Source organism: Stenotrophomonas testudinis (assembly GCF_024499815.1).
Lineage (GTDB): Bacteria > Pseudomonadota > Gammaproteobacteria > Xanthomonadales > Xanthomonadaceae > Stenotrophomonas.
This window is the reverse complement of the sequence record NZ_JAMOKY010000008.1, coordinates 1-112,281: the sequence shown is the minus strand read 5'-3', so window position 1 is coordinate 112,281 and position 112,281 is coordinate 1. Positions and strand designations below refer to the sequence as shown.

General features: G+C 67.0%; 103 protein-coding genes, 1 pseudogene and 1 riboswitch (1 of these 105 only partly in view). Of the genes and pseudogenes, 59 read left to right on the top strand and 45 right to left on the bottom strand.

Features of this window, described 5'->3' with window-relative positions; all coding sequences use genetic code 11:
- From cycA to NQ204_RS07470, 3 genes are all read left to right on the top strand, one after another.
- Positions 1–782, top strand: the 3' portion of a protein-coding gene (gene cycA, locus NQ204_RS07480) for a D-serine/D-alanine/glycine transporter (protein ID WP_256643486.1). It extends 592 nt beyond the left edge of the window; only the last 782 of its 1,374 coding nucleotides appear in the window; the start codon falls outside the window, past its left edge; it ends in the stop codon at positions 780–782.
- Between the two features lie 514 nt (positions 783–1,296).
- The gene (locus NQ204_RS07475) at positions 1,297–2,061 is read left to right on the top strand and encodes a lytic transglycosylase domain-containing protein (RefSeq protein ID WP_116865414.1); all 765 of its coding nucleotides are present in this window, start codon (positions 1,297–1,299) and stop codon (positions 2,059–2,061) included.
- Between the two features lie 89 nt (positions 2,062–2,150).
- Complete coding sequence (locus NQ204_RS07470; protein WP_256643485.1) at positions 2,151–4,235, top strand: gluconolaconase; 2,085 nt, start codon at positions 2,151–2,153, stop codon at positions 4,233–4,235.
- Here NQ204_RS07470 and NQ204_RS07465 read toward each other — a convergent pair.
- Complete coding sequence (locus tag NQ204_RS07465; protein WP_116865416.1) at positions 4,213–4,620, bottom strand: YciI family protein; 408 nt, start codon at positions 4,618–4,620, stop codon at positions 4,213–4,215. The two genes, NQ204_RS07470 and NQ204_RS07465, sit on opposite strands and share 23 nt — an antisense overlap.
- A gap of 695 nt (positions 4,621–5,315) precedes the next feature.
- Here NQ204_RS07465 and NQ204_RS07460 point away from each other — a divergent pair.
- From NQ204_RS07460 to NQ204_RS07430, 7 genes are all read left to right on the top strand, one after another.
- Positions 5,316–5,729 (top strand): YciI family protein, encoded by a 414-nt coding sequence (locus tag NQ204_RS07460; protein ID WP_256643484.1) that lies wholly within the window; start codon positions 5,316–5,318, stop codon positions 5,727–5,729.
- A gap of 61 nt (positions 5,730–5,790) precedes the next feature.
- On the top strand, positions 5,791–6,213 hold the full coding sequence (locus NQ204_RS07455) for a VOC family protein (RefSeq protein ID WP_116864608.1): 423 nt from the start codon (positions 5,791–5,793) through the stop codon (positions 6,211–6,213).
- Between the two features lie 45 nt (positions 6,214–6,258).
- Complete coding sequence (locus NQ204_RS07450; protein ID WP_256643483.1) at positions 6,259–6,669, top strand: VOC family protein; 411 nt, start codon at positions 6,259–6,261, stop codon at positions 6,667–6,669.
- 58 nt (positions 6,670–6,727) lie between these two features.
- On the top strand, positions 6,728–7,999 hold the full coding sequence (locus NQ204_RS07445; protein WP_256643482.1) for an RNA polymerase sigma factor: 1,272 nt from the start codon (positions 6,728–6,730) through the stop codon (positions 7,997–7,999).
- A 291-nt stretch (positions 8,000–8,290) separates the two neighbouring features.
- Entirely contained in the window at positions 8,291–9,940 is a 1,650-nt protein-coding gene (locus NQ204_RS07440) for a M28 family metallopeptidase (RefSeq protein ID WP_256643481.1), read from the top strand.
- Positions 9,941–10,080: 140 nt separating this feature from the next.
- Positions 10,081–11,340 (top strand): histidine kinase, encoded by a 1,260-nt coding sequence (locus NQ204_RS07435; protein WP_108767582.1) that lies wholly within the window; start codon positions 10,081–10,083, stop codon positions 11,338–11,340.
- Positions 11,330–12,100 carry a LytR/AlgR family response regulator transcription factor gene (locus NQ204_RS07430; RefSeq protein ID WP_108767583.1) on the top strand — a complete coding sequence of 257 codons (771 nt, stop codon included), beginning with the start codon at positions 11,330–11,332 and terminating at the stop codon, positions 12,098–12,100. The genes NQ204_RS07435 and NQ204_RS07430 overlap by 11 nt, the downstream gene beginning before the upstream one ends.
- Before the next feature lie 74 nt (positions 12,101–12,174).
- On the opposite strand, the gene NQ204_RS07425 is transcribed toward NQ204_RS07430, so the two are convergent.
- Positions 12,175–12,789 carry a hypothetical protein gene (locus NQ204_RS07425; RefSeq protein WP_108767584.1) on the bottom strand — a complete coding sequence of 205 codons (615 nt, stop codon included), beginning with the start codon at positions 12,787–12,789 and terminating at the stop codon, positions 12,175–12,177.
- Between the two features lie 309 nt (positions 12,790–13,098).
- On the opposite strand from NQ204_RS07425, the gene NQ204_RS07420 reads away from it, so the two are divergent.
- Positions 13,099–14,025, top strand: coding sequence for an oxygenase MpaB family protein (locus tag NQ204_RS07420; RefSeq protein WP_116864612.1), 927 nt, complete (start codon positions 13,099–13,101; stop codon positions 14,023–14,025).
- A gap of 171 nt (positions 14,026–14,196) precedes the next feature.
- Here NQ204_RS07420 and NQ204_RS07415 read toward each other — a convergent pair whose 3' ends face one another.
- Positions 14,197–16,308: a M13 family metallopeptidase gene (locus NQ204_RS07415; RefSeq protein WP_116864613.1), complete on the bottom strand. Its 2,112-nt coding sequence runs from the start codon at positions 16,306–16,308 to the stop codon at positions 14,197–14,199.
- 288 nt (positions 16,309–16,596) lie between these two features.
- On the opposite strand from NQ204_RS07415, the gene NQ204_RS07410 reads away from it, so the two are divergent.
- A complete protein-coding gene (locus NQ204_RS07410) occupies positions 16,597–19,548 on the top strand; it encodes a bifunctional diguanylate cyclase/phosphodiesterase (RefSeq protein ID WP_256643480.1) in 2,952 nt (983 codons plus the stop codon).
- A gap of 74 nt (positions 19,549–19,622) precedes the next feature.
- On the opposite strand, the gene NQ204_RS07405 is transcribed toward NQ204_RS07410, so the two are convergent.
- On the bottom strand, positions 19,623–20,504 hold the full coding sequence (locus NQ204_RS07405) for a LysR family transcriptional regulator (protein WP_116864615.1): 882 nt from the start codon (positions 20,502–20,504) through the stop codon (positions 19,623–19,625).
- A 95-nt stretch (positions 20,505–20,599) separates the two neighbouring features.
- On the opposite strand from NQ204_RS07405, the gene NQ204_RS07400 reads away from it, so the two are divergent.
- Genes NQ204_RS07400 through NQ204_RS07390 form a run of 3 tightly spaced genes read left to right on the top strand, consistent with a single transcriptional unit; the run spans position 20,600 to position 22,498 of the window.
- Positions 20,600–21,010 (top strand): DoxX family protein, encoded by a 411-nt coding sequence (locus NQ204_RS07400; protein ID WP_116864616.1) that lies wholly within the window; start codon positions 20,600–20,602, stop codon positions 21,008–21,010.
- Positions 21,011–21,041: 31 nt separating this feature from the next.
- Positions 21,042–21,848, top strand: coding sequence for a dioxygenase family protein (locus NQ204_RS07395; RefSeq protein WP_256643479.1), 807 nt, complete (start codon positions 21,042–21,044; stop codon positions 21,846–21,848).
- Positions 21,845–22,498 carry an alpha/beta hydrolase gene (locus NQ204_RS07390; RefSeq protein ID WP_116864618.1) on the top strand — a complete coding sequence of 218 codons (654 nt, stop codon included), beginning with the start codon at positions 21,845–21,847 and terminating at the stop codon, positions 22,496–22,498. The genes NQ204_RS07395 and NQ204_RS07390 overlap by 4 nt, the downstream gene beginning before the upstream one ends.
- An 18-nt stretch (positions 22,499–22,516) precedes the next feature.
- On the opposite strand, the gene NQ204_RS07385 is transcribed toward NQ204_RS07390, so the two are convergent.
- A complete protein-coding gene (locus tag NQ204_RS07385; protein WP_116864619.1) occupies positions 22,517–22,867 on the bottom strand; it encodes a DUF4156 domain-containing protein in 351 nt (116 codons plus the stop codon).
- Between the two features lie 211 nt (positions 22,868–23,078).
- On the opposite strand from NQ204_RS07385, the gene NQ204_RS07380 reads away from it, so the two are divergent.
- Entirely contained in the window at positions 23,079–24,728 is a 1,650-nt protein-coding gene (locus NQ204_RS07380; protein WP_116864620.1) for a Na+/H+ antiporter, read from the top strand.
- An 86-nt stretch (positions 24,729–24,814) separates the two neighbouring features.
- On the opposite strand, the gene NQ204_RS07375 is transcribed toward NQ204_RS07380, so the two are convergent.
- Positions 24,815–25,063: a DUF3297 family protein gene (locus tag NQ204_RS07375; protein WP_108767593.1), complete on the bottom strand. Its 249-nt coding sequence runs from the start codon at positions 25,061–25,063 to the stop codon at positions 24,815–24,817.
- Between the two features lie 89 nt (positions 25,064–25,152).
- On the opposite strand from NQ204_RS07375, the gene NQ204_RS07370 reads away from it, so the two are divergent.
- Positions 25,153–25,695: a DUF6630 family protein gene (locus tag NQ204_RS07370; RefSeq protein ID WP_116864621.1), complete on the top strand. Its 543-nt coding sequence runs from the start codon at positions 25,153–25,155 to the stop codon at positions 25,693–25,695.
- An 81-nt stretch (positions 25,696–25,776) separates the two neighbouring features.
- On the opposite strand, the gene NQ204_RS07365 is transcribed toward NQ204_RS07370, so the two are convergent.
- The 5 genes from NQ204_RS07365 to msrB (NQ204_RS07345) form a co-directional block, all read right to left on the bottom strand.
- Positions 25,777–26,052: a DUF4031 domain-containing protein gene (locus tag NQ204_RS07365; RefSeq protein WP_108767595.1), complete on the bottom strand. Its 276-nt coding sequence runs from the start codon at positions 26,050–26,052 to the stop codon at positions 25,777–25,779.
- Positions 26,053–26,065: 13 nt separating this feature from the next.
- A complete protein-coding gene (locus NQ204_RS07360; protein ID WP_116863733.1) occupies positions 26,066–26,557 on the bottom strand; it encodes a hypothetical protein in 492 nt (163 codons plus the stop codon).
- A gap of 132 nt (positions 26,558–26,689) precedes the next feature.
- The gene (gene motB, locus NQ204_RS07355) at positions 26,690–27,646 is read right to left on the bottom strand and encodes a flagellar motor protein MotB (protein WP_116863734.1); all 957 of its coding nucleotides are present in this window, start codon (positions 27,644–27,646) and stop codon (positions 26,690–26,692) included.
- A gap of 3 nt (positions 27,647–27,649) precedes the next feature.
- On the bottom strand, positions 27,650–28,504 hold the full coding sequence (motA, locus tag NQ204_RS07350) for a flagellar motor stator protein MotA (protein ID WP_108767598.1): 855 nt from the start codon (positions 28,502–28,504) through the stop codon (positions 27,650–27,652).
- 91 nt (positions 28,505–28,595) lie between these two features.
- Positions 28,596–29,063, bottom strand: a complete 468-nt coding sequence (msrB, locus tag NQ204_RS07345) for a peptide-methionine (R)-S-oxide reductase MsrB (RefSeq protein ID WP_108767599.1) — start codon at positions 29,061–29,063, stop codon at positions 28,596–28,598.
- 136 nt (positions 29,064–29,199) lie between these two features.
- Here msrB (NQ204_RS07345) and NQ204_RS07340 point away from each other — a divergent pair, with 136 nt between their 5' ends.
- Together NQ204_RS07340 and NQ204_RS07335 are read left to right on the top strand one after the other, a co-directional pair.
- On the top strand, positions 29,200–29,583 hold the full coding sequence (locus NQ204_RS07340) for a classical arabinogalactan protein 4 (RefSeq protein WP_116863736.1): 384 nt from the start codon (positions 29,200–29,202) through the stop codon (positions 29,581–29,583).
- A gap of 115 nt (positions 29,584–29,698) precedes the next feature.
- Positions 29,699–29,884: a lana protein gene (locus tag NQ204_RS07335; RefSeq protein WP_256643478.1), complete on the top strand. Its 186-nt coding sequence runs from the start codon at positions 29,699–29,701 to the stop codon at positions 29,882–29,884.
- A gap of 58 nt (positions 29,885–29,942) precedes the next feature.
- Here NQ204_RS07335 and NQ204_RS07330 read toward each other — a convergent pair whose 3' ends face one another.
- Positions 29,943–30,422, bottom strand: coding sequence for an Lrp/AsnC ligand binding domain-containing protein (locus tag NQ204_RS07330; protein ID WP_108766941.1), 480 nt, complete (start codon positions 30,420–30,422; stop codon positions 29,943–29,945).
- 149 nt (positions 30,423–30,571) lie between these two features.
- On the opposite strand from NQ204_RS07330, the gene NQ204_RS07325 reads away from it, so the two are divergent.
- Complete coding sequence (locus tag NQ204_RS07325; RefSeq protein ID WP_116863739.1) at positions 30,572–31,876, top strand: D-amino acid dehydrogenase; 1,305 nt, start codon at positions 30,572–30,574, stop codon at positions 31,874–31,876.
- On the top strand, positions 31,855–32,925 hold the full coding sequence (alr, locus tag NQ204_RS07320) for an alanine racemase (protein WP_256643477.1): 1,071 nt from the start codon (positions 31,855–31,857) through the stop codon (positions 32,923–32,925). The genes NQ204_RS07325 and alr overlap by 22 nt, the downstream gene beginning before the upstream one ends.
- A 75-nt stretch (positions 32,926–33,000) precedes the next feature.
- On the opposite strand, the gene NQ204_RS07315 is transcribed toward alr, so the two are convergent.
- On the bottom strand, positions 33,001–33,567 hold the full coding sequence (locus NQ204_RS07315; RefSeq protein ID WP_116863741.1) for a DUF3016 domain-containing protein: 567 nt from the start codon (positions 33,565–33,567) through the stop codon (positions 33,001–33,003).
- A gap of 208 nt (positions 33,568–33,775) precedes the next feature.
- On the opposite strand from NQ204_RS07315, the gene NQ204_RS07310 reads away from it, so the two are divergent.
- Positions 33,776–35,800: an ATP-binding protein gene (locus NQ204_RS07310; protein WP_305888321.1), complete on the top strand. Its 2,025-nt coding sequence runs from the start codon at positions 33,776–33,778 to the stop codon at positions 35,798–35,800.
- A 19-nt stretch (positions 35,801–35,819) separates the two neighbouring features.
- A complete protein-coding gene (locus tag NQ204_RS07305; protein WP_116863743.1) occupies positions 35,820–36,122 on the top strand; it encodes a DUF3247 family protein in 303 nt (100 codons plus the stop codon).
- A gap of 39 nt (positions 36,123–36,161) precedes the next feature.
- Here the strand turns inward: NQ204_RS07305 and NQ204_RS07300 are convergent, their stop codons facing one another.
- A complete protein-coding gene (locus NQ204_RS07300; protein WP_108767606.1) occupies positions 36,162–36,425 on the bottom strand; it encodes a hypothetical protein in 264 nt (87 codons plus the stop codon).
- Positions 36,426–36,580: 155 nt separating this feature from the next.
- Here NQ204_RS07300 and NQ204_RS07295 point away from each other — a divergent pair, with 155 nt between their 5' ends.
- From NQ204_RS07295 to NQ204_RS07285, 3 genes are read left to right on the top strand one after another with little or no spacing between them, the layout of a single operon-like run.
- On the top strand, positions 36,581–37,645 hold the full coding sequence (locus tag NQ204_RS07295; RefSeq protein ID WP_116863744.1) for a class I SAM-dependent methyltransferase: 1,065 nt from the start codon (positions 36,581–36,583) through the stop codon (positions 37,643–37,645).
- The gene (locus NQ204_RS07290) at positions 37,642–38,343 is read left to right on the top strand and encodes a pseudouridine synthase (protein WP_256643476.1); all 702 of its coding nucleotides are present in this window, start codon (positions 37,642–37,644) and stop codon (positions 38,341–38,343) included. The genes NQ204_RS07295 and NQ204_RS07290 overlap by 4 nt, the downstream gene beginning before the upstream one ends.
- A complete protein-coding gene (locus NQ204_RS07285; protein ID WP_256643475.1) occupies positions 38,340–39,026 on the top strand; it encodes an HAD family hydrolase in 687 nt (228 codons plus the stop codon). The genes NQ204_RS07290 and NQ204_RS07285 overlap by 4 nt, the downstream gene beginning before the upstream one ends.
- A gap of 150 nt (positions 39,027–39,176) precedes the next feature.
- Here the strand turns inward: NQ204_RS07285 and fabB are convergent, their stop codons facing one another.
- Both fabB and fabA read right to left on the bottom strand, forming a co-directional pair.
- On the bottom strand, positions 39,177–40,385 hold the full coding sequence (gene fabB / locus NQ204_RS07280) for a beta-ketoacyl-ACP synthase I (RefSeq protein ID WP_116863747.1): 1,209 nt from the start codon (positions 40,383–40,385) through the stop codon (positions 39,177–39,179).
- Entirely contained in the window at positions 40,385–40,900 is a 516-nt protein-coding gene (gene fabA / locus NQ204_RS07275; protein WP_079220498.1) for a 3-hydroxyacyl-[acyl-carrier-protein] dehydratase FabA, read from the bottom strand. The genes fabB and fabA overlap by 1 nt, the downstream gene beginning before the upstream one ends.
- 191 nt (positions 40,901–41,091) lie before the next feature.
- Between fabA and dinB the strand changes: the two genes are divergently transcribed.
- On the top strand, positions 41,092–42,159 hold the full coding sequence (gene dinB / locus NQ204_RS07270; protein WP_116863748.1) for a DNA polymerase IV: 1,068 nt from the start codon (positions 41,092–41,094) through the stop codon (positions 42,157–42,159).
- 165 nt (positions 42,160–42,324) lie between these two features.
- On the opposite strand, the gene NQ204_RS07265 is transcribed toward dinB, so the two are convergent.
- Positions 42,325–43,236: an MBL fold metallo-hydrolase gene (locus tag NQ204_RS07265; RefSeq protein WP_256643474.1), complete on the bottom strand. Its 912-nt coding sequence runs from the start codon at positions 43,234–43,236 to the stop codon at positions 42,325–42,327.
- A 93-nt stretch (positions 43,237–43,329) separates the two neighbouring features.
- Complete coding sequence (locus NQ204_RS07260; RefSeq protein WP_256643473.1) at positions 43,330–43,968, bottom strand: NAD(P)-dependent oxidoreductase; 639 nt, start codon at positions 43,966–43,968, stop codon at positions 43,330–43,332.
- 108 nt (positions 43,969–44,076) lie between these two features.
- Here NQ204_RS07260 and NQ204_RS07255 point away from each other — a divergent pair, with 108 nt between their 5' ends.
- Both NQ204_RS07255 and gph read left to right on the top strand, forming a co-directional pair.
- Positions 44,077–45,006 carry a LysR family transcriptional regulator gene (locus tag NQ204_RS07255; RefSeq protein WP_256643472.1) on the top strand — a complete coding sequence of 310 codons (930 nt, stop codon included), beginning with the start codon at positions 44,077–44,079 and terminating at the stop codon, positions 45,004–45,006.
- Between the two features lie 114 nt (positions 45,007–45,120).
- Positions 45,121–45,792, top strand: coding sequence for a phosphoglycolate phosphatase (gene gph, locus NQ204_RS07250; protein WP_256643471.1), 672 nt, complete (start codon positions 45,121–45,123; stop codon positions 45,790–45,792).
- Positions 45,793–45,904: 112 nt separating this feature from the next.
- Here gph and btuB read toward each other — a convergent pair whose 3' ends face one another.
- Positions 45,905–47,761 (bottom strand): TonB-dependent vitamin B12 receptor, encoded by a 1,857-nt coding sequence (gene btuB, locus NQ204_RS07245; RefSeq protein WP_256643470.1) that lies wholly within the window; start codon positions 47,759–47,761, stop codon positions 45,905–45,907.
- Positions 47,762–47,878: 117 nt separating this feature from the next.
- Positions 47,879–48,101, bottom strand: a riboswitch (cobalamin riboswitch).
- A 142-nt stretch (positions 48,102–48,243) separates the two neighbouring features.
- On the opposite strand from btuB, the gene NQ204_RS07240 reads away from it, so the two are divergent.
- Positions 48,244–48,822, top strand: coding sequence for a histidine phosphatase family protein (locus tag NQ204_RS07240; RefSeq protein WP_256643469.1), 579 nt, complete (start codon positions 48,244–48,246; stop codon positions 48,820–48,822).
- Between the two features lie 45 nt (positions 48,823–48,867).
- On the opposite strand, the gene NQ204_RS07235 is transcribed toward NQ204_RS07240, so the two are convergent.
- Both NQ204_RS07235 and NQ204_RS07230 read right to left on the bottom strand, forming a co-directional pair.
- Positions 48,868–49,230, bottom strand: coding sequence for a TfoX/Sxy family protein (locus tag NQ204_RS07235; RefSeq protein ID WP_116863755.1), 363 nt, complete (start codon positions 49,228–49,230; stop codon positions 48,868–48,870).
- Positions 49,227–49,709, bottom strand: a complete 483-nt coding sequence (locus NQ204_RS07230; RefSeq protein WP_116863756.1) for a GAF domain-containing protein — start codon at positions 49,707–49,709, stop codon at positions 49,227–49,229. The genes NQ204_RS07235 and NQ204_RS07230 overlap by 4 nt, the downstream gene beginning before the upstream one ends.
- Positions 49,710–49,776: 67 nt before the next feature.
- On the opposite strand from NQ204_RS07230, the gene bioD reads away from it, so the two are divergent.
- Positions 49,777–50,460 (top strand): dethiobiotin synthase, encoded by a 684-nt coding sequence (gene bioD, locus NQ204_RS07225; protein WP_116863757.1) that lies wholly within the window; start codon positions 49,777–49,779, stop codon positions 50,458–50,460.
- A gap of 78 nt (positions 50,461–50,538) precedes the next feature.
- On the opposite strand, the gene NQ204_RS07220 is transcribed toward bioD, so the two are convergent.
- The 4 genes from NQ204_RS07220 to msrB (NQ204_RS07205) form a co-directional block, all read right to left on the bottom strand.
- The gene (locus NQ204_RS07220; RefSeq protein WP_116863758.1) at positions 50,539–51,990 is read right to left on the bottom strand and encodes an aminotransferase-like domain-containing protein; all 1,452 of its coding nucleotides are present in this window, start codon (positions 51,988–51,990) and stop codon (positions 50,539–50,541) included.
- A gap of 206 nt (positions 51,991–52,196) precedes the next feature.
- Positions 52,197–52,934 carry a peptide-methionine (S)-S-oxide reductase MsrA gene (gene msrA / locus NQ204_RS07215; protein WP_116863759.1) on the bottom strand — a complete coding sequence of 246 codons (738 nt, stop codon included), beginning with the start codon at positions 52,932–52,934 and terminating at the stop codon, positions 52,197–52,199.
- Between the two features lie 15 nt (positions 52,935–52,949).
- Entirely contained in the window at positions 52,950–54,719 is a 1,770-nt protein-coding gene (locus NQ204_RS07210; protein ID WP_256643468.1) for a cytochrome c biogenesis protein DipZ, read from the bottom strand.
- A 2-nt stretch (positions 54,720–54,721) separates the two neighbouring features.
- Positions 54,722–55,297 (bottom strand): peptide-methionine (R)-S-oxide reductase MsrB, encoded by a 576-nt coding sequence (gene msrB, locus NQ204_RS07205; RefSeq protein ID WP_108767625.1) that lies wholly within the window; start codon positions 55,295–55,297, stop codon positions 54,722–54,724.
- Positions 55,298–55,441: 144 nt separating this feature from the next.
- Between msrB (NQ204_RS07205) and NQ204_RS07200 the strand changes: the two genes are divergently transcribed.
- Positions 55,442–56,161 (top strand): response regulator transcription factor, encoded by a 720-nt coding sequence (locus NQ204_RS07200; protein WP_116863761.1) that lies wholly within the window; start codon positions 55,442–55,444, stop codon positions 56,159–56,161.
- Entirely contained in the window at positions 56,158–57,630 is a 1,473-nt protein-coding gene (locus NQ204_RS07195) for a sensor histidine kinase (RefSeq protein ID WP_116863762.1), read from the top strand. Before NQ204_RS07200 ends, NQ204_RS07195 begins: the two co-directional genes overlap by 4 nt.
- A gap of 179 nt (positions 57,631–57,809) precedes the next feature.
- Here the strand turns inward: NQ204_RS07195 and NQ204_RS07190 are convergent, their stop codons facing one another.
- A complete protein-coding gene (locus NQ204_RS07190) occupies positions 57,810–58,163 on the bottom strand; it encodes a phasin family protein (RefSeq protein WP_116863764.1) in 354 nt (117 codons plus the stop codon).
- 115 nt (positions 58,164–58,278) lie between these two features.
- On the bottom strand, positions 58,279–58,641 hold the full coding sequence (queD, locus tag NQ204_RS07185; RefSeq protein ID WP_164074836.1) for a 6-carboxytetrahydropterin synthase QueD: 363 nt from the start codon (positions 58,639–58,641) through the stop codon (positions 58,279–58,281).
- 193 nt (positions 58,642–58,834) lie between these two features.
- Here queD and NQ204_RS07180 point away from each other — a divergent pair, with 193 nt between their 5' ends.
- Both NQ204_RS07180 and NQ204_RS07175 read left to right on the top strand, forming a co-directional pair.
- Positions 58,835–61,474 carry a TonB-dependent receptor gene (locus tag NQ204_RS07180; protein WP_256643467.1) on the top strand — a complete coding sequence of 880 codons (2,640 nt, stop codon included), beginning with the start codon at positions 58,835–58,837 and terminating at the stop codon, positions 61,472–61,474.
- Between the two features lie 71 nt (positions 61,475–61,545).
- Positions 61,546–64,140, top strand: a complete 2,595-nt coding sequence (locus NQ204_RS07175; RefSeq protein WP_256643466.1) for a M14 family zinc carboxypeptidase — start codon at positions 61,546–61,548, stop codon at positions 64,138–64,140.
- 620 nt (positions 64,141–64,760) lie between these two features.
- On the opposite strand, the gene NQ204_RS07170 is transcribed toward NQ204_RS07175, so the two are convergent.
- Positions 64,761–66,185, bottom strand: coding sequence for a DEAD/DEAH box helicase (locus tag NQ204_RS07170; RefSeq protein WP_256643465.1), 1,425 nt, complete (start codon positions 66,183–66,185; stop codon positions 64,761–64,763).
- A gap of 907 nt (positions 66,186–67,092) precedes the next feature.
- Here NQ204_RS07170 and NQ204_RS07165 point away from each other — a divergent pair.
- Complete coding sequence (locus NQ204_RS07165) at positions 67,093–68,082, top strand: fumarylacetoacetate hydrolase family protein (RefSeq protein WP_116863439.1); 990 nt, start codon at positions 67,093–67,095, stop codon at positions 68,080–68,082.
- A 14-nt stretch (positions 68,083–68,096) separates the two neighbouring features.
- Positions 68,097–68,765, top strand: coding sequence for a maleylacetoacetate isomerase (gene maiA / locus NQ204_RS07160; RefSeq protein WP_256643464.1), 669 nt, complete (start codon positions 68,097–68,099; stop codon positions 68,763–68,765).
- 33 nt (positions 68,766–68,798) lie between these two features.
- Here the strand turns inward: maiA and NQ204_RS07155 are convergent, their stop codons facing one another.
- The 3 genes from NQ204_RS07155 to NQ204_RS07145 all read right to left on the bottom strand — a co-directional run bounded on the left by NQ204_RS07155 (position 68,799) and on the right by NQ204_RS07145 (position 72,805).
- A complete protein-coding gene (locus tag NQ204_RS07155) occupies positions 68,799–70,298 on the bottom strand; it encodes a UdgX family uracil-DNA binding protein (RefSeq protein WP_256643463.1) in 1,500 nt (499 codons plus the stop codon).
- Positions 70,279–71,562 carry a putative DNA modification/repair radical SAM protein gene (locus tag NQ204_RS07150; RefSeq protein WP_256643462.1) on the bottom strand — a complete coding sequence of 428 codons (1,284 nt, stop codon included), beginning with the start codon at positions 71,560–71,562 and terminating at the stop codon, positions 70,279–70,281. The genes NQ204_RS07155 and NQ204_RS07150 overlap by 20 nt, the downstream gene beginning before the upstream one ends.
- A gap of 112 nt (positions 71,563–71,674) precedes the next feature.
- Complete coding sequence (locus NQ204_RS07145) at positions 71,675–72,805, bottom strand: PilT/PilU family type 4a pilus ATPase (RefSeq protein ID WP_116863436.1); 1,131 nt, start codon at positions 72,803–72,805, stop codon at positions 71,675–71,677.
- A gap of 121 nt (positions 72,806–72,926) precedes the next feature.
- Between NQ204_RS07145 and NQ204_RS07140 the strand changes: the two genes are divergently transcribed.
- From NQ204_RS07140 to NQ204_RS07075, 14 genes are all read left to right on the top strand, one after another.
- Entirely contained in the window at positions 72,927–73,292 is a 366-nt protein-coding gene (locus NQ204_RS07140; RefSeq protein WP_079220525.1) for a DUF4398 domain-containing protein, read from the top strand.
- Positions 73,289–74,173: an OmpA family protein gene (locus tag NQ204_RS07135; RefSeq protein WP_256643461.1), complete on the top strand. Its 885-nt coding sequence runs from the start codon at positions 73,289–73,291 to the stop codon at positions 74,171–74,173. The genes NQ204_RS07140 and NQ204_RS07135 overlap by 4 nt, the downstream gene beginning before the upstream one ends.
- 324 nt (positions 74,174–74,497) lie before the next feature.
- Positions 74,498–74,734: an HP1242/YdcH family protein gene (locus tag NQ204_RS07130; RefSeq protein WP_079220527.1), complete on the top strand. Its 237-nt coding sequence runs from the start codon at positions 74,498–74,500 to the stop codon at positions 74,732–74,734.
- Between the two features lie 330 nt (positions 74,735–75,064).
- Entirely contained in the window at positions 75,065–76,435 is a 1,371-nt protein-coding gene (locus NQ204_RS07125) for a pyridoxal-phosphate dependent enzyme (protein WP_108767639.1), read from the top strand.
- Positions 76,436–76,557: 122 nt separating this feature from the next.
- Entirely contained in the window at positions 76,558–77,730 is a 1,173-nt protein-coding gene (locus tag NQ204_RS07120; RefSeq protein WP_256643460.1) for a cystathionine gamma-synthase, read from the top strand.
- Between the two features lie 4 nt (positions 77,731–77,734).
- Positions 77,735–78,541 carry an ABC transporter permease gene (locus NQ204_RS07115; RefSeq protein ID WP_235652345.1) on the top strand — a complete coding sequence of 269 codons (807 nt, stop codon included), beginning with the start codon at positions 77,735–77,737 and terminating at the stop codon, positions 78,539–78,541.
- On the top strand, positions 78,531–79,871 hold the full coding sequence (locus tag NQ204_RS07110) for an ABC transporter ATP-binding protein (RefSeq protein WP_235652343.1): 1,341 nt from the start codon (positions 78,531–78,533) through the stop codon (positions 79,869–79,871). Before NQ204_RS07115 ends, NQ204_RS07110 begins: the two co-directional genes overlap by 11 nt.
- A gap of 66 nt (positions 79,872–79,937) precedes the next feature.
- Positions 79,938–80,849: a glycosyltransferase gene (locus tag NQ204_RS07105; protein WP_235652342.1), complete on the top strand. Its 912-nt coding sequence runs from the start codon at positions 79,938–79,940 to the stop codon at positions 80,847–80,849.
- Positions 80,850–80,851: 2 nt separating this feature from the next.
- On the top strand, positions 80,852–82,726 hold the full coding sequence (locus tag NQ204_RS07100) for a methyltransferase domain-containing protein (protein WP_256643459.1): 1,875 nt from the start codon (positions 80,852–80,854) through the stop codon (positions 82,724–82,726).
- Positions 82,723–83,148 (top strand): hypothetical protein, encoded by a 426-nt coding sequence (locus NQ204_RS07095; protein WP_256643458.1) that lies wholly within the window; start codon positions 82,723–82,725, stop codon positions 83,146–83,148. The genes NQ204_RS07100 and NQ204_RS07095 overlap by 4 nt, the downstream gene beginning before the upstream one ends.
- On the top strand, positions 83,123–84,313 hold the full coding sequence (locus NQ204_RS07090; protein WP_235652337.1) for a hypothetical protein: 1,191 nt from the start codon (positions 83,123–83,125) through the stop codon (positions 84,311–84,313). Before NQ204_RS07095 ends, NQ204_RS07090 begins: the two co-directional genes overlap by 26 nt.
- Before the next feature lie 41 nt (positions 84,314–84,354).
- Positions 84,355–85,314 carry a glycosyltransferase gene (locus NQ204_RS07085; protein ID WP_256643457.1) on the top strand — a complete coding sequence of 320 codons (960 nt, stop codon included), beginning with the start codon at positions 84,355–84,357 and terminating at the stop codon, positions 85,312–85,314.
- Positions 85,292–85,690: a GtrA family protein gene (locus NQ204_RS07080; protein WP_256643456.1), complete on the top strand. Its 399-nt coding sequence runs from the start codon at positions 85,292–85,294 to the stop codon at positions 85,688–85,690. Before NQ204_RS07085 ends, NQ204_RS07080 begins: the two co-directional genes overlap by 23 nt.
- On the top strand, positions 85,687–86,283 hold the full coding sequence (locus tag NQ204_RS07075) for a hypothetical protein (RefSeq protein ID WP_256643455.1): 597 nt from the start codon (positions 85,687–85,689) through the stop codon (positions 86,281–86,283). Before NQ204_RS07080 ends, NQ204_RS07075 begins: the two co-directional genes overlap by 4 nt.
- A 114-nt stretch (positions 86,284–86,397) precedes the next feature.
- On the opposite strand, the gene NQ204_RS07070 is transcribed toward NQ204_RS07075, so the two are convergent.
- The 4 genes from NQ204_RS07070 to NQ204_RS07055 all read right to left on the bottom strand — a co-directional run bounded on the left by NQ204_RS07070 (position 86,398) and on the right by NQ204_RS07055 (position 90,471).
- Positions 86,398–87,363, bottom strand: coding sequence for a UDP-glucuronic acid decarboxylase family protein (locus tag NQ204_RS07070; RefSeq protein WP_021202690.1), 966 nt, complete (start codon positions 87,361–87,363; stop codon positions 86,398–86,400).
- On the bottom strand, positions 87,360–88,718 hold the full coding sequence (locus NQ204_RS07065; protein ID WP_256643454.1) for a UDP-glucose dehydrogenase family protein: 1,359 nt from the start codon (positions 88,716–88,718) through the stop codon (positions 87,360–87,362). Before NQ204_RS07065 ends, NQ204_RS07070 begins: the two co-directional genes overlap by 4 nt.
- A 68-nt stretch (positions 88,719–88,786) precedes the next feature.
- Positions 88,787–89,725, bottom strand: a complete 939-nt coding sequence (locus tag NQ204_RS07060) for an electron transfer flavoprotein subunit alpha/FixB family protein (protein WP_256643453.1) — start codon at positions 89,723–89,725, stop codon at positions 88,787–88,789.
- Complete coding sequence (locus NQ204_RS07055; protein WP_116863419.1) at positions 89,725–90,471, bottom strand: electron transfer flavoprotein subunit beta/FixA family protein; 747 nt, start codon at positions 90,469–90,471, stop codon at positions 89,725–89,727. Before NQ204_RS07055 ends, NQ204_RS07060 begins: the two co-directional genes overlap by 1 nt.
- A 287-nt stretch (positions 90,472–90,758) precedes the next feature.
- On the opposite strand from NQ204_RS07055, the gene rfbB reads away from it, so the two are divergent.
- The 4 genes from rfbB to rfbD are packed head-to-tail and all read left to right on the top strand — an operon-like array spanning position 90,759 to position 94,160.
- Positions 90,759–91,814, top strand: coding sequence for a dTDP-glucose 4,6-dehydratase (rfbB, locus tag NQ204_RS07050; RefSeq protein WP_256643452.1), 1,056 nt, complete (start codon positions 90,759–90,761; stop codon positions 91,812–91,814).
- Positions 91,815–91,828: 14 nt separating this feature from the next.
- Positions 91,829–92,716, top strand: a complete 888-nt coding sequence (rfbA, locus tag NQ204_RS07045) for a glucose-1-phosphate thymidylyltransferase RfbA (RefSeq protein ID WP_241883044.1) — start codon at positions 91,829–91,831, stop codon at positions 92,714–92,716.
- A complete protein-coding gene (gene rfbC, locus NQ204_RS07040) occupies positions 92,713–93,270 on the top strand; it encodes a dTDP-4-dehydrorhamnose 3,5-epimerase (protein WP_256643451.1) in 558 nt (185 codons plus the stop codon). Before rfbA ends, rfbC begins: the two co-directional genes overlap by 4 nt.
- Complete coding sequence (gene rfbD / locus NQ204_RS07035; protein ID WP_256643450.1) at positions 93,267–94,160, top strand: dTDP-4-dehydrorhamnose reductase; 894 nt, start codon at positions 93,267–93,269, stop codon at positions 94,158–94,160. The genes rfbC and rfbD overlap by 4 nt, the downstream gene beginning before the upstream one ends.
- Before the next feature lie 95 nt (positions 94,161–94,255).
- Here rfbD and NQ204_RS07030 read toward each other — a convergent pair whose 3' ends face one another.
- From NQ204_RS07030 to NQ204_RS07020, 3 genes are all read right to left on the bottom strand, one after another.
- Positions 94,256–95,659, bottom strand: coding sequence for a mannose-1-phosphate guanylyltransferase/mannose-6-phosphate isomerase (locus NQ204_RS07030; protein ID WP_256643449.1), 1,404 nt, complete (start codon positions 95,657–95,659; stop codon positions 94,256–94,258).
- Positions 95,660–95,671: 12 nt separating this feature from the next.
- Positions 95,672–97,018, bottom strand: coding sequence for a phosphohexomutase domain-containing protein (locus NQ204_RS07025; RefSeq protein ID WP_256643448.1), 1,347 nt, complete (start codon positions 97,016–97,018; stop codon positions 95,672–95,674).
- A 95-nt stretch (positions 97,019–97,113) separates the two neighbouring features.
- Complete coding sequence (locus tag NQ204_RS07020) at positions 97,114–100,431, bottom strand: DEAD/DEAH box helicase (protein ID WP_256643447.1); 3,318 nt, start codon at positions 100,429–100,431, stop codon at positions 97,114–97,116.
- Between the two features lie 145 nt (positions 100,432–100,576).
- Between NQ204_RS07020 and NQ204_RS07015 the strand changes: the two genes are divergently transcribed.
- Positions 100,577–101,308 carry a CoA transferase subunit A gene (locus NQ204_RS07015; RefSeq protein WP_200733322.1) on the top strand — a complete coding sequence of 244 codons (732 nt, stop codon included), beginning with the start codon at positions 100,577–100,579 and terminating at the stop codon, positions 101,306–101,308.
- Position 101,309: 1 nt separating this feature from the next.
- Positions 101,310–101,942, top strand: coding sequence for a CoA transferase subunit B (locus NQ204_RS07010; protein ID WP_256643446.1), 633 nt, complete (start codon positions 101,310–101,312; stop codon positions 101,940–101,942).
- Positions 101,943–101,974: 32 nt separating this feature from the next.
- Here the strand turns inward: NQ204_RS07010 and NQ204_RS07005 are convergent, their stop codons facing one another.
- Positions 101,975–104,029: a glycoside hydrolase family 99-like domain-containing protein gene (locus tag NQ204_RS07005; protein ID WP_256643445.1), complete on the bottom strand. Its 2,055-nt coding sequence runs from the start codon at positions 104,027–104,029 to the stop codon at positions 101,975–101,977.
- Positions 104,030–104,159: 130 nt separating this feature from the next.
- Between NQ204_RS07005 and NQ204_RS07000 the strand changes: the two genes are divergently transcribed.
- The gene (locus NQ204_RS07000; RefSeq protein ID WP_256643444.1) at positions 104,160–104,747 is read left to right on the top strand and encodes an alpha-ketoglutarate-dependent dioxygenase AlkB family protein; all 588 of its coding nucleotides are present in this window, start codon (positions 104,160–104,162) and stop codon (positions 104,745–104,747) included.
- A gap of 87 nt (positions 104,748–104,834) precedes the next feature.
- On the opposite strand, the gene NQ204_RS06995 is transcribed toward NQ204_RS07000, so the two are convergent.
- The 4 genes from NQ204_RS06995 to NQ204_RS06980 are packed head-to-tail and all read right to left on the bottom strand — an operon-like array spanning position 104,835 to position 108,353.
- Positions 104,835–105,476, bottom strand: coding sequence for an ABC-type transport auxiliary lipoprotein family protein (locus NQ204_RS06995; RefSeq protein ID WP_256643443.1), 642 nt, complete (start codon positions 105,474–105,476; stop codon positions 104,835–104,837).
- Entirely contained in the window at positions 105,473–106,399 is a 927-nt protein-coding gene (locus tag NQ204_RS06990) for an MlaD family protein (RefSeq protein ID WP_116863408.1), read from the bottom strand. Before NQ204_RS06990 ends, NQ204_RS06995 begins: the two co-directional genes overlap by 4 nt.
- A 3-nt stretch (positions 106,400–106,402) precedes the next feature.
- On the bottom strand, positions 106,403–107,230 hold the full coding sequence (locus NQ204_RS06985) for an ABC transporter ATP-binding protein (protein ID WP_207776471.1): 828 nt from the start codon (positions 107,228–107,230) through the stop codon (positions 106,403–106,405).
- 1 nt (position 107,231) lies between these two features.
- The gene (locus NQ204_RS06980) at positions 107,232–108,353 is read right to left on the bottom strand and encodes an ABC transporter permease (RefSeq protein ID WP_256643442.1); all 1,122 of its coding nucleotides are present in this window, start codon (positions 108,351–108,353) and stop codon (positions 107,232–107,234) included.
- Between the two features lie 92 nt (positions 108,354–108,445).
- Between NQ204_RS06980 and NQ204_RS06975 the strand changes: the two genes are divergently transcribed.
- Entirely contained in the window at positions 108,446–109,705 is a 1,260-nt protein-coding gene (locus NQ204_RS06975; protein ID WP_256643441.1) for a threonine/serine exporter family protein, read from the top strand.
- Between the two features lie 64 nt (positions 109,706–109,769).
- Here the strand turns inward: NQ204_RS06975 and NQ204_RS06970 are convergent.
- Together NQ204_RS06970 and NQ204_RS06965 are read right to left on the bottom strand one after the other, a co-directional pair.
- Positions 109,770–110,150: pseudogene (locus NQ204_RS06970) on the bottom strand (H-NS histone family protein); the annotation flags it as partial.
- Positions 110,151–110,371: 221 nt separating this feature from the next.
- Positions 110,372–112,063 (bottom strand): proline--tRNA ligase, encoded by a 1,692-nt coding sequence (locus NQ204_RS06965; protein WP_256643440.1) that lies wholly within the window; start codon positions 112,061–112,063, stop codon positions 110,372–110,374.
- Positions 112,064–112,281: the final 218 nt, after the last annotated feature.

Below are 112,281 nucleotides of genomic sequence, written 5' to 3'. Positions count from 1 at the left end.
TGTTCCCGATGGGCCTGGTCGGCTTCTTCGCCGGTTTCCAGATCGCGGTGTTCGCCTTCGTCGGCATCGAGCTGGTGGGCACCACCGCCGCCGAAACCGCCGACCCGGAGCGCAACCTGCCGAAGGCGATCAACTCGATCCCGGTGCGCATCATCATCTTCTACGTGCTGGCCCTGGTGGCGATCATGGCGGTGACGCCGTGGCGCCAGGTGGTGCCGGACAAGAGCCCGTTCGTGCAGCTGTTCGTGCTGGCCGGCATCCCCGCCGCGGCCAGCCTGATCAACTTCGTGGTGCTGACCTCGGCCACGTCGTCGGCCAACAGCGGCATCTTCTCCACCAGCCGCATGCTGTACGGCCTGGCTGAAGAGGGCCACGCCCCGCGTGGTCTGTCGCGCCTGTCGCGCGCGGCGGTGCCGGCCCGCGGCCTGCTGTTCTCGTGCCTGTGCCTGCTGGGCGGCACCCTGCTGATCTACCTGATCCCGAACCTGGTGACCGCCTTCACCCTGGTGACGACGCTGGCGACGGTGCTCTTCATCTTCGTCTGGTCGCTGATCCTGGTGGCCTACATGGTCTACCGCCGCCGCTACCCGGAGCGCCATGCCGCCTCGATCTTCAAGATGCCCGGTGGCGTGGCCATGTGCTGGGCCTGCCTGGTGTTCTTCGCCGGCGTGCTGGTACTGCTGAGCCTGCAGGCCGACACCCGCCAGGCGCTGATCGCCAGCCCGGTCTGGTTCGTGCTGCTGGGCGTGGGCTACTGGGTGCGGAGCAGGAAGGCGAAGTAAGCCATCGCGTCACTCACATTGACCGATATCCAGAGGGGTGGGGGGGGGGGGGGGGGGGGGGGGGGGGGGGGGCGCGCCCGCCCCCCCCCCCCCCCCCCCCCCCCCCCCCCCCCCCCCCCCCCCCCCCCCCCCCCCCCCCCCCCCCCCCCCCCCCCCCGCGTCGACCAACGGTCGGCACCCACCAAAGCAGAACGCCGCTCCTTCAGCTCGCGGGGAACTGTCGAAGGCGGGGTGGGTCCGGTGGCAGGGGTGTGAGCCGCATGGATGCGGCGACCAAGCCCCCATGGGTGAGGGCGCTTTGCTTGCGAAGCACTGCTTCGCAAGCGCCCGAACGCACAGCCGCCAGCGGCTGGGCCGGACTGGGGGTTCACGGCGTCCCCTGCCACCGGACCCACCCCGCCAACTCACGTATAGCCAGCTTTTGCCGTTGCCTCGGCAGGCGCAGGGCGCAGCCCTGCCAAAACCCACTCCATTCACCCGGATTTCGCGGGCGCAGCCGGATCATCCGGCCGCCATGACCCTCCGCCTCGCCCTCGTTGCCCTGTTGCTGCTGCCGGGCCTGGCCAGCGCCCGCACGGTCTACCGCTGCGTGCAGGGCAACACCGTCAGCCTGGCGACCGCCCCGGAACCGGGCTCGCGCTGTACCCCGAAGGACATCGACGACAACGCCATCCAGACCCCTAACTTGTGGGGCAACATGGGCGTGTTCAGCGGCGTGCTGTACGAACGCGAGCAGGACGGGAAGCTGGTCTATTCCACCCGCAACCTGCCCGGCTCGCGCGTGTTCCTGAAATTCACCGTCGCCACCCCGCCCGGTGAGCCCGCCCACGAGGGCCTGGGCAAGGTCGGCAAGCCGCAGCTGGCCCAGCACGCCAAGCAGTTCAAGGCAGCCGCCAAGGCCACCGGCGTCGACGACGCCTGGCTGCGCGCGATCGCCCACGCCGAAAGCAACTTCGATGCGCTGGCCGTCTCCAGCAAGGGCGCGCAGGGCGTGATGCAGCTGATGCCGGAGACCGCACTGGAATACGGCGTGCGCGATCCGTTCTCGCCGCAGCAGTCCATCGACGGCGGCGCCCGCTACATGCGTGCCCTGCTGCGCCGCTATAACGGCGACCGCGCGCTGTCGGCGGCCGCCTACAACGCCGGCATCGGGGCGGTCACCCGCTACAAGGGCGTGCCGCCGTATGCCGAAACCCTGGCGTACGTGGACAAGGTGATGGCGCTGTACGCGCGCTATCGCGAGGCGATGGGCATCCGCAGCGAAGTACCGGCGAAGTAGCAGTCCCCCGGCGTGACCTGTGGGTGTGGCGGGACGCGAGCCCAGCGTCTATCGTCGTGGCCTCTTTCAGGGCAGGGCGAACGCGAGCGATGGCACGGCGGCAATGGATGGCGGTGGGGGTAGTGGTGGTGGCAACGGCAGCCGCGCTGGCGGCCACCTGGTGGGAACGCCCCGCACAGGCACCGGACGCACCCGTTGGCCCGCAGCCCACGCCGCTGGGCTGGACCGCGCAGATCGAGCCGCTGGCCGGTGATGGCCACCCCGGTGACCGCGACGGCACCTCGGCCCAGGCGCGCTTCGCCGAGCCCTATGCGCTGCTGCGCACCGCCGATGGCAGCGTGTATTTCACCGATGCCGGTGACAACAACCGCATCCGCCGCCGGCTTCCCGATGGACGCGTTGAAACGGTGGCCGGGCAGGGCGAAGGCCTGGCCGATAGTCCGGGCCTGCAGGCGCGCTTCAATACGCCGTCGGGCATCGCCGCCGATGCGCAGGGCAACCTGTACGTGGCCGACACCGGCAACCACGCGATCCGCCGCATCGGCACCGATGGCCAGGTGACCACCGTGGCCGGTGGCACGCAGGGCTATGCCGATGGCCCGGCCGCACAGTCGCGCTTTGACGGCCCGATGGGCATTGCCGTGGACGCGCAGGGCCAGGTGTTCGTGGCCGATACCTGGAACGACCGCATCCGGGTGATCGGCACCGATGGCAACGTGCGCACGCTAGCCGGTGGCGATCGCCCGGGCTTCGCCGATGCAGTGGGTGGCGAGGCCCGCTTCGATACACCAGTGGCACTGGCCTTCGACGCGCACGGTGCGCTGCTGGTGGCCGACTTCTTCAACAACGCGGTGCGCCGTGTCGGTGCCGACGGCACGGTGAGCACCGTGGTCGGCAACGATGGCGTCATCAACGGGCCGCTGTCGCTGGCCACGACCCACGACGGCGTGCTGTACGTGGGCGACTTTGGCGGGCGCATCGTGCAGGTAACCCCGCAGGGCCACCAGATCACACTGCTCGGCAACGATCGGTTGCCGCGCCTTGCCCGACCCAGCGGCTTGGCTGTGGAGGACGACGGCAGCCTGCTGGTGGCCGACGCCGCCGCTTACCGCGTGCACCGCGTGCGACCGTTGGCAGTGGGCGCGCTGCCTGCACCGGCGCTGGTCGGGCCCGCCGCGGACGCCGCGCTGCCCGATACCGGCGGGCGCTGGCCGCTGGCACCGCAGCAGGGCTGGCATGAAGTGGTCGGCACGCTGGGCGAAGTGCGCGGCACCTTCACCGGCGAGAGCCGCCACCACCTGCACGGCGGCTTCGACGTGCGCGGCGACGTGGGGCAGACCGTGCTGGCCATCGCCGACGGCAAGATCAGCAGCCCGATCGCGGCGTGGAGCCTGGGTGGCCAGGCCGAAGGGCTGGCGGTGGGGCGCCTGAACTACATCCACATGCGGGTGGGCCGCACTCCCGCCGGCGAGCCGTTCGATGCACGCTGGCAGCCGCTGTACGGCGAGGACGGCAAGCTGGAGCGCATCCGCGTGCGGCGTGGTACGCGCATCCACGTTGGCGACCGTCTGGGCAGCATCAACAGCCAGGCGCACGTGCACCTGCAGGTGGGCACCAGCGGTTTCGAGACCAATGCGGTGGCGCTGGGCTTCACCGGCTACGCCGACCACTTCGCACCGCGCATCACCGATGTCGGCCTGCTGGATGACAACGACCAGCCGCTGGCTGCGGGCAGCGACGGCGTGGTGATGCTGGCCAGGCAGGGGCGTGGCGTGCAGATCGTGGTGGAGGCGTGGGACCAGGTGGACAACAACCTGCCGCGCCGCCGGTTGGGGCCGTACCAGGTGGGCTACCAGATCCTCGACGCGGCCGGGCAACCGCTGCAGGGCTACGAGCAGCCGCGCTGGAACATCGTGTTCAACCGCATGCCGCCGCAGAAGCAGGCGGTGAAGGTGGCCTATGCACCGGACAGCGGCATCACCGTGCATGGCAGCGCGGTGACCCGCTTCCGCTACCTGGCGACCAACACCGTGCGCGATGGCCTGATGGAAACCGGTCGTTGGCAGCCGGCGGCGCTGCCGCCGGGCGAATACATCATCCGCGGCAGTGCACGCGACTACAGCGGCAACGAAGGCATCGGCAAGCGCGATATCAGGGTGCGGCTGCTGCCATAGCCGCGGCCGGCGCGCCGCAACGTTCGCGCTCGGCGTCCATGTCTTCCAGCGGTCGCACTTCGATGCTGCCAAAGCGTGCCCAGGGGAATTCGCAGGCGATGCGCATGGCCTCGTCGCGGTCGCGTGCGCGGATGAGGTTGAAGCCGGCCAGCAGTTCGCGGGTTTCGGCGAAGGGGCCGTCGAGCACGCGGCTGTGGCCATCGCGCACGCGCAGGGTCTGGGCGGTGTCGACCGGCTGCAGTTTCTGTGCGGCCAGCAGGGTGCCTTCGGCCTGCAGCTGATCGGCGTGGGCGAGGCAGTCGCGCATCAGTGCATTGAACTCGTCGCTGGGCAGGGCCTGCAGCAGGGCGGGTTCGATGTAGATGAGGAGCAGGTACTGCTGCATGGTACGGTCCTGGCGGGGCGGGGTTTCATGATGGCGCAGGTTGGGTTGCGGGCATGCTGCAGCGCGAAAGGCCGCCTGCGGCGGGGGATCGGTGAACGGCGGAGCCCCTCCGTGGTGGGGGCTGAAAGCCCGGGGAGTGAGGGTTGGCCGGGAGGGTGGGTTGGCTGGGGGACGCTGCAAGTACGTCCATGTAAGCTCGGTCGCCGCATCCATGCGGCTCACGCCCCCAGCCAACCCACCCTCCCGGCCACGGACACGTTCCCGCGCGCCACCCTGAAAAATCAAGAGAAAAGAACAAAAGCGGGTCGCTTCGCTCGCACAGCCGAGCCCGCCAGCGCACCGCTTTTGCTTTTGCTTTTGCTTTTGCCTTCTTCTCTTGATCTTCCGTGGTGGAGGCCGCGGGAAACTGTCAGAGGCCGGGTGGGTAGGCGGGGCGGGGGTGTCCGCGGCATGGATGCCGCGGCCAAGCCCCCAAGGATGGGTTCACGGCGTCCCCCGACCCGTCTACCCTCCCGGCCAACCCCGGTAATCGAGCAACCCAGACCCCACCACGGAGGGGCTCCGCCGTTCGCCGATCCCCCGCCGCAGGCGCGCCTTCCGCGCAGAAAAAAAAAACAACCGACCTGTCGATTCCCTATCCCCCGGTTCGTCGTACCCATGAAGGGCGCGCAGAACGCCGCCCACGGGAGACCGACATGAAAGTCATGGTGATCGTCAAAGCCAACGCCGATTCCGAAGCCGGCCGCCTGCCCAGCGAAGCGGAACTGGCCGAAATGGGCGCCTACAACGAACAACTCGTCGCCGCCGGCATCATGCTCGCCGGTGAAGGCCTGCACGCCACCGCCCGTGGCCGCCGCATTCATTTTGGTGCCGCCGCCTCGCAGGTCCAGGCCGGCCCCTTCGGCCCGCCCAGCGAGCAGATCGCCGGCTTCTGGTTGTGGAACGTGCGCTCGCTGGACGAGGCCATCGAATGGGCCAGCCGTGCCCCGTTCGGCGCTGGCGGCACCCTCGAGCTGCGTCAGCTGATCACCGCCGAGGATTTCGGTGAAGCCTTCACCCCCGAATTACAGCAGCAGGAACAGCGTCTGCGGGAACAGCTGGAAAACTGATCGATCTTCCCTGTCACATCCGCCGGTACGCCCCGGCGCGACCACCCAACGGAGCATTGCCATGAAACTGATTCCCTTCCTTGGCTTCAGCGGCCAAGCCCACGATGCGATGGTCTTCTATGCCAAGGCCCTCGGTGGCCAGGTCACCTCGGAGATGAAGTACCGCGACATGCCGCCGTCCGATGGTTCGCCGGGCTGCAATGAGATGCCTGCCGAAACCCTCGACCACGTGGCGCACAGCCAGCTGGAGATCGACGGCGCGATCCTGATGGCCGCCGATGGCCCGGGCGGGGGCGAGGGCGGCTCGACCACCATCAATGTCGACGTCGACAGCATCGAGGAAGCCGAGCGCGTGTTCGCCGCGCTGGCCGAAGGCGGCCAGGTGCAGATGCCGATCGCCGAAACGTTCTGGGCGCATCGCTGGGGCATGTTGATCGACCGCTTCGGCAAGCCGTGGATGGTCAACTGCATGAAGCAGCCCTGATCCGGCTCCAACACCCACCTCGCATCACACACAGGAAACGCAACGATGAGCGCACCGCAACCGCAGATGATCTTCGTCAACCTGCCCGTGCAGGACCTGCAACAGTCCAAGGACTTCTTCAGCGCGCTGGGCTACAGCTTCAATCCGGCCTACACCAATGAAGATGCCGCCTGCATGGTCATCAGCGAGAGCATCTTCGTGATGCTGCTGGTCAAGCCGTTCTTCCAGCAGTTCACCAACAAGAACATTGCCGATGCGCACGCGGAGACCGAGGTGATCACCTGCCTTTCCGCGGCCAGCCGCAAGGCGGTGGACGTGATGGTGGACAAGGCGGTGGCCGCAGGTGGCAGCGAACCGCAACCGGCCCGTGACTACGGCTTCATGTACCAGCGCGGCTTCCAGGACCTGGATGGCCACCTGTGGGAAATCGCGTATATGGATGGCGAGCCGGGCTGATGGCCGACGCCGTTTGCTGGCGCTTGTGCGGGCACGGCCTGCGTGCTGTGATCGGCGCATGACCGAGCCCGCCCTGAGCCAGCGACTGCAGAGCCTCTGGCGGATGGAATCGCCGGTGTTGATCGCGCGCCTGGCGCGGCTGCTCGGCGGTGATGTCGGCCGCGCCGAGGAGCTGGCCCAGGACACCTGGCTGGCCGCGCTGGAGCGCTGGCCGGCGCAGGGCATCCCGGACAACCCCGGAGCCTGGCTGATGACCACCGCGCGCAACCGTGCCATCGATGTGCTGCGCCAGCACCAGCGCGTGGCGCAGCAGCATGCGCAATGGGGCGAGGAACTGCACCCGGTGGCGCTGCCCGCACCCGATGACAGCCAGGCACTGGAAGACGACCTCGGCGATGATCTGCTGCGGCTGATGTTCGTAGCCTGCCATCCGGTGCTGCCGGCCGATGCACGGGTGGCGCTGACCCTGCGCCTGCTGGGCGGTCTGACCACCACCGAGATCGCCCGTGCCTTCCTGCAGCCGGAGCCGACCATCGCCCAGCGCATCGTGCGCGCCAAGCGCACCCTGGTGCAGAAGCAGGTGCCCTACGAGGTACCGCGTGCCGAGGCGCTGCCCGAGCGGCTGGCCTCGGTGCTGGAAGCGATCTACCTGGTCTTCAACGAGGGCTATGCGGCCAGTGCCGGCGATGACTGGATGCGGCCGGCCTTGTGCGAGGAAGCGTTGCGGCTGGCCCGCATCCTCGCCCATCGGCTGCCCGCGCCGCCGGTGCTTGGCCTGCTGGCGCTGATGGAACTGCAGGCCTCGCGCGCGGCGGCGCGCGTTGATGCGCAGGGCCAGCCGGTATTGCTGGACGTGCAGAACCGCGCGCGCTGGGACTGGCTGCAGATTGAACGCGGGCAACAAGCGCTGCAGCGTGCGCTGGATGCCGGCGGCGGCAAGGATGCCTACGTCCTGCAGGCACGTATCGCAGCCTGCCATGCCACCGCGCGCCGTGCCGAAGACACCGACTGGGCACGCATCGCCGCGCTGTATGCGCAGCTGCTACAGGTGATGCCCTCGCCGGTGGTGGCCCTGAACCGGGTGGTGGCGGTGTCGCGCAGTGACGGCGCGTTCGCGGCCTGGGGGTTGTTGCAGCCGTTGCTGGTCGATGCGCGGTTGCAGAGCTATGCCCCGTTGCAGGTGGTACGGGGCGAGCTGCTGCTGCAGCTGGGTCGGCGTGAGGATGCCGCCACCGCCTTCTGCGAGGCGGCCGCGCTCACCGGCAATGCCCGCGAGCGGTCGGTGCTGCTGGCCCGTGCTCATCGATTGGGGTCAGGGCCCTTTTCATGACGCATTCGTGTTGAGTGCCGACCAACGGTCGGCACCCAGCGGCAGCCGCAGGGAATCTGTCGAAGGCGGTGCGGGTCCGGTTGCGGGGGTGTAAGCGCCATGGATGGCGCGCCAAAGCCTCCACGGGCGGATTCACGGCGTCCCCCGCAACCGGACCCACCCCGCCATCCCACGGAATGCGGGCTTTTGCTTTTGAAGTTGCCGGCCAGCGGCCAGCACTACCGCAGGTGCAGGGCGCAGCCCTGCCGAATCCCATTACACTCCGGAAGGATTTTCCTGCTGGAGAGAGCAATGAAACGAGCAGTACTGGGCATCCTGGCCCTGTCGGTGTCGAGCGCACTGATGGCCGCCACGCCGAAATTCGATGGCGCGCGGATCTCCGCCGACGTCAAGGAACTGGCCTCCGACGCCTACGAGGGCCGCTCACCGGCCACTGCCGGCGAAGAAAAGACCATTGCCTACCTCAGCAAGCAGTTTGCCGCCGCCGGCCTGCAGCCGGGTGGTGACCTGCAGGATGGCAAGCGCCTGTGGACCCAGGCCGTGCCGCTGCGCAAGGGCGACATCGTCGGTACCCCGCAGCTGGCCCTGCATCAGGGCGGCAAGACCCTCACCCTCGACCAGGGCAAGCAGATCGCCGTGCGCGCCGCCATGAATGGCGCCACCACCGTCGACATCAGCAAGGCCCCGCTGGTCTTCCTCGGCTATGGCGTGAAAGCGCCGGAGCGCAACTGGGACGACTTCAAGGGCGTCGACCTGAAGGGCAAGATCGCCGTCGTGCTGATCAACGACCCCGATTTCGAAACCGGCAAGGGCGACTTCGACGGCAAGGGCATGACCTGGTACGGGCGCTGGCCGTACAAGTATGAAGAAGGCGCACGCCAGGGCGCGCTCGGCGTGCTGATCGTGCACGAGACCGCACCGGCCTCGTACGGCTGGGCCACCGTGGCCGGCTCCAACACCAACACCATGTTCGACGTGGTGCGTGACAACCCCGCCGAGACCCACCCGCTGCTGGAAGGCTGGATCCAGCGCGACCTCGCCGTCGAGCTGTTCCGCGCCGCCGGGCAGGATTTCGAGGCGCTGAAGAAGAAGGCGCAGCAGCGCGACTTCACCCCGGTGCCGCTGACCGGCGCCAGCCTGGATGCGAAGTACGCGGTAAAGACCGAAGTGATCACCTCGCACAACGTGGCCGCACGCCTGGAAGGCAGCAGCCACCCGGACGAGACCATCATCTACAGCGCGCACTGGGACCACATCGGCGTGGGCGAGCCGGACGCGCGCGGCGACCGCATCTTCAACGGCGCGCTGGACAATGCCAGCGGCACCGCCTCGCTGATCGAACTGGCCCGCGGCTTCGCCAAGGGCCAGCGTCCGCAGCGCTCGCTGCTGTTCCTGGCGGTCACCGCCGAGGAAAAGGGCCTGCTGGGTTCGGAGTACTACGCCACCCACCCGCTGTACCCGCTGGAAACCACGGTGGCGGCGATCAACATGGACGGCATGTCGCCGTTCGGTCCGTCGCGTGACTTCGGCATCTACGGCACCGCGCGCTTCGAACTGCTGGACCAGCTGAAGGACGTCGCCAAGGGCTGGGACATCCGCTACACCCCGGACCCGAAGCCGGAAGCGGGCCTGTTCTTCCGCTCCGATCACTTCTCGTTCGCCAAGCGCGGCGTGCCGGCGCTGTCCTGGTCGGCCGGCCAGGACTGGGTGGAGGGTGGCGTTGCCGCCGGCAAGAAGGCCTCGGAGGATTACACCGCCAAGCGCTACCACCAGCAGGGCGACGAATGGCAGCCGGACTGGGTGTTTGCCGGTGCCGCCCGCGACCTGGAAGTGCTTTACACGCTGGGCAACCAGCTGGCCAACTCGCGCAGCTGGCCGAACTGGAGCACCGACGAGTCGTTCCGCGCCGTGCGTGACAGCAGCGCCGCACAGCGCAACTAAGAAGCACCGGTAGCGCCGGGCCATGCCCGGCGTTCCCGTAACAGCTTCCATCCCCGGTTTCCGGGGCTTCGTCGCAGGCCGCTTGTTTGCCCGGTGGGCCGACCTATGCTCGGCTCACCCCCTTCCTCCAAGGCGCTGCCGTGATCGCCAGCCTCACTCTCATTCTCCGTCACCTGTTGGCCTGGGCCGTGGCACTGCTGGTGGCCGGCATGGTCTGGAGCGGTATCTTCAGCGGCATGAACGACGGCCCGGGGTGGATCTTCGGCCTGTTGGCGATGTTCCTGATGATCAGCGCGCTGGGCAGTGCCATCACCCATGTGCGCCGGGTGTGGCTGATCGCCGGTCGCCTTGATGGCAGCACCCTGTCCGGCCATCAGCGCCGCCAGATTGAAGTGCCACTGGATGCCGGCCCGGCCTTCGCCCTGGTCGAGGCCGCCGTGGCCGAACTGCCGCGGGTGGAAGACGTGGAAAGCGCTGCCGGCAGCCTGCAGGTGCGCGCCTATGTGCGCCGCGTCGATCCCTGGAATGGCCGCCAGCCCTCGCGCTGGAACCTGCCGGCGCGGCTGGCCATCAAGCGCAACAGCGTGCAGGCCACGGTCACCCCGGGGCAGGGCACCAGCACCGTCACCCTGCTGTTCGAGCCCGATGCCGGCTGGTGGGCCGACCTGCTGGCGCTGGATGAAGGCAGCAATTTCGAAAACGCCGAGGCCGTCACCCGTGCGATCACCCGACGCGTGGCCGACCAGCGCCGCGACGAGCAGGCCGCGGCCGAGCAGACCCAGGTGGAAAAGGAACTGTCGGTGGCCCGCCTGAACCTGCTGCACGCGCAGGTGGAACCACACTTCCTCTACAACACCCTGGCCAACGCACAGGTGCTCACCCGCACCGATCCCGGCCGCGCCGAACAGATGCTCGGCCACCTCATCCAATACCTGCGCAGTTCGCTGCCGCAGGTGGACGAATCGGTGTCCACGCTGGGCGTGGAACTGGAGCGCACCCGCGCCTACCTGGAAATCCTGCGCATCCGCATGGGCGCGCGGCTGGCAGTGGAAGTGCAGGTGCCCAACGAGCTGCACGGCGTGCACATGCCCGCGATGGCCCTGCAGACGCTGGTGGAAAACGCGATCAAGCATGGCCTGGAACCCAAGCCCGGCGGCGGCACGATCTGGATCCTGGCGCGTGCGTTCGATGACCACGTGACGGTGACCGTGGCCGACGACGGCCTGGGCTTCGGCCAGGGCACCAGCGGCACCGGCATCGGCCTGAAGAACCTGCGCGAGCGCCTGCGCCTGACCTGCGGCGAGCAGGCCGGCGTGGCCATCGTCGCCAATTTCCCCAGCGGCGTCGCCGCTACCATGACCCTGCCGCAGCCGGCCAAGGAACGCAGCCATGCCGCTTGAAGCCCTGATCGCCGAGGACGAGGAACTGCTGCGGCAGTCGCTGGTGGAACAGCTGGGCCGGTTGTGGCCGGAACTGAAGCTGGTGGCCGAATGCGAAGATGGTGCCAGCGCGCTGGAACAGCTGGCCGAAAAGCAGCCGGACATCGCCTTCCTGGATATCCGCATGCCCGGCATAAGCGGCATCGAAGTGGCGCGCGCGCTGTCCGAACTGAGCCCGCGCACGCAGGTGGTGTTCGTCACCGCCTACGACCAGTACGCCATCGATGCGTTCGAGCAGGGCGCGATGGACTACCTGCTGAAGCCGGTCAGCGACGAGCGTCTGCTGGCCACCCGCGAGCGCATCCTTTCGCGGCTGCCCAACACGCGCCAGGACGATGCGGTGCTGGAACGCCTGCTGCAGCGCCTGGGTCCGTCACAGGGCGCGGGTGACCGCCCGCCACTGGCCTGGATCACCGCCAGCAACGGCCGCGACACCCAGCTGATCATGCTGGAGGACGTGGTCTATTTCCGCGCCGACAACAAGTACACGACCGTGGTCACCAGCGCCGGCGAAAGCCTGCTGCGCACGCCGCTGCGCGAACTGCTGGAGGTGCTCGACCCGCAGCACTTCCGCCAGGTGCATCGCTCGACCATCGTCAACATGAAGGCGGTGGCGGCGGTCAGCCGCGATGACACCGGCCGCGGCGTGCTGCGCCTGCGCCAGCGGCCGGAAACGCTGGTGGTCAGCCAGCCGTTCATGAGCCTGTTCCGCGGCATGTAGAAAGAACAATGCCACCGTGACAGTGCACGGTGGCATTGTGGCTCCCCCCGCTTCCCTGGACCTGTTGGCCAGCCTCAGTAGGCCGGCTGCAGGGTCAGATCGTGGTGGTGTTCGGTTTCGCCGACATGGTTGAGCCGGCCGACCAGTTCCGAGTGCTGCCGCATGCGCCCGATCTCGGTCATGATGCGGATGTCCTCGTGGCGCAGCTCGCGCCGGGTGGTGACGGCCTGCTTGTAGTCCAGCACTTCCGGGTAGTGCTCGGCCAGGTCCAGCGCTTCGGCCACGCACTCGACGCTGTCGGCCTTGGAAGTGATGCGGGCGCGGCTGTTGAATGCCTTCATCCAGCGCTCGAAACCGGCCTGCTGGTCGAACATGTTGGCCATGAACCAGATCACGAACAGGATCGACACCCACGAGCCGAACACCACGACCACGCGGGTAAAGGTGATGTGGTAATCGTCGCGCCAGAGGTAGTTGGCGATCAGGCCGAGGATGAGCAGGGATGCCGCCTGCCAGCCGATGATCGAGGCGATCAGCCATTGGCACTTGGCCTGCGCCAACACCGCTACTTCTTCGCGGATCTGCTGCTCGCTGAGGTTGCGCCAGTGCGCGACCTGTTTGTCGAACGGGCTGTGGTAGAGCTCGTTGTCGCGAAGCAGTAGTCCCAAACCCTTGAACAAAGCAATCATGGCTGGCTCCCTTGTGGAACGTGCGTCGATCAGCATTGGACGGTGTGGCGGGTTCAGTTCTAGCACTTCCAGCGGGCCGTGCAATGGGTGGAATGCCTAGCGCGGTAAGGGTTTTGTCTGAATGGGTGAAGGTTGATGCGGCGCAGCATCGCGCCGGTAGCCTGCGTCAAGATGTCGCAGGGTGAAATGTGCTGCGGCTGCACATGGAGCCGTGGCTGAGCCGACGGGCTCGCTGCATCGGCCCGTATCGCCCAGAATCGAGGCTGACCGCGCAGACCGCGGCCGATTCCGCCACCGCCTGGACCGAAGATGCCGCCGCTGCTGCACCGCCTTTCCCGCCCCGTCACCGCGCCGATCCGGCGCTGGGTGCTCGATGCCTTCCCGCGCGGCCAGAGCGGCATCGATTATGACCAGCCGCTGGGCGACCCCGGCTGGTTCGGGCCGGACAGCGTGACCTGGCGCATGCACGCCGAGCTGCCCTCGATGCTGGCCGGCGGCCTGTGTGCGCTGATGCTGCAGACCCTGCACCCGCGCGCGCTGGCCGGCGTGTACGACCACTCCAACTTCCGCCAGGACCTGGTCGGCCGCCTGCGCCGGACCACCGCGTTCGTCGCCGGCACCAGCTACGCGCCTGCTGGTGAGGTGGAAAAACTTGTGGCCAAGGTGCGCCGCATCCATGCGCAGATCCGCGGCCGCACCGCGCAGGGCGAAGACTACGCGGCTGACGACCCGCAGCTGCTGACGTGGGTGCACGTGACCGAGGCGTTCGGTTTCCTGCAGGGTTATCGCCGCTACGGGCGCGAGGTGCCGGTGAAGATTGCCGACCGCTACTACGACGAGTACCGCTGCGTGGCCGAAGCGCTGGGCGCGGTGGATGTGCCGCGCAGCGAAGCGGAGGTGGCCGCCTATTTCTGCGCGCGGCAGCCGGAGCTGCTGGCCGATGCACGGTCGCGCGAGGTGCTGGAGGTGTTGTCGGCGGTCAACCTGCCGGTGCCGATCCCGGGCCTGTCGCGCGCGGTGTTCCTCGGCGCCGGTGCCGCGCTGCTGCCCGACTGGGCCGAGGCGATGCTGGAACGCAGTGCCGGCCAGCGCACGCAGGCAGCCGCGTCGGCCAAGCTGATGCAGGGCATGGCACCGTTGTTCCGCCGCGCGTTGCCCGATGGCCTGGCCACGCGCGCGTGCGCACGCGTGGGTGTGCCGGTGGACGTGTTGCGCGAGTGGCCGGCGGTGGGTTGATCCATCGCGCACGCATGGCGTGGTTCTACGGATCCATGCCGCGCAGCAGTAGATCCACGCCATGCGTGGATGGCGGAAAGCGCCAACCAAGGTTGGCCTCTACCGGAGCAGGCTACGCCGCAGCATCCGCCCCAAAAAAACGGGCGCCTCTCGGCGCCCGTTCGCATCACATCACCACACCTTGACCCGCTTGTCCGGGGCCAGGTACAGCTTCTGGCCTTCCTTCACTTCAAACGCCGGGTACCAGGCGTCGATGTTGCGCACGGTCAGTGCACGGTACTGGCCCGGTGCGTGCACGTCGGTCAGCAGGCCGTTGCGCAGTGCCTGCTCGCGGCTCTTGCTGCGCCAAGCCTGGGCAAAGCCGAGGAAGAAGCGCTGGTCCGGCGTGAAGCCTTCCAGGGTCTGGCCCGGCTTGCCCTGCAGCGACAGCTGGTAGGCGTCGTAGGCGGTGCCCAGGCCGGCCACGTCGGCGATGTTCTCGCCCAGGGTCAGCTTGCCGTTGACGTGCACGCCGGGGAACGGCTCGTAACTGCTGAACTGCGCAGCCAGTGCATCGCCGGCCGCGTTGAACTGCTTGAGGTCCTCGGCCGTCCACCAGTTGTGCAGCTTGCCGGTTTCATCGAACAGCGCGCCGGCATTGTCGAAGCCGTGGCTGATCTCGTGGCCGATCACCGCGCCGATCGCACCGTAGTTCACCGCGTCGTCGGCGGCGCCGTCGAAGAACGGCGGCTGCAGGATCGCGGCCGGGAACACCAGGCGGTTTTCCAGCGGCACGTTCATCGCGTTGATGGTCTGCGGCAGCATCGCCCACTCGTCGTGGTCGACCGGCTTGCCCAGCTTGGCCACGTTGCGCGCGTACTCGAACTGCTCCGCACGCTGCGCATTGCCCAGCGGATCGTCACGGCGGATCTCCAGGCCTGTGTAGTCGCGCCAGGTGTCCGGGTAGCCCATGCCCACGGTCAGGCCGGCGACCTTGGCCTTGGCGTGTGCCTTGGTCTGCGGTGACATCCAGGCCAGTGCGTCGATGCGCTTGGCGAAGGCGGCGATGATGTTCTTCGCCATCTCGTCCGCGCGTTCCTTGGTCTTGGCGTCGAAGTGTTTTTCCACGTAGCGCTTGCCGATGGCCTCACCCACGGCATGGTTGGCATCGTCCACCGCACGCTTCCAGCGGTCGCTCTGCTGCGGGGTGCCGCTCAGCGCGGTGCCGTGGAAGGCGAAGCGGGCGTCGGCGAACGTCTTCGGCAGGTAGGCCGCGGCGCGGTCCAGGGCGTGGAAGGTCATGTAGTCCTTCCACACGTCCAGCGGCTCGGTAGCCACCAGCCTGGACAGGCCGGCGACGGCCTTCGGCTGCCACACGATGAAGTCCTGCTGCTGGCCCAGCTTGGCGGCGTCCAGGAACGCCGCCCAGTCCATGCCCGGCGCCTTGGCGTTGAAGTCCGCCTGCGTCCACGGGTTGGCACCCAGGGTCACGTTGTTGGTTTCTTCCTGGCTGGCGTGGGCCTGGGCGATCTTGGTTTCCAGCGCGAGGATGCGCTGCGCCTTGCCCGCCGGGTCGGCCACGCCGGCCAGCTGCAGCACCTGCGCGATGTAGGCCTGGTACTGCTTGCGCAGCTCGGCCATGCGGCCATCACCCAGGTAGAAATCGCGGTCGGGCATGCCCAGGCCGCCCTGCACCAGGTACGGCGCGTTGCGGTCCGGCTGCAGCATGTCCACCGACACCCACAGGCCGAACAGGCGGTCGGTGTAGAAGTTGGTGGCGTTGAGCAGGTCGACGTCGGCGCGCATGTCGCCGCCCAGCGCACGTGCCAGGCCCGCCTTGTCGGCGATGCCGCCGATCGCGGCCAGCTGCGGCTGTACCGGGGCCAGACCGCGCTTCTCGATGCCGGCCTCGTCCATGAACGCGGCGTAATAGTCGCCGATCAGCTTGTCATCGCCGCTGGCCTGCGCATTGCCGGCCGCGCCTTCGAGGATCGCGCGGGTATCGGCCTGGGTCTTTTCGGCGATGACGTTGAAGCTGCCAAAGCGCGAACGGTCGGCCGGGATCTCGGTGTTCTTCACCCAGGTGCCGTTGGCGAAGCCGAAGAAGTCGTCGCCGGCGGCGATGCTGCGGTCCATGCCGCTGGCATCGAAGCCGAAGCTGCCCAGCATCGGCTTGGCCGGGGCAGGGGTGGCATCGGCCGGCGCGGCGGTGCCGGCGGCCGGTTCGGCCGGGCGGTCGCAGGCGGCCAGGGACAGGCTGGCGACGATGGCCAGCGCCAGGGTGGGACGGCGCAGCTTGGACATGGACTTCTCTTGCAGCGGGAAAACCCCAAGTCTAATCCCCTGCGCGTGTGCTGGACGCTCCGCCACGGGGGCCGCGCTGTGCGCGATCTGGCTGAACACGCGCCGACGATCTTCACGCCGTCATCGACGTGGTGCATGCTGCAGGCTAGATACCGGTGCAGCCATGGGGAAGGTGGCGCACCGGACAGACCCAGGCGTCAAGAATGCCGATCCGCGGCCGCTCTGATCGGGGATGTGGAGGAATCGTTCGCGCATGAAGCCAGTCGTCTGCACAGGGAACATTGATCGATGCCAGCGCTGAGGCACGCGCTGGCCCGGCCGTTGCGCGCCATCACCTGGGGCGGCATTGCCGTGGGCGTGCTACTGGCCGTGGTGCTGGCGGTGATGCTGGCCAACGATTACCAGCGCCGGCTGGAAGCTGCGCAACGGCAGAGCCGTGCCATGGCAGTGGGCACCGAGCGGCTGCTGGCGATGGAACTGCGCAACCTGGAGCGGGCCATGAGCGGGATCGCCGCCGATGCCGCCGAACTGTTCCGCAGCGTGCCGGCGCAGGCCCCGGCGCTGCTGGATGCGGCCATCAGCGGGGTGCTCGGCCGCCATGCGGAACTGGACAGCATCGTCGTACTGGATGCCTATGGACGCGCATTGACCGCCGGCAAGGGTGATCTGAAGCTGCCGCTGTGGAGCGACCCGCAACGACGTGGGCAGGGCAGCGCGCTGTACCTCGGCCCGCCGCAGCAGGCCATCGATGGCCGCTGGGTGGTGCCCCTGGCGCTGCCGATGGCGGGCGACCGCTGGTTGCTGGCGCGCCTGCGCTGCGAGGAGTTGCAGCGCATTGTCAGTGGCCTGGACGTCGGCAACCACGGGCTGGTGTCGATCAGTGACCGTGATGGCGCCATGCTGGCCCGCGTTCCCGACCCGCAGGCGACGGTCGGGCGCCGCTACCGCTTGCCGGGTCGTGAGCTGCTGGGCCGCGCTGCGGTGGTCGAACTGGGCAGCATCCCCGGTGCGGTGGATGGCATTCCGCGCATTTCCACCATCAGCACGCTGGAACGCAGCCCGCTGGCGGTGCAGGTGGGCCTGGCCGACCAGGACGTGCTGGCGCCATGGTGGCCGTACCTGCAGGCCGCCGTTGCCATCCTGCTGGCCTACGCCGGCGTGCTGCTGGTGCTGTTGTACGCGGTGCGGCGCAGTACCCGCAGCCATCAGTCGATGGCCGAGGAACTGCGCACCGGCCACGCCGAGCTGGGCCTGGCCCACCAGGCCGGCCGGGTCTGCACTTGGCACGTGGATGAGGATGCGGCACAGCTGCATTGGTCGCCGTTGGCCCGCGAGATCTTCGGCCTGCACACCAATGCGATGCCGGTGGCCGAGTTCTTCAACCGCGTGCACCACGAGGACAGCGAACGCCTGCAGCGCGCCTTCAACCAGGCGTTTGCCGGCGATGAAGTGCTGGACGAAGAATTCCGCCTGGTGCTGCCCGGTGGCCAGGTGCGCTGGGTGGCCGCGCGCGGCCAGCGGGTGGAAGTGGCCGACCGCCAGCGCCGCATGATCGGCGCGCTGACCGACCAGACCGAGCGCTACCGTGCGCGCGAACAGATGAGTCGTGCAGAGCGCCGCTTCCGCCTGCTGTTCGACCGCAATCCGGCACCGTTCTGGGTGTTCGATCCGAGCAGCCTGCGTTTCCTTGAAGTCAACCAGGCGGCCGTCGAGCAGTACGGCTACAGCCGCGAAGAATTCCTGCAGATGAGCATCCTCGACATCCGTCCGCGTGGCGGCTGGGACGAGGTGATGGGGGCCATTGCACGGGCACGCGTGGATGGGCTGCCGGAGTCGACGGTACGCATGCACCGGCGCCGCGATGGCAGCGAGTTCGAGGTGCGTGCGCACCTGTCCATGCTGGATTTCGATGGCCGCGCCGCCTGCCTGGTGCTGGCCGAGGATGTCAGCGAGCGCTTGGCCTACGAGCGCGACCTGGCCTACCGCGCGCGGCACAACCCGGATACGGGCCTGCTGACCGTGCGCGCGCTGACCGAGCAGCTGGACGCACAGGAAGGCGCCTACACCATCGCCTACGTGCAGCTGCGCGGCCTGCAGCTGGTGGCCGATACGCTGGGCCGCGAGATCGGCGATGCGGTGCTGCAGTCGATGGCCCTGCGCCTGGGCGGGTTGGGTGCGCGCTTCGGTACGCTGGCCTTCCAGCCGGCCGAGGACTTCGTGCTGGCCATCGGTGGCGAGCACACCGCGCAGCGTGCGCTGGATGACCTGCTGCAGATCGTCTCGGCGCCGATGCGCGGCAAGGATTCGCTGCACCAGTTCGAGCCGCGCATCGGCGTGGCCGTGCATGCAGTGGGCGATGGCCACAGTGCCGAGCAGGTGATCGGCATGGCCGCGCAGGCTGCGCATGCCGCGCGCGCCGAAGGCAACGTGGTGGCCTGGTTCGATACCGCGGTGACCACCCGCCTGGCCGACCGCCTGCGCCTGGCCGCGCGCATCCATGCCGCCATCGACAACGAATTCCAGCTGTATTTCCAGCCGATCCGCCATGCCAGCGATGGCAGCCCGGCGGCGCTGGAGGCGCTGCTGCGCTGGCCGCAGGCCGACGGCAGTTTCATTCCGCCCAGCGAGTTCATCCAGCTCTGCGAGGACACCGGGCTGATCCTGGCGCTGGGGCGCTGGGTGATCCGTGCCGCCGCACAGGCGCAGCGGCGGCTGGTGGATGCCGGCTGGGGCGAGCTGTCGATCGCGGTGAACGTGTCGGCGGTGCAGTTCTTCAACAGTGACCTGGTGGCCGAGTTCACCCGCGCACAGAAGGAGTTCGGCCTGGCCCGCGGCGCACTGCACGTGGAGCTGACCGAGAGCAGCCTGATGCGCAAGCCGACGCAGGCGATGCAGACCATGCAGCGCCTGCACGAGCAGGGCATCTGCGTGTCGCTGGATGATTTCGGCACCGGCTATTCCAGCATGTCCTACCTGCAGCACCTGCCGCTGGACATCCTGAAGATCGACCGCAGCTTCGTGGCGGATGTGGAAACCAATCCGCGCAACGCCTCGATCTGCCGCGCACTGCTGTCGCTGGGCCACAGCATGGGGTTGACCATCATCGCCGAGGGCGTGGAAACACCGGGCCAGCTGAACTGGCTGGCCGCGCATGGCTGCGACCAGGTGCAGGGCTACCTGCTGGGGCGGCCGGCGCCGCTGGAAAAGATCATCGATTCGCTGGATGAAGTGGTGGTGTGAGCGGGAAGATCCGCCGGGCATGGCTGCCCGCCGGGTAGCGCCGGGCCATGCCCGGCGAGCGCGAAGCGCGGGCGTCACACCCCCGCATCCACCAGGTAGTCAATGAAGCTGCGCACCTTCGGTGCCAGGTGGCTGCGGCTGGTGTAGACGGCGAAGATGCCGATCGTGGGCACGTCCCATTCCGGCAGCACGCGCACCAGGCGGCCATCGGCGAGTGCGTCCTCCAGCAGGAAATCCGGCTGCAGGATCACGCCCATGCCGGCGATGGCCGCTTCGCGCAGCACGTCGCCGTTGTTGGCCTGCAGGATGCTGTTCACCGTCACCCGGGTTTCGCCCCCTGGCCCCTGCAGTGGCCACTGGTTGCCCGAGGCCCAGTAGCTGTAGCCGAGGCAGTCGTGCTGTTCCAGCTCCTGCGGCGTGTGCGGCGTGCCGCGCGCGGCCAGGTAGGACGGCGCAGCGCACAGGGTGATGCGGGCCTGGCCCAGCCGCCGTGCGATCAGCGCCGGGCTCGGTTCGCGGGTGATGCGGATGGCCACGTCGTAGCCTTCTTCGACCATGTCCACCAGCCGGTCGGACAGGGCCAGGTCCAGTTCCACCTGCGGGTAGCGCTGGCGGTAGCCGGCCAGCAGCGGGCCGAGGCGGGCGATGCCCCAGCTGACTGGTGCATTGATGCGCAGCGTGCCCGAGGGCTCCAGCGCCTGCGCGCCGATGCTGGCTTCCAGTGCGTCGAACTCGGCCAGCAGGCGCACGCACTGCGCGTAGTAGGCCGCGCCGGCGCTGGTCGGGCTGACCCGCCGCGTGGTGCGGTGAAGCAGACGGGTGGACAGGCGTTTTTCCAGCGATGCGACCTGCCGGGTCACCCCGGCCGTGGACATGTCCAGCGCCTGCGCGGCGGCACTGAAGCCGTTGCGCTCAACCACCGCGACGAACACACGCATGGCGTCCAGGGTGTCCATTATTCCGCCTTATGCAACAAATACGGTCAGATCATCGTATTTATCGGCTCTGGTGAGCGCAATAAGCTGTGCCCACTCCTTCCGAGGTGCCTGCCATGTCTACCACGTCCCGTCCGCTGTCACCGCTCGCCCCCTACGCCGGCACCCTGCTGCGGCTGGCGCTGGGCGGCCTGTTCCTGGCCCATGGCCTGACCAAGCTGCTGGTGTTCACCCCGGCCGGCACCGCGGCCTATTTCCAGTCGCTGGGCCTGCCCGGTGTACTGGGGTATTTCACGATCGTTGCCGAGCTCGGCATCGCCGCCGCCCTGCTGCTGGGCGTCTATGCGCGCTGGATCGGCCTGCTCGGCGTGCCGCTGCTGCTGGGCACCATCGTCACCGTGCACGGCGCCAACGGTTTCAGCTTCGCCAACAGTGGCGGCGGCTGGGAATACCCGGCGTTGTGGGCCGTGGCCCTGGTCGTGCTGTTCCTGCTGGGCGATGGCCGCTGGACCCTGCGTTCGCGCTGATCGCCCCCTGAAAGAATTCCTGGAGGTTCCCATGTCCCGCCTGCCTTCGCTGTACATCTCCCATGGTTCGCCGATGACCGCCCTGCATCCGGGCCAGGTCGGCGTGCGACTGGCCGAGCTGGCCCGCGACCTGCCGACGCCGCGCGCGATCGTCATCGCCTCGGCGCACTGGCTCGCCCGCCAGCCGCTGGTCGGCACGCACCCGCAGCCGCCGACGATCCATGATTTCGGTGGTTTCCCGCGCGCGCTGTTCGAACTGCAGTACCCGGCCCCGGGCGACCCGGCGCTGGCCGAAGAAGTCGCCGGACGCATCGCCGCCGCCGGCCTGCCGGTGGCCATCGACCCGAAGCGCGGCCTCGACCACGGTGCCTGGGTGCCGCTGCGCATGCTGCGCCCGCAGGCCGACATTCCGGTGGTGCCGGTATCGATCCAGCCGATGCTGGGCCCGCAGCACCAGTACGCGCTGGGCCGCGCGCTGGCGCCGCTGCGCGAGCAGGGCGTGCTGCTGATCGGTTCGGGCAGCATCACCCACAACCTGCACGACTGGCGCGATTACCAGGACGGCAAGGAAGCGCCGTACGTGCGCCCCTTCATCGAATGGGTGGAGCAGCGCCTGGCCGCCAACGACCGCGATGCGCTGTTCGACTACCGCCGCCAGGCACCGTTTGCCGAGCGCGCGCATCCCACCGATGAGCACCTGCTGCCGCTGTACTTCGCGATGGGCGCGGCGGGCGAGGGCGGCTTCGGTGCGCAGCGCATCGATGCGGGCATCGACGCCGGCATGCTGGCGATGGATATCTACCGCTTCGATGGCAGCGCTGCGGCGGTGGCCGCATGAGCGCGGAGCTGCCGATGCTGGAGCGCCCGGCGCAGGGCACCGCGCAGGGCCTGGTGGTACTGCTGCATGGCGTGGGCAGCAACGAGCAGTCGCTGGCCGGCCTGGCCCAAGCCCTCGACCCGCGCCTGCACGTGCTGCTGCCGCGCGGGCCGCTGGTGTTCGGGCCGCAGGCGTTCGGCTGGTTCACCGTGCGCTTCGGCGCGCAGGGGCCGGTCATCGACCCGGCGCAGGCCGAACAGTCGCGCCTGCTGCTGGGCGAGTGGCTGGCGGCGCAGCAGCAGCGGCTGGGCGTGGACGCGCGGCAGACCGTGCTGGCCGGCTTCAGCCAGGGCGGCATCATGAGTGCCAGCGTGGCCCTGACCCAGCCGCAGCGGGTGAAGTCGTTCGGCGTGCTGTGCGGGCGCATCCTGCCGGAGATCGCCCCGCACGTGCCGGCCGATATCGCCGATGCCGGGCTGGACGGCCTGCTGGTGCACGGCCATGCCGACGACAAGCTGCCGTACACGCTGGCCGAATCCGCGGCTGCGCGCCTGCAGGCGCTCGGCGTGGCCCGCCAGCTGCGTGGCTACCCGGTTGGCCACACGCTGTCGGCGGACATGCAGCGGGACATCAGCGGCTGGATCCAGCAGCGTTTGCTGTCGCCACGATGACGGCAGCACGCACGCCGATCAGGGGCAACGATAGACGTTGCCACTGAGGGTAACGTTGGTCTGGGCCTGGCCGCCGCCTTGCCTGCCCGTAACGCCGGCGCGATTGGTCAGCAGGTAGATCACGTTGCCACCGCGTGCAGCCGCCTGATTCTTCAGGTCATTGCGCGCGCCCGACTCCAGGTTCTTGTTCGACGTGTAGCTGCCAGTGAGGAAGTTGCCCTGGCTGCCGGTGATATCACCAAGGAACTGACAACCCTTGGGTTCTTCGTGGGTCAGCCGGACCAGGGTGGCGTCACCGTGCAGACGCGTAGAGGCGCAGCCGGACAGCAGAAGCGCGAGGGCGGCAAGGACGGCAAGTCGATGATGCATGGCGTTGGTTCACGGAGGAAGTGATGTGGAGAGCCCTTACGATAGGGCGACTGCGCAGCGTGGTCTGGTGGCATTGCCGACACACAACGGCGCGTTGCGCCTTGTGCACACCTGCATTCAGGCCGGAGCGGGGGCGGGCGCCCGTTCCGCGAAGCCTGAACACGGGTGTGCTACGTTTCCATACCGACGCTGCAGTTCCTGTCCAAGCCCCATGCACACCATCGAAGTCGTCCTGGCGATGCTGGTAGCCGTTGTCGCCAGCGGTTACCTGGTTCGCGTCCTGCCATTCTCGTTGCCCCTGCCGCTGGTGCAGATCGCGCTGGGCGCGGTCATCGCCGGCGTGTTCAACCGCGGCCATGCGCTGGAACCGGAAGTGTTCTTTCTGCTGTTCCTGCCGCCGCTGCTGTTCCTTGATGGCTGGCGCATTCCCAAACAGGGCCTGTTCCGCGATAAAGGCGCGATCCTCGAACTGGCGTTCGGCCTGGTGGTGTTCACCGTCCTCGGCGCCGGCCTGCTGATCCACTGGATGATTCCGGTGATGCCGTTGGCGGTGTGCTTCGCGCTGGCCGCCATCGTCTCGCCCACCGACCCGGTGGCCGTCGGTGCGATCGCCGCCAAGGCGCCCATTCCCAAGCGCCTGATGCACATCCTGGAAGGCGAATCGCTGCTCAATGATGCGTCCGGCCTGGTCTGCTTCCGCTTCGCTGTGGCTGCGGTGATGACCGGCAGCTTCTCGCTGGCCACCGCGTCGCTGACCTTCCTGTGGGTGGCCGTGGCCGGCCTGGCGGTGGGTGTGGCGGTCACCCTGGGCGTGTCCACGTTCCAGCGTTGGCTGTGGCGCCGCTTCGGCGAAGAGCCCGGCGCGGCGATGCTGGTCAACCTGCTGATCCCCTTCGCGGCCTATCTGCTGGCCGAAGAAATCCACGCCTCGGGCATCCTCGCCGCGGTCGCCGCCGGCATCGCGATGAGCTATGTCGAGCTGACCGGCCGCGTGTCGGGCAGCATGCGCGTGCAGCGTGCGGGCGTCTGGAACATGCTGCAGTTCAGCTTCAACGGCATCATGTTCGTGCTGCTGGGCGAGCAGCTGCCGGGCATCGTCGAGCGCGCCACCACCACCATGAACGAGACCGGCCACCAGAGCGCCTGGTGGCTGCTGGTGTACGTGCTGGTCATCAATGCCGCGCTGATCGCGCTGCGCCTTCTGTGGGTGTGGCTGTCGCTGCGCTGGAACCTGCTGCGCGCGCGCCGCCGTGGCCTGGAGCGGGGCGAGGCGCCGAACTGGCGCATCGTGGTGGCGACCTCGGTGGCCGGCGTGCGCGGTGCGATCACCCTGGCCGGCGTGCTGACGCTGCCGCTGTTCCTGCCTGATGGCAGCGCCTTCCCGGCGCGTGACCTGGTGATCTTCCTGGCCGCGGCGGTCATCCTGTTCTCGCTGGTCGGCGCCAGCGTGGCGCTGCCGCAGCTGCTGAAAGGCCTGCAGCTGCCGGCCGATTCGGGCGAACGCAAGGAAGAGGACCTGGCCCGCAAGCTGTCCTCCAAGGCCGCCCTGGCCGGGGTGGAGCGCATGCGCCAGCAGCTGGTGATGAACCAGAACACCGAGAACGTGCAGCTGTACAACGACGCGGCCTCGCGGGTCAGCCTGCTGTACCAGCGCCATCTGGAAAAGGACAGCGACGGCCCCGACGTGGACCCGGAGAAGGTGAACCGGATGGAGCAGGGCTACCGCCAGCTGCGCAGTGCCGGCCTGAACGCCGAGCGCGAGGAGCTGTTCCGCCTGACCCGGCGCGGGGTGATCTCCGACGAGATCTCGCGGCGGCTGATCCGCAACCTGGACCTGCTGGAATCGCGCAAGCGCGATTGACCCTGGAATGTAGAGCCGAGCCCGTGCTCGGCTGCTCTTTGCGCAAGAAGAGCAGCCGAGCACGGGCTCGGCTCTACAACAGCGGCTTATTCCGGCTTCTGGTCCAGGAAGTATGCCTCGACCTTGCCATTGACCTTCATGGTCATCGGGTTGCCGCGGCGGTCGCGGGCCTTGCCGGCCTGGACGCGGATCCAGCCTTCGCTGATCGAGTATTCCTCGACGTTGTCGCGCTCGATGTCGTTGAAACGCACGCCAACGCCGCGCTCCAGCGCCTTGGCATCATGGAAGGGGCTGGCCGGGTTGATCGCCAGGTGGTCGGGAGGGGTATCGCTCATCGCTTCATTCACAGTGACGGCCACCAAGGCCGGCTTCAGCGGCACAGGATAAACCGTAGAATGCCGGCCTGCCCCAAGGAGTGCGCGCCATGCCCGACAACAGCGATTATTTCGACTTCGAAGAAGACGCCCACGATTTCGACGAAGACGACTTCGAGGCGCGGGTCTGGAACCTGCTGGTCCTGATCAATCCGGGCGACGATGAGTTGGCGCTGCAGCAGTTCAACCGCTGGCGCGAGCATCTGGCCGAGGACGGGCAGCCGCTGGAAGCGGACAGCGCCTGGGTGCCGGCGCTGTTCACGGCCATCGCCTGGCAGTCGGGCTTCGAGGTGGAGCGTGATGACCTGGAATCGCTGCAGTCGGCGGTGAACGAGCTGTCGGCACGCTTCAACCTGCAGCTGGACTGGGGTGGCGACCTCGATGACGAGGATTTCGCTGCCGACCTGGACGGCGTGCAGCTGATGTCCACCGCCTTCGACCGCCTGCGCGAGCACAACTACACGCTGTGGAGCGTGGATGCTGGCAGCGACGGCTTCACCGGCTGGATGGCGCTGACCCGCGACGACGACGCGCTGCTGGCGCTGTGCTCGCTGCTGAACCTGGAAGTGCGGCTGGGCAGCGACCCGTTCTGATCGGTAGCGCCGGGCCATTCCCGGCGGCTTCTCGCCGCGCTGCGCGCTCGCCGGGCATGGCCCGGCGCTACCCGTACCAGCCTACGGCTGGTACTGCGCCCGTGCGTTGGCGATCACGGCCTTCACCAGTTCGCGGTCGGTATGCCGGGAAATGGCGCGTGCGCCGAGGGCGATCGCCTGCGCGCGCAGGTCCGCGTTGACATCGTAATGAGCGCCGCTGGCCTTGTTCTGGAAGGCCCGCGGCGGGATGCCGAGCTGCGCCGCCATCGCGTGCAGCTCGGCCAGGGTGTCGGCCATCAGGTGCGCCCAGCGCTGTCCGCGCCAGGGATGCACCGCGTCATCGACGTAGACCGCCACCGTCGCGGCCGGTTCAGGCCTGCGGCTTGCCGTCGGTGTCGGCGGCGTCGGCCGGATCGGCCTCGGCGTCGGCAGCGGCTTCAACCACGTCGCCTTCAGCGGCGTCTTCGCCTTCTTCGGCCTGCTCGGTTTCGAACTCGGCCACCAGCTTGTCCAGATACTCGTCAGCGGTCTGGCCGGCTTCGGCAGCCAGGGTGTCCAGCAGCTTCTGCATCAGCTCGGAATATTCCAGGTTGACCGTGCGGCCTTCCTTTTCCTGCACGTTGGACAGGTGCTTGAGCATGGCCAGCATCGGCACCGGGTTGTCGGCGTTGCCCATGGTCTGGCCGCCGATGGCCAGCAGCCACTCGCGGCCCTGCAGGCCGATGGCGGCCACGGCCTGGCCGTCTTCGTTGGTCAGCACGGCGTGGTTCTGCACCTGCTGCTGGGCATTCAGGCGCAGGAACGGACGCTTGGCCTGCTGCTTCTTGCGCTTGTCGCGCTTGGCCTTGGAGTTCTGGGACATGGGGTGGGGTCACCTGGAAAAGGAAAGACCGCCATTGTACTGGGTGCCGCGCTGCGCGCTCGCCGGGCCATGCCCGGCGGAGACCGGTCAGGGGTCAGAGCCCTTTCCGGGAGAAAGGGATCCGACCCCGGCTCAGGGTGCTACTGCCGGCGTGGCGGCCTCACCCTGCGCGGCCTGCACGTCCGGGTCGGCCACGGCGGCCGACAGCCCCACCTGCGGGCCGGCGCCAGCCAGGGCGGCTTCTTCGGCGGCCTTGGTCATCACCACGATGCTGATGCGGCGGTTGATCGGGTTCTGCGGGTCGGCCTTGTCGAACAGCACCGACGAGGACAGGCCGACCACGCGGGTGATCTTGCTGTCGTCCATGCCGCCATCGACCAGCGCACGGCGCGCGGCGTTGGCGCGGTCGGCGCTCAGTTCCCAGTTGCCATAGCCGCGCGCGGCCGAATAGGCGGTGATATCGGTGTGGCCGGTCAGGCTGATCCGGTTCGGCACGTGGTTCAGGTACTCGGCCAGCTCGTGCAGGATCTGCTGGGTATAGGGCTTCAGCGTGGCGCTGCCAAGGTCGAACATCGGCCGGTTCTGCTTGTCCACGATCTGGATGCGCAGGCCTTCCGGGGTCAGGTCCAGCAGCAGCTGGTCCTTGAACGGCTCCAGCGCCTGGCTCCTGCTGATCGCTTCCTGCAGCTCCTTCATCAGCGCTTCCAGCTGCTGCTTGTCGCGCTGCTGCTGGTCCACCGGCTGCGGCACGGCTTCCTTCTGGTTCTGGAAGGGGTCGTTGCTGTTGCCGCGGGACACATCGGTGGCGCCGCCCAGCTTGATCATCGAGGTGCTGGCGCCCCCCGGGCCGGCCATGCCCGGTGCGGGCGTTGCGCTCTGCCCGGCCAGCGGGCTGGGATTGCGGAAGTACTCGGAGATCGCCGCGCGCTCCGGCTTGCTGGTGCTGGCCATCAGCCACAGCACCAGGAAGAAGGCCATCATCGCGGTCACGAAGTCGGCGTAGGCCACTTTCCACGAACCGCCGTGATGGGCGGCATGGCCGCCCTTCCTGACCCGGCGGACGATGACGGTGGGCTTGTTCTCGGCCATGGCTTACTTGACCGTCTTCAGGTGCTGCTCGAAATCGGAGAACGCCGGGCGCACGTTCGACGGCAGGGTCTTGCGTGCGAATTCCAGGGCGATCTTCGGGTTATAGCCGCGCAGGCAGGCCAGCAGGGCGGTCTTGACCGATTCGTAGATGCGGCTGTCCTGCTCGGCGCGCGCTTCCATCGCCGAGGCCATCGGGCCGATGAAACCGTAGCCCAGCAGGATGCCGAGGAAGGTACCGACCAGGGCGCCCGCCACGTGGCCACCCACTTCGACGATGTCGCCGCCGATCGAGCCCATGGTGATGACGATGCCCAGCACCGCCGCCACGATGCCGAAACCGGGCAGGCCGTCGGCCACCTTGTTCATCACCTGCGAGGGCGCCATTGCTTCGGCGTGGTGCTTTTCCAGCTCCAGCTCCAGCAGCGGCTCCAGTTCGTGCGGCTCGATGTTGCTGCCGATCATCAGGCGCAGGCAGTCAGTGATGAAGTCGATCAGGTGGTGGTCGGCCTGCACCTTCGGGTAGTTGGCGAACAGGGCGCTCTCGGCCGGGCGCTCGACGTGGTCTTCCAGCGACATGAAGCCTTCGCGGCGGGCCTTGTTCAGCAGTTCATAGAGCAGGCTGAGGACGTCGATGTAGTCCTGCTGCTTGTAGCGCGGGCCCTTGAACACGCCGATCGCTGCCTGCAGCGTCTGCTTGACCGTCTTGGCCGGGGTGCCGACCAGGAACGCACCGACGGCCGCGCCGCCGATGATGACCAGTTCGTAAGGCTGCCAGAGGGCACCCAGGCGGCCGTGCGCGCCCAGGTAGCCGCCGAGGACGCTGATGATGACGACCAGGAATCCAACGATGATGAGCATGGCGCGACGCAAGGGGAGGGGATATCTCCTTGTCGGCCTGACACCGGTGTTTCTGAAGAGGGAATTCTGTGAAGTCGGTCAGCGGGGGTGATCAGCCCGCCGTTCCGGCCTCGGCGCCTTCACGCTGCAGGGGATTGGGCCACGGCTCGCCGTTGCCGACGAAGGAAAGTGAGACCGAGTTCAGGCAGTGGCGCTCGAAGGTGGGCGGCGGGCCATCCGGGAACACGTGGCCCAGGTGGCTGCCGCAGCGGGCGCAGGTGATCTCGGTGCGGACCATGCCGTGGCTGGTGTCGCGGATTTCGGTCACGTGCGCCGGGTCGTAGGGCGCGAAGAAGCTGGGCCAGCCGGTGCCCGAATCGAACTTGGTGCTGGAGCGGAACAGCGGCAGCGCGCACAGGCGGCAGCAGTAGACGCCCTCGCGCTTGTTGTCGAGGAACACGCCGCAGAACGGGGCCTCGGTGCCGTGCTGCAGCAGCACGCGGCGTTCCTCGGCGCTCAGGCCGGCCACGAGGGCGTCGGTCTGGGTGGCGGTGGGGGGCGTCAGGTCGAAAGCGCTCATGCCGGCTCCGTGGGGTGTGGCCTGGGGATGCCGGCAAACGTGGGGGTGCGCGGCGGCCGTTGCAAGTGTGATGGCCATTCATGGCTGGCACACAGGCTCCGGCGCAAGGTGGAGGTCTCACACGATGGAGCGTGCCATGACACCGCGTCTTGTCCTGTTGTTGATCGCCCTGCTGCCGCTGGCTGCCCAGGCCCAGGTGCCCACGTCCTCCAGCCCGACCGCCACGCGCAGCACGAACAGCGTGAACCCGCCGCCGGTCGCGCCGCAGTCGCCGCCGCAACCGGCGAACCCTGAGCTGCCGGTGCAGGTGCCGCGGCAGCAGGCGCAGCCGATCCGCTCGACCGGCCCCGCCCAGGTGACGCCGGCACCGGCCACGCGTGCAGCCGACAAGGTCTATGACCGCAACGGCCGCATCGTGCCCGGGGTGAGGCCGGCCGGCCCCAACCGCGTGTTCGATTCGCGCACCGGCCGCTACTACGACAGCGTGCCGGCCGGCGACGGCCAGCAGGTCAAACCGTGAAGTCCGTTGCGGCGGGCCTGAACCCAGGAAAACAACGTCCTGCCGATCACTGATTTTTCGCCTGCGATTAACCGCGCCGGGACCACCGTAGCCCTGCACCGGCAACCGCCGTTGCATGTCCTTCGTCCACTGGATCGCGAACATGAAAAACCAGCAGAACCGTCATCCCGGCAAGGAGCAGCAGGGCCAGAGCCGCAGCCCGCAGCAGCAACAGCAGCAGATGGATGCGCAGCAGCAGAAGGGCGGCAAGCAGCAGGAGCAGCCCCAGAAGGGGTCGCAGAAGCACCCGCAGCAGCGCTGACCGGCGCCAGGGGTCGGATCCCGCAACGCGGGCTCTGACCCCATCCCGGCCGAGGCACTCAATCCGCGATCGGCAGCGCCCAGGTCTCCTTCACTTCTTCCATCACGATGTAGCTCTTCGATTCGCGCACATGCGGCAGGGTCAGCAGCGTGCTCCCCAGCAGCTTGCGGTAGCTGGCCATCTCGCTGATGCGCGCCTTCAGCAGGTAATCGAAGTCGCCCGAGACCAGGTGGCACTCCAGCACGTTGGGCAGCTTCAACGCCGCACGGCGGAATTCCTCGAAGATGTCGCCGGATTTGTAGGCCAGGCTGATCTCCACAAACACCAGCAGGCTGGCCTTCAGTGCCGCCGGGTCGAGGTGCGCGTGGTAGCCCGTGATGACCCCTTCGCGCTCCAACCGGCGCACGCGCTCGGTACAGGGGGTGGTCGACAGGCCGACCCGTTCACCCAGCTCGGTGAAGGAAATACGGCCCTCGGCCTGCAGGATGCGCAGGATCTTGCGGTCGATCTTGTCCAGCTCGCGCGGGCGGGTGGCCATGGCCGTCAACCTCCGGGGGTGAATCACAGGAAAACATCCTGCCTGTGAACGCTAAATCAGGCAAATCGTCTAGGAACGGAAGAATATACTTCCCCGATTATGCTCCCGGCGTGCTCAAACGCAGGGAATCATCGGGTTGGAGAGTTCCCATGCGAGTCCTCGTTCTCGGCAGCGGCGTGATCGGCACCACCAGTGCCTGGTACCTGCGGCAGGCCGGTTTTGAAGTCACGGTCATCGACCGCCAGCCCGGCCCCGCGCTGGAGACCAGTTTTGCCAACGCTGGCCAGCTCTCTTTTGGCTACACCTCGCCGTGGGCCGCCCCGGGCGTGCCGAAGAAGGCGATCGGCTGGCTGTTCGAAAAGCATGCGCCGCTGGCGATCAAGCCAGGCATGGACCTGGCCCAGTACCGCTGGCTGTGGCAGATGCTGCGCAACTGCACCCACGAGCGCTACGCCATCAACAAGGCGCGCATGGTGCGCATGTCCGAATACAGCCGCGACTGCCTGAACGAGCTGCGCGCGCAGATCGGCATCGCGTTCGAAGGCCGCGACCTGGGCACCACCCAGCTGTTCCGCACCCAGCAGCAGCTGGACGCCTCGGCGCAGGACATCGAGATCCTGGCCCAGTACGGCGTGCCCTACGAAGTGCTGGACCGCGCCGGCATCATCCAGGCCGAACCGGCCCTGGCCCACGTCGATGGCCTGGTCGGCGCGCTGCGCCTGCCGCGTGACCAGACCGGCGACTGCCAGCTGTTCACCCGCCGCTTGGCGCAGATGGCGGCCGACGCCGGCGTCGAGTTCCGCTACGACCAGGACGTCAGCGGCCTGGAGTTCGATGGCGACCGCATTACCGGCGTGCGCATCGGCGGCCGGCTGGAAACCGCCGACCGCTTCGTGGTCGCGCTGGGCAGCTATTCGCCGCAGATGGTGGCGCCGCTGGGCATGCGCCTGCCGGTGTACCCGCTGAAGGGCTATTCGCTGACCCTGCCGATCACCGACCCGGCGATGGCACCGACCTCGACCATCCTTGACGAGAGCTACAAGGTGGCCGTGACCCGCTTCGACAACCGCATCCGCGTGGGCGGCATGGCCGAAGTGGCCGGTTTCGACCTGTCGCTGTCACAGCGCCGCCGCGAGACCCTGGAACGGGTGGTGCGCGACCTTTATCCGAAGGGCGGCGACCTGGCCAAGGCCGATTTCTGGACCGGCCTGCGCCCGGCCACCCCGGACGGCACGCCGGTCATCGGCGCCACCCCGTTCCGCAACCTGTACCTCAACACCGGCCACGGCACCCTGGGCTGGACCATGGCCTGCGGCTCGGGCCGCTATCTGGCCGACCTGATGAGCGCGCGCCAGCCGCAGATCAGCACCGAGGGCCTGGATATCTTCCGCTACGGCCAGTACGGCCAGGCCCCGCAGCAGGAGAGCCGCGCATGCGTCCTGCCCGCGCGCTGATCGACCTGGGCGCGCTGCGCAGCAACTACCGGCTGGCCCGCGAGCTGGGCGGCGGCAAGGCGCTGGCGGTGGTCAAGGCCGATGCCTATGGCCACGGCGCGGTGCGCTGCGCGCAGGCGCTGGAAGGCGAGGCCGATGGCTTCGCGGTGGCCACCATCGAAGAGGCGCTGGAACTGCGCCAGGCCGGCATCCACGCGCCGATCCTGCTGCTGGAAGGCATCTTCGAGGCCAGCGAGCTGCCCCTGGTGGCCGAGCATGACCTGTGGTTCTCGGTGGGTTCGGCGTGGCAGCTGGAGGCGCTGGCCGCCTTCGACAGCCCGCGCCCGCTGACGGTGTGGCTGAAGCTGGACAGCGGCATGCACCGGCTGGGCCTGGACGTGGCCGGCTTCCGCGCCGCGCACGCGCGCCTGTCGGCGCTGCCGCAGGTCGAGCGCATCGTGATGATGACCCACCTGGCGCGCGCCGATGAGCTGGACAGCGAGCGCACCCACGAACAGGCCGCCACCTTCAAGGCGGCCATCGACGGCCTGCAGGGCGAGACCAGCGTGTGCAACTCGCCGGCCCTGCTGGGCTGGCCGGACGTGCGCAGCGACTGGGTGCGGCCGGGCCTGATGCTGTACGGGGCCAACCCGCTGCCGGACGACACCACGCTGACCGCGCGCCTGCGCCCGGTGATGACCATGCAGTCGAAGGTGATCGCCGAGCGCTGGATCGATGCCGGTGAGCCGGTGGGCTATGGCGCCCGCTTCGTGGCCAAGGCCCGCACCCGCGTGGGCGTGGTCGCGCTGGGCTATGCCGATGGCTACCCGCAGTTCGCCCCGAACGGCACCCCGGTGCTGATCGATGGCCAGCCCGGCGGGCTGATCGGCCGCGTGTCGATGGACATGCTGACCGTGGACCTGACCGCGCATGCGCAGGCCGGCATCGGCAGCGTGGTGGAACTGTGGGGCACGGCGCCGACCCTGGCCGAACTGGCCCCGCGCTGCGGTGTCAGCGCCTACCAGCTGCCGTGCGCGGTCAAGCGCGTGGCGCGGGTTTACCAGGAGTGAGATGATGCCGGCCAGCGGCCGGCACTACCGGAATGCACGCTTCACGACCGCCGGGCCGTGCCCGGCGACCTTTGATCAACGTGCCGCGGTTGCCTGTGTAGTCAACTGGCGCTTTACCCAGTCATCGATCAGGCGCTTCTCGAAACGCAGCGGATCACTGTCGCTGCGCATGCCGATGTTGTGCAGGTAGCCGCTGTCGCTCAGCTTGGCCTCGCCTTCGTCGACGATGCGGCCGCTGGCGTCCTTCAGCGTGTACTGCAGGGTGATGCGCGGCGGGTAGATGTCGCGCATGATCCGGATGTTGTCGGCACGCGGGCCGTGCCACGGCTCGTAGTCGCCGGCGCGCTTGATGTCCACCAGGGTCACGTCCAAGGTCTGCCCCGGCTGCAGCGGCTTGGCTGCCGCGGTTCGCACGTAACGGGCCAGCTGCTGCACCCAGTCGCCGCGCTGTGCCTCGAAGCGGTTGGTGCTGCGGCGGATCTCGGTGAACGTGGCCGGATCGTCCCATTTCACGCTGACCGGGCCATCGGCCTGCAGCGCCCGCGGTGCCTGCGGATCGGTGACAGTGCGTGGCGCAGCGGTGGCGCTGCCCACGACCAGGGCGCCTGCCAGCAGCAGGGCGGCGGAAAGCGAGCGGTTCATGGTGGTCTCCTGCGTCCCGTGATCGGGGCGGTGTCGGTGTACAGGTCGAGTGTGATCCTGCTGCCGGGTGCCAGCAATGGCCGATTGCGTCATATGCGACAGCAGTTGTCGCGAATTCATGGTCGTCAAGCCTGACTGACGTCGCTTGACGCTGTGAATACGCGCTCTGGAAGATGCTGTACCTCCACCCGGTCCGTTCCCCACGCCCTTGTCCACACTGCCGCCCCTTGTGGAGCGCCCGCCCTCGAAGGCGCCGGCGCCCGAACCCGACCTGCATCACGGCGTGCTCGAGCACATCAATGCCGGCTTCTGTGTGATCCAGGTGCTGTTCGAGGGTGAGCAGGCCGTGGACTATCGCTTCATCGAGGTCAACGACGCCTTTGAGCGCCACACCGGCCTGAAAGGCGCGCGGGGCAAGCGGATGAGCGCGCTGGAGCCAAAGCACGAACGCGAGTGGTTCCGTATCTACGGCGAAGTAGCACGCACCGGGAAACCGGCGCAGTTCGAGATGGATGCGCGCGCGCTGGGTCGCTCGTTCGCGGTGGACGCGGTGCGCGTGGGCAAGCCGGGCGAGGACAAGGTCGGCATCCTGTTCTTGGACGTGACCGCGCGCAAGCAGATCGAAGTGGAGCTGGGCGAGAGCGAGGCGCGTTTCAGCGCGCTGGCCGATGGCCTGCCGATGCCGGTCTGGGTGCTGGACGAGCGCGGCCATGCCCGGTTCGTCAACAGCGCCTTCAGCGAATTCTTCGGCGGCGACGAAACCCGCGTGGCGGAAGATGTCTGGCGTGGCCTGGTGCATCCAGACGACGCCTCGGTGTTCGAATATGAGCTGCAGCAAGCGCTGACGGTGCAGCGCTCGATGCACGCGCTGGTACGCGCGCGGCGGGCCGACGGCCAGTGGCGCTGGCTGGAAATGAACGCACGGCCGCGCTTCTCGCGCATGGGCCGCTTCATCGGCCTGGCTGGAAGCAGCCCGGACGTGACCGAGCGCCGCGAGATCGAACTGGCGCGCGAGGAGCTGCTGCAGTCCGAGCGTGCCGCGCGCAGTGCCGCGGAAAACATGGCGCGGCTGAAGGACGAATTCCTGGCCACGCTGTCGCACGAGCTGCGCACGCCGCTGACCACCATCCTTGGCTGGAGCGAACTGCTGCTGCAGCGGGTGGACAACACCAGCCCGCTGTTCAAGGGCCTGAACGTGATTGCCAGCAGCGCCACGGCGCAGAAGCGCCTGATCTCGGACATGCTGGACCTGAGCAGCATGCTGCTGGGCAAGGTGCAGCTGGAAGTGGAAGTGCTGGACCTGCGCACGCAGCTGGGCGAAGCCCTGGGGGCACAGGAGCCGGTGGCCGAGGGCAAGGCGCTGGATGTCAGCCTGCAGCTGCCCGACCAGCCCTGCCTGGTGCTGGGCGATGCCACGCGCCTGCAGCAGGTGTTCTGGAACCTGCTGTCCAACGCCATCAAGTTCACCCCGGCCGAAGGCCGCATCGAGGCGCAGGTGCGTGCCGATGGCGGCTACTGGACGATCACCCTGCGCGACACCGGCGACGGCATCGCGCCGGAGTTCCTGCACCATCTGTTCAGCCGCTTCCGCCAGGCCGATGGCACCACCACCCGCCGCCATGGCGGCCTGGGCCTGGGCCTGGCCATCGTGCAGCAGCTGGTGGAACTGCATGGCGGCACGATCAGCGCGGCCAGCGACGGCCATGGCCATGGCTCGACGTTCACCGTACGCCTGCCGCAGTACCTGCCTGATGCCGACCGCCGGCCGCTGCGCGAAGTGTTCAGCGGCCCGATCCTTGATCCGACCGTGGTCGAGCCGCATCCGCTGCGCGGCCTGCATGTTCTGGCCGTGGACGACCAGCCGGAAGTGCTGGAGTACCTGCGGCGCATGCTGGAAGAGCAGGGCGCCAGCGTCTCGGCGGTCGGTTCGGCCGGTGAAGCGCTGACCCTGCTGGCCGACAGCGGCCACCTGCAGTACCAGGTGATGCTGACCGACATCGGCATGCCGGGCATGGACGGCTATGGCCTGGTGCGCACGCTGCGCGAGGACATGGCCGTGGCGGCGACCGACCTGCCGGCGGTGGCAGTGACCGCGCTGGCACGTGCCGACGACCGCCGCCGCGCGCTGGCCTCGGGCTTCCAGGAACACGTCGCCAAGCCGTACTCGGTGGCGCAGCTGGTCTCGGCCGTGCGCAGCGTGCAGCCGCAACGCAGCAGCGACGCCTTGCACTGAGCACCCAGGAGGTTCACCGATGTCCCGTATTGCGCCCCGCATCCACACCGATCCAGCGCAGATCGCCCGTCTTGAAGCCCTGCTGCCGCAGCTGGGTGGCGAATGGCAGGTGCAGCTGACCCTGCATGATGGCCGCCGCCTGCTGGGCACCGTCGCCGTGCGCCCGACGTTGCAGCAGTACCGCAATGATGCGGGTGATGAAGGCAGCAACGGCCAGCTGCGCCTGGACGACTACGACAATCCGGTGCAGCAGCACCACGTCTGGCTGGACGAGATCGCCAGCGTCAGCAGGTTGCCGCCGAAGGCGCCGTCACAGGCGTGAAACGGTAGCGCCGGGCCATGCCCGGCGCCACCCCGCATCTCAATGTTCGAACACGGTCGGCGTTGCCTCGAACCGGCGCGCATAGGCACGCTCGTCGGCCACGCGGGCCACTTCGTCGTCGGCAAGGTCCGGTGCCCCATATACCGCATAGGCCACGCTGCCATCGGCGCCATGGCCGACCTGGTGCAGGCGGTAGCGCGAATGCCCACCACCGGTATCCTCGGGGTAATGCACGGGCGGATGGCTGCCTTCCAGGTCCATCTCACTGTTGTCGACCACTCCACCGACGAACAAGGCGCGCATGCGGGTTCTCCTAGGTTTTCTGGGGGAGCCCTTACCCTGAACGCTCCGATGTTGTCGGCGCATCAACAGCCCGTTGAACTTTCGCAAAGCGGTCCCGGGGCCGGCCCGGCGAGGGCGGTACAATGGACGGCCCTACGCTTGAAGTACCCGCGCCGATGGCCTCCAGCAACGACGCCCCCCTGCAGACCCTGCTCCTGCCGTTCAGCAACGGCACCCTGCACTGGCCCGACGGCCCGGTCGCTTTCTTCCGTGCCCGCGATGGCTGGCCGCTGCGCGAGATCGCCGGCAACCGCGAAGTGCACTGCGAGCAGAGCTTCGCCCCGTTTGCAGAGCCGCTGCAGCAGGCCGCCGGCTGGACCGTCAGCGGCCAGATCGACGATGCCGCCGGCAAGGGCCGCTACCCGCTGGTGCTGGTGCTGCCGCCGCGCCAGCGTGAGGAAGCCCGCGCGCTGTTCGCCCGCGCCCTGGCCCTGGTGGCCGAGGGTGGCCGCATCGTCGCCTGCCAGTCCAACAACGAGGGCGCCCGCTCCGGCGAAGGCGACCTCAAGCAGCTGACCGGTCTTGGCGGCTGCCTGACCAAGAACCACTGCCGCGTGTACTGGACCGCGCCGCTGCAGGGCCAGCACGATGCCGACCTGGCCAAGCGCTGGAGCGCGCTGGACGCCGTGCGTCCGATCGTCGGCGGCCGCTTCCTCAGCCGCCCGGGCGTGTTTGCCTGGGATCGCATCGACCCGGCCTCGGCGCTGCTGGCCGAGCACCTGCCCGCCGACCTGGCCGGCCGTGCCGCCGATCTTGGTGCCGGCTACGGCTACCTGTCGCGCGAGCTGCTGGAGCGCTGCCCGAAGATCACCGCGCTGGACCTGTATGAAGCCGAGCAGCGTGCGCTGGCCCTGGCCGAACTGAACCTGGCGCCGCCGCCGCGCGCGTTGCCGCTGCGCTTCCTGTGGCGCGACGTCACCGCCGGCGTCGAGCCGGGCTACGACGTCATCATCAGCAATCCGCCGTTCCACACGCCGTCGCGCGCCGACCGCCCGGACATCGGACAGCGCTTCATCGCCGTGGCCGCGCAGGCGCTGCGCCCGGGTGGCCGCCTGTACGTGGTGGCCAACCGCCACCTGCCGTACGAGTACACGCTCAACGAGAGCTTCGGTGCCGTGCGTGTCATCGCCGAGCGTGATGGCTTCAAGCTGGTCGAGGCGGTGAAGGGGAAGGGCAAGTGAAGCTGGTCAAGCTGATTGCCAACCTGGGCTACGGCAGCCGCAAGCAGGTGCAGTGGATGTTCCGCGAGGGCCGCGTCACCGATGCCGACGGCGAAGTGCTGTACGCCGATGACCAGGTGCCGCACGAGGCGATCCGCGTTGATGGCGAGCCGCTGGACCCGCCCGTGGGCCTGTCGCTGGCGCTGTACAAGCCGGCCGGCTACACCTGTTCGACCAAGGACACCGGCCGCCTGATCTACGATCTGCTGCCGCCGCGCTTCCGCGACCGCGACCCGGTGCTGTCCACCGTCGGCCGCCTGGACCGCGAGACCAGTGGCCTGCTGCTGCTGACCGACGATGGTGGCCTGCTGCACCGGATCATCTCGCCGAAGTCGAAGCTGCCCAAGGTCTACGAAGTGGAACTGGCCGAGGACCTGCGCGGCGACGAAGTGGCGCAGTTCGCCAGCGGCACGCTGATGCTGGAAGCGGAGAAGACGCCCCTGCTGCCGGCTGAACTCGAGGTGCTGCGCCCGCGCAAGGCGCGCCTGGTACTGCACGAAGGCCGCTACCATCAGGTACGCCGCATGTTCGCCGCCGTCGGCAACCACGTGCAGGCCCTGCACCGCAGCCGCGTTGGCGGCCTGGACCTGCAGGGGCTGGATGAAGGCCAATGGCGGATGCTGACCCCCACTGACCTGGACACCCTGTTCGCCCCATGACGTCCCTCGCTGCGCTGTCGTTCCTCCCGGATGCCGTCATCTTCGACATGGACGGCCTGATGATCGACAGCGAGCGGGTGTCGATCGCGTGCTGGAGCGAGGCAGCTGCCGAACTCGGGCTGCCGCTCGACGCGACGTTCTTCGTCCGCATGGTCGGCCTGGGTGACCGTGACAGCCAGGCGCTGCTGCGCGGGCAGGGCGTGTCGGACGCGATGATCGAGGCGATGGCCGCACGCTGCCACGACCTCTACGAGGCGCGTACGCAGACCGGCCTGCCGTTGCGGCCGGGCATCCTGGAACTGCTGGAACTGCTGAAGGCGCACGCCATTCCGCGTGCCGTGGCGACCACCACGCGGCAGCCGCGGGCCAACCGCAAGCTGGCCGCCGCCGGACTGCTGCCATACTTCGATGCGGTCATCACCAGTGGCGACGTCGCCCACCCGAAGCCGGCGCCGGATATCTACCTGCTGGCCGCGCAGCGGCTGGGCAAGGCGCCGGAACGCTGTCTGGCGCTGGAGGATTCACCGGCCGGCACGCGTGCCGCCGTGGCCGCGGGCATGACCGTGATCCAGGTGCCGGACCTGGTGCATCCTGATGAAGAACTGCGCGCGCTGGGCCACCGCATCGTCGGCTCGCTGGTGGATGCCCACGACCTGCTGGTGCCTCTGCTTATCCCCCGGTAGGTGCCGATCGTTGGTCGGCACGCTTCACCGCTCTGGACCGCTCTGGTAGATGCCAACCTTGGTTGGCACTGAGCCGAGCATGGGCTCGGCTCTACATCCGCGCGATCACCGCTCCGGTGGGTGCCGACCGTTGGTCGGCACGCCTTCCAATCAAACGCGGCCGAACACCAGCGCCGCGTTCGTACCACCGAAACCGAAGCTGTTGGACATCACCGTATCCAACTTCTGCTCGCGGCTCTCGCGCAGGATCGGGAAGCCTTCCACCGCCGGGTCCAGCTCGGTGATGTTGGCCGAACCAGCCACGAAACCATCGCGCATCATCAGCAGGCAGTAGATCGCCTCGTGCACGCTGGCCGCGCCGAGCGAGTGGCCCGACAGCGCCTTGGTCGACGACAGCGGCGGCACGGCATCGCCGAACACTTCGCGGATCGCACCCAGCTCGGTCACGTCGCCCAGCGGCGTCGAGGTGCCGTGGGTATTGAGGTAATCCAGCGGACGGTCGACGTTCTGCAGCGCCATCTTCATGCATCGCACCGCGCCTTCGCCAGACGGGGCGACCATGTCGGCGCCGTCGGAGGTCACGCCGTAGCCGATCAGCTCGGCATGGATGCGCGCGCCGCGGGCAACGGCGTGGTCGTAGTCTTCCAGCACCAGCATGCCGCCGCCACCGGCGATGACGAAGCCGTCGCGGTCCTTGTCATACGGGCGCGAGGCGCTGGCCGGCGTGTCGTTGAAGCTGGTCGACAGCGCGCCCATCGCATCGAACATCACGCTCATCGACCAGTGCAGGTCTTCGCCGCCACCGGCGAACATGATGTCCTGTGCGCCGTGGCGGATCATGTCCGCGGCCGCGCCGATGCAGTGCGCCGAGGTCGCGCAGGCGGCCGACAGCGAGTAGCTGACGCCCTTGATCTGGTAGGCGGTGGCCAGGCAGGCCGACACGGTGGAGCACATCGTGCGCGGCACCATGTACGGGCCGACCTTGCGCACGCCACGGGCGCGCAGCAGGTCGACGGCACCCACCTGCCATTCGCTGGAACCACCGCCGGAACCGGCGATCAGGCCGGTGCGCAGCGCGCTCACCTGTTCCGGCGACAGGCCGGCATCGGCGATCGCATCGCGCATGGCGATGTAGGCGAAGGCCGCCGCATCGCTCATGAAGCGCTTCTGCTTGCGGTCGATCTGTGCATCCAGGTCCAGGTCCACGCGGCCGCCCACCTGGCTGCGCAGGCCAGCTTCGGCGTGGTCGGGCAGCGCGGTGATGCCGGCGCGGCCTTCGCGCAGCGCCGAGGAAACGGTATCCAGATCATTGCCCAGGCACGAGGTGATGCCCATGCCGGTGATGACGACGCGACGCATCAGAAGCTCCCGGTTTCAGTGAACAGGCCCACGCGCAGGTCGCGGGCGTTGTAGATCTCGCGGTCGTCCACGTACATGCGGGCATCGGCCTGGGCCATCACCAGCTTGCGGTTGATGACGCGGGTGATGTCGATCTCGTAGCGCACAAGTTTGGCTTCCGGCAGCACCTGGCCGGTGAACTTAACCTCGCCGCAGCCCAAGGCGCGGCCCTTGCCGGGCGCACCCAGCCAGGTCAGGTAGAAGCCGGTCAGCTGCCACATGGCATCCAGGCCCAGGCAGCCGGGCATCACCGGGTCGCCGATGAAGTGGCAGCCGAAGAACCACAGGTCCGGGCGGATATCCAGTTCGGCACGAACCATGCCCTTGCCATGCGGTCCGCCGTCCTCGCGGATTTCGGTGATGCGGTCGAACATCAGCATCGGGTCGTTGGGCAGACGGCCGGCGGCGGCGCCGAACAGTTCACCGCGGGCGCTGGCCAGCAGCTGGTCACGGTTGAACGCGTGGAGACGAGTCATGGAAAGCGCATTCCTGGAAGCGAAAACAAGGCAACAAGTCCCCGAGGATGCACGACGGTTGCAACGGGAATCAAACCGCCACACCGTACGCGTGCGTAGTGTTTTCCCCGGGAATCACGCATCCCGTTGATGCACAACGACCATACTTCGCCGTCTGGACCGGTACGGTGCGGTTATCATGTCAGCCAACCATGAACGCACTGCGCAAGATCATCCACGTCGACATGGACGCCTTCTACGCGTCGGTGGAGCAGCGTGACGACCCGTCACTGCGCGGCAAGCCGGTGGTCGTGGCCTGGCGCGGCGCGCGTTCGGTGGTGTGCGCGGCCTCGTACGAAGCCCGGGTGTTCGGCGTGCGCTCGGCGATGCCGGCCCTGCGTGCCGAGCGCCTGTGCCCGGATGCGATCTTCGTGCCGCCGGATTTCGCGCGTTACAAAGCCGTGTCACGCCAGGTGCGCGAGATTTTCCTGCGCCACACCGATCTGGTCGAACCGCTGTCGCTCGACGAGGCCTACCTGGACGTGACCGCGCCGAAGAGCGGCATCGAGCTGGCCACCGAGATCGCCCGCACCATCCGCGCGCAGATCCGCGAAGAGACGAACCTGACTGCTTCAGCCGGCATCGCGCCGAACAAGTTCCTGGCCAAGATCGCCTCGGACTGGCGCAAGCCTGACGGCCAGTTCGTCATTCCTCCGCAGCGCGTGGATGCGTTCCTGCTGACCCTGCCGGTGAAGAGCGTGCCGGGCGTGGGCAAGGTGATGGAAGGCAAGCTGGCCGAGCGCGGCATCATCACCTGTGGCGACCTGCGCAACTGGACGCTGCCGGACCTGGAAGAAAATTTCGGCAGCTTCGGCCGCAGCCTGTACAACCGCGCCCGCGGCATCGACGAACGCCCGGTGGAACCGGACCAGCAGGTGCAGTCGATTTCCTCGGAGGACACCTTCGCCGAAGACCTGCTGCTGGAGGACCTGGGCGAGGCCATCGTGCAGCTGGCCGAGAAAACCTGGAATGCCACGCGCAAGACCGAACGCATCGGCCACACCGTGGTGCTGAAACTGAAGACCGCCCAGTTCCGCATTCTCACCCGCAGCTACACCCCCGACCGCCCACCGGAATCGCTGCAGGAACTGCGCGACATCGCCCTGTCCCTGCGCGCCCGCGTCGACCTGCCCGCCGACACCCGCTACCGCCTGGTCGGCGTCGGCCTCGGCGGATTCCGCGACAAGGAACCGGTCGTGCAGGGCGAACTGTTCAATTGACGCAGTCGAGCATGGCTCGACTCTACAAAAGCATCCACGCGTGGCGCGGATCTACTGCCTTGTAGCAACGGGATCCACCCCGCCAACCCACAGATACCCAGCTGTTGCCGTTGAAGTTGATTCGGCAGGTGCAGGTCGCAGCCCTGCAAAAAGAAACCACCTACCTTACGGCCACTGCATCTCGCCCTTGGCCACCTTCGCACTCAACTCCAGCGACGCCACACCCTCCAACCTGGGGTAACGCGCCTGCATCGCCTTCACCAGCGCCGCACTGTCCTTCGCCTTGCCCGTTTCCACGTCGAATGCACGGATGTAGTCCGAGGTGAACCGCAGCGCGCTCGCATCCAGCGCCGCACCCGACGCGTAATGACCCGGCACCACCACATTGGGCTTCAGCGCCTGCAGCCGTTGCAACGTCTGCAGCCAATCGGCATGCGACTGCGGCGTCTGCGTATCGGCCATCCACACATGCTCACCGGCCACTACCGGAATGCCGCCGACGATCGCACGCAGCGAAGGCACCCACAGCACCGTGCGGTCCGGGGTCGGTCCATCCAGCCCGATCAGCGGCAGGCGCTGGCCTTCCAGCAGCAGCGCATCGCCCTCCAGCACCTGCGGCACGACGATGCGCGCGGGCACATCGGCACCCATCTTCGGGCCCCAGTACGCCAGCTTGCCGGCCTGGGTCTGCTCGATGTGGGCGACGGTCTGCGCGGTGGCGACGATGCGTGCCTGCGGGAAGGCATCCTGCAGCGTGGCCAGGCCGAAGTAGTAATCCGGATCGCCGTGGCTGATGTAGATCGTGGTCAGCTGCTTGCCGCTGGCGCGGATCTTTTCGACCAGTGCGCGGGCATCGCTGGCCGCGAACTGCGCATCGACCAGGATCACCTCATGGCGGCCTTCGATCAGCACCGAGGACACCGAGAACGTTGCCTGCGGGCCGGGATGGAAGGTCTGCAGGTGCAGTTGTGACTGCTTCGCCGCGATGGCCGCGGGCGTGGCCGGTGCGGCCAGCAGCGGTGCACTGGCGAAACCGGCAGCCAGTGCGAGGGGAAGCAGCAGGGCAGCAGTACGCATCAACGATTCCTCGTGTAGAGCCGAGCCCATGCTCGGCTGCAGTGGTTGCCTCGAGCCGAGCGCAGGCTCGGCTCTACAGGGGGAACGTATCGATCAATACGCCGCAGTGATGATCTGCTTCGGGTACTTGGCCGCTTCCAGCTCGGCCACGAACGCCGCACCGTAATCGGCGTAACTGATGCGGCTGTGGCCGCTGGCATCGGCCAGGAAGGTCTTCGCCTGCACGCGGTACTGGCCGCGCTCGTCGCCCGGGCCGATCTCCGCCGCCGGCGAGAAGAAGGTCCAGTCCAGGTCATCCACGGCCTGCAGGCGCTTCAGCGCTTCGCGCGCGGCCAGTGCGTAGGGCTTGTAGGCGGCCGGGAAATCCGGGGTGTCGACCAGCTGCACGCCCGGGGCGATTTCCAGGCTGCCGGCACCACCGACCACCACCACGCGCGGCACCTTGGCCTGGCGCGCGGCGGCGACCAACTGGTCGGCCACGGTGGCGATCTGGGCGATGTCATCACCCGGGCGCGGGCCGTAGGCGCTGGCCAGCACGTCGTGGCCGGCAATCACCGCAGCCAGGGCGTCGGTGTCGTCCAGCGCGGCGATGGCCAGCTGGGCACCGGCCAATTCGGCCGGCAGGTCCTTTTCACTGCGGACCACGGCCGTGACCTGGTGGCCGTGGGCCAGCGCGTGGCGGGCGATCTGGCGGCCGATGTTGCCGGTGGCACCGACGAGGGCAATCTTCATGGCGGAACTCCTTGGGGCGGAATGGGGTGGGAACGAGGCCACTGTAGGTCGCTGCAGATGCTCGAAAAACAGCGTATAACGCGCTTGTTTGTTGCATGGATCGAGCAGATGGACCGATTGACCGCCATGACCGTGTTCGTCGAAGTGGCCGAGCGCGGCAGCCTGACCGCCGCCGCCGAGGTGCTGGACATGTCCCGCGCGATGGTCACCCGCTACCTGGCCGAGGTGGAGGGCTGGCTGGGCGCGCGCCTGCTGCACCGGACCACGCGGCGGATCAGCCTGACCGGCGCCGGTGAGGCCGCGCTGGCGCGTTTCCGGCAGATGCTGGCCATCGGCGAGGAACTGCAGAGCGAACTGGCCAGCGACGATCCCGAGCCGCACGGCACCCTGCGCATCACCGCCAGCGTCTCGTTCGGGCAGAGCCATCTGGCCCGCGCGGTGGCCGCCTTCGTGCAGCGCCATCCGGCGGCACGCATCGAGCTGCTGCTGGTCGACCGCATGGTCAACCTGGTGGAGGAGCGCGTGGACCTGGCGGTGCGCATCGCGCGCCAGATCGGCCCGAGCCTGATCGCGCGGCGGCTGGCCACCTGCCGTTCGGTGCTGTGCGCAACGCCGGCTTACCTGCAGGCACATGGCACGCCCAGCGCGCCGGAACAGCTGCCCGCGCACAACTGCCTCACCCATCATTACGTGGGCAAGAGCCTGTGGCAGCTGCACCGCGACGGCCGTGCGCTGTCGGTGGCGGTGGGCGGCAACATCAGTGCCAATGAAGCCTCGCTGCTGCTGGAAGCGGTGCGCGCCGGTGCCGGCATCGCCATGCTGCCGACCTACCAGGTGGCACCGCTGCTGCGTTCGGGCGAACTGGTGCAGCTGCTGCCGGCCTACGAACTGGACGAGCTGGGCATTCATGCCGTGTACGCATCGCGTCGACAGCAGCCCGCTGTCATGCGGCGGTTCCTGGATTTCCTGGCCGAGTGTTTTGCCAGCCCTGCCTTCCAGGATCTGGAGTGGCGCCCAGCGATCAAGGAGGACACATGAACCATGGACAGGCACTGCTCGACCACAACCGCGGGGCGTGGGACCGGCTGAGGCGGAGCCGGCGAAAAAGGCGGGGCGTACAATGGACGGCCCACGTCGTACAGGTAAAGTCCCTTGTCGTATCCCTATCCGTTGGTTGTGTTTGATCTGGACGGCACGCTGGTGGACAGCGCGGCCGATATCGCCGAAGCGCTGAACCGCACGCTGGAAGACATTGGCCTGGCGCGCGTGCCTGAAGCCACCGTGCTGGCCTGGATCGGCGACGGCGTGCGGCGGCTGGTGGAGCAGGCCGTGCATGCCGCCGGTCGTGACATCGATCTGGCCGAAGTGATGCCGACCTTCATGGTGCATTACCGCGAGTGCCTGCTGCGCAGCCCGCGCTTGTTCGACGGCGTGCCTGAAGCGCTGGCCTTGCTGCGTGCGCGTGGCGTGCCGCTGGCTATCTGCACCAACAAGCCGGCCGCGCTGGTGCCGCCGCTGCTGCAGCACCTGGGCATCGGCGATGCGTTTTCGGTGGTGCTGGGCGGTGATTCGCTGCCGCAGCGCAAGCCGAGTGGTGAACCGCTGCGGCATATCGCCGCGCACTTCGGGCTGGCAGTGGACGCCTGCCTGATGGTCGGTGATTCGCTCACCGACTACCGCGCCGCCGAAGACGCGGGCATGCCGATCGCACTGGTGCGCTACGGCTACCCGCGCGGCCTGGACCTGGAAACGGCACATGCCGTGGCCGTGATCGACGACCTGCGCGAACTGCCGGGGCTGGCATCAGGCATTCCGACGCCGTGATCCGTTCGCCGGGCATGGCCCGGCGCTACCGACGCGCCCATGTAGAGCCGAGCCCATGCTCGGCTGCCCGGCTCTACAGTAGATCGACGCCATGCGTCGATGCCGAGGCCCGTTATTTCGGCTGGTAGCGCACGCTCAGCTGGTATTCGCGGCCCGGCTGGTTGAACCACGCCACGGCCTCGTAGCGGCGGTCGAACACGTTGGCCGCGCGCGCCAGCAGCGACCACGACGGCGTCAGGGCATATTCCGCGCGCAGGTCCAGGGTGCCGTAGCCACCCACCTTCACCGCGTTGCTGGCGTCGTCGTAACGCTTGCCCGCGCCCTGTACGGTCAGCCCGGTGCGGAAATCACCGAAGCGGCGATCCACATCCAGACGCGCGGTCTGCTGCGCGCGGCGCGGCAGCCAGTTGTCGAACTGCGCGCTGCCGGCCGTGCGGTTGCGCGGGTCGGTGTAGCTCAGCTGGCCATTGATGTCGAAGCCGGCCACCACCACGCCCGCGGTCAGCTCGGCACCGCGGATACGCGCCCTCTCGACCTGCTGCATCATGAAGGTCGCCGCATCGTAGGTGATCAGGTCATCGATGCGCGTCTCGTACACGTCCACGCCCCAGTGCCAGCCCTGGCCATGCTGCGACAGGCCGAGGTTGGCGCTCTTCGACTTCTCCGGGTCCAGCGTCGGCACGCCGCTCCACGGGTCGTACAGGTCGCTGAAGGTCGGTGCCTTGAACGCGGTACCGTAGCTGGCATTCACGCGCAGGCCGTGGCCCAGGTCCATCGCCCAGCCGAGGCTGCCGGTGGCATGGTTGCCGAACTGCGCGTTGTCATCGTTGCGCGCGCTTACCTGCAGCTGGTGGCGGCCGAAACGGCCCTGGTACTGCACGAACACGCCGGTATTGCGGCGGCTGTCGACCAGATAGCCCGCGCTGCTGCCATCGAGGTTGTCCTCGCTCCAGTCCACGCCGGTGCTCAGCAGCTGGCCCTCGGCCAGGCCGATGTCCGCCTGCAGCGATGCATTGTCGCGGTGCGTCTGCGCGCTGCCAAACACACCGAAGTCACCGTAGTTGTCCGACTCGTTGTCGCTGCGGCCGACGCTGGCGGTGAAAACCAAGCGCTCGGACGGGGTATAGCGCACCTTGCCGGACATCACCTGTTGCAGCGTTTCCGAATAGTTGTAGTAACCGTCGTAGTGGTTCTCGCCTTCAGCACGCAGCGCGCTGCCTTCCACGCTCCACTGGTCGTTGAAGGTGTAGCCACCGCGCAGGCTCTTGGACAGGTTGCGGTAGCCATCGCGGTCGGGCTCATCGGCGAAGCAGCCGGTGAACAGCGTGGCCGAGCCACGGCAGGCGTTGATGCCGTCGGTGTGCTGGTAGGCGATGTCGGCGCCGAACCAGCCGTGCTCGCCGCTGCCACCGATGCCGCCGCTGGTTTCGCGCAGGCCATTGCTGCCGCCGCCGAGCTGGAAGTGCGGCGCGAATTCGCCCTGGTTGCGACGGGTGAAGATCTGGATGACGCCACCGATGGCATCGGCGCCGTAGAGGCTCGACTGCGGGCCGCGCACGATTTCCACGCGCTCGATCTGCGCCAGCGGCAGGTCCTGGTACATCGCCAGGCCAAGGTCGGCGCTGTTGATGCGCACGCCATCGACCAGCACCACGGTGTGCGAGGAATTGGTGCCGCGCAGGAACAGCGAGCTCTGCTTGCCGAGGCCACCGCTGTTGGTCAGGTTGATGCCGGCGCGGCCGGCCAGCAGTTCCTGCAGCGAGGTGGCCTGGCTGGATTCGATCTGTGCGCGGTCGATCACCTGCGCCGGTGCGATGCTGTCCTGCAGGGCGATGGGGGTGCGCGTGGCGGTCACCAGCACCTGGTCCAGCGCAGCGGTGTCATCGCTCGCCTGAGCATGGGCCAGGGCGGGCAGGGCGGGCAGGGCGGCCAGCACGGCCAAGGACAGCATTCGGAACTGCAGCTTCATCGGGAGGACTCCGGGTGCCACGCACGCCCGCGTGGCGAAGGGGAGGAGCCACGAAGGCAGGCACGCGCCGAAGCCGCGGCAGATGCCGCGATCATCCAGCGCCATGCCCACCGCATCGCGACCTGAGGCTTCCGGGCCGGTCTCCGGGCTTGCCGCCAAGTGGCGCGAGGCCACCGTCCAGGCGCCTTCCCATGCCAGAGGCACAGTGGCGATGTTGCCTGGAACAGACGTGCTTACCGTTGCGGGGGCAGCGCCGGCCTGGCGTGTTGCCACGCGTCACCGGCTTCCCGTTTCAACCTGCCGGCCATGGCCGCAGGTCACCTGGAAGTGGGCGCAGTCTACGGCATCCCCGGCGCCCGGTAGAGTCGAGCTTGCTCGACTGCCTCGGCTGTGCCCGTAGAATATCCCCTCGATCCCGTGGTGCCGTTGCCGATGTCCCGCTGTTTTCTACTGTTCCCGCGTTGCCTGCACAGGACGCACGCATGATCCTCGACCTGGTCCGCCATGCCGGCAACGGCCGCGATGCGTTTCTCGATGGCCGCAGCGATCCGCCGCAGCTGGCCCGCCTGCCGCAGGAACTGGTTGACGCCTATGCCGAGCAGGACTGGCAGCGGGTGATCAGTTCGCCGCGCCTGCGCTCGCTGCACACGGCGATGGCTCTGGCCACCCCGCGCGGGCTGGACGTGGAAGCGGACGAGGAGTGGGAAGAACTGGATTTCGGCGATTGGGACGGGCAGTCACTGTTCGACCTGCCGGAGGACGCGCTGGCGGCCTTCCACGCCGATCCGCATGCGTTCCCCCCGCCCAACGGCGAAAGCTGGGGCCACTTCGAACGGCGCATCGCACGCGCGCTGGATCGCCTGCTGGACGATGACGATCCGCTGCCGACCGTGGTGGTCAGCCATGGCGGCCCGCTGCGCATGGTGCTGTCGCAGGTCTGCGGGCTGCCGCTGTCGCTGTGCTGGGCCCTGCGCATCGACCACGGCACGCGCCTGCGGGTGTGGCTGGAGCGCGGCGAAGTGGGCCTGGTCGGCGAGCTGCTGGAACTGCAGCAGCCGTAAGAGCGAACGCCGGGCCATGCCCGGCGAGCGCGCAGCGCTGCTGCTCTAATCCTCGCCGGCGCTCTCGGCGAAGCTGTCTTCGCCGTCATCCCCGGTGTCGAAGCGCTGCTCATGCACCGGGCCCGATGCCGGGCCGGCCGCCTTCAGCGGGTGCGCGACGATGCGTGCCTCGTAATCCTGCACCAGCGCTTCGCGCTGGGCTTCGCCCAGCTCCTGCCAATGGCAGTCCAGCAGCGCGCCTTCCAGCGAATAAAGCAGGTTCAGGCTCGGCTTGAAGCCGGCGCGCTTGACCTTGACGAAGGCCCCGACCGCGCCGAGCGCGGCCAGGTCCTCGCGGCTGCGCAGGCCGACCTGGCGCAGCCACGCCGCGCTCTTCGGGCCGATGTTGCGCAGCTTCGGTGCGCTCATCCCAGAGCCTCGACGAACACGCGGGCGATGGCTTCCAGACCGGCCTGGTCCTCGGCATCGAAGCGGCCCACCTTCGGGCTGTCGATGTCGAACACGCCGATCAGCTCACCACCGCGCAGCAGCGGCACCACCAGTTCCGAGCGCGAGGCCGAATCGCAGGCGATGTGGCCGGGGAAGGCATCGACATCGTCCACGCGCTGGGTGACGCGCTGGCTGGCGGCGGCACCGCACACGCCCTTGTCCAGCGGGATGCGCACGCAGGCCGGCAGGCCCTGGAACGGGCCGACTACCAGCTCCTTGCCGTCGTACAGGTAGAAGCCCACCCAGTTCAGGTCGGGCAGGGCGTGGTAGACCAGTGCGGAGAGGTTGGCCGCATTGGCGATGCGGTCGGACTCGGCGTAGACCAGGCCGCGGGCCTGTTCCAGCAGCTGGGCGTATTGTTCCGGCTTGCTGCCGGTGAGCGAGGCATTGGCGAACATGCCTGCAGTCTAGCAAGCGTACGGGAGCAGCGATAATGCACGCTCTGTTGCATGCCTGGAGCCGTTGATGCCCCTGCCCACCCTGATGCCGCCTGCCGTGTTCGTCACCGGGACCGATACCGGGATCGGCAAGACCGCCAGCAGCACCGCGCTGCTGCTGGCGCTGCGCCGGCGCGGGCTGCGCGCGGTGGGCATGAAGCCGGTGGCCAGTGGCAGCCAGGACCTCGGCCAGGGCCTGCGCAACGAGGATGCCCTGGCGTTGCAGGCGGCCAGCTGGCCGGTGCCGGACTACGACGACCTGAACCCCTATGCGCTGCGGCAGCCGCTGGCGCCGGAGCTGGCCGCCGCCGAGGACGGCGTGCAGGTGCAGCTGGCGCCGATCGTGGCCGCGTTCGAGCGGCTGCGTGCGCAGGCCGACGTGGTGGTGGTGGAGGGCGTGGGCGGCTGGCTGGCACCAGTGTCGGCCACGCTGGACCAGCTGGATCTGGTGCGCGCACTGCGCCTGCCGGTGCTGCTGGTGGTGGGCATGCGCCTGGGCTGCGTGAACCATGCACGGCTGACCGCGCAGTCGCTGCAGGCCAGCGGCGTGGAGTGCCTGGGCTGGATCGGCAACCACATCGACCCCACCATGCAGCGCCAGGACGAGAACATCGCCACGCTGCAGCAGCGCCTGCCGATGCCGTGCTGGGGGAGGTTGCCGTACCTGCCGGGCGCAGATGGTGAGCGACTCGCAGCGCACCTGTGCGATTGATCTGCTTCCTGTAGAGCCGAGCCCATGCTCGGCTCAGCACCGGATCCGGGTGAAACGCAGCCGAGCGCAGGCTCGGCTCTACAGGGCAGAGCGTGCTGCCAGTTCCCGCGCGATCGCACCCAGTCGTTCCACCGCACTGATGAAGCGCGCATCCAGCGCCTGGCAGCACGACAGCCGCAGGCAATGCCGGTAGCGCGCACCGCGCGAATACACCTGGCCGGGCATGAACACGATGTCCTCCGCCAGCGCCCGCTCGAACAGTTCGCGGGTATCCACGCCCGGCAGCTCCAGCCACAGCAGGAAGCCGCCCTGCGGCTCCGTGGCACGGGTGCCGGCGGGGAAGTGCTCGGCCACCAGCTGGCGCAGGCGCCCGACCTGTTCGCGGTACAGCCGGCGCATGCGGTGCAGGTGATGCTCGTAACTGCCGGCTTCCAGGTAAGCCGCCACCGCATCACCGAGCAGCTGCGGTTCACCGCCGGTCGACTGGAATTTCAGCAGGGCGATGCGCTCGGCGAAACGGCCCCCATCGAGCCAGCCGATGCGGTAATCCGGCGCCAGCGTCTTGGAGAAACCGCCGACCACCATCACCCAGCCATCGCGATCAAACGCCTTCAGCAGCGGCGCCGGTGGCTCGCAGAACTGCAGCTCGGCGTACACCGCATCCTCGATAAGCGGCAGCTGGCGTGCGTTGACCAGCTCGGCCAGGCGCTGCTTGGCGGCCGTCGGCATGGTGCAGCCCAGCGGGTTGTGCACGGTGGGCATCACCACCAGCGCGGCCAGCGGCGTGTGCTCCAGCAGCGCTTCCAGCGCATCCACGTCCAGCCCGTGCTGCGGGTGGGTGGGCAGTTCGATGGCCTGCAGGCCGAGGTTGGCCAGCAGCGGGTACAGGTTGAAATAGGAGGGGGCTTCGATGCCGACTGCCGCGCCCGGTTCGGTCACCGCGCGCAGGGCCAGCTGCAGCGCTTCCATCGCACCGTGGGTCAGCAGGAGGCGGTCGGCATGGGTGTGCAGGCCCATCCGCGGGCCACGCCGTACGATCTGCGCCAGCAGGCGCGGCGAGCCGTTCGGGCGCGCATAGGTTTCCACCGTCTGCTGGCCGTGGCGCAGCACCTGTGCGGTGTGCCGGGCCAGGTGCGCGCCGGGATAGAACTGCCGTCCACGTGGCCCGGCGAAGGCGAGATCGATCACCCCGGGGCGTCGCTGTGCCTCGAGCACGCGCGCCATCAAGGCCTGCTGCAGCGGTGCGGTGGGCGCCGACGGTGCATCGCGCAGCGAACGCTGCGGCACCGACAGGCGCGGCGCCACCTCGAACCCCGCCTTCGGCCGCGGCACGACCAGGCCAGCATCTTCCAGCTGCCGGTAGGCCGCGATGACGGTGTTCAGGCTGAGCTGACGCTGCGCGGCCATCTGCCGCAGTGAGGGCAGGCGGCTGCCGACTGGCAGGCGACCGCCGTGGATGGCCTCGGCCAGTTCATTGGACAGGCGCTGGTAGCGCGGCGGGGCCGGGGTGGTGCGCGGATCTGTATCCATTGTTCTGGCCTGCATCTGGAGCTGTACCCATGATGCCGCCGAGCCTAGCATGGTGCTGTCGGTGGGGCCTGATCGGGGCCTGGCCGATCCATTTCAAGCGCACGGCCGCAGGGCGGTGCGTCTTTTTTTTGTAGAGTCGAGCCATGCTCGGCTGGGGCTTTGCCAGGATCCAGAAGTCGAGCATGGCTCGACTCTACAAAAGCGCGTCAGCGCATCGGCACCAGCGACGCCTGGCGCCGGTACAGCGCAGGGAACTGCTTGCCCAGCGCGGCCAGCTTCGGTGCGTCGTAGTAGCGGATGTAGGCCGCCTGCGGGTAGTTGTTCATGTAGTTCTGGTGATAGCTCTCGGCCGGGTAGAAACGCTGGCCGCTGGCCACCTGGGTCACGATCGGGCCGCGGTAGCTGCCAGCCTTGCCCAGCTGGTCGATGTAGGCGCGGCTGGCAGCCAGCTGCCTGGCGTCATCGCTGAAGATCGCCGAGCGGTACTGGCTGCCGTGGTCGGGGCCCTGGTAGTTCAGCTGGGTGGGATCGTGCGCCACCGAGAAGAACACCTGCAGCAGCTGCCCATAGCTGACCTGACGCGGATCGTAGTCGACCTTCACCGCTTCGGCGTGGCCGGTGCGGCCGCTGCTGACGCGCTCGTAGCGTGCATCGGCGGCACTGCCTCCGGCATAGCCGGCCACCGCATTGCTCACCCCTTTCACGTGCTGGAACACGCCCTGCACGCCCCAGAAACAGCCACCGGCAAACACCACGCTGGCCTGGGTGGCGCCATCGGTGAAGGCGGCATCGCCGGCGGGTGCCGGCAGTGCCTGTACCTGCGCGCTGGTGGTAGCCGGCGCGGCCATCGCGCCGCGATCCACCAGCAGCACGCCGGCCACCAGTGCCGTGGCGATCAACCCGGCCACACCCACTGCAATGCCCTGTTCGAAGGAGAATTTCATCGTGCCCTCCTGCTCTCAACCAAAGGTGAAGGCATAGGCCTGCACGCCCGCATCGAGGAATTCGATCTCGAAGCGGTGCGGGCCGACCGTGCCGCGCTGGCGCACCAGCTGGTACAGACGGTTCTCGGTGACCACGCCGCTGCCATCGGCGCCAACATCGCTGCCGGCATCGGCGGCAGGCAGCGGCTTGCCGTCCAGCCACACGCGGAAGCGCACCGGCGTGCCGTCCTGCGTCGGTGCCAGCACCAGGTGCAGGTCGCGGGCATGGAACTGGAAGGCGATGCGTCCGCTGGCCTGCTGCAGCTGCGCGGCTTCATCGGTGACGGTCCAGCGGCCGGACAGGCCCCACTGGTTCAGCGCGAGGCTGGCCGGCAGCGTGTAGTCGAAGGCCGCATCGGTGCGTTGCCCGCCGGGCGAGGCGAAGTGCTCGGCACGCGCGTGGCCCAGGTAGGTTTCCGGCGAGCGCAGGTTGCCCATGTCGGCCTGCGTGGCCACGCCCTGCAGGTCGGCCGCGGCCGGGTCGGCCGGCGGCGGCAGATCGGTCTGGCCGGCCTCGGTCAGCAGGCGGCGGATCACCTGTTCCGAATGCGCGTAGTTGCCTTCACCGAACTGGTGGGCGCGGATGTTGCCCTGCGCATCAACGAAGTACTGCGCCGGCCAGTACTGGTTGTTGAACGCGCGCCAGATCGAATACTGGTTGTCCAGCGCCACCGGGTATTCCACCTTCAGCTGCTGCACGGCCTTCATCACGTTGCGCGGGTCGCGTTCGAAGGCGAACTCGGGCGTGTGCACGCCGACCACCACCAGGCCATGGTCGCGATAGCGGCGCTCCCACTCGTGCACGAAGGGCATCGCGCGCAGGCAGTTGATGCAGGAATAGGTCCAGAAATCGACCAGCACGACCTTGCCGCGCAGCTGTTCGGCCTTGAGCGGCGGGCTGTTGAGCCAGCCGGTGGCGCCATCCAGCGCGGGCAGGGTGCCTTCCACCGGCAGCGGCGCATCGGCACCGGCAGTGGCGCCGGCCATCATCATCATCGGCGGCGCCGCCGGCTGCGCACCGGGCACCGCGTCCAGCAGGCCCTGTTCGATGCGCGCGGTGCTGACCGTGGACAGGCGGGTCAGCAGGCCGGTATCCCAGCCCAGGCCGATGGCCACCACCGCCAGCAGCGCGGCAACGCCCAGCACCCTGCGCAGCACGTCGCCCAGGCCCAGCCGCGCCTGCAGAGCGTTGAACACGCGGCCGCCGATCCACACCGCCAGCGCGAGCGCGGTGGCTGCACCCAGTGCGTAGGCCAGCAGCAATGCGCTGGTGCCGACGCTGGCGCCATGCAGGGCAGCGCCGGTCAGCACCAAGCCGAGAATCGGGCCGGCGCACGGCGCCCACAGCAGGCCGGTGGCGATGCCGATCAGCAGCGAGGTCCCGGCACCGCCCCGGCCGGCATCATCGGCAGCGTCGGCGCGTGCACTCAGCCGCGCACCCACGCGCTGGAACGGTGCCAGCAGATGGTCAGCCAGGCGCGGCCAGAGCAGCGCCAGGGCGAACACCGCCATCAGCACCAGGGCCACCCAGCGACCGATCTGGTTGGCCTGCGCCACCCATTGGCTGCCCACGGCGGCCAGGCTGGCGACCGCGGCGAAGGTCAACGCCATACCCAGCAGCAGCGGCAGCGTGCTGCGCACGAAGGAGCGGTTGGCCCGCGCGAACACGAAGGGCAGCACCGGCAGGATGCACGGGCTGAGCAGGGTCAGTACGCCGCCCAGGTAGGCCAGCAGCAACAGCAGCATCATCAGGCTCCAGAAGTGGGGGAAGAACCGAGCGGCACGCGCCAGCCGCCATTGCTGTCCTGCTGTGCCGCGCCGGGCTGGAACAGCAGGGCGGCACCGTTCATGCAGTAGCGCAGGCCGGTGGGGCGCGGGCCATCGTTGAAGACATGGCCGAGGTGGCCACCGCAGCGGCTGCAGTGCGCTTCCACCCGCAACATGCCGAAGGTGGTGTCGCGATCCTCGCCGACCGCGCCATGCAGCGGTGCCCAGAAGCTGGGCCAGCCGGTGCCGCTTTCAAACTTGGTGGACGAGGAGAACAGCGGCTGCTGGCAGCCGGCGCAGGTGAACGTGCCCTGCCGGTGTTCGCGGTCCAGCGGGCTGCTGCCAGCGCGTTCGGTGGCCTGCTGGCGCAGCACCGCGTACTGCGCCGGGGTCAGCAGCCGGCGCCATTCGGCGTCGGTGCGCATCAGCGGGAACTGTCGAGCCGGGCGGTTCTCGGCGGCGGCCGTGGCAGCGCGGCTGCACGCGCCCAGGCCGAGCACGCCAGCGGCGGTGGCAAGACCACCCAGGCCCAGCAGGTGGCGGCGGGTGAGGGGCATGGCGGACTCCGGGAAGGGGCGACGGGGCCATGCTGCGCCTGCCCGGGTCAACGAATCCTCACGCAGGATTCAATTTTTCGTGAGGTATCGGTGGCCGTCCCGCGCCACAATGCGGGCAGCCTCCCCACTGGCCCCGAGCTGCCGATGTCCGCCAAACGCGTCCTGATCGTCGAAGACGATGCCCATATCGCCGACCTGCTGCGCATGCACCTGGCTGACGAGGGCTACGACGTCGCCCACGCCGCCACCGGCGATGCCGGCCTGCGCCTGCTGGAGCAGGACGGCCCGTGGGATGCGCTGGTGCTGGACGTGATGCTGCCCGGCGTCGATGGCCTGCAGATCTGCCAGCGTGCCCGGGCGATGGCGCGCTACGTGCCGATCATCATCATCAGCGCACGTGGCAGCGAAACCCAGCGCATCGTCGGCCTGGAACTGGGCGCGGACGATTACCTGGCCAAGCCCTTCTCGATGCCCGAGCTGGTGGCGCGCGTGCGCGCGCTGCTTCGCCGCGCCGAAGCCATGGCGCAGAACGCGCGCATCGATGCCGGTGCGGTCGAGGTCGGTGGCCTGCAGCTGGACCCGGTGGCGCGTACCGCGTCGGTGGATGGCAGCGCACTGGAACTGACCCCGCGTGAGTTCGACCTGCTGCTGTTCTTCGCCCGCCATCGCGACCAGGTGTTCGCACGGATGGAACTGCTCAACCAGGTCTGGGGCTACCAGCACGATGGTTACGAGCACACCGTGAACACCCACATCAACCGCCTGCGCAGCAAGATCGAGCTCGACCCGGCCACGCCGCGGCGCCTGCTGACGGTGTGGGGGCGCGGCTACAAGCTGGTCGACCCTGCGGGGGCGTCGGCATGATCACGCCCAACCTGTGGCAGAAGCTGGCGGCGGTGATCGCCGCGCTGATGCTGATGTGCTGCATGGCCCTGCTGGCCCTGCAGATGCGCGCCAGCACCCGCCACGAACAGGAAGTGGTGCAGCGGCTGTCGCTGGGCCTGGCCGAACACATTGCCCAGCGCAGCGAACTGATGGACACCAGCGGCATGCGCGATACCGCGGTGCGCGCGCTGTTCGGCCAGCTGATGGCGGTCAATCCCAGCGTGGAGGTGTACCTGCTGGACGACCAGGGCCGCATCCTCGGCCACGATGCACCCAGCGGCCACCTGCTGCGCAACCACGTCGACCTTGCGCCGCTGCGTCGCCTGCTGGCCGGTGCGCCGCTGCCGATCCTCGGCGACGACCCGCGCAGTACCGGCGGCCGCAAGGTGTTCAGCGTGGCCCCGCTGGTGGTGCAGGGGCGCCAGGCCGGTTACGTGTATGTGGTGCTTGTGGGCGAACACCGGCAGATGCTGGCCGACGACCTCGCCGCCAGCAACCAGTGGAACACCACGCTGTGGTCGGTGCTGCTGGTGGGCGGGCTGGGCCTGCTGGCCGGGCTGGTGGCGTTCTACTGGGTCACTCGGCCGCTGCGTCGGCTGACCCGGCGCATCCAGGCCTTCGACATCGATGCGCCTACGCCGTTGCCGGCGCCGGTGCCACTGCGCAGCGTCGAGCGTGACGAACTGAAGATCCTCGAACATGCCCACGCGCAGATGGCGCAGCGGCTGGGCGAACAGTGGCAGCAGCTGCGCCAGCAGGATCTGCAGCGCCGCGAACTGGTGGCCAACATCTCGCACGACCTGCGTACGCCGCTGTCGTCGCTGCATGGCTACCTGGAAACGATGGCGCTGAAGGAAGCCACGCTGTCGCCGGAAGAACGCCGTCGCTATCTCGGCATCGCTCTGGCGCAGAGCGCCAAGGTCGGCCGCCTGGCGCGCGCGCTGTTCGAACTGGCGCGGCTGGAACATGGCGAAGTGCGACTGGAGTGGGAGGTGTTCGCGCTGCCGGAGCTGCTGCAGGACGTGCTGCAGAAATTCGAACTGGCCGCACAGGCGCGTGGCCAGCACCTGCATGCGGATTTCCCGCCGGGCCTGCCGCTGGTGCGTGCGGACCTCGGCCTGGTCGAGCGGGTGCTGACCAACCTGCTCGACAACGCGCTGCGGCATGCGCCCGAAGGCGGCGAGGTGCGGGTGCAGCTGCGCGCCATCGAAGGCAGCGTGGAAGTGAGCGTGGCCGACGATGGCCCGGGCGTGGCCCCGGCGCTGCGTGCGCAGCTGTTCCAGGCACCGGCGGCACTGGGTGCGCGGCGTGGCGAGAATGGTGGGCTGGGCCTGCTCATCGTGCAGCGCATCGTGCAGCTGCACGGTCGTCGTATCGAACTGCGCGAAAGCGCGACCGGCGCGCTGTTCGTGTTTGCGTTGCCGCGCGCGGAGAACGCGGGGCCCTGACTGCGCCGCTGCGCTCGCCGGGCATGGCCCGGCGCTACCGGTGTGCGGGGCCCCCCGGCCGCCCGTGACGCGTGCGTTTCACCGGAATCACAGGCAAAAAAAGACCCGGCAGAGGGAGGGATCTGCCGGGTCCGGATTGCATGGGGGGAGGGACCCATGCAATGAGCGTGGGCGTGACGTCAGTGGCTGTTGCCCGTGGCGTCCGCCGTTGTATCTGTCTGGCCCTGCACCAGGTCGGACCAGGCGCGACCGGCCTGCAGGCCAAGATCGACCACGTCCTGCTGGGCCTGGCCCAGCCGCTGCAGGTTGTCCTGCCACAGCTGTGCGCCCTTGGGCAGCAACCCGGCCGGATCCTCGCTGCGGGCCAGTTCGCCCAGCCAGCCGCCGGTTGCGGTCAGGTTGCGTTCCATCGCCTTCAGCTGCACTCCGAACATGCTCTCCGCGTTTTCCAGCGCCAATCGGTTTGCACGCGTTGCCGCGGCCGCCAGCTGGCGGGTGGCATCACTGAAACGATCGGCGAAGGCGTTGGCCATGGCGGCATCGAAAGCGGTTGATGCAATGCAGCATACGCCGATCATGCCGCAATGCAACAAAAAATAGGAAGGCGCTCAAGGCGCCTTCAGAAAACCTTTCGGATCAATGGCTTGATCAGGCGGCCGGGCCGCGGTACCGGCACCCGGAGGTGCAGGTTTCATGCACGGTGATCTCGCTCAGCGCGGGCAGGACCGGCTTCAGCTCCTTCCAGATCCACACCGCCAGATTCTCGCTGGTCGGGTTTTCCAGGCCGGGGATGTCGTTGAGGTAGTGGTGGTCCAAGCGGTCGTAGATCGGCTGGAAGGCGGCTTTGACGTCGCCGAAATCCATGATCCAGCCGGTCTGCGCACCCGGCTCGCCCTCCACCTTCAGTTCCACCCGGAACGAGTGGCCGTGCAGGCGCGCGCATTTGTGGCCCGGCGGCACGTTGGGCAGGCGGTGGGCCGCCTCGAGCATGAAGACTTTGAAGATTTCCATGGCGCGATTGTACGCCGGCCCCACCGCCGCGGCCGTCCCGGTTGTTGGCTTTCCGTAAAGCAATTCTTTCCATCCGGATGAAGAGATGTTAGCTTCTCTTATATCCGTATGAAGAGATGTTATTGGTCGCGCCAGGCCTGGCATGGATTACTGCGGAACTTCCGTCGCCAACTACCACCCCCCCCACATCGTCATGCCCCAGCACACCCTGCTCGTGGCGGCCCTGGCCGTCGCTCTGGCCGCGCCTTTGTCTGCCGCCGCCGAAACCTCCGCCGACGCCAGTGGCGAAGCCAGCACCCTGGCTGCCGTGCGCGTCACCGGTTCCAACATCAAGCGCACCGATACCGAAGCGTCCAACCCGGTGCAGGTGATCGGCCGGCAGCAGCTGGAACAGACCGGCAAGGCCACCGTCGCCGACGTGCTGCGCTCGATCTCGGCCAACACCGGCAACGCCGCCAACGAAACCACCAACAACGGCTGGGCGTCCGGCTCGGCAGGCATCGGTCTGCGCGGTCTCTCGCAGAAGAACACGCTGGTGTTGCTCAACGGCCGCCGCCTGGCCAACTACGGCTTCCCGGCCGGCGGCCTGTCGGACACTTTCGTCGACCTCAACGCGTTGCCGCTGGTCGCCGTCGAGCGCATCGAAGTGCTCAAGGACGGCGCCTCGGCCGTGTACGGTTCCGATGCGGTGGCCGGCGTGGTCAACATCATCACCCGGCAGAACTTCGAAGGCGCCGAACTCGGCGGCAGCTTCGGCGGTGCCGACCAGGGCGGCCTGCACGAGCAGAACCTGAAGTTCGTCGGTGGCCTCGGTGACCTGGATACCGATGGCTACAACATCCTCTTCAGCCTGCAGGGCTACAACCGCGAGCGGCTGGACCAGGACGAGCGCAATCTGACCAAGAGCGGCATCTACAGCGACCAGCCCGGCGGCCGCTGGAACGGCTGGTCGGCCAAGGGCGCGCGCTACCTCATCAACGGCGTGTCGGTGCCGATGCTCGATGCCAACGGCAACTGCCCCACCGGCACCACCCGGGTCGCCAGCGCGCCGATCGACGGTCTGGCCGGTGATACCTGCGGCTTCAACCAGGCGCCGTACACCACCCTGATTCCCTCGACCAAGCGCTACCAGGCGTATGCCAACGGCACGTTCCGCCTTGGTGAGAACGTCGAAGCCTTCGGCGAAGTGCTGTACAGCCAGATCAAGAGCGCCGCCTGGTTCGGCAGCAGCCCGTTCTTCACCCTGGAAAGCGGCCGTTTCGCCCTGAACGCGGAAACCGGCCTGGCCGAACCGGTCTCGTCCAACCTGCCGGCCAGCAGCCCGTACAACCCGTATGGCCGCGCGGTGCCGATCGAATACACCTTCTTCGACCTCGGCGGCACCATCAAGACCAACCGCTCCACCGCCTACCGCGGCGTGGTCGGCCTGCGCGGCAGCACCGCCGCCTGGGATTGGGAAGTGGCCGCGTTCGGTGCCCGCAGCAGCGAGCGCGAGACCGTGTCGGGCGGCTTCGCCAACCGCTGGGCGCTGGCCGATGCGCTGGCCAGCGGCAGTTACAACCTGCTCAACCCGTCGGCCACCCCGCAGTCGGTCATCGATGCCATCAATATCTCCACACTGCGCCCGGCTGAATCGGTGCTGCAGGGCGTGGACGCCAAGATCTCCGGCACCCTGGGCCGCACCTGGGCCGGCGACATCGGCTTCGCCGCCGGTGCCGAATGGCGCCGCGAGAAGCTCGATTCCAACAACCCCTGGCAGATCGACGCCGGCCTGCAGGTGCGCCCGGCCATCGCCGAAGTGCACGGCGAGCGCAAGGTCAGCGCCGCCTATGCCGAAGTGAATGTGCCGCTGGCCACGGGCGTGGAACTGTCCGCCGCCGCGCGTGCCGACCACTATGACGACTTCGGCGACGCGTTCTCGCCCAAGCTCGGCCTGCGCTGGCAGCCGCTGGACTTCCTGCTGGTGCGCGCCTCGGCGTCGAAGGGCTTCCGTGCGCCGTCGCTGTCGGAGAATTCCAACAGCACCAGCATCGCTTACGGCAGCGTGGTCGACCCGCGTGATCCGGACGTACCGGGCTCGCGGCAGAACCCGACCTTCTTCACCGTCGGCAACAGCGAGCTGAAGCCCGAGCGCACCAAGAGCGTGAACTTCGGCGTGGTGCTGTCGCCGTGGGCCAACACCAACCTGAGCGTGGATTACTACCGCATCCAGCTGGACAACCTGGTCGGCACCAACAACACCCAGACCCTGGTCAACGACAACGTCTCCAGTGCCGTGCAGCGCGACGAGCGCGGCAAGCTGCTGGCCGTGTTCAACCGCTACCAGAACCTGAGCGAGTTGAAGACCTCGGGCATCGACGTCGAACTGCGCCAGCGCATCCCGACCGCCGCGCTGGGCGATTTCACCCTGTCCTCGGCCTACACCCACGTGCGTGACTACCGTCGCCCGACCGTGGTCGGTGGTCCGCTGGTGGACTACGCCGGCAGCAACCTCGGCGCCACGCTGCCGAAGAACAAGGCGACCACCACGCTGGACTGGACCTTCCGCGACTTCACCGCAGCCGTCACCTGGTACTACACCAGCGGTTACGACCAGAAGGCCAGCACCGCCGCCGCTGCCGTGCAGGACCGCATCGATGCGTACAACCAGTTTGATCTGTACCTGGCCTATGTCGGCATCGACAAGCTGACCGTGTACGCCAAGGTGCAGAACCTGGCTGACAGGACGCCGCCGTACGACGCCTCGTTCCCGGGCATCCGCGCGCCGTACGACTTCAGCCAGTACGACCTGCGTGGCCGCTACTTCACCCTCGGCTTCGATTACCGCTTCTGATGCCATCGCCACGGCCGGCCACAACCCGTGGCCGGCCGCGTTGCCGCTGTCCTGTTTCCTGGGGAGTCACCGTGTCCTTCCACCGCCGTGCCGTTCTTCGGCTGCTGCTTGCCGCCGCCACCGTCCTGTCCTCGCCACTGCCGGCGCAGGCCCAGAGTGCGTACTTCTTCCCGCAGGCCACCGACGCTGCCGCGTTCGATGCCGCCATTCCCAGCCCCGAGCAGTTCCTTGGCTACCCGATCGGCAGCCGCTACACCCGCCATGACCAGCTGGTGGCCTATTTCCAGGAACTGGCGAAGCACTCGGACAAGATCCGCGTGCAGGAGATCGGCCGCAGCTACGAAGGCCGGCCGCTGCTGATCGCCACCGTCACCGCCGCCGACAACCAGGCGCGCATCGAACAGATCCGCCAGCAGCACGCCACCCTGGTCGACCCGGCGCAGCCGCGCAGCGCGGCCGGTGACAGCCCCGTCGTGGTCTGGCTGGGCTACAGCGTGCATGGCAACGAAACCTCCAGCGGCGAAGCGGCGATGCTGACCGCCTATTACCTGGTGGCCAACCGCAGCGCCGAAACCCAGCAGTGGCTGCAGCAGTCGGTGGTGCTGTTCGACCCGGCGCAGAACCCCGACGGCCGCGACCGCGCCGCGAACTGGCACAACGCCTGGGCCTCGGACCCGGCCTCGTCCGACCCGGCCGACAAGGAACATGTCGAACCGTTTCCGCAGGGCCGCACCAACCACTACTTCACCGATCTCAACCGCGACTGGCTGGCCCTGACCCAGCAGGACTCGCGGCCCAAGCTGGCCGTGTTCCACCAGTGGTACCCGAACGTGCAGATCGACTTCCACGAGATGGGCAAGGACAGCACGTACTACTTTGAGCCCTCGCCGAAGAGCATGCACAGCCCGCTGATTCCGGCGGCGTCCTACGAGTTCAACAAGACCCTGGCCAAGTACCACGCGCAGTCGCTGGATGCGCTGGGCTCGCTGTACTACACCGGCGAGAACTACGACAACTTCTCGCCGGTGTATGGCTCGACCTATCCGGATTTCCACGGCGCGGTCGGTGTCACCGTTGAACAGGCCAGCTCGCGTGGGCGCGTGCAGGAATCGGTGAACGGCCTGCTGACCTTCCCCTTCACCATCCGCAACCAGGTCGCCACCGGCCTGGGCACGGTGCGCGGTGCGGTGACCGAGCGCAGCGGCCTGTTCGATCTGCAGAAGACCTTCTTCCAGAGCGCGCTGAAGCAGGCCGCGCAGCAGCCGGTGAAGAGCTTCGTGTTCGGTGATGCGCACGACCCGGCACTGACCCGGCGGCTGCTGGAGCTGTTGCTGCTGCACCGCATTGACGTGCATGCGCTGGATCGCACGGTGACGGTCGACGGGCAGCGCTTCGAGGCCGGCAGCGCGTACGTCGTGCCGGTGCAGCAGGCGCAGTTCCGCCTGGTCCATTCGATCTTCGCCGAGACGCCGTCGATCAAGGGCGACGTGTTCTACGGCAGCACCAGCTATGCGATTGCACCGGCCTACGGCGTGGCCTTCGCCGGCAGCCGCAGCCGTATCGACGGCGGCGCCCGCGTGGCGGAACTGCCGCCGGTGCAGGGTGCGGTCTCCGGCGGCCAAGCCGGCTTCGCCTACGCCATCGATTGGCGCGACTACAACGCCAGCCGCGCGCTGGCCGCGCTGCAGGCCAAGGGACTGAGCGCACGCGCCGCGTTCAAGCCGTTCAGCAGCGCCACCGCGCAGGGCCAGATCGACTTCGCCGCGGGCAGCCTGGTCATCCCGGTGGCCGGCCAGCCGCTGCAGGGCGCGGCCCTGCTCGAGGCCGTGACCGCCGCCGCACGCGACGCCGGCGTGCAGGTGCATGCCCTGTCCAGCGGCCGCAGCAGTGATGGCATCGATCTCGGCAGCGACGGCGTCAAGGCACTGCGTAAGCCGGCTGTGGCGCTGGTGATGGGCGAGGGTGTGGCCGCCACCGAGATCGGTTCGGCCTGGTTCCTGCTCGACCAGCAGCTGCACCTGCCGGCCAGCAAGCTGGATCCGCAGCAGCTGGGCAAGGTCGCGCTGGACCGCTACACCACCATCGTGCTGTCCGGTGGCACCTACACCGGCATCGACGTCACTGCCGTGGCCGCGCTGAAGCGCTGGGTGCAGGCCGGCGGCTCGCTGGTGACCTACGGCAGCGCGTCGAAGTGGGCGGTGGAACAGAAGCTGGCTGAGGGCGAATCGCTGGGCAAGGACGAGGAAGCGGGGGACGCCGACCGCCGCGCGTTCGGCGACCAGCGTGACATCGCCGCGATTGAGCGGGTGAGCGGCAACATCCTCAGCGCCGACGTCGATACCACCCATCCGCTGGCGTTCGGCGTGCCGCGCCGGCAGCTCGCAATCAACAAGGAAAACACGGTGACGCTGCAGCCGAGTGCGAACCCGTTCTCGACGGTGGTGCGCATCGACGCGCCGCCGCGGGTGAATGGTTACCTGTCCGAGCGCAACCGTGCGCGGGTGGCGGGGAGTGCGTGGCTGCTGGTGTCGGCGCAGGGTCAGGGCAACGTGGTGTTGTTTGCCGATGATCCGGCGCATCGCAAGTACTGGCACGGTACTGATCGCCTGCTGATCAATGCGATTTTCTTCGGGAATCTGGTGAATCCGGCGAAAGCGCGGGGTTGAGGCGTTTGGCGCCCTGACTGATGCGTGTGGGGGCGGCCGGGCGGGCTGCGCAGGACACGCCGTAAACCCGTCCTTGGGGGCTCGATGGCGCCTTGCTCGTGCGCGCTTTCCTGCGCCCACGGCAAGACCGGGGTTGGGCGTCCTGCCCAACCCGCCCGAGGCATGCCTCGAGCCCATGGCGCCAACGGTCCTGCGCAGCCCGCCCGGCCGCCCCTCGACGGTTTGCTGCGGGCGCGGACGCATCAAACCCAAGGCGGGGGCAAGGGCAAAAACAAAAGCAACAGCAACAGCGGAAGCAGCGGCTTCGGCTTCTGCTCTTGAACTTGAATTTGATCGTTCTTCCTCCGGCTACCCCGCGGGAAAAGGAAGGCGCTGGAAATGTCTGAAGCGCTGGGGAGCGGGGGCGGCGCAAAACCGCAGGCGCCATGGATGGCGCCTACGAGCTTACATGGATGTATTTACAGCGTGTTTTGCGCCGCCCCCGCTCCCCAACGCCCACGCAAAACCTACCGCAGGCTCTCAAACCACCCAGGTAGCCAGCACAAAAAAAGGACGGCGCCTCAGCGCCGTCCCTCGATAGCCCCCCGCGCAGCGGGAAGCGCAACAACCGTCAGCTGCGATCAGCCAGCGCGACCGCCGACGTTGCCGCCCTGGCCGCGGCCACGGCCGCCACCACCATTGCCGCCACCGCCACGACGCTGGCCCTGACCCGCGCCCGCACCGGCACGCTGCTGGCCATTGCCACCGCCCTCGCGACGGCCGCCGCCGGCCTTCTTCGGGCCCGCATGCGCATGGCGCGTCGCATCACCGTGCGGACGACGCGCGTGGCTCTTGCGCGGTGCGCGTTCGCCGGTATCGTGCTCGGCCTTGCCCGGTGCGCTGTTGCCCCAGCGGATCGGCGTCTGCAGCTCGAAGCCCGGCACGTCGCGGATGTCCATGTCGCGGCCCAGCAGGCGGGTGATCGCGCGCAGCAGCTTCACTTCGTCCTGCGCCACCAGCGAAATCGCCTGGCCGGTCGCACCGTTGCGGCCGGTACGGCCGATGCGGTGCACGTAATCCTCGGCCACCATCGGCAGGTCGAAGTTGATCACCTTCGGCAGCTCGTTGATGTCGATGCCGCGTGCGGCGATGTCGGTGGCCACCAGCACGGTCACGCGACCAGCCTTGAAGTCACCCAGTGCACGCAGGCGCTGGCCCTGGCTCTTGTTGCCGTGGATCGCCGCGGTCTTGATGCCGGACTTTTCCAGGAACGAGGCCAGCTTGTCGCTGCCGTGCTTGGTGCGGGCGAAGACCAGGGTCTGCTCGCGGCTGTCCTGCGCCAGCAGGTGCAGCAGCAGGTCGCGCTTGCGGCTGCCATCGACCGGGTGCACGCGGTGGGTGATGGTCTCGGCCACGGTGTTCTTCGGCGTCACCTGGATCTGTTCCGGGTTGCGCATGAACTCCAGCGCCAGCTGGCGGATGTTGTCCTCGAAGGTAGCCGAGAACAGCAGGGTCTGGCGGTTCTGCTTCGGCAGCTTGGCGAGGATGCGCTTGATCGACGGCAGGAAGCCCATGTCGAGCATGCGGTCGGCTTCGTCCAGGATCAGCACTTCGATGCCGGACAGGTCGACGCTGCGACGCTCCAGGTGGTCGATCAGGCGGCCCGGGCAGGCGACCAGCAGGTCGACGCCGCGGCGCAGGATGTCCAGCTGGTTGCCCATGCCGACGCCGCCGTAGATGCAGGCGCTGGGAATGCGCAGGTACTTGCTGTAGCCGCGCAGGCTGTCATGCACCTGGGTGGCCAGTTCGCGGGTCGGGGCCAGGATCAGCGCACGCGGCTTGCGCGGGCCACTGCGCACTTCCTGCGAGGCCGTGCCCAGGTGCTGCAGCAGCGGCAGGCCGAAGGCGGCGGTCTTGCCGGTACCGGTCTGTGCACCGGCCAGCAGATCGCGACCGGCAAGCGCCAGCGGGATCGCCTGCTGCTGGATCGGGGTCGGGTTTTCGTAGCCCTGCTCGGCGAGCGCGCGCAGCAGGAAAGGCGCAAGGCCCAGGGATTCAAAAGACATTGAGATTGCTCCAAGTACAAGAAACGCCTGTCCGAACGGACAGACGGGGGCAGATCAAACTGATCGGCTGACTCGGAGCGTTCCCGTGAACCGCGCTGCGAGAATTGGGTGCAGCCGGCACGGAGCGCAGGCTGGAATGCGTGACGAACGGCGTCGGAGTGGGGGCGGGCGAAGTGGGCGGACCCAGGTCGCCGGCGATCCCGGAGGGAAACGGACGGCCGCTGCAGACCCCGCAAGTGTAAACGATCTTCAAGACTCCACGCAAAAACCCCTGTTCAGGTAGGGGGGTATCTGCAGGGCTTGCAGCCCTGCACCCGCTGCAATCAACGTCAACGTCAAAAGCTGGGTATCTGAGGGTTGGCGGGGTGGGTCCGGTTGAGGGGACGCCGTAAACCCATCCATGGGGGCTTGGTCGCGGCATCCATGCCGCTCACATCCCCTCAACCGGACCCACCTCGCCTTCGACAGGTTCCTGCGATCTGTCGGAACGTCCTGCTGCTGACGGTCGGCACCCACCAACAGCCGCGGGAAACTGTCGGGGGTGGGGCGGTGGGCTTGCAGGACCGCAGGCGCCATGGATGGCGCCTACGAGCCCCCATGGGTGAGGGCGCTTTGCTTGCGAAGCACTGCTTCGCAAACGCCCGAACGCACAGCCGCCAGCGGCTGGGCCGGACCCCGGAGGGGGGTTTACGGCGTGTCCTGCAAGCCCACACCGCCCCGCCCAACCAGCAAAAAACCAGAGCCGCTATGGCTTTTGACGTAGACGTGGCTTGAAGCAGGTGCAGGGCTGCAAGCCCTGCCGAACCCCCACTAGGGTAGGGTGGGTCGATGCCGCGCTGCAGCTTGGCTACACCGCGCATTTGATTACACTTGAAACTTGTTTGCCCACGACTCCGGACACCCACCCATGAAGCTTGGTTCTTTGAAGGAAGGCGGCCGCGACGGCACCCTGATCGTCGTCTCGCGTGACCTGCGCCACGGCGTGCGCGCCACCGGCATTGCCGCCACCCTGCAGCAGGCCCTGGAGGACTGGAGCCACATCGCCCCGCGCCTGAACGCCCTGTACGAATCGCTGAACGCCGGCGACGCCGATGGCGTCTTCGACCTCGACCCGCAGGCGCTGGCCGCGCCGATGCCGCGCGCCTACGAATTCGTTGATGGCAGCGCCTACCTGCCGCACGTCGAGCGGGTGCGCCGCGCCCGTGGCGCCGAGGTGCCGGAAAGCTTCTACACCGATCCGCTGATGTACCAGGCCACCAGCGCCGGCTTCCATGGCCCGCGCGATGCGGTCAAGGTGGTCAGCGAGGAGTACGGCATCGACCTGGAAGCCGAGATCGTGGTCATCACCGACGACGTGCCGATGGCCGCCACCCCGGAACAGGCCGCTGGCCACATCCAGCTGGTCGGCCTGGTCAACGACGTCTCGCTGCGCAACCTGATCCCCGGCGAACTGGCCAAGGGCTTCGGTTTCCTGCAGTCCAAGCCGCGCTCGGCCTTGTCGCCGGTGTTCGTCACCCCCGATGAGCTGGGCACCGCCTGGGAGGACAGCAAGGTGCACCTGCCGCTGCTGACTCACATCAATGGCCAGTGGTTCGGTGCGCCGGAAGCCGGCGTGGACATGCAGTTCAACTTCGCCCAGCTGGTCGCGCATGCGGCCAAGACCCGTCCGCTGGGCGCCGGCACCATCGTCGGCTCGGGCACCATCGCCAACGAGGACACCAGCAAGGGCGCCTCCTGCTTCGCCGAGCAGCGCGTGGTGGAAACCCTGCGCGACGGCAAGCCGAGCACGCCGTTCATGTCCTTCGGTGACGTGGTGCGCATCGAGATGCTCGACGCCGCCGGCAACAGCATCTTCGGTGCGATCGAACAGCGCATCGAGCAGGCGGCCAGGCCCTGAGCATGGAGGCGGCGATGGACATCCTGGTTGACGACGGCCTCGTGCTGTACACCTACTGGCGATCCAGCGCCGCCTACCGCGTGCGCATCGGTCTGTTCCTGAAGGGCCTGGCCTGGGAGGGCCGGCCGGTGCACCTGGTGCGTGACGGTGGCGAGCAGCATGCCGACGCCTATGCCGCGCTCAACCCGCAGCAGCTGGTGCCGGCGCTGCTGCATGAGGGACACACGTTCACCCAGTCGCTGGCGATCCTCGAGTACCTCGACGAGCGCTTCCCGCAGGTGCCGCTGCTGCCGGCCGATGCGGTCGGCCGCGCGCGGGTGCGGGCACTGGCCCAGCTGGTGGCCTGCGACATCCATCCGATCAACAACCTGCGGGTGATGCAGTACCTCGAACGCAGCCTGCAAGCACCGGCCGACGCGCGCACGCAGTGGACCCTGCACTGGATGGCCGACGGCTTCGCGGCGATGGAAGCGATGCTCGCGGGCAGTGCGGATACCGGCGTGTTCTGCCACGGCGACCGCCCCGGCCTGGCCGACATCTGCCTGCTGCCGCAGCTGTACAACGCGCACCGCTTCGGCCTGGACCTGGCGCCATACCCGACCCTGCGCCGCATCGAAGCGGCCTGCCAGGCGCTGGACGCCTTCGACCGCGCGCGCCCGGAAAACCAGCCCGACGCCGCCTGACACGCCGCTTCGCTCGCCGGGCATGGCGCGGCGCTACCGGTCGGGCGTCGGTGGCAGCGCCGGGCCACGCCCGGCGGATTCCGCGTCGTCCGCCCGCAAACAGGCCAGGTCATCGCGGAACAGCCGGTAGGCCTCCTCACGCCGGGCGTCGTCGCCTTGCCGCAGCACCCACGCCGGGTGCACGGTGGCATAGCCACGGGTGCCGTCTTCCAGCGTGTGCCAGCGACCGCGGTCGCGTGAGAGCTGGAAGCCCGCGCCGAACACCGAGGAAGCGGCGGTCGCTCCCAGGCAGACGATCACCTGTGGCCGCACCCGCGCGATCTCGCCCAGCAGCCACGGCTGGCAGGCCCGCACATGGCGGCTTTCGGGGCGCTTGTGCAGGCGCACCTTGCCGCGCCGCTCGTGGTGGAAGTGCTTCACCGCATTGGTCAGGTACAGCGTGGCGCGGTCGATGCCGAGTTCGGCCAGGGCCCGGTCCAGCAGCTGGCCTGCTGGACCTGCGAATGGGCGGCCGCAGAGATCCTCGGTATCGCCAGGTTGTTCGCCGATCACCATTACCCGTGCATCGGCCGGCCCTTGCCCGAACACCACCTGGGTGGCCGGTTCCCACAGCGGGCACTGCCTGCAGCCGGCGGCTTGGGCACGCAGCGCATCGAGGCTGTCCGCGCTTGATCCCGGTGATGGCAGCACCGCCGGCCGCTGCGGAATCTTCCGCTGCGGGGCCTGCGCGGGACGGTCGTGCATTTCCTGCACACGGTCGGCCGCATCGCGCACCAGCCCCGGCAGCAGCTGCGCTTCGGGCAGGTGGCGCCAGTACCGCGCCGGCATCTCCTGCAGCATCATCCGGGTGTTCAAGCGGGCGGGATTGAAGATGCTGGCGTAGTAGGTCTGCCACAGCGATTCGCGCGCATCCTCGGCCGGGGCATCTTCGCGATGGGCGCCGGGCCCGAAGGCCAGCGCCTCGCCATCCCAGTACGCGCTGCGGCCGGGGGTGAGGATGGCCCAGCGCATGCCGGCGAAGCGGCGCGCGAAGAATGGCGCGACGCGCTCGACGATGTGATGGTCCGGCTCGAACCATGCGATGAAGGCATCGGTCTGCCCGGGCACTTCGCGGAAGCGCACGAAGGCTTTCATCTTGTGGGTGTCGCGGCGCACCGCCTGGGCCAGTGCCATCGCCCGCAGCACGTCCGCATCGGCCGGGTTGGACAGCACGCTGCGCTCGCCGTGGACGATGCGCCACAGCAGCCGGTACAGCAGGGCCAGGCGCTGCGGCTCGCGATGGCACAGGCAGGTCGCGGCCAGCTCCATGAAATCGCGCGGCACGCTGGGCGCGCTGGCGTCGGCGGGCAGGGGAGTACTCTGCACCGATGGCGCATCCAGCAGCGAGGCCTCGCTGCCTTCCAGCCAGTCCAGCTGCGCCGGTACCACGCCACGCAGCAGCGCCTCGCGGGCGGCATCGCGCCAGGCCTCCAGCGACCACGGCGGGTCCACCCGCAGCGACCAGCGCTGCGCGTCAGGCGGCGGGCGGTGCATCAAACAGCGAGCCCTGTCGTGGCGGCGGGGCCAGCTGCGCGCGCAACGCCGCCGGATCATCCAGCGCCTTGCGCGGGTGGTGGTCGGCCAGCAGCACGAACGGCAGCAGCTTGCTCATCGGCGCCTTCAACCGGGCCACGTCGGCTACCCGCAGGCGGCCGTGCCGGCGCGCCATCAGCACCCGCTTCACATTGCGCACGCCGAGCCCGGGCACGCGCAGCAGCAGCTCCTTCGGCGCGCGGTTCAGATCCACCGGGAAGCGCTCGGGGTGGCGGATCGCCCAGGCCATCTTCGGGTCGATGTCCAGGTCCAGCATGCCGTCCTGGGTGGTATCGGTGATTTCCTCAACGCCGTAACCGTAGAAGCGCAGCAGCCAGTCGGCCTGGTACAGGCGATGCTCGCGCTGCAGCGGGGGCGGCTGCAGCGGCAGCTGACGGCTGGCATCGGGAATGGGGCTGAAGGCCGAGTAATACACCCGGCGCATGCGGTAGTTGCCGTACAGCGCGTCGGCACTGGCCAGGATCTGCTGGTCATTGGCCCCGTCGGCGCCGACGATCATCTGCGTGCTCTGCCCGGCCGGGGCGAAGCGCGGCGGGCGAGGGCGCGCGCTACGGGTGGCCGTTGGCGCGACCACGGCCGGCGCCTTGCGTGCTTCCTTGGCTTCCTCGATGCGCCAGCGCAGTTCGCCCATCGCGCCGCGGATCGAGTGCACGGTCTTTTCCGGCGCCAGCGCACTCAGCCCGGCCTCGGTCGGCAGTTCGACGTTGATCGACAGGCGGTCGGCGTAGCGACCGGCGCTGGCCAGCAGCTCGGGCGACGCCTCGGGAATGGTCTTGAGGTGGATGTAGCCGGCATAGCGGTGTTCCTCGCGCAGCTGCCGCGCCACTTCCACCATCTGTTCCATGGTGTAGTCGGCATTGCGGATGATGCCGCTGGAAAGGAACAGGCCCTCGATGTAGTTGCGCTTGTAGAAATCCAGGGTCAACGCAACCACTTCGTCCACGCTGAAACGCGCGCGCGGCACGTTGCTGGAGACGCGGTTCACGCAGTAGGCGCAGTCGTAGACGCAGAAGTTGGTCAGCAGGATCTTCAGCAGGGACACGCAGCGGCCATCCGGCGTGTAGCTGTGGCAGATGCCCATGCCTTCGGTACTGCCGATGCCGCCGCTGGCGCGCGAGTCGCGCTTGCCCGCGCCGCTGGAGGCGCAGGAGGCGTCGTACTTCGCGGCGTCGGCGAGGATGGCCAGCTTACGGATCGTTTCCATTGAGGAAACCTACGTACAGACGGTCTCATTGGATGAGACGGCCCCTGAATTCTTCAGGATTCCGCCGGGCATGGCCCGGCGCTACCGGTAGCTCCGTCCCTTTTTTTGCAGCTCAGAAGCCGTGGGTGATGCTGGCCTGGGTGGGCGAGGAGAAATCCGCGTACGGATCGTGCTCGCCGCTGCCACCTTCGGACAGGCGGAACTTCAGGGCCAGGCCGTCGCGCGAGTCGGCCGCGCGCAGCGCTTCCTCCTGCTCGATCACCCCGGCCTTGGCCAGGCGGAACAGGCACTGGTCGAAGCTTTCCATGCCTTCTTCCAGCGACGACTCCATCGCCGCCTTGATCTCGTGCACCTGGCCGCGGCGCAGCAGGTCGCGGATCATCGGCGTGTTGATCAGCACTTCGGTGGCCGGCAGGCGGCGGCCCTCCTTGTTCTTCACCAGGCGCTGGCTGATCACCGCACGCAGGTTCAGCGCCAGGTTCATCAGCACGTTCTTGTGCGCGCTTTCCGGAAAGAAGTTGAGGATGCGTTCGATGGTCTGGTCGGCGTTGTTGGAGTGCAGGGTGGCCAGGCACAGGTGGCCGGTCTCGGCGAAGGCAATGGCCGCCTCCATCGTCTCGGCATCCAGGATCTCGCCGATCAGGATCACGTCCGGTGCTTCACGCATCGCGTTCTTCAACGCGTTGTGGAAGGCATGGGTGTCCAGGCCGACCTCACGCTGGTTGACGATCGACATCTTGTGCTTGTGCAGGTACTCGATCGGGTCCTCGATGGTGAGGATGTGCCCGGTGGTCGTACTGTTGCGGTGGTCGATCATCGACGCCAGCGAGGTGGACTTGCCCGAGCCGGTGGACCCCACCACCAGCACCAGCCCACGCGGGGTCATGATGACGTCCTTCAGCACCTGCGGCAGGTTGAGCTCTTCGATGCTCGGAATCCGGCTGCGGATGGCGCGGATGACCATGCCGACCTCGCCCCGCTGCTTGAACACATTGACACGGAAGCGCCCGGCGTCGGCCAGGGCGATGGCCATGTTGAGTTCCAGCTCGCGCTCGAACTGGGGCACCTGGCCCTCGTCCATCAGCGAATAGGCGATTTTCTTGACCATGCCCGGCGGCAGCCCGGTGTTGCCGAGCGGGTACAGTTTGCCCTCGATCTTGATGTAGACCGGCGCACCGGTGGTCAAGAACATGTCCGAAGCGTTCTTTTCGGTCATCAGCTTCAGGAAGTAGCCGATATCCATTGCGAATTTTCCCCAACGAAACTGCCGGCGCCCGTTGCAAGCACGGTGTCGGCTTGACGACAATGGCCGTGAACCGACAACCGGTACGGCCTCCCCAATGAAACGACTTAGCTTCGCACGAATGCGCCACAGCCTGTATGTGATGGCGTTTGCATTCGCACTCTCTGCTCCCGTCTGGGCGCAGGATGGCGCACAGGAACTGGCCCAGGCCCGGCAGGCGGTGGACAAGGCCACCCAGGCCGACGCCGACCAGTACGCCCCGGACCTGATCGGCCTGGCCCGCCAGGGCCTGGAGCAGGCCCAGCGCGCCGCCGGCGACCGCCGTGAGCGCAAGAATGCCCCGGCACTGGCCCTGCGCGCCGCTGCCGACGCTGACCTGGCCCGTGCCCGCAGCGAGGAAGCCACCGCCACGGCCCAGCTGCAGCTGCGCCGCAACGAGGTCAACCAGCTGCAGCGCCAGCTGTCGACCGGGGAGGACCGCCGATGAAGTCGATCTCCGCCCTGGCCCTGGCCTCCGCGCTGGCCCTGCCGGCCCAGGCTGTCGCCGCCGACAACCCGATGGTCGGCCAGCTGAGCCAGCGCCTGATGAACATCCAGGCCAATCCCGACACTGCTGAGCTGGCCGCCTTCGAGCGCATGCAGGCCCAGCAGGCCATCGCCACCCTGGACAAGGCCAAGCGCCGCGACCAGGAACTGGCCACCTACCTGGCCGAGCGCCGGGTCGAGATTGCCGAGACCAGCGTGCGCGCCGCCCTGGCCGCCCGCGAGGTCGACCGCCTGGACCGCACCCGCAGCGACCTGCTGATCGAAGCCAGCCGCCGCGACGCCGCCCGCGCGCGCCAGGAAGCCGAACAGCTGCGCATGCAGGCGCAGATGCAGGCCGAGGAGGCCGAACGCCTGCGCCAGGCCGCCGAAGCCGAGACCCTGGCCCGCCAGGACGCCGAGAACGCCCTGACCAGCGTGGCTGGCAAGCAGCAGCAGCGCCTCAGCTCGGCCCAGCAGAACGCCGCCAAGCTGGCGCGCGAGGAAGCCGAGCTGGTGTCCGGGCAGAAGCTGCCGGGCTCGAAGTTCGATGCTCGCGGCGAGGTGTTCACCCTCGGCGGCGACGCCTTCGGTGCCGGTGCGGCCAGCCTGTCCGGCGGTGCGAAGAACCAGGCCAAGGCCCTGGCCGAGTACCTGAACATCGGCAAGAAGGGCCGGGTCCGCATCGAGGCCTACGACAGCGCCAATGGCGTCGGCCAGAAGCGTGCCGAAGCCCTGCGTGATGCGCTGGTCTCAGCCGGTGTCGCCAGCAGCCGGATCCAGGTCAGCGGCAAGAAGGCAGCATCTACCAAGGCGCGCTCGGCCGAGGTCATCGTCGCCCCGTAATTGCTTGAATTCGTTTGTTTTTCGTTGCATTGAGCATTCAGCCTGAACCCCGCCCCGGCGGGGTTCGGTCTTTTTGTCGCGGGGGTCTTGTACCCGGCCCGGAGCAGGCGTAGGGTCAATCGTCCGGGACGCAATGCCGCGGACCGGTTGATGGGAGGGCCGGGCCGATGAAAGCAGGGCGCGAACCGCAGCAGACCGACGTGCGCAGGCCAGTGCCGCAGGTCGTTGTGGGCACCCATGTGGCAATCGACCGGCGCTCCTCCATGAACAACGCCCCGTGCCTTGCGGCCGGGGCGTTCGTGTATCTGTCGAAGGAGGTCCATCATGTTTGAAGATCAACCCCAGAGCGAGATCGACGCCCGTCGCGCGCGTGATCCGGAGTTCCGGGCACTCCATGACCAGCACCGCAAGCTGAACAAGAAGTGCATGGACGCGGAGTTGGGTGTGCTCCCGATCGATGATGTCACCCTGGGTCGCATGAAGCGCGAGAAGCTGCTGGCCAAGCAACGCCTTCTGCGTATGTACGAAACACCGCTCGCAACGACGTCCCCCACGCACTGACGCTCCGGTCGCGCCGGGAACGGCGTGACCCGGCCAACGATGGCCCCGCGGTTGCCGGCAACGGCGGCCGCGCCAAGGCACCACAGGCGGTGGTGCCTTGGCTCGCAGGCAACGGCCTGCACCCGTGCATACCCTCAGTCCACCGATGCGGGCGGTACTGGTCTCCTCGTCGATCCGGGGCCGTCCGCATCCCCTTGGGCAGCCCGCCGAGCGCTCATTGCCCCGGTAGGTGCCGACCATTGGTCGGCACGCTCACGGCTCCTGACATTCGCAGCCATCCGGCGGATAATCATCTGTCCGGCCCAGCGTGGCGCGAAGCGAAGTTTCCGAATGCCCATCCATTCCTCCGTCCTCGAACTCATCGGCCAGACCCCCATCGTCAAGGCCCAGCGCCTGGATACCGGTGTCTGCGAGCTCTACCTGAAGCTCGAGAACGCCAACCCGGGCGGATCGATCAAGGACCGCATCGGTCTGTCGATGATCGAAGCAGCGGAACAGCGCGGCGATCTCAAGCCCGGCGCGACCCTGGTCGAAGGCACTGCCGGCAATACCGGCCTGGGCCTGGCACTGGTGGCGCAGCAGAAGGGCTACAAGCTGATCCTGGTCGTGCCCGACAAGATGAGCCGCGAAAAGATCTTCAACCTGAAGGCGATGGGCGCCGAAGTGCGCCTGACCCGTTCGGATGTGGCCAAGGGCCATCCGGAGTACTACCAGGACCTGGCCAAGACCATCGCCGACCAGACCCCGGGCGCGTACTTCATCAACCAGTTCGGCAACCCGGACAACCCGGCGGCGCACGAATTCGGCACCGGCCCGGAAATCCTCGAGCAGATGGGCGGTGACCTCGACGCCATCGTGTTCGGCTGTGGCAGCTCGGGCACCATGACCGGCCTGTCGCGCGCCTTCGCCACGCTGTCGCCGAAGACCGAGCTGGTGCTGGCCGATCCGGTCGGCTCGATCCTGGCCGAGTACATCAACGACGGCAACCTGAACGACAAGTCGGGCAGCTGGCTGGTGGAAGGCATCGGCGAGGACTTCCTGCCGTCGATCTCCGACTTCAGCCGCGTCAAGAAGGCTTACGCGATCACCGACGCCGAGAGCTTCCACACCGCCCGCGAGCTGCTGGGCAAGGAAGGCATCCTCGGGGGGTCGTCCACCGGCACCCTGCTGGCAGCGGCCCTGAAGTACTGCAAGGAACAGACTACGCCGAAGAAGGTGCTGGTGCTGGTGTGCGACACCGGCAACAAGTACCTGTCGAAGATGTACAACGACTACTGGATGCTGGACAACGGCTTCCTGGAACGCCCGCAGCACGGCGACCTGCGCGACCTGATTCTGCGCCCCTACGGCCAGCGCGACACTGTCGTGATCGGCCCGAACGACCTGCTGACCACCGCCTACCAGCGCATGAAGCTGTATGACGTGTCGCAGCTGCCGGTGATGGACGGCGACCAGCTGGTCGGCATCGTCGATGAAAGCGACGTACTGCTGCATGTCTATGGTGACGAGGCCCGCTTCCGCGATCCGGTCGCCACGGCCATGGTCAGCAAGCTGGACCGCTTGGACGTGAAGTCGCCGATCGAGGCCCTGCTGCCGGTGTTCGACCGCGGCCAGGTGGCCATCGTGATGGATGGCGGCACCTTCCTCGGCCTGATCACCCGCATCGATCTGCTGAACTATCTGCGCCGCCGCGTGCAGTAACGCGACGATCCGCGGAATTCGCGCATTCATATTGGTCTATCCGCGTCAAAATCCGTTAAGGCGGCGCTGATAGACTCCCGATCCTTTGACGGCGCCGTCACCGGCGCCCTGCAGGAAACGACATGTCCAACCCTTCTTCGCCCGACCGCGCGCTGGCCCTGGCCACGTTGGCCATCCATGGCGGCCAGTCGCCGGATCCGAGCACCGGCGCGGTGATGCCGCCGATCTACGCGACCTCGACCTATGCGCAGTCCAGTCCGGGCGAGCACCAGGGCTTCGAGTACTCGCGTACGCATAACCCGACCCGCTTCGCCTATGAGCGCTGCGTGGCCTCACTGGAAGGCGGTACCCGTGGCTTCGCCTTTGCTTCGGGCATGGCGGCGACCTCCACCGTGATCGAGCTGCTGGACGCCGGCAGCCACGTGGTGGCGATGGACGACATCTACGGTGGCAGCTTCCGCCTGTTCGAGCGCGTGCGCCGCCGCACCGCCGGCCTGGATTTCAGCTTTGTCGACTTGACCGACCTGTCGGCCTTCGAAGCGGCGATCACGCCAAACACGAAGATGGTCTGGATCGAGACCCCGACCAACCCGATGCTGAAGATCGTGGACATCGCCGCGGTGGCCGCCATCGCCAAGCGCCATGGCCTGATCGTGGTGGTCGACAACACCTTCGCCTCGCCGATGCTGCAGCGGCCGCTGGAGCTGGGCGCGGACCTGGTGCTGCACTCGGCCACCAAGTACCTCAATGGTCACTCGGACATGGTCGGCGGCATGGTCGTGGCCGGCGACAACGCCGAACTGGTCGAGCAGATGGCCTTCCTGCAGAACTCGGTGGGTGGCGTGCAGGGCCCGTTCGACAGCTTCCTTGCCCTGCGTGGCCTGAAGACCCTGCCGCTGCGCATGAAGGCGCACTGCGCCAACGCGCTGGCCCTGGCCCAGTGGCTGGACAAGCACCCGGCGGTGGAGAAGGTGATCTACCCGGGCCTGCCTTCGCACCCGCAGCATGAGCTGGCTACCCGCCAGATGAACGGCTACGGCGGCATCGTCTCGATCGTGCTCAAGGGCGGTTTTGAAGCGGCCAAGCGCTTCTGCGAGAAGACCGAACTGTTCACCCTGGCCGAATCGCTGGGCGGCGTGGAAAGCCTGGTCAACCATCCGGCGGTGATGACCCATGCCTCGATCCCGGTGGAGCGTCGAGAGCAGCTGGGCATCAGTGATGCGCTGGTGCGGCTGAGCGTGGGTGTGGAGGAGCTGGGGGATCTGCAGGTGGATCTGGAAAGGGCGCTGGGTTGATGCGATGAGCACGATCGACGGACGAGGTCCGCTGCGGGATCCATGGGATCATCGCGCACTGCTGGGGCGGATGGTCAAGCGCGATATCCGTGGCCGATACCAAGGCTCCATCTTCGGCACGCTGTGGTCGTTTGCCACGCCACTGCTGCTGCTCTGCGCCTACTGGTTCTTCCTTGGGGTGGTGCTGCAGGCACGATTCGGCTCGGCCCCGCAGGCAGCATTCCCCGTGATTCTTTTTTCCGGCCTCATCACCCACCTCTTCTTCGCAGAAGTGATCGGGCGCTCTTCGGGCTTGATATTCGAGCATGCCACCTATGTAAAAAAGGTGGTTTTCCCGCTGACGGTATTGCCTTGGATGACACTGGCAACGGCGGGGTTCCATCTCTGCGTCAACCTCTCGATCCTTCTGGTGGGGCAGCTGCTCATCGTCGGCAGTGTCCCGCCGACTTGGCCCTTGATTTTCGTCGTACTTCTGCCAGCGTTGCCCCTGCTGCTGGGGGTGTCCTGGATGCTGTCCGCCTTCGCGGTCTTTCTCCGTGATACCCAGCAGGTAGTCCCACTGATACTCACCCTCATGATGTTCGCCAGCCCCATTTTCTTCCCGATGGAGATGGTGCCTGAGCAGTACCGTGCGTTCCTTTACCTGAATCCGACGACGGTCATCATCCAGCAGGTTCGGGCCGTGGCCATCCATGGCCAGATGCCTGACTTCCTTGCTCTCGCCATTTACTCCGTGGTGTCGCTGTGTGTAATGAGCCTCGGATACTGGGTATTCATGCGTACGCGCAAGGGCTTTGCCGATGTCCTCTGATCAGTTGATCGTTGATGTAGCCCACGTCGACAAGAGCTTCCTCCTGTACGACCAGCCATCCCATCGCCTGTGGCAGATGCTGGTGGGCAATCGGAGGACGTTCTACCGTGAACATCAGGTTCTCAAGGACATCACTTTCCAGGTCCCGCGCGGCCAGACCCTCGGGCTTGTTGGTCGTAACGGCGCAGGTAAGTCGACTCTGTTGAGCATCCTGTGCGGTACGCTGACTCCCAGCGAGGGCGAGGCTCGCATCCACGGGAAAGTAGCCGCACTGCTTGAACTGGGAGCTGGCTTCAATCCGGAACTGACCGGTCGCGAAAACATCGATCTCTGCGCACAGATCTATGGGCTTAGCGAGGAGCAGATACATGTTCGTCGGGATTCCATAATCGCATTCGCGGATATCGGCGATTACATTGACCGTCCCGTGAAAACGTATTCCAGTGGCATGTTCACCCGCTTGGGGTTCTCGGTCGTTGCTCACGTCGATGCAGACGTGCTCATCGTGGATGAGGCCTTGGCGGTGGGAGATGCGTTCTTCGTGCAGAAGTGCATGCGCTTCCTGCATGGGTTCCGCGACAACGGCGGGACTCTTGTATTCGTCAGTCATGACATGGGGGCAGTCACAGCACTGTGTGACCGGGTCATCTGGCTGAAGGACGGTCGAGTGTTCATGGACGCGCCGCCGAAAGAGGTAGCGGGGGCGTATCTGGCGGATCTGTATGACCAGGCCGGCGCAACCGATACCGTTGATTCGGCCACGGGACGCCCCGCTTCGGTCACCGAATTCACCGCCGACGAGGTTGATGCACGTCTGGCCTGGATCAACACCACCTCCTTGCGCAACGACATCGAAGTATTTCCATTCGCTATCCAGCACGACTTCGGATCGGGCGGCGTTGTCTTTGAGGGCGGTGGGCTGTTTGATGAAGGTGGTCGCAGGCTCAGCTGGGTCGTTGGAGGCGAACTGGTGACGCTCCGGCTTCAATTGAGAGCCCATGTCGCCATCCAGTCGATGCTGGTTGGTTTCGTTGTCAAGGACAAGCAGGGGCAGCCGTTGTTTGGCGAGAATACCCAGCTGACCTACCTGGACAATCCTCTGGCACTGGCTGCACAAGAGGTCTGTACAGCAAGCTTTACCTTCCGCATGCCCGTGCTGCCTTCAGGGGACTATGCCATCAGTGTCGCTGTCAGTGATGGAACCCAGAAACAGCATGTCATGCACCAGTGGATTCATGACGCGCTTATCCTTTCAAGTCGATCAACCAGCGTGTCAACCGGTCTTATCGGGATACCGATGCTTGATATCAGAATGGATGTCGCCAACTAAGCCTGCGATGGTGCAGGGCCGTACGTACTTGGCGCTCGATCGCCGCAATGCATTGGAGAGGCAACGATGGAAATCAATGAGCTTCCGAAACTTGGGCGCCTGCGCGTGCAGGCTGTCCTTTACGGAAACGAGCCGGACTCGATCCTGCGAACTGTCCAGCACCTGGATCGCGCCGCGGAGCTTGCAATCCAGGCAGGTACTTTCGGTCGGGTGACGCTTGCATACGGTGATTCATCACCGACCGATTCCCTGCGCTCGGTGGTTGAAGGCGCCAAGGCAGCCTGCGGTACCCTGGCTGATATCGAATACGTCCATTTTGGCCGCAACATGGGTTCGGCGGGCGGACACAATGCGCTGCTGGAACTTGATCAGACCGACTTCACCATTCTCATGAACCCGGACATCATGTTTGCGCCGGACGCCCTGATCGAGCTCGCACGCCCATTCTCAGACCCTTCTGTGGGGATGAGCGAGCCCAAGCAACTGCCTTTTGAGCATCCCAAGGAATACAACACTTCTTCAGGGGAAACCCCTTGGGCGTCCGGAGCCTGCACCCTGGTCCGGCGTACGGTCCTGAGCGAGCTGGAGGGCTATGATGCGCAGACCTTCTTCCTTTACTGCGACGACGTTGATCTTTCCTGGCGCGCGCGACTGAAGGGCTACAAGCTCATCTACTGTCCGCGTGCTGCAGTTTTCCATGACAAGCGCATGCAGTTTGGCGGTGATCGCCCGGTTGGCTGGGCCGAGAAGTTCTATTCGGCCGAGGCGGGGTTGCTCATTGCATACAAATATTGCCGGGATGATCGGGTAGAGCAGATATCTGCCTTCTTCGCGGAAAGTGGCGATCAAGTATGGCTTGATGCGCTGGCTTCCTTCGAGAAGCGCCGGGAAGATGGAACGTTGCCTGCCCGTCTTGATCCCGGCCACAAGGTCGCGTATTTCCGCGATGGCCTCTACGCTCGTCACAGGTTCGTTTGAAGATGGATATCTACGACAACGCTTTCTCAGAAAGTAATCCGTACGGGCACGTGGTCCAGTTGGTGACTCGTTTTGAACCTCGTCCCGGTGATTACGTCGTCGACATCGGTTGCGGTTACGGACGGATCGCGGAGATCCTGCGCGACCGGTTCGGCGTCGAGTATCTTGGATTGGACGCGGATCTCGAATCCCTCGAGTCGCTGCGCTCACGGGGCTTCAACGCGGTGCAGTTCATCGCAGGCCAGCAGGATCTGGCGGCGCAGATCCTGGGGGCGCTGCCTGAAGGCGCGAGGGTCGTGGCGATCACGGCGCTGGATTTCATCGAGCACATCAACCAGCCAGGACAACTCCTGTCCGATCTGGCCGAAATTGCCGCACCTTGGAATGCGCCTTTGATCCTTTCGGTTCCCAATGTCTCCCATCGGGATGTTGGTACCAAGCTCGCGCTCGGCCGCTTCGATTGGACCAATGCGGGCCTGCTAGATCGCACGCATATCCGTTTTTTCACCAACGACGTGCTGTCAAGACTGACGCGCGATCATGGATGGCACGAGGCCTATCAGCATGACTTCAGTCTGAGGAAAAGTGATCAACACTTTCCCGGCACGTTGCCGGGCCTGTCTGCCGGCACGCCCTTGGGCCAGCTTCTTGCCCAGTTGAGGGAAGGCGTTGATCAGTACGGCTATGTGAATCAATTCATCCGTGCATACCTGCCTGGACCTGCACGCAAGGCAGGCGCGGATTTCAATGGCGTAACCCAGAAAGCAGAGAACCCCTTTCTCAGCGTTGTAATCCGTACCACAGGGACCAGGATCGGCACGCTTCGCGAGGGCCTGCTCTGCCTGTCTGCGCAGAGTGATCAGGATTTTGAAGTCCTGATCGTTGGGCACAATCTGGAGATCCCTGCCCAGATCGAGGTCGAGCGTCTCATCGAACATCTGCACCCGGCTTTCCGCAGCCGGGTTCGTCTCGTGCGTGTCGACGGCGGCGGACGCTCGGTGCCACTCAATACGGGTTTCCGCGCTGCAAGCGGCGACTATGTCGTTGCGTTTGACGACGACGATCTGCTGTTTGGTGGTTGGGTGGAGACCTTCAGGAAACTGGCGGAAAAAGCACCTGGCGCACTTCTGCGGCAGTGCACCGTTGCACAGGACTGGGACCGTGTCGATGTTGCGGGCGGTGGTGCCGCTTCCAGATCAATGAGCGGCATGAAGTCCATCTATCCCGCCAACTTCGACCTGCTGGCGCACATCGTGGAGAACCGGACGCCACTTCACTCCATCGCATTCCCGAGGGCACTGTTCAGCCATCTCGGTTTCCAGTTCGATCCCGGCCACAGCACTGCTGAAGATTGGGACCTGATCATTCGCGCTGCGCCTTTGTGTGGTGTGAGCACCTCCACCGATGTCGGCTGCATCTACCGGCACTGGACCACCGGTACTTCGTATACGGCCCATTCGCAGTTCGAGTGGACCGGCAACTATCTGAATACTCTCAAGAAGCTTAACGATCAGCCATTCCTGCTTCCCAAGGGATCCGTGCACAGGCTGCGCAACATGTACGCGGAGTTGCAGCGCCTGAAGGGCGACGTCGACGTCGCCGCCGAGACGGGTATAGAGTCGCTGGCCAACGGCGTGTTGCTTGACGACGATCAGCGACTGGCCGAGCTGAGAGAGCGCTATTACGAGTTGACCACCTCCAAATCCTGGCAGATCACTGCGCCTCTGCGCGTGCTGCTCAGCGCCTTGAAGCGCAGGCCGTGGACGCGTCCGCCTCGCATCTGGCTGATGAACGAGGCTGACCTCGATTTCCATATCAGGCAGGTTCTTCAGTCGTCCTCGTGGAAGTGGACCCGAATCCTGCGAGGTCTGAGATGACGCAACGCGAGCGGCACGACCAGCGCGATATGTCACGCGCAATTACTCCATCCATCCGTTTGATGCTGGCGATCCTGCTGGTCTGGCAGCTTTCTTCGCTGGCAGTTTCATCGGGCTTTTCGCTCAGGATTCTGCGCACGGCATTTCAGCCGTTCGCTGGAGAATTGGAGTCGCTGCCGCCCGCAGTCGGCGAGTTTGCACACTTGCTGCGTACTCAGTCCGCTGCGCCAGTGACCTGTTCGCTCAGTGATGAGGTGGCGTCGGACAGTCTGCTGATGCAGCGAAGCTACGAGGCCATCTACCCCGTGAGGATCGATTCGAGCAGCAGGAGCTGCATATTGGGTACGGAATCAGCTGCTGTTGCTTCGTCCTGCAGGCTCGAGCAGGAGGGCGAACATGCGCGCATCTTCAATTGTAGGTAACGCACGCAGTTATCCTGCAGCCTGGCTCGGTGCATTGCTGGTTCTGGTCTATCTGTTCTGCGCAGCAGGTGCAGGCGGGACGTTGCTCACGGTCCTGCTGCTGGCGTGCGCGGGCATATTCGTGGCCGTAGCGTCGTCGCAGCTGTTGTGCCGGCAGAACGTGCTGGCAGTTATTTTTGTTCTCGCACTGTGCATTGTTGCGCTGGCCACTCCATCGCCGGCATGGGATGCGCGTTCAATATGGTTGTTCCACGGAAAGCGGATCTTCTACGAGGCTTCGCTTTACGCACAGTTGGATGACTATGCGGTCTGGAGCCACAACGACTATCCATCATTGGTTCCAGCACTGATGGCGTCAGTCGCGCATGTGATCGGTCATTGGAATGACGTCTTTCCCAAAGTCGTTGTTCCATTGGCGATGCTCCCCCCTTTGTTGGTCATTCTGCCCAGAATTCCCCGGCTGGAATGGCGCATGGTGTTCCTGCTGGTCCTCGTCGCTCTTGGTGGGAATCACCTTGTCGACGGCTACGTTGACGCTCTGCTTTCCTTGGCTTTCGTTGCGGTGTTCCTTCTGGTCAATGAGATCACGGCCACCGACGAGCCTGATTTCGGGCAGTACGTGCAGCTGACCGTCATGGCAGCGCTGTTGGCACTGGTGAAGAATGAGGGGGGCGCGCTGCTTCTGTGTGCAGCGTTGGCGGGACTTGCCGGCTTGCTGCTCCGCGGACACAGAATGAAGCTTGCGATGGTGGTCTCCCTTGCTGTGGCGATCCTGCCTTTGCTGGCCTGGAAGCTGAGCGTCGCCCATGCTGGCCTGTCCAATGATCTCGCCGGTTCCGACCTGATGGGCCAGCTTACTGGCAGGCTCGGCGACATCAGGTCTTACTGGCTGCTGATCGATTCGTTGTTGTTCAGCCTGCCCACGCTGCTGTTGCTGCCGCCCCTGTTGCTGATCGCCTTTGTCGCTCGCAGGAACAGCATTTCGTTCTACGTGCTGCCTGCGTGTGCGAGTTATGTCGCAGTTCTCGTTGTGGTCTACATGAGTACTCCGAATGATCTTCCCTGGCATCTTGCCACCAGCGCGGACCGCACTATGCTCCCTGTATGGCTTCTGGCGACCTGCTCTCTGCTCGTCGACCTGGCTGCCACGCGTGAGCGGGTGTAGGACGCGTGCCAACTTCTTCTTTTGAGTACCCGAGGTCAAACATGCAGCCCGAGTTCGAGTTCGTAGTCGTTACACCCGTCTACGAGGATCGCGCCGCGTCAGGTCGCCTCTTCAGTGAGCTGGCGTCCTGTTACGGCAGTAGCGTCTATGTGGTGGCTGTAGATGACGGCTCATTGCGCGAGCCCGTGCTTGGCGAGCACCTTGAGGCGGCAGGGATCAATGGCGTGGTGCTTACATTGCGCCGGAATGTGGGGCACCAGAAGGCCATCGCCATTGGGCTCAGTTATGTGGAAAGCGAATTGCCGGATGCGCAGCGTGTGGTGGTGATGGATTCGGACGGCGAGGATCTGCCGGCGACCATTGCCGAACTGCTACGCGCACTTGATGCCGAAAACGTGGATGTCGCGGTGGCGCAGCGCAAGAGCCGGGTCGAAACCCTTCGATTCAAAGCCTTCTATGTCGTCTACAAGTTCATTTTCCAGCTGCTGACCGGCCGATCCATCAGCTTTGGAAACTTCATGGCGTTGACGCGTCCGGCCCTTTGCCGGGCCAATGCGATGCATGAGGTTTGGACTCACGTCGCTGGCGGCATCATCGCCAGCAAGCTGCGCTTGGCCGTGTGCCCGATCGACCGTGGGCCGCGTTATGCGGGCCAGAGCAAAATGAACTTTGTCGGCCTGACGCTGCACGGCTTCCGTGCGCTCATGGTGTTTGCAGAAGATGTGCTGGTCAGAGTCGGTCTGATGTGTGTAGTGGTCTCCTCGGTATCCATCGTGTTCGCCGTCGTGGCGACGCTCCTGAAGCTTGCGGGCTACGCTACGCCTGGTTGGTTCTCGATGGCGCTGGGCGTTCTGTTCCTCGTATTCCTGCAGACGGGAACGCTCACGCTCATGACGCTCATGCTCAGCGGCATTGTCCGCGGTGGAATCCAGAAGCGGGGGGCGTTCATGGACTACGTCAACTTCTCCAGCCAGGCGCGTGGCAGTGCTGCGCGGCGCTGATCTTCGCCAGTTCGCCCGATTTGTACTGAACGGATTGGCTGCGACTGCGGTTCACTTCGGCACGCTGACCTTCCTGGTTGAGGTTGTGCACGTTGGATCCAAGGGACTGGCCAATTCCATAGCTGCAGTGTTTGGGATCCTCGCCTCTTTTGTGGGCAATCGTTTTTTCGTATTCGCGACAAGGACGGGCAGCCTGCGCAAGGAGTTGGTCAGGTTTTCGGTGTTGTACGCGGCGTTGGCGCTTCTGAGCGGTGCGCTCATGGCGCTGTGGGCTGACGTATTTGCTCTCGATTACCGGATTGGCTTCGTTGCCATCAGCGGTATTCAACTTGTCATCTCTTTCCTGGGTAATCGCATGTTGGTATTCAAGGTATGAACAGGTTTCTCAAGGCGGCTGGTCTGACCGCTGTATACGTTGTTGTGCTGCTTGCCGTCTACGTGATCCACATGCGTTATTTCGCTGTCGACGTCGTGTTCTACGCGGCGATCGGGGATGCGTTCATTGCGCTTGTCATCACCGGACTTCTGCTGCTGCTGCCTTGTTTCAGAGCCCTGTCGGGTCTCGAGAAGTCTCTTCTCTGCATCATTTGGCTGCTGGGGGGCTATTCGTTTGCAATCTCGGTTCCCACGGTGATTGACCGGTCCCTTTCGTTCTACATCCTGGAGAAGCTGGAGCAGCGTGGTGGCGGGATCCGCCAGAGTGCTTTCCAGGACGTCTTCACCAAGGAGTACATGGTTGAACATCGTCTGGTCGATGTGCGCCTGACCGAGCAGGAGAGTTCCGGCACCGTGCAGATCGTCAATGGCTGCGTCCGCCTGACGGAAAAGGGTGAACGCATCGCCGCACTGAGCAGGTTCTATCGCAAGAACCTGCTGCCCAAGCGCAGGCTCCTGCTTGGCGTCTATTCCGATGATCTCACCGATCCGTTCCGACATAGCCTTCAGAACGTGGACTATCGCTGCAGGTGAAGCACATGGCGCGGCAGAGCTGCGGGGAACATGTCGCCAAAGCGCGGCCGACGTGAATCTGCTGCAAAAGAAAGGGGCGCCTGGAAGGCGCCCCTTTTTTTCCGCTCGAGCGTTTCAGTTGCTCTCGCTGAGCAGATTGTCGAAGTAGGCAATCGTCCGGCGCAGACCTTCTTCCAGCTGGACCTGGGGTTCCCAGTTGTCCAGTTTCTTCTTGGCCAGTGTGATGTCGGGTTGGCGCTGCATGGGGTCGTCAACCGGCAACGGCTTGAACACAAGCTTGGAACCAGAGTTGGTCAGCGCGATCACCTTCTCGGCAAGCTCGCGGATGGTGAACTCGCCCGGATTGCCAAGGTTGCATGGCCCCGTGAAGCCCTTCTCGCTGTCCATCAGTCGCAGGAAGCCTTCGATCAGGTCATCCACGTAGCAGAATGAACGTGTCTGCTTGCCTTCGCCATAGATCGTGATGTCTTCGCCGCGAAGGGCCTGGACGATGAAGTTCGAGACAACGCGCCCGTCATTCGGGTGCATGCGCGGGCCGTACGTGTTGAAGATGCGTGCAACCTTGATGTCCAGACCGTGCTGACGGTGGTAATCGAAGAACAGGGTTTCCGCGCAGCGTTTACCCTCGTCATAGCACGAGCGAGGGCCGATCGGATTGACGTTCCCCCAGTATTCCTCGCGCTGCGGATGGATATTGGGATCGCCGTACACTTCGCTCGTCGATGCCTGGAAGATACGGCAGTCGAGTCGTTTGGCGAGGCCAAGCAGGTTGATTGCTCCATGGACCGATGTCTTGGTGGTCTGCACTGGATCGTGGCTGTAATGGATCGGGGACGCCGGGCAGGCCAGGTTCCAGATCTCGTCGACTTCGACGTAGATCGGGAACGTCACATCGTGCCGCATGAATTCAAAATGCGGGTTCTGCAGCAGGTGCTCGATGTTCCGCTTGCTGCCGGTGAACAGGTTGTCGGCGCAGATTACTTCATTGCCGCGGTCCAGCAGGCGCTCAATCAGGTGGGAGCCCAGAAAGCCTGCTCCTCCGGTTACCAGAACCCGCTTTCGACTGTTGTAGTTCTTCATTTTACATTCCCGGTGCTGTCGCAGGTAATGGAGCGGCCCCGGCCAATACCGTAGTACGCGATTCCGGTGGATTCCACCTTGGCAGGGTCATACATGTTGCGGCCGTCGAAGATGACCCGGTCACGCAGCTGCAGTAATGGTTCGAAGCTTGAAAGCAGGAACTGTTTCCATTCCGTCACGATCACCAGCGCATCTGCGGTGGTCAGAGCCTGTTCCGCCGAACTGGCGAAAGAAACATCATCGCCAAAGGAGGAGAGCAGGTGGCTTGCCTCGGTCATGGCTTGGGGGTCGTAGCAACGCACCTTTGCGCCACGGGCAATCAGGTCTGCAATGAGAACGAGCGCCGGTGCCTCGCGCATATCGTCCGTGTTTGGCTTGAAGGACAAGCCCCACAGTGCAAATGTTTTGCCATTGATGTCGCCGGCATAGTGGTGGGCAATCAGCTGCGAAAGTTTCTGCTTCTGGCGGTAGTTCACCGCTTCCACTGCATTGAGCAGCTCGGCCTGGTAGCCGACCGAATCCGATGTCCTGGCCAATGCCTGCACGTCCTTCGGGAAGCACGATCCGCCATAGCCGGCACCGGGATAGATAAAGGAGTAGCCAATCCGGCTGTCAGAGCCGATTCCCTTGCGAACCTGTTCGATGTCAGCGCCAACACGTTCGGCGATGTTGGCGATTTCATTCATGAAACTGATCTTGGTGGCAAGCATGGCGTTTGCCGCATACTTGGTCAGTTCCGCCGACGGCACGTCCATCACTATCAGACGGTCGTGGTTGCGATTGAACGGAAGATAGAGCTCGCGCATCTGGTCAGCTGCAGCCGCCACTGCAGTACCAACGATGATCCGGTCGGGGCGCATGAAGTCGCGGATCGCATCGCCTTCCTTCAGAAACTCGGGGTTGGATACCACGTGGAAGGCGATATCCTTTCCGTTCCCGGAAAGCTCTTGCGCGATCTGCTGCTCTACCCTGCGGGCGGTGCCCACCGGAACGGTTGATTTGTCCACGATGACTGCATCATGGTCCAGGTGGCGGCCAATGGTTCCCGCAACGGCCAGGACATGCGTGAGATCGGCACTCCCGTCTTCGCCTGGAGGGGTTCCCACGGCGATGAAGATGATGTTGCCATGTCTCACTGCAGTTTCCGCGCTCGTCGTGAAGGACAGGCGACCTCCGGCAACATTGGCTGTAATCATCGAATCAAGTCCCGGCTCGTAGATCGGAATGATTCCGCGCTCAAGCCGCTCAACCTTGCCTGCATCGGTGTCGACACAGATGACATCGTGGCCGACCTCGGCCAGACATGCGGCCGTGACCAATCCCACATAGCCCGCACCAAAAATTGCTACTTTCATCAACGACCTCTTCTAGAACGGACGACGCCCCGACAATAAGCGGGGCGTCATGACGGCAGCTCAGGAGCTTACAGCACGGCTTCCAGTTCCGGCAGGATCGCAAACAGATCCCCGACCAGGCCGATATCGGCGATCTCGAAGATCGGCGAATCCGCGTCCTTGTTGATGGCCACGATCGTGCCGGCATCCTTGATGCCGGTCAGGTGCTGGATGGCACCGCTGATGCCGACGGCCACGTACAGTTCCGGCGCGATGATCTTGCCGGTCTGGCCGACCTGCAGGTCGCTGGGCACGTAGCCGGCGTCGACCGCGGCGCGCGAGGCTCCGACGGCGGCGCCGAGCTTGTCGGCCAGCTGGAAGATCACCTTGAAGTTCTCTTCCGAACCGACGCCACGGCCACCGGAGACCACGCGCTTGGCGCTCTGCAGGTCCGGGCGGTCGCTGGCACCGGCGGCCAGGCTGACGAAGCGGGTGTGCGCAGGCAGGGTCGCATCGACGCTGGCGGTTTCAACGGCGGCGCTGCCACCCTGGGCCGCTTCCGGCCACGACGCGGCGCGCACGGTGGCGACCACGATCTGGTCGGCCGGTGCTTCGACGGTGATGATGGCGTTGCCGGCGTAGATCGGGCGCTTGAAGGTATGGCTGCCTTCCACGGCCATCAGGTCGGACACCTGGTTGACGCCCAGCAGGGCGGCCACACAGGGCATCAGGTCCTTGCCGAAGGTGGTCGACGGGCCGAAGACGTGGGTGTAACCCTTGGCCAGCTGCGCGATCTGCGGAGCCAGCACCTGGGCGATGGCCTGTGCGTTGGCGGCGTTGGCCACGGTCAGGACCTTGGCGACGCCGGCGATCTTCGCGGCTTCAGCGGCCACGGCGGCCGGATCGGCGGCCAGCACCAGCACGTCGATGCTGGCACCACTGATGGCGGCGGCGGCGCTGACAGTCTTGGCAGTGGCGGCGTTGAGCTTGCCGTCGTGGTGCTCGGCGATGACGAGAATCTTGCTCATTACAGCAGCCCCTTCTGCTTGAGTGCGGCAACCAGTTCGGCCGCGTCCTTGACCATCACACCCTTGCTGCGCTTGGACGGCGCGGCGTACTGGGTGGTCTTGAAGGTATCGGCGGCTTCAACGCCGAGGTCGGCCAGCTGCAGGCTCTCCAGCGGCTTGGCCTTGGCCTTCATGATGTCCGGCAGCTTGATGAAGCGCGGCTCGTTCAGACGCAGGTCGGTGGTGACCACGGCCGGCAGGTCCACTTCCAGCGTTTCCAGGCCGGCGTCGACTTCGCGGGTCACCGTGGCCTTGCCATCGGCAATCTCCAGCTTGCTGGCGAAGGTCGCCTGCGGGCGGCCCCACAGCGTGGCCAGCATCTGGCCGGTCTGGTTGGCATCGTCGTCGATGGCCTGCTTGCCGAGGATCACCAGATCCGGCTGTTCTTTCTCGACCAGCTTGAGCAGGGTGCGGGCGGCGGTCAGCGGCTGGATGGCCTGGTCGGTGACGACGTGAATGGCGCGGTTTGCACCCATGGCCAGGCCATTGCGCAGGTGCGCCTGGGCGTCAGCCGGGGCGATGGTCGCCACCACCACTTCCGTGGCGATACCCTTGTCGCGCAGGCGCAGGGCTTCTTCCAGGGCGATTTCATCGAAGGGGTTGGGCGACAGCTTGACGCCGTCGGTGACCACGCCGGAGCCGTCCGGCTTGACCTGAATGCGGACGTTGTAGTCCACCACGCGCTTGTACGCGACGAGGATTTTCATCTGGTACTCGATCCTTGTAGTGCCGACCACTGGCCGGCTCACAGTAACGGGAAACGTCCGGTCCTCGCACAGCAACCGGTTCGGGGGTGGGACCCTGATTCTAGCTGGCTTGGGGTGACCATGCGAATGCGTATGGTTTTGTTGCGCTGCGGCAATAAAGGCGCCCTTAAGTGCTCTTGTTCACGTCCTGCACGCAGTCATGAAGGGAAGCGCGATGTATGCTGTGCCGCTGTGTCGGGGCGCTTCAAGCGCCCCCTGGAAGCATTTAAATATCAGGAGATCAGGTAGTGTCCACTTGGCTTGTCACCGGCGGCGCCGGTTTCATTGGCGGCAACTTCGTTCTCGAAGCAGTCGCCCGCGGCGTCAAGGTCGTCAATCTCGACGCGCTGACCTACGCCGGCAACCTGAAGACCCTGTCCAGCCTGGACGGCAACCCGAACTATGTGTTCGTGCAGGGTGACATCGGCGACAGCGCCCTGGTGGCCCGCCTGCTTGCCGAACACCAGCCCGACGCGGTACTGAACTTCGCTGCCGAAAGCCACGTTGATCGCTCCATCGACGGTCCGGGTGCATTCATCCAGACCAACGTGGTCGGCACCCTGGGTCTGCTGGAGGCGGTGCGCGACCATTGGAAGGGCCTGCCGGCCGAGCAGGGCGCGGCCTTCCGCTTCCTGCACGTGTCCACCGACGAGGTGTACGGCACCCTGGGCGAGACCGGCAAGTTCAGCGAGACCACCCCGTATGCGCCCAATTCGCCGTACTCGGCGTCCAAGGCGGCGTCGGACCACCTGGTGCGCGCGTTCCACCACACCTACGGGCTGCCGGTGCTGACCACCAACTGTTCCAACAACTATGGCCCGTACCACTTCCCTGAAAAGCTCATCCCGCTGGTGATCGCCAAGGCACTGGCCGGCGAACCGCTGCCGGTGTACGGCGACGGCAAGCAGGTGCGTGACTGGCTGTTCGTCACCGACCACTGTGAAGCAATCCGTACCGTGCTGGCCAAGGGCCAGGTCGGCGAGACCTACAACGTCGGTGGCAATTCGGAAAAGCAGAACATCGAAGTGGTGCAGGCGATCTGCGCGCTGCTCGATGCGCGCCGCCCGCGCGAGGATGGCCAGCCGCGCAGCAGCCAGATCACCTACGTGGCCGATCGCCCGGGCCATGACCGCCGCTACGCGATCGATGCGTCGAAGCTGAAGAACGACCTCGGCTGGGAGCCGGCGTACACCTTCGAGCAGGGCATTGCCTTCACCGTCGACTGGTACCTGGACAACCAGGAATGGGTCAACGGCGTGCTCGACGGCAGCTACCGCCTGCAGCGCATCGGCACCAGCGCCTGAAACCGGGAGAGAACATGACGCAGCGTAAAGGCATCATCCTGGCCGGCGGCTCCGGCACCCGGCTCTATCCGATCACCAAGGGCGTCAGCAAGCAGCTGCTGCCGGTGTACGACAAGCCGATGATCTACTACCCGCTCAGCGTGCTGATGCTGGCGGGCATCCGTGAAGTGCTGATCATCAACACGCCGCACGAACAGGCGTTGTTCCAGCAGCTGCTGGGCGACGGTTCGCAGTGGGGCATGGACATCCAGTACGCCGTGCAGCCCAGCCCCGACGGGCTGGCGCAGGCCTACCTGATCGGCCGCGACTTCGTGGCCGACAAGCCGAGCTGCCTGGTACTGGGTGACAACATCTTCCACGGCCACGGCCTGCGCGACGTGCTCAAGCGCGCCGACCAGCGCGTGGACGGCTCGACCGTGTTCGGCTATTGGGTGAACGACCCGGAGCGCTACGGCGTGGCCGAGTTCGACAAGAGTGGCAAGGTGGTGGACCTGGTGGAAAAGCCGGAAAACCCGCGCTCGAACTATGCGGTCACCGGCCTGTACTTCTACGACGGCAACGCCAGTGCGCATGCTGCCGATCTGAAGCCGTCGCCGCGTGGCGAGCTGGAGATCACCGATCTCAACAAGCGCTATCTGGCCGAGGGCAAGCTGCACCTGGAAGCGCTGGGCCGCGGTTATGCCTGGCTCGATACCGGCACCCACCAGTCCCTGCTGGAAGCCTCCAACTTCATCGAGACCATCCAGACCCGCCAAGGCCTGCAGGTGTGCTGCCCGGAGGAAATCGCCTTCGGACAGGGTTGGATCAATGCTGAGCAGCTGGAGGCGCTGGCTGCCCCGCTGATCAAGAATGGCTACGGCCAGTACCTGCACAAGCTCGCCCTGCGTGGAGTCGTTCCGTGAAAGTGATTGAAACCAAGCTGCCCGGCTGCGTGGTGATCGAGCCGGCGGTGTTCGGCGATGCCCGTGGGTACTTCTTCGAGACCTGGAACGCCGAGCGCTTCGCCGCGCTGGGCCTACCGGACCGGTTCGTCCAGAGCAACGTCTCGACCTCGGCGCAGGGCGTGCTGCGCGGCCTGCATTACCAGTGGCCGCGCCCGCAGGGCAAGCTGGTCAGCGTGCTGGAAGGCGAGGTCTATGACGTCGCCGTCGACATCCGTCGCGGCTCGCCGACCTTCGGCCAGTGGGAAGCGGTGGTGCTGAGCGCGGAGAACAAGAAGCAGTTCTGGATTCCGGAAGGCTTCGCCCACGGCTTCGCCGTGCTGTCCGAGCGTGCGGTGTTCAGCTACCTGTGCACCGAGGTCTATCTGAAGGACTTCGATGCCGGCGTGCGCTGGAACGATGCCGACATCGCGGTGGACTGGCCGGTGAGCACACCGACCCTGTCGGCCAAGGATGAGAGCGCACCGTTCCTGAAGGACATCGCCGAAGACCGCCTGCCGGTCTACGTTCCATGACCGTGCTGGTATTTGGCGGCAACGGCCAGGTCGGGCAGGAACTGCTGCGCGCGCTGGTCCCGTTGGGGCCGGTGCTGGCGACCACGCGCAGTGGCCAGCTCCCCGACGGCAGTGCGTGCGAGGTGGCCGATTTCGGCCAGCCCGACAGCCTGCCGGCGCTGCTGGACCGCCTGCAGCCGTCGGTGGTGGTCAATGCTGCCGCGTACACGGCAGTCGATCGTGCCGAGCAGGACGTGGAGGCCGCGTTCGCGGCCAACGCACAGGCGCCGGGCGTGATTGCGCGCTGGTGTGCGGCCCATGGCGTGCCGTTCGTGCATTACTCCACGGACTACGTGTTCGATGGCCAGGGCAGCGCGCCCTACCGCGAAGACGAAGCGACCGCGCCGCTGGGCGTCTATGGCACCAGCAAGCGGGATGGCGAAGAGGCTGTTCGCGGCGCCGGTGGCCGCCACCTGATCTTCCGCACGGCGTGGGTGTACGCCTCGCACGGCGCCAATTTCCTGCGCACGATGCTGCGGGTGGGCGCCGAGCGCGACCAGCTGCGGGTGGTGGCCGACCAGATCGGTACGCCGACCCCGGCCGCGCTGATCGCCGATGTCACCGCACAGGCGCTGCAGCACCCCGGGCAGCTGTCGGGCACCTGGCACCTGACCGCCAGCGGCCAGACCAGCTGGCATGGATTCGCCGAGGCGATCTTTGCCGAAGCGTTGTCCAGCGGCGTGCTGGCCAAGGTGCCGACCGTCGAAGCGATTCCCAGTTCCGAGTACCCGACCCCGGCCAAGCGTCCGGCCTGGTCGGTGCTGGACAACCGCCGACTGCAGCAGGATTTCGACATCGTGCTGCCGTCCTGGCAGGACGGCCTGAAGCGGGTGATGGCGGAGATTGCCTGATAGCGGTAGCGCCGGGCCATGCCGGGCGGGTGATTGCAAGCCGCTGCGCTCGCCGGCCATGGGCCGGCGCTACCGTCAAGCCCGCAGGCGCCTGATCAACTGCGCCCGTAGGTATCCTCGAAGCGCACGATGTCATCCTCGCCCAGGTAACTGCCGGACTGCACTTCGATCAGCTCGAGCGGCAGCTTGCCCGGATTGCGCAGGCGATGGGTCACGCCCAGCGGGATGTAGGTGCTCTGGTTCTCGCTCAGCAGGATCACCTCGTCGCCGCGGGTGACCTCGGCGGTGCCGCTGACCACGATCCAGTGTTCGGCGCGATGGTGGTGCATCTGCAGGCTCAGCGTGCCACCCGGCTTGACCGTGATGCGCTTGACCTGGAAACGCTCGCCGTTGTCGATCGAATCGTAGGCGCCCCACGGGCGGTAGACCTTGCGGTGCCAGGTGGCTTCGTTGCGGCCGTCGGCCTTCAGCTGCGCCACCACGGTCTTGACCTCCTGCATGCGATCGGCCTTGCCGACCAGTACCGCATCGTCGGTCTCCACTACGATCACATCGTCCAGGCCGACCATCGCCACCAGGCGCTGGCCGTAGGCGTAGGTGTTGCGGCAGTCGATGGCGATCACATCGCCCTGGTGGGCATTGCCTTCGCCATCCTGCTGCGAGACATCGCGCAGCGCGGTCCACGAGCCGACGTCGTTCCAGCCTGCGTCGAGCGGAATCACCACCGCGTCGGCGGTCCTTTCCATCACTGCATAGTCGATGGAATCGGATGGCACCGCGGCGAACGCGTCCTTGTCCAGGCGGGTGAAGTCGGCATCGCGGCGCGACTGCTGCCACGCCGTGCGACTGCCGGCCAGCATCGCCGGCTGGAAGCGTTCAAGCTCCTGCAGGTAGCGCGACGCCTTGAACAGGAACATGCCGCTGTTCCAGTAGTACTGGCCGCTGGCCACGTAGCTGCTGGCGGTGTCCAGGTCGGGTTTCTCGACGAAACGCTCGACGGCGCGCAGTCCCTGGCCATCGGCCGCCTTGATGTAGCCATAGCCCGTTTCCGGGCCCGTGGGCACGATGCCGAAGGTCACCAGCTTGCCGGCTTCGGCCGCGCTGGCAGCCGCCTGCACGGCGCTGCGGAATGCTGCCTCATCGGTGATTACGTGGTCCGAGGGCAGCACCAGCAGCAGCGCATCGGCACCGTCACGGGTGGCTTCCAGGGCAGCCACCGCGATCGCTGGCGCGGTGTTGCGGCCAACCGGCTCGAGGATGATCGCGGCAGGCGCCGCGCTGACCTGCTGTAGCTGCTCGGCGGCAACGAAGCGGTGTTCCTCGTTGGCGATCACCAGCGGCCCGCGGCTGGCGATGGGCGCCACCCGCTGCCACGTGGCCTGCAGCATGGTCAGCTGGCCGGCCAGCGGCAGGAACTGCTTCGGGTAGGCCTCGCGCGACAGCGGCCACAAGCGGGTGCCGGAGCCACCGGACAGGATGACAGGCTGGATGATGCTCATGATCTTCCTTGATTACTGCTGGATAAGGCGGGAGAGTTCGTCGGTGCGTGCCTGCATCAGCGCTGCATCACCGCGGGCTTCGACATTCAGGCGCAGCAGCGGCTCGGTGTTGGAGCTGCGCAGGTTGAAGCGCCAGTCGCCGAAATCGGCGCTGATGCCGTCGGTGTGGTCCAGCGCCGGCGCCTGTGCGGCGAAGTGCTCCATCACGCGCTCGACGGCCGCCTTGGCGTCAGCCACCTTGAAGTTGATCTCGCCGCTGCAGGGGAAGGCCGCCATGCGGTCTTCCACCCAGTCGGCCAGCGAGCGGCCGCTCTCGGACACCAGCTGCGCGATCAGCAGCCACGGGATCATGCCGGAGTCCGCATAGGCGAATTCGCGGAAGTAGTGGTGGGCGCTCATCTCACCGCCGTACACCGCGTCCTCGGCGCGCATTTTTTCCTTGATGAAGGCGTGGCCGCTCTTGCACAGCACCGGCACGCCGCCGGCCGCTTCGACCATTTCCACCGTGTTCCAGACCAGGCGCGGATCGTGCACGACCTTGCCGCCCGGCTGGCGGGCGAGGATGGCCTTGGCCAGCAGACCGACCAGGTAGTAGCCCTCGATGAAGCGGCCGGTGTGGTCGAAGAAGAAGCAGCGGTCGAAATCGCCGTCCCAGGCGATGCCGAAGTCGGCACCGTGTTCGCGCACGGCCTCGGCGGTGGCGGCGCGGTTTTCCGGCAGCAGCGGGTTGGGGATGCCATTGGGGAAGTTGCCATCGGGTTCATGGCAGATGCGGATGAATTCCAGCGGCAGGTGCGGCGCGAGCAGGTCGACGATGGCGCCGGCACCGCCGTTACCGGCGTTGACCACCAGCTTCAGCGGCTTGAGCTTGCTGGCGTCCACGTAGCTGAGCAGGTGGTCGATGTAGGCGCTCTTGTCGTGGCGCGCGGTCTGCGCTGCGCTCGCCGGCTGCGCGCTGCCGGTATCGGCGGCCACGGCGTCGGAGATCGCGAACAGGCCGGTGTCGGAGCTGATCGGCCGTGCGTTTTCCTTGACCAGCTTCATCCCGTTGTAGTCCATCGGGTTGTGGCTGGCGGTCACCATCACGCCACCGGCGGCGCCCAGGTGGTCGGTCTGGAAGTAGACCTCCTCGGTGCCGCACAGGCCGATGTCGATCACCTCGCGGCCGACGCCGCGCAGGCCGGCGGCGAGCGCGTCCTGCAGGGCCGGGCTGGTCAGGCGGACGTCATGTCCCAGGACCACCGGGCCCGGAGCGAGCTGAGCATCCAGCGCCACGCCGATGCGGCGGGCCAGGTCTTCGTTCAGTTCTTCCGGCACGCGGCCGCGGATGTCATAGGCCTTGAAGGCGGGCAGGGGCATCGGTCAATTCCATTGTGGGCACAGCCCGCGATTGTAGCGCCAGCCCTGTATGGGAATCGTTTTCATGCCGCAATGGGACCTGACCGGCCGACGCTTCAGGCCCGCGCCAGCCGCCCCCGCTTGCCCTTCGGCACCACCCCCGGCAGTGGCGCCAGCAGTGCTTCCAGATCCTCATCGTTGAAGCGCGGACCGCTGGCGTTACCACCTTCGAGAATGGAATCGGCCAGCGCCGCCTTGCGCTGCTGCAGCTCGGCAATGCGTTCTTCGATGCTGCCGGCGGCGATCAGCCGGTAGACGAACACCGGTTGCTCTTGGCCGATACGGTGGGCGCGATCGGTCGCCTGCCGTTCGGCAGCCGGGTTCCACCAAGGGTCAAAGTGGATGACCGTATCGGCAGCGGTCAGGTTCAGGCCGACACCACCGGCCTTCAGGCTGATGAGGAAAATCGGCACCTCACCCGCCATGAACCGCTGCACCGGCGTGGCCCGGTCCTGGGTATCGCCGGTCAGCTGCACATGAGCCAGGCCCATCTCATCCAGTGCCTGTGCGATCAGCGCCAGCATGCTGGTGAACTGCGAGAACAGCAGGATGCGCCGGCCTTCTTCCACCATCTCCGGCAGCATCTCGCGCAGCAGGTCCAGCTTGGCCGACGGCGCACTGCGCTTGCCGGTCTCACCGGGCAGCAGCCGCGGGTCGCAGCAGACCTGGCGCAGCTTCAGCAGGGCGTCCAGCACCAGGATATGACTGCGTCCCAGGCCCTGCGCGGCCACGGCTTCACGAACCTTGGCTTCCATTGATGCGCGCACGGTTTCGTACAGATCGCGCTGTGCGCCTTCCAGCGCCACCGTGCGGGTGATCTCGGTCTTCGGTGGCAGCTCGGCAGCGACCTCGTCCTTGCGCCGGCGCAGCATGAACGGGCGCAGGCGCTGGGCGAGCAGGTGCGCGCGCTGCGGGTCGTGGCCGCGCTCGATGGGATGGCGCCAATGCTGGTTGAACTGCTTCTCGTTGCCCAGCAGGCCGGGCAGCAGGAAATCGAACTGCGCCCACAGCTCGCCCAGGTGGTTTTCCAGCGGCGTACCGGTCAGGCATAGGCGATGGCGCGCGTGCAGCGTGCGCATGGCGATGGCCGCCTTCGATTTTGCGTTCTTGACCTGCTGTGCCTCGTCGAGGATCAGCAGGTGATAGTCGTGGGCCAGCAGGGCCTCTTCATCGCGCCACACCAGCGGGTAGGTGGTCAGTACCAGATCGTGTTCGCCGATGCGATCGAAGTGGGCGGCCCGGTCGGCGCCATGCAGCGCCAGCACACGCAGGTCGGGGGCGAAGCGGGCCGCTTCACTGGTCCAGTTATGCAGCAGCGAGGTGGGCACCACCACCAGCGCCGGCTGCTGCAGCCGGCCCTGTTCCTTTTCCAGCAGGATATGGGCCAGGGTCTGCAGTGTCTTGCCCAGGCCCATGTCGTCGGCCAGCACGCCGCCGAGGTCCTGCTGCCGCAGGTACTGCAGCCAGGCCAGGCCCTGCAGCTGGTAAGGACGCAGGGAGGCGGCCAGCCCGGCCGGGGGAGTGACCTCGGTTGGCGCCGGAGTCTGGATCAGCCGCTGCACCAGCGCACGGGTGTCCTGGTGGCCCTTGAACTGCAGGCGCGCATCGTCCTGCAGGGCGCGCAGGCGGCCACGGTCACGCGCCGATACCCGCAAGGGGGCATCGCGCTGGGTGAACAGATCGGCGAGCAAGGCAATGACCGGCTTCAGGCGCGCGGCGCGAATCGCCAGATGAGTGTTGTCGTCGGCCGACAGCATCACGTGCTCGTCGTCATCGATGGCATCGATCTGCCCGCGCAGCCAGCGCGGATCGGTCTGCAGCACCGTGTGCAGCAGCGGAGCCAGCGGCACGGTGCGGCCATCGACCTGGATGTCCAGGCCGAGATCGAACCAGCCGTCTTCCGTCTGGCTGGGCTGGATGTCCAGATCGATATCGTCGATCAGGGTGATGCGGTGGCGGAAATCGTCATCCACCTCCACTTTCCAGCCGAGCGCTTCCAGCTGCGGCACGTCCTGCAGCATGAGCCGGGTCCAGTCCTGGCTGCGCAGGACGAACTGCGGTCCTGCGCCCTCCAGCGAGGCGCGGGGCGCCGTATCGCGGTGCAGGTGGAAGCCGCGCAGTTCGCGCTCGCGGCGCGCCTCTTCGGCAGGGTCGCGCGGCAGCAGGGCCAGATCGCCGTTGGCGTCGTGAACGAACACGTTGGGGTCATCCAGGAAGCGCACGTGTTCGTCGTATTCGAAGGCAACGGTCGCAAAGTCCGCCCACCGCGAGGGCCCGCGACGGCTCATCCATGCCGGGCGGTACTCGAAACTGTGCAGGCGCAGTACGGGCGTCATCGCGCTGATCTGCAGCGTACGCATCGCATCAACCGAACCGGGGCGCGGCAGTGCCGGGTCCATCTGCTTCAGCACCTGCGCCACCACCGGCGCTTCGGTGGGCAGCAGGGGCGGCAGGGAGAGAAAGAAATCCGCATCCTGGATGCTCACATCGAGCAGCAGCGGCCCCACCTCGCCGGTAACGGGGTCGAGGTAGCCGGCGGCATTGCCCAGTACCAGGCCCTCGGCATCGCCGTCCAGGTGCAAGGAAGGAAACGACAGAAGCTCGCCATCCACCTCGTCCACCTCCCAGTGCAGCATGCCCTGGCGCGGCGCGCCGGCGCGTGCGGGCACGCGATCTCGCCCGCAGAAGACCCAGCCGTGGCCGCTGGCAACGATCAGTGCCAGCGTGGCGCCGATGTCGATGCGCGGCTCAGGCGTAGTGGCACGGCGCTCAGCCCAGAGCTGGGCGATGACCGATATGTCCGCCGGGGTCAGGTAATTGGGCGGGGTGAGCAGCATCTCGGCGGTGATTTCGGACCACTTGCCGAACTCGATGCCCCCATCTGCGCGGTACTTCACCTTGCGCATCAGCACCGACGGGCGGTGATTGACCGTGGACAGCTCAAAGACCACGCCATTGCGGACTGGCTTGGCCGGCTGGCTGCGCATGGCCTGCCAGCGCGACAGTTCCGCAAGCAGCTGCGGGCGCACGGGCTGCTCCAGTCCGCCGTCGGTCCCGACACCTACCGGGAACCATTCATCATCTTCGATGGCCCCATCCAGCAGGTAGACCATCAGCGTGGCGGCCATGTGTTTGCAGTTCTGGCCGACCGGGCAGGAGCAGTCTCCCTGCAGGCGGCTGCGGGGCGTGCGCATGCTTGCCGCCAAGTCGATCTCTACGCGGTAAGGCCGCGCGGCGGTGCCCTGCACCTCGGCGATGAGCACATCGCCGTGGCGTTCCAGCTGGCTTACTCCGCCCATGCACCGCTCGCTGCGGGTCAGCGTGGCGTCATCGAACCAGCGGGCCAGATCCTCATCGGTGTAGTGCAGAGACATCGTTTCCAGTGCCGGCGGCAAGCTCCCGTCGATTCGCCATTCTAGCGGGAGCCCGGCAGCAGGCCCATAAATGCTGCGGCGCATCCCAGTCATAGGGCGGGCCCCGGCTAGAATGCGCTGATTCTTCCCCCGTAGGGCTGTAGAAATGGAACACGCAACTTCCAGCGGCAAGCGCAGCAAGCGCTTCGCCTCGGCGGCGGAGGCCCTGCAGGGCGTCATCGCCGATGGCCAGACCCTGGCCGTGGGCGGCTTCGGCCTGTGCGGCATTCCCGAGGCGCTGATCGCCGCGCTGCGCGACAGTGGTGCCAAGGGCCTGACCGTGATCTCCAACAATGCCGGCGTCGATGGCTTCGGCCTCGGCCAGCTGCTGGAAACGCGTCAGATCAAGAAGATGATTTCGTCCTACGTGGGCGAGAACAAGGAATTCGAACGGCAGTTCCTGGCCGGTGAGCTGGAACTGGAGTTCAACCCGCAGGGCACCCTGGCCGAGCGCCTGCGTGCCGGTGGTGCGGGCATCCCCGCGTTCTTCACCGCCACCGGCTACGGCACGGTGGTGGCCGAAGGCAAGGAAACCCGTGAGTTCGACGGCAAGCACTACGTGATGGAAACCGCGCTGCGTGCCGACGTCGCCCTGGTCAAGGCCTGGAAGGCCGACGAGGCCGGCAACCTTGTGTTCCGCAAGACCGCGCGCAACTTCAACCCGGCCTGCGCGATGGCCGGCAAGGTCTGCATCGTGGAAGTGGAAGAGGTGGTGCCGGTGGGCGCCATCGACCCGGACCAGGTGCACCTGCCGGGCATCTACGTGCACCGCATCGTGCACAACGCGCATCCTGAAAAACGCATCGAACAGCGCACCATCCGCGCGGAGGGCAACTGACATGGCGTGGACCCGTGACGAGATGGCGGCGCGTGCCGCCCGCGAACTGACCGATGGCGCCTACGTGAACCTCGGCATCGGCCTGCCGACCCTGGTCGCCAACCACATTCCCGAAGGCGTGGACGTGTGGCTGCAGTCGGAGAACGGCCTGCTCGGCATCGGCCCGTTCCCGGCCGATGCCGAAGTGGACGCCGACCTGATCAATGCCGGCAAGCAGACCGTCACCGCGCGTGCCGGTGCCAGCTATTTCGGCAGCCATGACAGCTTCGCGATGATCCGCGGTGGCCACGTCAACCTGGCCATCCTTGGCGCCATGCAGGTGACCGACAAGGGCGACCTGGCCAACTGGATGGTGCCCGGCAAGATGGTCAAGGGCATGGGCGGGGCGATGGACCTGGTGGCCGGCGTGCAGCGCGTGGTGGTGCTGATGGAACACACCGCGAAGAACGGCGAGCACAAGATCCTGGCCGAATGCTCGCTGCCGCTGACCGGCGTCGGCGTGGTCGACCGCATCATCACCGACCTGGCCGTGTTCGACGTGACCGACGACGGTCTGGTGCTGGTGGAAGCGGCGCCGGGCGTGGCCGATGACGAACTGAAGGAAAAGACCGGCGTGCCGTTCCGCCGGATGTGATCGAACAAAGGGGGCCGTGTGGCCCCCTTTGATCAGCTGCGCCGTGCGTAGGCGTAGTCCGAAGCGGCCGGTTCCGGTTCGCCGATACATGCCGCAGCGGTCATCACGCGTAATCCGCTCTGCTCGCAGCAGGTGCCCAGTACGCGCTCGATGGCATGTGCCAGGGTGCCATCGACCTGGCCCTGTTCGGCATCAAAGGCGCTGCGATGGAGGTGTGCGTCCAGCAGCGGGCGCAGGGCCTGCAATCGCCACCAGCCCATGCTGCCGGCGCCGAATACCTCTGTATCCGCGGCCGCAGGAAGGCCCAGCCGCACGCGCAGCCGCTGCAGTGCCGGTCCATTGCCGCCGATGAAATCGACGACACGCAGCAGGTGCCCTTCGGCCACCACCATGCCCAGGCCCGGGTCTGCCTGGAACGCGGCGTGGATGCGCGCGGCGCGTCCGCCCTGGACCAGACGCTGCAGCAGTTCCTGCCGCCACTGGTCACCATTGTCGCGATGGGTCGAGCGTTTCGTATGCAGCTTGAGCACCACATCGTGGTGGTCCTGCAGCAGCCGCTCGGCCACCTCCAGGAACGGCAGGATGTCGCGCCCCTGGTTGGCGGTCGGGATCACCTCGCCCGCCAGCCCGTGGCTGGCCAGCGCCTGTTGGACGGCTTCCACCTGCGCGGCCGGGGTGGTGACGACGATCCGCCACGGCAGCGAGGCTTCACCTAGCGCGGACAGGACGTCGGGCAGGGTCTCCAGGTACCAGGCATGCAGGTGCACCGCAGGTGCCTGTTGTACCGTAGGTGCCGGCGACAGCGCTTCGCGCGTGGCCTGCAGCCACGCATGGCCCAGTCGTGCATCCGGTTCCAGCACGGCGCCTTCGGCCCACTCGTTCCATGCATTGATGAAGACCAGCCGCTGGTCCTGCGGCGCCGCCGCCAGGCGCTCGTGCACCGTCCGGCGCAGCCAGTCGCGATAACCGCGCGGTGAGGCGTGCAGGTACACCCGGCCACGGCCGGAGCGCCGTGCCTCGTTGTCCCAGCCGGGATTCACGCCGGGGTAGAGCGGGTAGTCCGGCAGCGGCCGCGCGCCGATCTCGGCAGCCAGTTCGCGCCAGTCACGCACGTCGCCGTTGAACTCAGGATTGAGCAGCCACTGCTGCGCGGACAGCGAGGCAGGGTTGCTCATGTTAGGCGGGAATTCGACGGCGGCATCGAAGCCGATGTCGCGCGGATCGGGCCGCTCGAAGCCCTGCACATAGGCCAGGTGGATCTCGCCGACACCGTGGTCGCGGCACCAACTTCGCCAGCGCTCCGCGGTCGCCCGTGCATCGGGCATCAGGTGCGGGCGGTAGACCAGCAGTATCGGCCTGCCATCGACCTTCAGTGCGCGCCGGTCACGCAGGTACGGTGCTACGTGGGCGATGAAGGCCAGGTCATCCTCGGCGCTGTGCTGCTGGCCGATCAGGATGTCCTCGTCGCGGCCATCCCAGCGACGCGCCCAGTTCTCGTTGGCCCAGCACAAGCAGAACGGCAGATCGATGCTGTCATCGGCCAGCCACTGCTGCAGCGGGTCCTCCATCAGGGTGCGGCCACTGAACCAGTAGTAGTAGAAGCAGAACGCGCCGATGCCATGTTCGGCGGCGAGCTTCGCCTGGTCGCGCATCACCTGCGGGTTGCGCAGGTCGTAGAAGCCGAGATCGGCAGGCAGGCGCGGTTGGATGTGGCCTTCAAACTGCGGCAACGCGCGGGTGACGTTGCGCCACTCGGTGAAGCCCTTGCCCCACCACGCGTCGTTCTCGGCGAAGGTGTGGAACTGCGGCAGGTAGAAAGCGACAAGGGTCGCCGGCAGCGGGGTAGGCAGGGCGTCCTGCCGATAGCTGCGGTGGCCGATCGCGGCCTCGTCGGCACGCCAGCGCAGCTGCGCGCCCGAACGGGGGCCGTCGGTGTCCTGCTGACCCTTGGGCGGCGGCGGCACCCAGTCACCATGGCGGGCCAGCAGGCGGGTCCGCAGCCGGTCGCGCTGCCCCTCGGACAGTGGCAGCAGCCGGAAGGCCGCACGCAGCAGCGGGAACAGGGCCTGGCGCAGGCTGCCGCTCATTGCGGCACGCGCCGGGAAGGGCGGGCGAGGGCGGGCATGGACGTCGTGGAATGGGTCATGGACGCATTTTCGACGCTGGCGGCCATCACGGCAAACCGGATCGCGGCGGCTGCCGTGCTAGCGTGGCGCGATGCTGTTCCCCACCGACCTGCCCAATGCCGACGTCCAGCACCTGCCGGGCTGGCTGCCCGCCGACGCTGCCGATGCGCTGCTGCCGGCGCTGCAGGCGGAACTGCCGTGGGAGGTGCACCGCATCCGCATGTTCGGCAACTGGGTGGATTCGCCGCGGCTGAGCTGCTGGATCGGTGATCCGCAGGCGCGCTATCGCTATTCCGGCGCCGAGTTCGTGCCGCACCCCTGGCCGCCGCGGCTGCAGGCCCTGCGCGAGCGCCTGCAGGCGCAGGGCATCGGCGCGTTCAACAGCGTGCTGGTCAACCGCTACCGCACCGGTGGCGATTACATGGGCTGGCACAGCGATGACGAACCGGAGCTGGGGCCGTCGCCGCTCATTGCCTCGCTCAGCCTGGGCTCGGCGCGCCGGTTCCTGCTGCGGCGGCGCGACGATCCCGCGCGCAAGGCCGAATTCCTGCTCGGTCACGGCGACCTGCTGCTGATGGGCGGCAGCACCCAGCGCTTCTACCAGCACGCGCTGCCTAAGATGGCGCGGGTGCAGGGCGAGCGCATCAATCTGACGTTCCGCTGGATCCAGCCGCGTTGAGGGCGCTCCGCCGGGCATGGCCCGGCGCTACCAGGATTGAACAAGGGGTAGCGCCGGGCCATGCCCGGCGAGCGCAGCGGATACGGTTCAGCGCTTCGGCGCGGCCGTGTCGCTCTGCCCGTTCACCAGCGTCCAGCCCACCACGTCCTGCGCCAGCTGCTGCAGGCCACGCTCGAAGGCGGCGGCCACGGCCGCTACGTCGGTGCTGCCTACCGGCTGCGCCTGGCGGAACGTGCGGTCGGCCACCACGCGCTGGTCGGTGGTGTGGATCAGCTTGGCGTTCACTTCGATCACCACGGTCGGCGTAGCCTGGCCCTGGTAGTCCGATTCGAAGCGGCGGATATCAGTGGCCAGCTTGTAATCGGCGCGGATGCCGGCGGCGGTGCGGGCCACGCCGCGCAGGCGGCCGGAATCCTCGAAGCCGCGCAGCAGGGTGTCTTCGATGATGTCGGTGGCAGGCTGTGCCCAGCTGGCACCCTTGTAGATCTCCAGCTCGGACGGCGTCGGCCGCACGTTGATGCGCGGGCTGTCGACCATGCGCGCGGCGCTGGGCTTGGACACCACCAGCTGCCAGTCGGCCTGCGGCCAGGCCGGGTCGACCTTCACCTGCACGGCGGGCGAATACAGGGTGACCGGGATCTTGTCGCCGCTGCCGAGGATCGAGCAGCCACCCAGCAGGGCGACGGCCGAGGCGGCCAGCAGCAGGCGCGGAAGGGTCATCGGGCTCATTTGGGTTCGAACTCCTTCGGTGCGTCGCGGCCCAGCAGGTAGCGCGCGGGGTTGTTCTCGAGGCGGTCGCTGACCCGGCGCAGGTCGCGGATCAGGCCACGCAGTTCGTTCAGCGTCGGGCCCAGCTGGCCCAAGCCATCGTTGGCGAAGCTGTTGATGGCCGCACGGTTCTCGCCGAGGATCGAATCGGCATTGCCGGCCGCCGAATCAAGCTTGCCGAGGGTGGCGTCGAGCTTGTCGATGATGCCCGGCAACTGCTGCACCAGGTTCTTGTCCAGGCGCTCGATGGTGCCGTTGGTGGTCTTCAGCGTGGTGTCCAGGCTGCGTGCGGCATCGCGCGCGCTGAGCAGCAGCGCCTGGGTGCCCTGGTCACGGTCGGCCAGGCCGCCGCTGATCGTCTCCAGGTTGGCCAGGGTGGCGTTGATCGAGGCCACGTTGCGATCACTGAGGACCTGGTCCATGCGTTCGACGATGCGGTTGGCCACGTCGGTGATGTTCTGCAGCGCCGACGGCGTGGTCGGGATGATCGGCGCCGGATCCTTGTTGACCGTGGTCAGCGTCGGCGCCTGCGGCGTACCACCGCTGAGCTGGATGATCGACGGGCCGGTCAGGCTGGTGATCGCCAGCTTGGCGCGGGTATCGGTCTTGACCGGGGTGTTGGAGTTCAGGCGGATGCGCGCCACGACCTGGCGCGGGTCGTCCGGCACCAGGTTCAGTTCGGTGATCGAGCCCACCGCGATGCCGTTGTACTGCACCGGGCTGCCCACCGACAGGCCGGTCACCGCCTCGCGGAACACCACGCGATACTCCTGCCAGGTGCGGTCGGAAGAATACTTGGCTGCCCACAGGCCGAAGGCCAGCAGGGCCAGGCCGGTGATCAGGGTGAACGCACCGATCAGCACGTAGTTGGCTTTGGTTTCCATGGCTCAGGCACTCTTGATCTGTTCGCCGCGTGCGGCACGCGCGCGGGGTCCGTGGAAATATTCCTGGATCCACGGATGGTCCAGTTGCTCAAGTTCGGACAGCGGCGCGTTGGCCACCACCCTGCGGTCAGCGATCACCGCCACCCGGTCGCAGATCGCATACAGCGTGTCCAGGTCGTGGGTGATCAGGAACACGGTCAGGCCCAGCGCTTCCTGCAGGGTCTTGATCAGGCGGTCGAAGGCGGCCGCGCCGATCGGGTCCAGGCCGGCGGTGGGTTCGTCCAGGAACAGCAGTGGCGGGTCCAGCGCCAGCGCCCGCGCCAGGCCGGCGCGCTTGCGCATGCCGCCGGACAGCTGCGAAGGCAGTTTGTTGATTGCATCGGCGGGCAGGCCGGCCAGCTTCACCTTCAGCAGGGCCAGTTCGTAGTGCCAGCGCTCGGGCAGCTCGCGGTGGTGTTCCTTCAGCGGCACCTGCACGTTCTCGCCCACGGTCAGCGAGGAGAACAGGGCGCCATCCTGGAACAGCACGCCGGTGTTGCGCTCGATGTGAAGGCGGCTTTCGGCATCGTCGGCGCGCGCGTCGCGGCCGAGCACCTCGATCTGCCCCTCGTCTGGCACGCGCAGGCCGAGGATCGAGCGCATCAGCACCGATTTGCCGGTGCCCGAACCGCCGACCACGCCGAGGATCTCGCCGCGGCGCACGTCCAGGTCCAGGCCTTCGTGCACGGTCTGGCTGCCGAAGCGGTTGACCAGCCCGCGCACGCGGATGGCCAGGTCGTGGCCCTGGTCGTCCTGCATGGCGGTGTCGGTGGGGGTGTCGTGTGCGTTCATGTCACCAGTCCATGTGCATGAACCACAACGCCGCGAAGGCGTCGATGATGATGACCAGCGAGATGGTCTGCACCACGCTGGAGGTGGTGCGTTCGCCCACCGACTGCGCCGTGCCTTCCACCTTCAGTCCTTCGAGGCAACCTATCAGGCCGATCACCAAGGCAAAAACCGGCGCCTTCGACAGGCCAACCAGCAGGTGCCGCACTTCCATGGTTTCGTGCATGCGCGCGATATACATCTGCGGTGGAATATCCAGATCGAACGCGCCGACGGTGATGCCGCCAGCCAGGCCGGCGATCATCGCGATGAAGGTCAGCAACGGCAGGGTCACCAGCAGGGCGAGCAGGCGCGGCAGCACCAGCAGGTCGACCGGGTCCAGGCCCAGCGTGCGCATCGCATCGATTTCCTCGCGCGCCTTCATCGCACCGATCTGCGCGGTGAACGCACTGGCGGTGCGGCCGGCCAGCACGATGGCGGTGAGCAGTACGGCGAACTCGCGCAGGAAGGCGATGTTGACCAGTTCGACCACGTAGATCTCCGCGCCGAAGTCGCGCAGGATGGTCGAGCCGAGGAAGGCGATGACCGCACCAACCAGATAGGACAGCAGCGCCACCAGCGGCACCGCATCCAGGCCCACCTGCTCCATCTGGTGCACGGTAGCGGTCAGGCGGAAGCGCCGTGGTTCCTTCACCAGCCGCGCGGCCTTCACCAGGTTCTCGCCGAGGAAGCTGCACAGCGCCTTGATGTTGTGGGCAGTGGCATGGACGCTGATGCCGAGGCGTTCAAGCGCGGCCAGTACGCCGAAATCGCGCTTGGGCTTGGGGCGGTCGTCGGCCACTTCCTCGATGGTGCACACCAGCGCCTGGTGGTCAGCGCGGAACTGCAGGGCGTGCTCGCCGAGATCGGCACGATGGGCCACGCGCAGCAGCTGCAGTACGCCGGCCGAGTCCAGCTGTTCGATGCCGGTGGCATCGATGCCGGTCAACGTGTCGGGAATGTCACGCAGCACCTCGGCCGCGTCCAGCGCGGTCTTCAGGGTCCAATGCCCGGACAGGCGGATCAGCCCGGGATCGTGGGCGTCCTGTTCAAGCCGGGGGGCGTGGTTCGGGGTCATGGGGGCCATTCGGCTCGCAGCATAACCGTTTCGCCCTGCGCGTCGCGTCGAACCGGGATGAATTTATCCGGCCGGGCTCTGCGTGGGTGATACTACGGCGCATGTCCGCCGATGCTCACGCCATTCCCACGCCCCAGGCCACCTATGCACAGCGCGTGGCCTTCGTTTCCGAGATCGCCGGACGCCTGCACAGCTATGGCACCACGGCCCAGCGGCTGGAGGCGGCCGTGGTCGCGCTGGCACTGCAGCTGGACCTGGACTGCGAGCCGTGGTCCAACCCCACCGGCATCATCCTCAGCTTCAGCGACCCGGCACGCGCCATCGGTTCCAGCGACATCACCCGGGTGATCCGCCTGGCGCCGGGCGAGAACGACCTGCACAAGCTGAGCGTGGCCGACCGCATCGCCGAAGAAGTGGCCAATGGGCGCATGAGCCTTGCACAGGGCCATACCGCGCTGCGGCAGCTGGACAAGGATCCCGGCCGCCGCGGCAAGCTGCGCACCATCCTGTCCTTCAGCCTGGGCGCGGCCGGCGTGGCCGGCATGTGGAAGCTGCCGTGGCTGGACATCGCCACCGCCGGCGTCATCGGCCTGATGATCGGCCTGCTGGGCATGATCACCGATCGTCGACCGGCCACCCGCGAAGCGGGCGAAGCGCTGGCCGCGCTGCTGGCCGGCATGGTCGCCACGCTGGTGGCCGCCTTCATCGGTGCGCTCAATCTCAATACCGTCATCATCGCTTCGCTGGTGGTGCTGCTGCCCGGCATGTCGCTGACCAATGCGGTCAATGAACTGGCCAGCCAGCACTGGGTATCGGGTACCGCGCGTTTCGCCGGTGCGCTGACCACCATCATGAAACTCAGCGTCGGCGCGATGATCGCGGTGACCCTGGCCGATGTGCTGGGCCTGGAGCCGGTGATCCGTGCCGCGCGGCCGCAGGGACCATGGGTGGAATGGGGCTCGTTGCTGACCGCGGCGTTCGCCTTTGCGATGCTGTTCAAGGCCAACCGTCGCGATTATCCGTGGGTGATGGCGGCTTCGGTGGCCGGTTATGCCATTTCCAAATTCGGTGGCCACGCCTGGGGCGCACCGGCCGGTATTTTCCTGTCCGCGATGCTGCTGACCGCCGGCGGTAATCTGTTCGGCCGCCTGGTCGGGCGCCCGGGCGCGATCATCCGTCTGCCGGGCATCATCATGATGGTGCCGGGCAGCACCAGCCTGCGCGGCGTGCTGACCCTGGTGCAGCAGCAGGACGTGGGCGCCGGGCAGGGCGTGTTCCTCACCGTGCTCAACGTGGTGATGGCGCTGGTGGCCGGCCTGCTGTTCGGCAACCTGCTGATGCCGGCCCGCAAAACCCTGTGACGGTGCAAAAAAACGCCGGCTTTCGCCGGCGTCTTTCATTCCAACCTGATATTCGGCCTTACGCCTTCTTGATCAGGAAATCTTCCGGCTTCTTGCCGCCCTTGGCGGTCAGTTCGGCCATCCAGCGCGGCTGCTTGCCACGGCCGGTCCAGGTTTCCTTCGGGTTGGCCGGATTACGGTACTTCGGGGCAACCTTGCCCAGCTTGCGGCCGGCGGTCTTCGCCGGTGCCTTGGTGGCCTTCGTCGCCTTGCGGGCGCGCGGGGCGGCCGGGGCATCACCGAACAGTTCCTCGATGGTGTAACCCTCGGCCTTGGCCAGCTTGCTCAGCTGGGCACGCACCTTGGTGATCGGGCGACGCTTGGCCACGATGGTCTGCTGCTTCTTGGCGGTACGGATCAGGGCGCCCAGCTCGCGTGCCGACAGGCCGCTCAGGTCGATGCTCATTAACGATTACTCCGGAAACTGAATTAGGGACAGGGACGAGCCGGTCCGTGGCGTCGCGGGACAGAATAATGACGAATTAATCCCAGCACAAACATCGGCAGTCGCGACATGGCGGCCGGATGGCCCCAATGCGTCTATTTTGACCGGATTATGTCCGGCGCAGCTGCTGGTGCGCACAAAACAGGCAAAAAAAAGACCGGGGCAGGCCCCGGTCTCTCTGGTCAGCCCTGCAGTCGCTGCAGCAGGGTGGTCTTGTCCAGGCTTTCCGCCTCGCTGGCACGGCGCGAACGGTATTCGAAGGTGCCGGCGGCCAGGCCGCGTTCGCTGACCACGACCCGGTGCGGGACGCCGATCAGTTCCATGTCGGCGAACATGGCGCCCGGGCGCAGGCCACGGTCGTCCAGTGCCGCATCCAGGCCCGCATCGCGCAGCTCCTGCAGCAGGCCAGCGGCAGCATCAGCCACGCCGGCGTCGCCCTTCGGGTTGATCACGCACACCACCACCTGCCACGGCGCCATCGCCTCGGGCCAGATGATGCCGGCGTCATCGTGGTTCTGTTCGATCGCCGCAGCGACCACGCGGGAGATGCCGATGCCGTAGCAGCCCATCGCCATCACGGCGGCCTTGCCGTTCTCGTCCAGCACGGTGGCGTCGAGCGCGGCGGCGTACTTGCGGCCCAGCTGGAAGACGTGGCCGACCTCGATGCCGCGGGCGATCTTCAGCTCGCCGCCATCGACGGCGCGGTCACCAGCCTGCACGTTGCGGATGTCGGCCACTTCCGGCTCGGCCAGGTCGCGGCCCCAGTTGACGCCGGCCAGGTGGAAACCGGCCTCGTTGGCGCCGACGACGAAGTCAGCCATGGCCGCCACTTCACGGTCGGCGATCACGCGGATGGCTTTGGCCGGGGCGACCGGGCCGAGGAAGCCCGGCACGCTGCCCAGGTACTCGGCGATTTCCGCCTCGCTGGCGAAGCGCTGGTCTTCCAGGCCGGCAACCTTGCCCAGCTTGATCTCGTTGACGTCGTGGTCACCGCGGACCAGGGCCAGCACGAAGCCGGCTTCGGTCATCAGCGCCACCGACTTCACGGTGCGGGTCAGGTCGAGGCCGAGCAGGGCAGCGACGTCCTCGCAGGTCTTCTGCGTGGGCGTTTCCACCTTGCGCATGGCTTCGGTGGCAGCCGCGCGCGGTGCCGGATCGGCGGCCACGGCCGCTTCCATGTTGGCGGCATAATCCGAGCCGGTGGAGAACACCAGCGCGTCTTCGCCCGAATCGGCGATGACGTGGAATTCCTGCGAGGCATCGCCACCGATGGCGCCGGAATCGGCCTGCACCATGCGGAAATCGAGGCCCAGGCGGGTGAAGATGCGGCTGTAGGCCGCCTTCATGTTTTCGTATTCGCGCACCAGGCAGTCATCGTGCAGATGGAACGAATACGCATCCTTCATCAGGAATTCGCGCGCGCGCATCACGCCGAAACGCGGGCGGATCTCGTCGCGGAACTTGGTCTGGATCTGGTAGAAGTTGACCGGCAGCTGCTTGTAGCTGGACAGCTCGCTGCGCGCGAAATCGCAGGCCGCTTCTTCGGCGGTGGGGCTGTAGCAGAAGGTCTGTTCCTTGCGGTCCTTGATCTTCAGCAGCTGCGGGCCGAACTTTTCCCAGCGGCCGGTCTGCTCCCACAGTTCCTTCGGCTGGATGGTCGGAATCTGGAATTCGACGGCACCGGCGCGGTCCATTTCCTCGCGCACGATGCGCTCGACCTTGCGCAGCACGCGCAGGCCCAGCGGCGACCAGGTGTACAGGCCCGATGCCAGCTTGCGGATCATGCCCGCCCGCAGCATCAACCGGTGGCTGGTCAGCTCGGCGTCGCTGGGGGTTTCCTTGGTGGTGTGCAGGTGGAACTGGGAGAGGCGCATCGGCGGCTTCGGATAACGGCAGAGACGCCTATTCTGCCAGCCCGGCCGGGGGTTTGTACCGGCAGGGCTTGCAGCCCTGCACCCGCAGAGGCCACAGCCGAAGCAACAGCAGAGGCTGGTTTCCTGAGGGGAGGGTGGGGTGGGGGGGGGGGGGGGGGGGGGGGGGGGGGGGGGGGGGGGCGGGGGGGGGGGGGGGGGGGGGGGGGGGGGGGGGGGGG

Coding starts and splice junctions, on each gene's coding strand:
- NQ204_RS07210 (WP_256643468.1), bottom strand. CDS start 54,719: ATGCTGCTGTTGCTGCTGGCCTACCTGGGCGGCGTACTGACCCTGCTC.
- motB (WP_116863734.1), bottom strand. CDS start 27,646: ATGGCCGAGAACAAGCCCACCGTCATCGTCCGCCGGGTCAGGAAGGGC.
- NQ204_RS07285 (WP_256643475.1), top strand. CDS start 38,340: ATGACGTCCCTCGCTGCGCTGTCGTTCCTCCCGGATGCCGTCATCTTC.
- NQ204_RS06975 (WP_256643441.1), top strand. CDS start 108,446: ATGTCCGCCGATGCTCACGCCATTCCCACGCCCCAGGCCACCTATGCA.
- NQ204_RS07370 (WP_116864621.1), top strand. CDS start 25,153: ATGCCCGACAACAGCGATTATTTCGACTTCGAAGAAGACGCCCACGAT.
- msrB (WP_108767599.1), bottom strand. CDS start 29,063: ATGAGCGCTTTCGACCTGACGCCCCCCACCGCCACCCAGACCGACGCC.
- NQ204_RS07375 (WP_108767593.1), bottom strand. CDS start 25,063: ATGAGCGATACCCCTCCCGACCACCTGGCGATCAACCCGGCCAGCCCC.
- NQ204_RS07195 (WP_116863762.1), top strand. CDS start 56,158: ATGATCACGCCCAACCTGTGGCAGAAGCTGGCGGCGGTGATCGCCGCG.
- NQ204_RS07105 (WP_235652342.1), top strand. CDS start 79,938: ATGGAAATCAATGAGCTTCCGAAACTTGGGCGCCTGCGCGTGCAGGCT.
- NQ204_RS07190 (WP_116863764.1), bottom strand. CDS start 58,163: ATGGCCAACGCCTTCGCCGATCGTTTCAGTGATGCCACCCGCCAGCTG.
- NQ204_RS07330 (WP_108766941.1), bottom strand. CDS start 30,422: ATGGCCACCCGCCCGCGCGAGCTGGACAAGATCGACCGCAAGATCCTG.
- NQ204_RS07460 (WP_256643484.1), top strand. CDS start 5,316: ATGAAAGTCATGGTGATCGTCAAAGCCAACGCCGATTCCGAAGCCGGC.
- NQ204_RS07180 (WP_256643467.1), top strand. CDS start 58,835: ATGCCCCAGCACACCCTGCTCGTGGCGGCCCTGGCCGTCGCTCTGGCC.
- NQ204_RS07165 (WP_116863439.1), top strand. CDS start 67,093: ATGAAGCTTGGTTCTTTGAAGGAAGGCGGCCGCGACGGCACCCTGATC.
- fabA (WP_079220498.1), bottom strand. CDS start 40,900: ATGACTCGTCTCCACGCGTTCAACCGTGACCAGCTGCTGGCCAGCGCC.
- NQ204_RS07315 (WP_116863741.1), bottom strand. CDS start 33,567: ATGAACCGCTCGCTTTCCGCCGCCCTGCTGCTGGCAGGCGCCCTGGTC.
- NQ204_RS07325 (WP_116863739.1), top strand. CDS start 30,572: ATGCGAGTCCTCGTTCTCGGCAGCGGCGTGATCGGCACCACCAGTGCC.
- NQ204_RS07380 (WP_116864620.1), top strand. CDS start 23,079: ATGCACACCATCGAAGTCGTCCTGGCGATGCTGGTAGCCGTTGTCGCC.
- NQ204_RS07305 (WP_116863743.1), top strand. CDS start 35,820: ATGTCCCGTATTGCGCCCCGCATCCACACCGATCCAGCGCAGATCGCC.
- NQ204_RS07340 (WP_116863736.1), top strand. CDS start 29,200: ATGACACCGCGTCTTGTCCTGTTGTTGATCGCCCTGCTGCCGCTGGCT.
- NQ204_RS07395 (WP_256643479.1), top strand. CDS start 21,042: ATGTCCCGCCTGCCTTCGCTGTACATCTCCCATGGTTCGCCGATGACC.
- NQ204_RS07015 (WP_200733322.1), top strand. CDS start 100,577: ATGGAACACGCAACTTCCAGCGGCAAGCGCAGCAAGCGCTTCGCCTCG.
- NQ204_RS07100 (WP_256643459.1), top strand. CDS start 80,852: ATGGATATCTACGACAACGCTTTCTCAGAAAGTAATCCGTACGGGCAC.
- NQ204_RS07030 (WP_256643449.1), bottom strand. CDS start 95,659: ATGAGCATCATCCAGCCTGTCATCCTGTCCGGTGGCTCCGGCACCCGC.
- NQ204_RS07140 (WP_079220525.1), top strand. CDS start 72,927: ATGCGCCACAGCCTGTATGTGATGGCGTTTGCATTCGCACTCTCTGCT.
- NQ204_RS07405 (WP_116864615.1), bottom strand. CDS start 20,504: ATGGACACCCTGGACGCCATGCGTGTGTTCGTCGCGGTGGTTGAGCGC.
- NQ204_RS07425 (WP_108767584.1), bottom strand. CDS start 12,789: ATGATTGCTTTGTTCAAGGGTTTGGGACTACTGCTTCGCGACAACGAG.
- fabB (WP_116863747.1), bottom strand. CDS start 40,385: ATGCGTCGCGTCGTCATCACCGGCATGGGCATCACCTCGTGCCTGGGC.
- rfbD (WP_256643450.1), top strand. CDS start 93,267: ATGACCGTGCTGGTATTTGGCGGCAACGGCCAGGTCGGGCAGGAACTG.
- NQ204_RS07060 (WP_256643453.1), bottom strand. CDS start 89,725: ATGAGCAAGATTCTCGTCATCGCCGAGCACCACGACGGCAAGCTCAAC.
- NQ204_RS07155 (WP_256643463.1), bottom strand. CDS start 70,298: ATGCACCGCCCGCCGCCTGACGCGCAGCGCTGGTCGCTGCGGGTGGAC.
- NQ204_RS07110 (WP_235652343.1), top strand. CDS start 78,531: ATGTCCTCTGATCAGTTGATCGTTGATGTAGCCCACGTCGACAAGAGC.
- NQ204_RS07300 (WP_108767606.1), bottom strand. CDS start 36,425: ATGCGCGCCTTGTTCGTCGGTGGAGTGGTCGACAACAGTGAGATGGAC.
- NQ204_RS07000 (WP_256643444.1), top strand. CDS start 104,160: ATGCTGTTCCCCACCGACCTGCCCAATGCCGACGTCCAGCACCTGCCG.
- NQ204_RS07400 (WP_116864616.1), top strand. CDS start 20,600: ATGTCTACCACGTCCCGTCCGCTGTCACCGCTCGCCCCCTACGCCGGC.
- NQ204_RS07475 (WP_116865414.1), top strand. CDS start 1,297: ATGACCCTCCGCCTCGCCCTCGTTGCCCTGTTGCTGCTGCCGGGCCTG.
- NQ204_RS07390 (WP_116864618.1), top strand. CDS start 21,845: ATGAGCGCGGAGCTGCCGATGCTGGAGCGCCCGGCGCAGGGCACCGCG.
- NQ204_RS07450 (WP_256643483.1), top strand. CDS start 6,259: ATGAGCGCACCGCAACCGCAGATGATCTTCGTCAACCTGCCCGTGCAG.
- NQ204_RS07420 (WP_116864612.1), top strand. CDS start 13,099: ATGCCGCCGCTGCTGCACCGCCTTTCCCGCCCCGTCACCGCGCCGATC.
- NQ204_RS07010 (WP_256643446.1), top strand. CDS start 101,310: ATGGCGTGGACCCGTGACGAGATGGCGGCGCGTGCCGCCCGCGAACTG.
- NQ204_RS07020 (WP_256643447.1), bottom strand. CDS start 100,431: ATGTCTCTGCACTACACCGATGAGGATCTGGCCCGCTGGTTCGATGAC.
- NQ204_RS07150 (WP_256643462.1), bottom strand. CDS start 71,562: ATGGAAACGATCCGTAAGCTGGCCATCCTCGCCGACGCCGCGAAGTAC.
- NQ204_RS07440 (WP_256643481.1), top strand. CDS start 8,291: ATGAAACGAGCAGTACTGGGCATCCTGGCCCTGTCGGTGTCGAGCGCA.
- NQ204_RS07445 (WP_256643482.1), top strand. CDS start 6,728: ATGACCGAGCCCGCCCTGAGCCAGCGACTGCAGAGCCTCTGGCGGATG.
- maiA (WP_256643464.1), top strand. CDS start 68,097: ATGGACATCCTGGTTGACGACGGCCTCGTGCTGTACACCTACTGGCGA.
- NQ204_RS07230 (WP_116863756.1), bottom strand. CDS start 49,709: ATGTTCGCCAATGCCTCGCTCACCGGCAGCAAGCCGGAACAATACGCC.
- NQ204_RS07415 (WP_116864613.1), bottom strand. CDS start 16,308: ATGTCCAAGCTGCGCCGTCCCACCCTGGCGCTGGCCATCGTCGCCAGC.
- rfbA (WP_241883044.1), top strand. CDS start 91,829: ATGACGCAGCGTAAAGGCATCATCCTGGCCGGCGGCTCCGGCACCCGG.
- NQ204_RS07055 (WP_116863419.1), bottom strand. CDS start 90,471: ATGAAAATCCTCGTCGCGTACAAGCGCGTGGTGGACTACAACGTCCGC.
- NQ204_RS06985 (WP_207776471.1), bottom strand. CDS start 107,230: ATGAACGCACACGACACCCCCACCGACACCGCCATGCAGGACGACCAG.
- NQ204_RS07260 (WP_256643473.1), bottom strand. CDS start 43,968: ATGAAGATTGCCCTCGTCGGTGCCACCGGCAACATCGGCCGCCAGATC.
- NQ204_RS06980 (WP_256643442.1), bottom strand. CDS start 108,353: ATGGCCCCCATGACCCCGAACCACGCCCCCCGGCTTGAACAGGACGCC.
- NQ204_RS07220 (WP_116863758.1), bottom strand. CDS start 51,990: ATGGATACAGATCCGCGCACCACCCCGGCCCCGCCGCGCTACCAGCGC.
- NQ204_RS07360 (WP_116863733.1), bottom strand. CDS start 26,557: ATGTCCCAGAACTCCAAGGCCAAGCGCGACAAGCGCAAGAAGCAGCAG.
- NQ204_RS07125 (WP_108767639.1), top strand. CDS start 75,065: ATGCCCATCCATTCCTCCGTCCTCGAACTCATCGGCCAGACCCCCATC.
- NQ204_RS07470 (WP_256643485.1), top strand. CDS start 2,151: ATGGCACGGCGGCAATGGATGGCGGTGGGGGTAGTGGTGGTGGCAACG.
- NQ204_RS07255 (WP_256643472.1), top strand. CDS start 44,077: ATGGACCGATTGACCGCCATGACCGTGTTCGTCGAAGTGGCCGAGCGC.
- NQ204_RS06965 (WP_256643440.1), bottom strand. CDS start 112,063: ATGCGCCTCTCCCAGTTCCACCTGCACACCACCAAGGAAACCCCCAGC.
- btuB (WP_256643470.1), bottom strand. CDS start 47,761: ATGAAGCTGCAGTTCCGAATGCTGTCCTTGGCCGTGCTGGCCGCCCTG.
- bioD (WP_116863757.1), top strand. CDS start 49,777: ATGCCCCTGCCCACCCTGATGCCGCCTGCCGTGTTCGTCACCGGGACC.
- alr (WP_256643477.1), top strand. CDS start 31,855: ATGCGTCCTGCCCGCGCGCTGATCGACCTGGGCGCGCTGCGCAGCAAC.
- NQ204_RS07135 (WP_256643461.1), top strand. CDS start 73,289: ATGAAGTCGATCTCCGCCCTGGCCCTGGCCTCCGCGCTGGCCCTGCCG.
- NQ204_RS07085 (WP_256643457.1), top strand. CDS start 84,355: ATGCAGCCCGAGTTCGAGTTCGTAGTCGTTACACCCGTCTACGAGGAT.
- NQ204_RS07075 (WP_256643455.1), top strand. CDS start 85,687: ATGAACAGGTTTCTCAAGGCGGCTGGTCTGACCGCTGTATACGTTGTT.
- NQ204_RS07170 (WP_256643465.1), bottom strand. CDS start 66,185: ATGTCTTTTGAATCCCTGGGCCTTGCGCCTTTCCTGCTGCGCGCGCTC.
- NQ204_RS07070 (WP_021202690.1), bottom strand. CDS start 87,363: ATGAAGAACTACAACAGTCGAAAGCGGGTTCTGGTAACCGGAGGAGCA.
- NQ204_RS07240 (WP_256643469.1), top strand. CDS start 48,244: ATGATCCTCGACCTGGTCCGCCATGCCGGCAACGGCCGCGATGCGTTT.
- queD (WP_164074836.1), bottom strand. CDS start 58,641: ATGGAAATCTTCAAAGTCTTCATGCTCGAGGCGGCCCACCGCCTGCCC.
- NQ204_RS07385 (WP_116864619.1), bottom strand. CDS start 22,867: ATGCATCATCGACTTGCCGTCCTTGCCGCCCTCGCGCTTCTGCTGTCC.
- NQ204_RS07130 (WP_079220527.1), top strand. CDS start 74,498: ATGTTTGAAGATCAACCCCAGAGCGAGATCGACGCCCGTCGCGCGCGT.
- NQ204_RS07335 (WP_256643478.1), top strand. CDS start 29,699: ATGTCCTTCGTCCACTGGATCGCGAACATGAAAAACCAGCAGAACCGT.
- NQ204_RS06995 (WP_256643443.1), bottom strand. CDS start 105,476: ATGAGCCCGATGACCCTTCCGCGCCTGCTGCTGGCCGCCTCGGCCGTC.
- motA (WP_108767598.1), bottom strand. CDS start 28,504: ATGCTCATCATCGTTGGATTCCTGGTCGTCATCATCAGCGTCCTCGGC.
- NQ204_RS07200 (WP_116863761.1), top strand. CDS start 55,442: ATGTCCGCCAAACGCGTCCTGATCGTCGAAGACGATGCCCATATCGCC.
- NQ204_RS07235 (WP_116863755.1), bottom strand. CDS start 49,230: ATGAGCGCACCGAAGCTGCGCAACATCGGCCCGAAGAGCGCGGCGTGG.
- NQ204_RS07120 (WP_256643460.1), top strand. CDS start 76,558: ATGTCCAACCCTTCTTCGCCCGACCGCGCGCTGGCCCTGGCCACGTTG.
- NQ204_RS07455 (WP_116864608.1), top strand. CDS start 5,791: ATGAAACTGATTCCCTTCCTTGGCTTCAGCGGCCAAGCCCACGATGCG.
- NQ204_RS07115 (WP_235652345.1), top strand. CDS start 77,735: ATGAGCACGATCGACGGACGAGGTCCGCTGCGGGATCCATGGGATCAT.
- NQ204_RS07430 (WP_108767583.1), top strand. CDS start 11,330: ATGCCGCTTGAAGCCCTGATCGCCGAGGACGAGGAACTGCTGCGGCAG.
- NQ204_RS07265 (WP_256643474.1), bottom strand. CDS start 43,236: ATGCGTACTGCTGCCCTGCTGCTTCCCCTCGCACTGGCTGCCGGTTTC.
- NQ204_RS07410 (WP_256643480.1), top strand. CDS start 16,597: ATGCCAGCGCTGAGGCACGCGCTGGCCCGGCCGTTGCGCGCCATCACC.
- NQ204_RS07145 (WP_116863436.1), bottom strand. CDS start 72,805: ATGGATATCGGCTACTTCCTGAAGCTGATGACCGAAAAGAACGCTTCG.
- NQ204_RS07065 (WP_256643454.1), bottom strand. CDS start 88,718: ATGAAAGTAGCAATTTTTGGTGCGGGCTATGTGGGATTGGTCACGGCC.
- NQ204_RS07465 (WP_116865416.1), bottom strand. CDS start 4,620: ATGCAGCAGTACCTGCTCCTCATCTACATCGAACCCGCCCTGCTGCAG.
- msrB (WP_108767625.1), bottom strand. CDS start 55,297: ATGCCCCTCACCCGCCGCCACCTGCTGGGCCTGGGTGGTCTTGCCACC.
- NQ204_RS07025 (WP_256643448.1), bottom strand. CDS start 97,018: ATGCCCCTGCCCGCCTTCAAGGCCTATGACATCCGCGGCCGCGTGCCG.
- dinB (WP_116863748.1), top strand. CDS start 41,092: ATGAACGCACTGCGCAAGATCATCCACGTCGACATGGACGCCTTCTAC.
- msrA (WP_116863759.1), bottom strand. CDS start 52,934: ATGAAATTCTCCTTCGAACAGGGCATTGCAGTGGGTGTGGCCGGGTTG.
- NQ204_RS06990 (WP_116863408.1), bottom strand. CDS start 106,399: ATGGAAACCAAAGCCAACTACGTGCTGATCGGTGCGTTCACCCTGATC.
- NQ204_RS07095 (WP_256643458.1), top strand. CDS start 82,723: ATGACGCAACGCGAGCGGCACGACCAGCGCGATATGTCACGCGCAATT.
- NQ204_RS07090 (WP_235652337.1), top strand. CDS start 83,123: ATGCGCGCATCTTCAATTGTAGGTAACGCACGCAGTTATCCTGCAGCC.
- NQ204_RS07005 (WP_256643445.1), bottom strand. CDS start 104,029: ATGAGCGGCAGCCTGCGCCAGGCCCTGTTCCCGCTGCTGCGTGCGGCC.
- NQ204_RS07295 (WP_116863744.1), top strand. CDS start 36,581: ATGGCCTCCAGCAACGACGCCCCCCTGCAGACCCTGCTCCTGCCGTTC.